Genomic DNA, 104265 nt, shown 5'->3' with positions numbered 1-104265 from the left:
CGACGTCTGGGAAGACAACTTCAGGGTCTACGGTGTGCGCAAGGTCTGGCATGCCCTCCGGCTGGAGGGCTGCGACGTCGCGCGTTGCAGCGTGGCGCGGCGGATGCGCGCCCTGGGTCTGCGCGGGGTGACGCGGGGCAAGGCCCCGCGCACCACCCGTCCGGCGCTCGGGGTCGCGCTCCCGCCGGATCATGTCGGACGGTGCTTCCGGGTCAAGCGTCCGAACGCCCTGTGGGTGGCGGATATCACCTACATGCCCGCGGCGCGAGAGGGCTTCGTCTACACGGCCTTCATCACCGATGCGTTCGCCCGCCGCATCGTGGGTTGGCGCGTCAGTCGGAGCCTGCGCACCGACCTGACGCTGGGAGCGCTGGAACAGGCGCTGCAGGCCCGGATGGGACGGGGCACGCCGCGTCCCATCCATCACAGCGATCGCGGCGTGCAGTACGTATCGGTGCGTTCCACCGACCGCCTCGGAGAAGCCGGGCTCCAGCCCTCGGTGGGCCGGGTCGGTGACTCCTACGACAACGCCCTGGCGGAGACCCTCAACGGGCTGTACAAGACCGAGGTCCGGGCCTACTGGGGACGTCTTAACGATCGACGCGACGTCGAGTGGGCTACGCTCCAGTGGGTCGACTGGTTCAACCGGCGACGCCTGTTGGAATCCAACGGGTATCGACCGCCGGCAATGATCGAAGCGCAGTACCATCAACAACTTCAGGGGTCCGTTCGTGCAGCGTGACCCAAACCAACGGGTCTCCGGGAAACCCGGGGCGGTTCACCCGCTGCGCGGGCCGGGGTTTCCCTCGCTCCGAGGCTTTTCGCGGGCGGCGCTGAACTCGCTGCGCCTGCGGCTCCGCTCAGACATCCAGCGCCTCTTCTCCCGCGAAAAGCCTCTCCACTCGGCGCGACGACAACGGGGGGATCAAGGTCAAGACAACGGCTATCCCGACGGTCTTGCCAGTGGATGAAGGCTAGGTCTTCGCACATCTTGGGCACGCTCGGCCTTGGCCGTTGCGTGCCGCGCCCGCGAGCGGGCGCCGGGGGGCTTTCGGACGGCAATGCCCATTGTGGTGTCGTGGCGTTTGAATAGCTGCTGTTTTGACTTTACTCCCCCGTATGAAGCCCCTTGCGGAAGGGTTCTCGGGCCGGAAGAAGGCGCTGGATGTCTGAGCGAAGCGCAGCGTAGCGAGTTCAGCGCCGCCGGCCCGAGGGCCCTGGAGCAAGGTTCCCGGGCGAAATCCGGGTGCCCTTCTTTGGGTCCTTTCTTGGGCAAGCAAGAAAGGACCTCGGGGCGCGCTGGCGAGTCAGCGCATGGCAGGCGGCCGGCCGAAGGCACGTAAACACCGGATGCCGAACCAGGACCAGCCTCAACAGGGCAGGCAGCAGGCACCGAGTGATCAGGGTTCGGCGCGCGGTGCAGTGGCGGCGCGGACCCCGCGGCGCTCGCCGTCGACATCGTCGATCTCGTCGTCCAGCTCGTGCAAGCGGCGCGTGGTCGCCAGCGGCGACGTCGTACCCCGCGCCACCAGGCGATAGGCCGCCGGAATCACGAACAGCGTAAACAGCGTCGCGAACAGCACACCGGAGAACACCGCCACCCCGATCACGAAGCGCGTCTCCTCGCCCGGCCCGGAGGCCAGGATCAGCGGAATGGAGCCCGCAACCGTGGTCAGCGCCGTCATCAGCACCGGCCGCAGCCGCATGCGCGCGGCCTCGATGATCGCGGCGTCGAAATCACGCCCGCGGTCGCGCAACTGGTTGGCGAATTCGACGATCAGGATGCCGTTCTTCGCCGCCAGGCCGATCAGCATGACCATGCCGATCTGACTGTAGATATTCAGCGTCTGGCCGGTAACGGTCAGGCCGATCAGAGCACCTACCACCGCCAGCGGCACGGTCAGCATGATCACGAACGGGTGCACGAAACTCTCGAACTGCGCCGCCAGCACTAGGAAGACCACCAAGAGGGCCAGCGCGAAGACAAACAGGATCGCCTCCGAGCCGGTGCGCAGATCCAGCGATTCGCCCTTGTAGTCGATGCCCGCCTCGGCCGGCAGGAGCTCGGCAGCCTTGGCATCCAGCGCGTCCAGGGCCTCGCCCAGGGTCATGCCGTCGCGCAGCCCGGCGGTCAGGGTGACCGCCCGCGAGCGATTGTAGCGTTCCAGCGAGGACGGACCGGCCTGTTCCTCGTAGGTGACCAGGCTGGACAGCGGCACCATGGCGCCGGAACTGGAGCGCACGTAGAGGTTGTCGATATCGCCCGGCGTGCGGCGCTGATCGGCCAGGCCCTCGATGATCACGTCGTACTCCTCGCCGCGATCGACGAAGGTGGTCACGTCGCGCCCGCCGAGCACGATGTCCAGCGTACGGCCGACATCGCGCATGGAGACACCCAGGTCGCCCGCCCGGTCGCGATCCAGGCGCACGTTGAGCTGTGGCTGGGTAGGCTCGTAATCGAGATCCACCCGGGTCAGGCCCTCGATGCCTTCGGCGGCCTCGCGCATGATTTCGCCCCACTCCTCGAGCTGGTCGTAGTCCGGTCCGGAGATCACGAACTGCACCGGCGGTCCGACGCGACCGCGCGAAAGGCCCTGGCGCATAACCACGCGCGCCTCTACCCCGGGCATCTCGTTGATGATGCCGCGGATCTCGTCGATCACCTCCTGACCGGACACGTCACGGTCGTCCCAGTGCTCCAGGATCGCGATCACAAACCCGTTATTCATCAGCTCGGAGCCGCCGAAGCCGCGTGGCGTACGCACCAGGGCGCGGCGGATCGGACCGTCCTCGATCAGCGGCTGGATACGGGCCTCGACCTCGGCCATCTGGCGGCTCATGTACTCGAAGTTCGCCCCCTCGGGTCCGTCGACCAGGACGAAGAAGGACCCGCGATCCTCCTGCGGCGCGAACTCCTCGGGCAATTCGTCGAACAGATACCAGGCCCCGGCCAGCACCGCGGCCAGTAGCGGCACCACCAGCCATGACCCCTTGAGCCCGCTCGCCAGCACGCGGCCGTAACCGGCCTCCAGCGCCGCGAAGCCGCGGCCGATGTAGTGGGCGGCACCGGTCTGGTCATCGCCCTTGTGCATCAGGCGCCCGGAGAGCACCGGCGCCAGGGTCAGCGCCACAATGCTGGAGAAGAAGACCGCGATGGCCATGGCGATCGCGAACTCGGTGAACAGCTGGCCCACCGTGCCGTCGAGGAAGGCCAGGGGCACGAACACCGCGATCAGTACCGAGGTGGTCGCCACGATCGCGAACCCGACCTGGCCCGCACCGCGGTAGGCCGCCAGCAGCCCCGGCTCGCCCCGTTCGATGCGCCGGTGGATGTTCTCCAGCATTACGATCGCGTCGTCCACCACCAGTCCGACCGCCAGCACCAGCGCCAGCAGCGTCAGCAGGTTGACCGAAAACCCGAACAGGCTGATACCGATGAACGCGGCGGTAATCGCGACCGGCACGGTCACCGCCGGGATCAGGGTCGCCCGCCAGCTGCCCAGAAACAGGTAGATCACGAACACCACCGCGGCAGTCGCGACCGCCAGGGTGATGTAGACCTCGCGGATCGCCCCCTCGATGAAGACCGACTCGTCGTAGGTGGTGACCAGCGAGGTGCCCTCCGGCAGGGAGTCCTGCAGGCGGTCCGCCATGGCCTTCACGCCATTGGCGACCTCCAGCACATTGGCGTTGGACTGGCGGATGATGCCGAGCCCGATCATGTCCTCGCCGTTGCCGCGGAACTCGCTGCGCTCGGTATCCGCCCCGATATTCACCTCGGCCACGTCGCCCAGGCGCACCAGCTGCCCGCCCTCCCCGCGCTTGAGCACCAGCCCGGCGAAGTCTTCGGGGGTGCGGTACTGGCGCTCCACGCGCACGGTGAACTCGCGCTCCAGCGAGTCGAGACGCCCCGCCGGCAGTTCCACGTTCTCCTGCTGCAGGGCGTCGGCGATGTCGGTGACGGTGAGCTCGCGCGCGGCCAGGGCCTCGCGGTCGACCCAGATCCGCATCGCGTAGCTGCGCGCGCCGCCCCGGCGCACCAGCCCGACGCCGTCCACCACCGACAGGCGATCAATCAGGTTGCGCTCGGCGTAGTCCGCCAGCTCCAGCGCATCCATCGTGGTGCTGGAGAGGTTCAGCCACAAGATCGGGTTGGCGTCGGCGTCCGCCTTGGTTACCTCGGGCGGGTCGACCTCGTCGGGCAGGTCGCCCAGCACGCGACTGACCGCCTCGCGCACGTCGTTCGCGGCGGCGTCGATGTCGCGACTGAGGTTGAATTCGATGGTGATACGCGAGCGACCGTCCTCGCTGGAGGACTGGATAAACCGGATCCCCTCGATCCCGGCGATGCGGTCCTCGATCCGCTGGGTGACCTCGCGCTCGATGATCTCTCCGCTGGCCCCGGGGTAGATGGTGTCCACCGTGACCACCGGCGGGTCCACGTCCGGGTATTCGCGCAGTGGCAGGCTGTCGTAGGCGATCAGACCGAAGGTGATCAGCAGCAGATTGAAGACAATCGCCAGCACCGGCCGGCGATTGGCGACATCGGAGATGATCATGCCCCGTCCCCGGCCTCGCCATTATCCGGCGCACGCGGCGGCAGCACGCGTACCTCGCGGCCGTCGCGCACCCGCGACACGCCCTCGGAGACGACGGTATCCCCCGGCTCCAGGCCCTCCAGCACTTCGGCATGCCCCGGATCGCGTCGCCCGATACGGATGCGCACCCGCTCGACCGTGTCGTCGTCACGCAGCCGGAACACGAAGTGCTGGTCGGCGACCTGGCGGATCGCGCCCTCCGGGACGGCCAGGCGCTCGACCGGGTCCAGCGGCAGGCGGATGTTCACCAGCATGCCGGGGCGCAGCAACAGGTCGGGATTCTCGATCAGGGCACGCACGGTGAGGGTGCGGGTCGCCACGTCCAGACGGTTGCTGACGGCCGCGACCTCGCCCTCGAACTCGCCGTTCGCGCTGCGCCCCTGGACATCCAGGCCCAGGTGGATCGCCGAGGTGTGGCGCTCGGGGACCGCGAAGTCGACCTTCACGACCGAGACGTCATCGAGTTCAGCGATCGCAGTCCCCGGACTGACCAGGGAACCGGCACTGACCTGGCGCAGGCCCAGACGACCGGAGAACGGGGCCCGGATCACGCGCTGGGCCACACGGGCCTCCGCGGCCGCCAGGCGGGCTTCCGCCTCGTTCAGCCGCGAACGCTGCTGATCCACCTGCTGCTGCGTGACCACGCCATCGGCCACGCGGTCGCGCACGCGCTCCAGCTCCCGCCGCGCCTCGTCCACTTGCACACGGATCTCGCGCAGGGCCGCACGCTCCTCGTCGGCATCAAGACGGACCAGGACATCCCCGGCCTCCACCGTGTCGCCGTCGTCGAACAGGACCTCGACCACGCGCTCGGTGACGCTGGCGGTGACCACCACGGACTCGTTGGCCTGCACCGTGCCCAGGGATTCGACAACGGTCTCGAAGGTGCGCGGGACGACCTCGCTAACGCGCACCGGCGTGCGGTCGTCGCGTTCGGCGGCAGGCGCGTCGCTGGCCGCGTCATCCCCCGCTTCCGGGCCAACCGCGTACCAGGCAGCAGCGGCGACCGCCACCACCAGGACCAGTCCCAGAAACCCGCCAATCGCCTTCACTTGTCTATGCCCCTACACCAATGAGGCCCGGTCAGGGGGACACTGCATTGCCCCCCTGACCGGGCCAGGGTTGAACATTCCAATAGTGTAACGACCGTCACGTTTCGTCGGCGTTCCGCAGCGCGGCCGGCAGATCGCCCAGGGGACGATCGTGCGGCCGGGTGTAGTCGATCACCGGGCCCTTCGGCACGATGCCGCTGGGGTTCAGCATCGGATGACTGCCGTAGTAGTGCGCCTTGATGTGATCCATGCGCACGGTCTCGGCCACGCCGGGGCGCTGGTAGAGCATGCGCAGGTAGGCCGACAGCGCCGGGAAGTCGATGATGCGCTGTCTATTGCACTTGAAATGGCTGTAGTAGACCGGGTCGAACCGCACCAGCGTGGTAAACAGCCGCCAGTCGGCCTCGGTGATCCGGTCGCCCACCAGAAACGGCTGGCGTGCCAGGCGCTCCTCCAGCCAGTCGAGGGTCTCGAAGAGACGATCCCAGGCGGCATCGTAGGCCTTCTGGCTGGTCGCGAACCCGGAGCGGTAAACCCCGTTGTTCACATTCTCGTAGACGCGCTCGTTGACCGCGTGGATCTCCTCGCGCAGGTCCTCCGGGTAGAAATCCAGCGTATTGCCGGTGATGCCGTCGAAGGCGCTGTTGAACATGCGCACCAGGTCTTCCGACTCGTTGTTCACGATCCGGTCGGTCTGGGTGTCGAACAGCACCGGCACGGTTACGATACCCGTGTATTTCGGATCGGTGCGGGTGTAGAGCTCGTGCATGTAGCGTGAGCTGTGCACCCGGTCACCGGTGCAGCCGTCGCAGTCATCGAAGGACCAGCCGGCATCGCCCATGTAGTGGTGCACGACCGACAACCCGATGTGCGACTCCAGGCCCTTGAGCTTGCGCAGGATCAGCGCGCGATGCGCCCAGGGGCAGGCATAGGAGACGTACAGGTGATAACGCCCGGACTCGGCCGGGTAGCCGCCCTCGCCCAGGGGACCCGCGGAGCCGTCGGCGGTCACGTAGTTGCGGTACTGCTGGTCCTGGCGCACGAACTCGCCGTTCTCGTCGGACTCCTCTTCCAGCCAGCCTTCGCGCAGTTCGCCGTTGATCAGGAGACTCATGGGGTTCCCTCTGCAGCGGTCCAGCCGCCACGGTTACGGATGATAGGGTCGATTATCCTGTCGATAAAATCGAAAATAAATCGCGTTATTTCCGCCCGATAGTTCGAAAATACCGAACCGACTGTGGGATAGGCCGCTCAGGGAGACGCTGATTTAATCGCACGTCCGCGCTCGAGTCGCTTTTGCGTGCGAACAAGGCGCGGTGACTGCCGTGCAGTCATTCTGCACAAGGGAACCGCAACGCCGTTCCCGCGCAAAAGCGGCCGAGCCCCTGCTTTCAATGGCTTGTGGGGTTGGTGCCCCCTGTTCCCCGATGCTGCGTTGCGCCGCTTGCGGGTAGAACCACTACCCGCTGCACGACGCGCCTTGTCTCGGAAAACAGGGGGCACCAACGCGGACGTGCGATTAAATCAGCGTCTCCCTCAGGAGGCGCGCAGCGTGCCGTCGAAGTAGCGGGCAAGGAAGGTATCGAAGTCCAGGGTATCGGCCGCCTCGATCGCGGCCTGCTCCGCCAGGCTCTGGCGCGCCAGGGCCTCCAGCGTCTCGGCGCGCGGCAGCGGGCCGTTGAAGCGAAACGCCTCGCGGTGCTGCGCGGACAGGCGGCTGGCGTAGCGGTAGAAGCCCTCCTCGCGCGCCATCATGTCCTCCAGCATGCGCGCCGAGGGCGTGAGGTCGGCCTGCTCGACCTTGCCCCACTGCTCGCTTAGCGCTCTACGGTAGGGGTCGCCCGGCAGTTCCTGGTCGAGGATCGCGGCGACCGGGCGCATCAGGGCCAGCAGTTCGCGCGCCCAGTCCTGCAGCAGTACCTGCTCGTCCTGCCGGCGCAGCTCGAGGCCAGGGCGGCGGCCGTAATGCGCCACATCGAGCAGGTTGCGGTCGATCGCGTCGAGTTCGCCGTCCGCCAGCAAAGGACTGGGCTGCAGCAGGCAGGTCAGGGCAAACACCTCGAGAAAGCGCAGCTGGGTCTCGTCCACCCCCAGCGGGTGCTGCGCGTTGATGTCCACCGAGCGCAGCTCGACGTACTCGATCCCGCGTGCCTCCAGCGCATCGGTGGGCTTCTCGAAGCGCTCCAGCGGCTGCTTCGGGCGCACGGTGGAGTAGTACTCGTTCTCGATCTGCAGGATGTTGGCGTTCAGCTGGCGGTATTCGCCGTCGACCTTCACGCCGATGCGCTCCCACTCGGGGCTGAGCGTATTGATCGCGCAGCGCAGCGAGTCGACGTAGCCGCCCAGCGAGTTGTAGTCCGCCTTGATGCCGGTGTCCGCCTCCTTGCGGTTGGTGTAGCCGATGTCACCCATGCGCAGGCTGGTGGCATGCGGGAGGTAAGAGGTGTCGTCGTCAAAGTCCTCCAGCACCGCGCCGTGGCCCTCGAGGAAGGAATTGCACACGGCCGGCGAGGCCCCGAACAGATATGGCACCAGCCAGCCGAAGCGCAGCAGGTTGCGGATCATGCCCATCATGCGCTCGTCGCGGAACGCGCGGTCATCCTGCTCGCCCAGCACCTCCGCCAGCGCCGGCCAGAACTCGGGGCGCGGGGAATAGTTGAAGTGCACCCCGGCGATCACCTGCATCTTGCGTCCGTAGCGGTGCCCCAGCCCGACGCGATAGACGGTCTTCATGCGCCCGGCGTTGGACGTGCCGTACTGCGCGACCGGGATCGCGTTGTCGTCGGCGGTCACGCAGGGCATGGAGGTCGACCACAGGGTCTCGTCGCCGACATTGGCCGCGGCGAAGGCCTGCAGGTCGTGCAGAAAACCCAGCGTCTCGCGCACATCGTCAAACGGCGGGGTCACCAGCTCCAGCAGGGCCTCGGAGTAGTCGGTCGTGATATTCGGGTGGGTCAGCGCCGAACCCAGCGCCGCCGGGTGCGGGGTCAGGGCCGGCGACCCTTGCGGGCCGACGCGCAGGGTCTCCTTCTCCAGGCCAATGCGCCCGTGCAGGCCGGTGCCCGCCAGGCGCTCCGCCAGCTGCGCGACCAGTCCCTGCAGATTGCGTTCGTCGGTTCCCACGGGCGTGCTGTCCTGCTCCAATCAAACCCGCCGAACATACCCGAATGCGCCTGCGGGGTCACATGCACCGTCGACCGGCACCCGAAAACCGCGCAACGCGGATCAGGAGACGGCTCCCACGCAAGGCGCGGATGACCTTGCCCTGCCGGTCCTATTAAATTAGGTTTTTCTTATACACAAGACATCGGGCGCCGCATGGAACCGGACACACAACGCCGCAGCTGGGACGAGATCCTGGTAGACGCCCTGCGCGCCCCTGCCACCGGGCTGTTCGTGCTCGGACTCGCGATGGGTGCGGGGCTGATGCACTGGGGTGTGGAGCGCCCCCCGACCGAGGGCGCGTTGATGGTCACGCTGCACAATGACAGCGACACGACCATCCGCGCGGTGCACTTCGATTTCGGGCACGACCTGTCCGAATCCAGCATTCGCGAGGGCGAGATCGCGCCCGGCGAGCACCGGCGGGTGGCCCTGAACCACCCGCCCGGGGCTGGTTTCAACGTCGAGATCCGCTACGCCGACGGCCACGTCCAGGCGTTCTGTGCCAATCGCGGCGTGGACGGCTGGGCCCAGGAGGTTCGCGTCTACCGCTGAATCTGGCAGGCGGCACCGGCATGGCCTATACAGGACATGCGGGGTGAGAAAATGCCGCAACCATGGCCGAACATGCTGGAGCACTACACCCGCGGGAACGGGGGACCGCACCTGCGCGAGACCCGCGCGGCTGCCTCGCCAGCGATCGCCATGCTGGAGACCCTTCAGCCACCAGGCCTGTTCCACACCCCGGCCTCCGATGACCTGGTCCTGAGCCAGTCGTCCGGGGCCCCATTCCGCTACGTCTGCGATCTCGGCGCCGGGCGCTTCTCGGGACACACCCGCACCCGCGATTTCGTGGCCGTGGCCCCGGGGGCCACGCCCTGGTGCCGGGTCACGGACGCGGCGAGGGTACGGTTTATCGCCATCCCCGCCGACCTGGCCCGCCGTTGCCTGGACCGGCCCGCCGACGACCCGCTGGATTTCGGCCCCGTTCACAACCGCCACCACAGCGACCCGCTGATCGCCCAGGGCCTGGAGTGTCTGTGGCAGGAAATGGGTCGCGAGGACCCCGCCGCACACGTGTTCGTGGACAGCATGATGGCCGCACTGGTGGTGCGCCTGGCCCGCCTGACCAGCCAGGCCGCCCCGGCCGACCGCTGCCGGGGCGGCCTCGCACCGCACCGCTCGGCACAGGTCATCGACTACATGCAGACTTACCTCGACCAGCCGATCCGTCTCGCTGAACTCGCCGCGCTGTGCGACCTCTCCCCCTGGCACTTCGCCCGCGCCTTCCGCGAGACCCACGGCCAGCCGCCCCACCGCTACCTGACCCAGCTGCGTCTGGAGCGGGCGCGCGCCTTGCTGACCGAGTCGCACGCGAGCATCGGCGAGATCGCGACGGCCACCGGCTACACCCCGCAACAACTGGCCCGCCACTTCCGGCAGGCCTTCGGCATGGCACCCGGCGCCTACCGTGATCAGTACGGGGAGCCGCCAATCACCCGCGCGGACGGCCCCGAAACACCCTGACGCACAACCGCAAGATTCGCCCCCGCACCGCAAGCCCGTGACCGCGGGGGATCACCGCACGGCCTAGGCTCCGGGTAAAGCCAACCCCCGGCGCCATCGCGGAGGTCACCCGCATGCCGTCCGACCCGGAATACCCTGCGTCACCACAGGCTGTGGAGGCCTTTGCCGGCCACCTGGTCGAGGTCCTCAATCACGGTGCGCTGTGCCTGATGCTCTCGCTCGGGCACCGGACCGGACTGTTCGATGCCCTGCGCGGGCGACCCCCGTCAACGTCCGAGGCAATCGCCGCAGCGAGCGGCCTGAACGAACGCTATGTCCGCGAATGGCTCGGCGCGATGGCCACGGCGGGGATCGTCACGGTGGAACCCGCCGGGCCACGGTTTGCCCTGCCGCCGGCGCATGCCACGTGCCTCACCCGCGCCGCCGCGGCCGACAACCTGGCGGTGTTCGCCCAGTACATCGCAGTGCTGGGCGCCGTGGAGGATGCGATTGCCACCGCGTTCCAGACCGGTGACGGCGTGCCCTACGAACGCTACACACGTTTCCACGAAGTCATGGCCGAGGACAGCGGCCAGTCCGTCCTGTCCTCGCTGGAGAGCGCCATCCTGCCGCTGGTGCCGGGCCTGACCGACCATCTCGAGCGCGGCATCCGCGTGCTGGATGTCGGCTGCGGCAGCGGGCGCATCATCAACCACCTGGCGGGGCGCTACCCTCGCAGCGAATTCACCGGACTGGATCTCTCGCCACAGGCCATCGCGCGCGCCCGCGCCGAGGCAAAAGCGGAGGGGCTAGACAACGTCGTGTTCATCGAGGCCGACGCCGCCGAGATGGGGCACCGTCTCGAGGCCCGGAGCTTCGAACTGATCACCACCTTCGACGCCATCCACGACCAGGCCGATCCCCAGGGGGTCCTGCGCGGCATCCATCGCGCGCTGGTACCCGAAGGGATCTACCTGATGCAGGACATCCGCGGCTCTGGACAGATCCAGGGCGATCTCGATCACCCGCTCGCACCCTTTCTCTACACCGTCTCCTGCATGCACTGCATGCCGGTATCGCTCGCCCGGGGCGGCCCCGGGCTCGGTGCGATGTGGGGCGAACCGCTAGCCCGCGACTACCTGCAGCGCGCCGGTTTCCGCGACATCCGCGTACACCAGCTGGCCCACGACCTGCAGAACAACTGGTACGTGGCCACCCGATAACAACCCAAGGAGGCATTGCCATGAGCGCACAACACCCGATCACGACCCTGGCACTGGCCATCACCGCCGCCCTTGCGCTGGGCCTGGCCGCCCCGTTGGCGGCGTCCGAGCCCGACGATCACTTCATCATCCGCGACTGCGAACAGTCCCGCGAGGACCTGGCCCGGGCCATTCGCGAGTATGCGGAGAACGAGGAGGACTGGATCTTCCTGGCCGAGTTCGGCCTGGCCGGTGGCGACATCACCGCCCTGAAGGTCTGCTACCTGCCGCTGGGGCCGGACATCCTTGATGCCGGCCTGCACGTCGGCGCGATGATGCCCTGCGGCCACATCGGCCTGTACGAGGAGGACGGCAACACCAGGCTGTCGATGTTGCACCCGAAGTTCATGACCACCCTGCAGCCGCACCCGAGCCTGGAACGCGCGGCGAAAAACGCCGAACCGGCCTTCGAGGCGCTGCTGGATCATGTCCTCGGCGGACCGTAGGCGGCCCGGTCCCAATGGATCGGTTGCCCGCGAGACCTTGATCCGCGTCCTGGCCCTTCTGGCGCTGGCCACGCCCATGGCGCCGGCCAGCGCCACGGAAACCGTGCAGGCTCGCACGGACGCCTCCAGCGGCCTGATCACCTGGACGTGGCAGGGCGATGGCGTCTCGCTGGAGCTTGCGCAGCTGCTGCCCGATCAGACCCGCGCGTTCTTCCTGGGACGCGGCTTCGAGACCGAACATGCCGATCTCATTGCGGCGCACTGCGTCTTCCAGGCGATCCTGCGCAACAACCGCCCACACACCCCCATCGAGGTCAATCTCCACGACTGGAGCAGCCAGGGGCCGGAGGGGCTCATCCGCCCGCGCCCGAACCGGGACTGGGAGGCAACCTGGGACCGACGGCAGGCCCCCGAAGCCGCCCGCATCGCCTTTCGCTGGGCCCTGTTCCCCGGCGAACACCGTTTCGAACCCGGCGACTGGCTGATGGGCATGATCCTGTTCGACCATCCGCCGGGCACGCCCTTTGATCTGACCCTGCGCTGGCGCGCGGCCGGGGAGCTCCACGAGGCGCGGCTGCCCGACCTGCGCTGCGCCGGCGAGGCGGGAGGATGATCGCCATGCCAAAGCTCGCGACCCTCCTGATCCTGTTAATCCTGGCCGCCATGACCGCCCCGGCCGCGACCGAGTCCCTCACCGCGATCGAGCCACGCCCGGACGCTCCTCCCCTGACACTGGAGGACCTCGACAGTCATGCACACGACCTGCGCGACTACCGCGGCCACGTCGTGGTCGTGAACTTCTGGGCGACCTGGTGCCCGCCGTGTCGGGACGAGCTGCCCTCCCTGCAGCGGCTATGGGAGGGACTGGGCCCCGACGGGCTGGTGGTACTCGGGGTAAACGTCGGCGAGGACGCCGATCGCATCTTTTTCTTCACCGCCGACTACCCGGTGGATTTTCCCCTGCTGCTGGACCGCGCGGCCAGCGCGATCGATACCTGGCCGGTGCGCGGCATCCCCACCACCTTCGTGATCGACCCCGAGGGCCGCATCGCCTATCGCGCCATCGGCGCGCGTGAATTCGACCACCCCGGCATCACCGAACGCCTGCGCGAGCTGCAACAGGGGCGATCGTCCGAGCCCTCTACGACCGAATAAGGCGCATCGGGCGGGGGTACGCGGTACGGCCCGAAACCCGAACCGGCGGTCTGCGCGCGCAACAATTCTGTCGCAATTTCGTCATCACCTGGTCACACCCCCGGTCCACACTCCGGGACCTGAGTCTCGCCCCAAGGTGCAGCCGTGCACATTCTGATGCTGAGCGACGTGTACTTCCCCCGGATCAACGGGGTCTCCACCTCGCTGGCCAGTTTCCGCGCACAGCTCCGACAACTGGGCCATCGCGTCACGCTGGTGGTGCCGGCCTACCCCGGACTGGGCGCGCACCCCGGCCCCGACCCGCAGGACCCGGACCTGATCCGCATCCCGTCGCGCTACCTGGTAGTGGATCCGGAGGACCGCATCCTGAAGCCTCGCCTCATCCGCCGCTCCCTGCGGGAAGCCGGGATCGAGCGGGCCGACGTGGTCCATGTCCACACCCCTTTCGTGGCGCACTACGCCGGGCTCAAGCTGGCACGCGACTGGCAGGTCCCGGTCATCGAGACCTACCACACCTTCTTCGAAGAGTATCTGCAGCATTACCTGCCGTGGCTGCCCGCCAAATGGCTGCGGGGGCTGGCGCGGCGCATCTCGCGCGCGCAGTGCAACGCGGTCGACCGGGTGATCGCCCCGTCGACCGCGTTGCACCAGGCCCTGCTGGAGTACGGGATCAAGACGCCCATCGTGCGCCTGCCCACCGGGATCGACCCACAGGCCTGGACCGGAGGCGACGGCCACCTGTTCCGGGCGGAGCGGGGCATCGCACCCGGCCGCGAGATGCTGGTGCATGTGTCGCGCATCGCCTTCGAAAAAAACATCGGCTTTCTGCTGCAGATGCTCCAGCACCTGCGCGAGCGTCGCCCCGGCGTCCTGCTGCTGATCGCGGGCGAGGGACCGGCCCGGGCTGCCCTGCAGCGCCAGGCCGCGCAGATGGGCCTGGAGGACAACCTGCACTGGTGCGGGTATCTGGACCGCGAGACATCGCTCGTCGACTGCTACCGCGCCGGGCATGCATTCGTGTTTGCCTCCGCAACCGAGACGCAGGGTCTGGTCCTGCTGGAGGCCATGGCCTGCGGGCTGCCCGTGGTCTCCACGGCGCGCCTGGGCACGCGCGACATCCTCACCGACGCATCCGGTGCCGAAGTCGCTCCCGAGGAGCCCGCGGTGTTTGCCGAGCGGGTCGCCCGCGTCCTCGATGATCCCGAACGCCAGCGCGCCATGCGCGCAGCCCACGCCGCATGGGCGCGGGAATGGAGCGAGCGGCGTATGGCCGAACAATTGCTGACCGTGTATCAGGATCTGCTGAGCCCGGCCGACGCGCTCGGCACCCCGCATACCGCGGCCGACCGTCCTCGCTGACGGCCCTTCCCACTCCAGCGGACCAAGCGACCATGGCCAACGGCGGCGCTACCGGCATCACCCGTATCCTGCGGGCCTTTGGGTACTCCTGGAAAGGCCTGCGCGCCACCTTTCGCCACGAGGAGGCCTTTCGTCAGGAACTGATCCTGGTGGTCATCCTGGCGCCACTCTCTCTGGTGGTTGGCAATACCGGAGTGGAACGCGCGTTGCTGCTCGGCAGCCTGTTCCTGATCCTGATCATCGAGGTACTGAACTCGGGCATCGAGGCCACCGTGGATCGGTTCGGGCCGGAACGCCACAAGCTGGCCGCGCGTGCCAAGGGAGACGCTGATTTAATCGCACGTCCGCGCTCGAGTCGCTTTTGCGTGCGAACAAGGCGCGGTGACTGCCGTGCAGTCATTCTGCACAAGGGAGCCGCAACGCCGTGCGCACGCCCGTTTTTGATAACAACGGGCGGCCGAGCCCCTGCTTTCTATGGCTTGTGGGGTTGGTGCCCCCTGTTCCCCGATCCTGCGTTGCGCCGCTTGCGGGTAGAACCACTACCCGCTGCACGACACGCCTTGTCTCGGGAAACAGGGGGCACCAACGCGGACGTGCGATTCAATCAGCGTCTCCCTTGGACATGGGATCGGCCGCCGTGCTGCTGGGCTTTGCCAACGCCACCCTGATCTGGCTGCTGGTCCTCTGGCCCTAGCCACCCGCCACCGTCATCACGCAATCGTCACTGCAACGCCATGGTGGCGTCACCCGGATGCGCGATGCTCGGCAAAACCCCGAGCGGGAGCCCGCGATGGCCACCCTGGATTGCCGCAGCCTGTTCCTGTCCGACCTGCACCTGGGCACCCGGGAGTGCCGCGCGGACTACCTGCTGGACCTGCTGCGCCAGGTCAATTGCGATCGCCTGGTACTGGTCGGCGATGTATTCGACATCTGGGCCATGCGCCGGCGCATCTTCTGGGACGCGACCCAGGCGGCGGTGGTCGAGCAGGTCCTGTCGCTCGCCCTGCACGGAGTCGAGGTCATCTACATCCCCGGCAACCACGACGAACTGGTGCGCGGCTTTGTCGGTTCGGAGATCCGCGGCGTGCGCATCGAACGCGAACTGGTGCACTGGACCGCCGATGGCCGGCGCTTCCGCGTAACGCATGGCGACGAGTTCGACGGGCTCGTACGCCACAGCCGCCTGGTGCACGCCCTGGGCGATCTTGGCTACAACCTGCTGCTGCGCGGCAGCCGCTACCTGAACACCATCCGACGCCGCCTCGGGCATCCGTACTGGTCCCTGTCGGCCTGGCTCAAGACCCGCGTGAGCGGGGCGGCGCGGGAATATATCCAGCGTTTCGAGCATGCCGCCGTCACCGCCGCGCGCAAGGGCGGCTTCGATGGCTGCATCTGCGGCCATATCCACAAGCCGAACGTCCAGGCGTTCGGCGACATCCTCTACTGCAACGACGGTGACTGGGTCGAGCACTGCACGGCCCTGGTGGAAGATCGCTCGGGCCACCTCAGCCTGCTGCACTGGTCGGACCATGGCTCGGTGCAACAGGCCGAGTCCGGGGCAACCGCGACCGAGGCCTTCGATCTCGAGTCGATACTGACCCGGCGATAACCGCGCGCCAATCCTGTCACCCGGGCGTCATGGCGCTGTAGTACCGTGGTCACATGAACGAATCGCGATCGCGCCACTGGGCCGGGGCCGGCGCCGACCTGCTCCTGCTGCTGCAATCCATCCATGACACCGAGCAGGCCCGCCGCCTGGCGCGGGTGGCCGGCTGGGTCCTGGTCTTCGCCGGGGTCATCGTGGTGATGCTGGGCGTGCTGGTGCAGCACATGCCCACGATGCTCGAAGGCACACTCGTGGCATTGCTGGCGCTGGTCGGCGGCTGGCTGCGCAGCCGCCTCGCCGCCACCCTGCTGATGCTGCTGATGGCCCTGGGGCTGGCCACCGGCCTCGCACTGGGCGCCGCCACCGGCGGGCTCCTGCTGCAGGTCGCGCTGTTCGGCGTGGCCCTGCGCATGGTCGAGGGCTGCTTCCGCTTTCGGCACGCCGACGCTGCCGGGCCGGGCGACAACGCCCAATAGGTTCCAAAGCAGACTGGCGCTCACGGTGGAGACTTGAACCCGCCCGAGCGGGCGAACAGGATAAGCCCTTCTGTTCATCAAGGAAGTGCTCACGCGATGTCCATCGTCGCCCGCCTGCAAACCCGCCTGCGGCGCTTCATCTGGCCCGGCTGGGCCACCCGTATCCTCGGGACCCTGTCGATCCCGGGGCTGATCCTGGCCACGCTGTTCTTTGCCGCGTCGCTGACCCCCAGCCTGATCCCGCGTACCGACGACGTGCAGGGCATCCTGTCCGGACTGTCGCTGGCGGCCGGCTACGGGCTGGGCGTGTTCTTCCACTGGCTGTGGTCCTATCTGGAGCTGCCGGAATTCGGCGAGCGCACGCACAACACCCTGGTGGTCATCGCCGGGGGCGGCGCCGTGCTGATCGTGCTGATCTTCCTGTGGCAGGCCACCGAGTGGCAGAACAGCATCCGCGCCCTGATGGAGCAGGAGCCGGTAGACGGCGGCTTCCCGATCCGACTCGGGCTGATCGCGGCGGCGGTGTTTGCCGCCACCCTGGCGGTCGGACGGCTGTTTCAGCTGCTGGTGCGCTTTCTCGCCCGCCATCTGCGCCGTTTCATCCCGCGCCGGCTGTCGAACGTGATCGGTGTGCTGGTCGCCGCCGGGGTGTTCTGGGCGGTCATTGACGGTGTGATTCTGGAATACGGCCTGCGCACCGCGGACCGCAGCTTCCAGCAGTTCGACGTGCGCGAATACCCAGGGGTCGAACAACCGACGGCGACGTTCCGTACGGGCAGCCCGGCCTCGCTGGTCAGCTGGGAGCAAGGGCTCGGGCGCCAGGGACAGCGCTTCGTCGGACAGGCACCGGATGCCGGCACGATCCGCGATTTCGCCGCGGGCGAGGCCCTGGACCCGATTCGCGTCTACGTAGGCCTGAATGCCGCCGAGACCATCGAGGAACGCGCGCGGCTGGCCCTGCAGGAGATGCTGCGGGTCAATGCCTTCGACCGTTCGGTGCTGGTGCTGGCCACCCCCACCGGGCGCGGCTGGGTGGACAACCGCGCGATCCAGCCGGTCGAGTATCTGCACGGCGGCGATGTCGCAACCGTGGCCGTGCAGTACTCCTACCTGCCCAGCTGGCTGTCGCTGATGGCCGAGTCGCAGTACGGCCACGAGACGGCCCAGGCGGTGTTCGCGGAGATCTACGGCTACTGGAAGCAGCTGCCGGCGGACGCCCGCCCGGAGCTGTACCTCTACGGCCTGAGTCTGGGCGCGCTGAACTCCGAGCGCGCCGCGGATCTGTACGACGTGATCGGCGATCCGTTCTCCGGCGCGCTGTGGGCCGGCCCGCCGTTTCGTAGCGAGACCTGGCGCGACATCACGCGCCAGCGCCAGCCGGACTCCCCGGCCTGGCTGCCGCGCTTTCGCGACAGCTCGGTGGTGCGCTTCACCAACCAGGAGAACCACCTGGATATCCCCGGCGCCGAATGGGGCCCGATGCGCATCGTCTACCTGCAGTACGCCAGTGACCCGGTCACCTTCTTCGAGCCCCAGGCGCTGTACCGCAAGCCCGAGTGGATGCAGCACCCGCGCGGCCCGGACGTGTCAGCGGACCTGACGTGGTACCCGGTGGTCACCATGCTGCAACTGGCGGTGGACGTTACCATCGGCGATGCTGCCCCGCGCGGCTACGGCCATGTCTACGCCACCGAGCACTACATCGACGCCTGGCATGCGGTCACGGCCGCGGACTGGCCAGAGGAGCGCCTCGAGTGGCTCAAGCGCCACCTGGGCGACTGACCGGCCGTATGGCTATCCCGCGGTTTCTCCCCCGACCAAACCGCGCTTGCGCAGGTGGCGTCCGGTGAGATTGACCATCGCCACCACAAAGCCGGCATATAACAACGCGACAACGCCCAGGACCGCGAGCATGAAACTGTCCAGTACTGTGCCGTCGGCCCACAGCACCAGGAAGGCCAGGGAAAGCTGCGTACCGCGGAGCACAGCGACCATGACGGCAATCACCCGCCACTTCTCGGCGCGCGACAGATAGCGGCCGTTCCTGCGTCCAAAGGCCTCGCAGGGCCACGCCACCGCCAGGCCCAGAATCCCCATTCCGATCGTTGTACCGAACTGCTCGAGATGGAAATGGGCGATTGCGAACATCGCGACGATCGTCAGCGAGAAATAGAGCAGTACGAAACGTAACAGCAGGTTCTTGATGGACATCGCCTCCCCTCCATGGGACGTCTGAAAGCCGCACTCCCTTGTGCGGCCAGGGTGCATGTCGGAGTCCTCCAACATGCACCATCACGGCATGCGGCTATTCCTCGGAAAACGAGGCGCCTTCGATGATCACGGGATAGGTGTAGCCGGCCCCGAAGTCACGATCCAGGATCAGCGTTCCGGTGACCGAAACGCGATCCCCCACCTCCGGCAGTTCGGTGGAGGTGATGGTGATGTAGTCCCCCTCGCTTCCCGTGCCGTCCACGAAGTGGATGAAGTTGCGGCCCATGATGTCCTCGTTCACCCGCCCGACGATGCCCTCCAGGCGCACTTCTTCGCCCTCGAGCTCCGCCGGCGCCTGACTCAGCTGCTCGACCGTATGCAGTTCGTCGGCCTGCGCGGGTACCCCTCCCGCCAGCATCGCCAACAGCACTGCGCCACTTCCGATTACGCGTCTCATCCCGTTCTCCTTGTCGTTCGTGATGTTCCGGATGCCGGGCATCCTAACTGATCGCCCCCATATCCGAGGGCTCGCGTGACCGGGTCGCCAGCGTTCCCTTTACGCGCTCCGCGGCGCGGTTCACCACCAGGTACAGGCAGGGCACCACCAGCAGCGTCAGGATCATCCCGGCGATCAGGCCGCCGACCACAGTCAGCGCCAGCGGGCGCATGATCTCCGCACCCTCACCGAGGCCGATGGCCAGCGGCAACATGCCGAGCACCGTGGTCAGGGTGGTCATCAGGATCGGACGCAGGCGCAGTGCACCCGCCTCCACCACCGCGCGCGCCGGGCTCAGGCCGCGTCGTCGACGGCCCTGTTCGATGTACTCGACGAGCAGGATCGCGTTGTTCACCACCACCCCGATCAGCAGGATCGCGCCGATCATCACCGGCGCGGAGACCGGCGTGTTCGTGGCCCACAGGATCGCGACCACGCCAATCAGCGACAGCGGGGCCGCCGCCACGATCACCAGCGGATTGGCCAGGCGCTCGTACTGCACCGCCAGCACCACCAGCACCAGGAAGATCGCCAGCGCCACGACGGTGGCCATCTCGCGCTGGGTCTCCTGGATGGTCTCCCACTCGCCCCCGATCAGCAGACTGTAGTGCTCGGGTACCTCCACCTCGGCCAGACGCTGTTCGACCTCGGCCATCACCGAACCGACGTCGCTGACCTCGGTATTGATATCGCCGTTCACCCGCACCACCCGGCTCTGGTTCTCGCGCTCGATATGGGCGGGCCCCTCGCCGATCTCGAACTCGGCCACGTCGGCCAGCCGTACGGGATCGCCGTTATCACGGAACAGGATCATCCGTCCCAGTGTGGCCGTGTCCTGTACATCCTCGCGCGGCAGGCGGACGCGCAAGTCGTATTCGCGGTCATCGCGTACATACTGGGTCGGTACCGCACCCTCCACCGCATCGCGGATCGCCTGACCGACCGTGCCCACCTGCAGGCCCAGCGCGGCCGCGCGCTCGCGATCCACGTGTACGCGCAGAATCGGGCTCTGGTCCTCGCGCCCGACCTCGACGCCCTCAAGGCCCCGGATGCCCTCCAGGCGCCCCGCGATCTCGCGGGCGATGGTGCGCATCTCGGTCAGATCCGCCCCCACCACGCCGATCGACAGGTCGTCGCCAGTCACGCTGAACTGCAACCCGTCGATACGCGGCGGGCGCACGGTAATCCGCGCCCCGGGAAGGTCCAGTTCGTCCATCGCCGCCTGTGCCTCGGCCACCCATTGCCCGGCGGTCATTTCACGCTGTCCGGCCGGGGTGAGCTGCACCGTGAGATTGGACGTCCCCGGGCGCTCGTTGACCACGCCACCCCCCAGATGCCCGCCGACCATGGCGAACACGCTCTCGACATGCGGCAGCTCCTCGAGTGCGGCCTCGATGTCGCGGGCGGCGGCATCGGTCTCGTGCGGCGGTGTACCCGGCGGCAGGACCATGCGCACGCTGACCTGACCATCGTCCACCTGCGGCAGGAACTCGGTACCCAGCTCGCCGCCCACCTGGATGGCGCCGACCAGCAGGACCCCGGCGGCGCCCAGCACCACCCAGCGCGCGCGCAGCACCTTCGGCAGCAGACGCCGGTAACGTCGGCGCAAGCCCTGCACCCCGCGGTCGAAGCCGCGCAGCAGCCAGGTCCGGTCCAGCCCGCTCTCCCAGCGGATGCGCGCGAGCAGGGCCGCCAGCATCGGCACCAGCGTGATCGCTGCGGCCAGTGTGGCGATGATCGCGAACGACAGCGTCAGGATCAGCTCGCGGAAGATCAGCGCGCCGATACCCGTAATCAGCAGGAACGGGAGCACCGCGGCCAGGTTGGTCAGCGTGCCGGCGGTGACCGCCGACACGACCTCGCCCGCCCCGTCATGGGCAGCCTCCTCCGGCGATTTCCCGAGCTTGTCACGATGGCGGTAGATGTTCTCCAGCATCACGATCGCGTTGTCGAGCAGCAGCCCCACGCCCAGCGCGAGCCCGCCCAGGCTGATGATGTTCAGGGTCAATCCGCCCAGCCCCATCATCGCGAAGGTCGCCATCAGCGCGATCGGGATCGACAGCCCGATAATGAAGCTTTTGCGCAGACTGCCGAGGAACAGGAACACCGCCAGCATCGCCAGAACGCCACCGAGGATTGCAGCGGTGCCCACGGAGGACACCGCGCCACGGATAAACGGGGCCGAGTCGCTGACCACCTCCCACTGGATGTCCTCGGGGATAAACCCGGAACGCTCCAGCCGCTGGAGCGTCCCGCGCACGGCATCCACCGATTCGACGGTATTGGCCTCCGGCAGCTTGAACACCGACACGCGCGCGGCCGGGGTGCCATCCAGGCGGATGAACAGGCGCTGCTCGCGGTGGCCGTCGCGCACCTCGGCCAGCTCGCCCAGGCGCACATGCGCCGACTGCGGCCCCGGCAGCGGAATCAGCACGTTGCGCACATCCGCCTCGGAAGTGAACAGGCCCTCGGTCTTGGCCATCACGTCAAAGGTGTCGGAGGTCACCCAGCCACCGGCCACCTCGCGGTTCTCGTCCGCCAGCGTCTCGCTGATCGCGGCCAGCGACAGGCCGTAGCCGCGCACCCGTTCCTGGTCGAGGATCACCTCCAGCTCGCGCTGTTGGCCGCCGGAGGCCTCCACCGAGGAGATCCCGTGGATCGCGATCAACTGTGGGGCCAGCTCGTGCTCCACCCAGTCACGCACCGCGGTCTCGGAACGCACGGTGGAGGAGAAGCCCGCCTCCCAGATCGGGTCCTGCGACGGGTCGAACTTGTACAGGCGCAGGGATTCGAAATCATCCGGCAACTGGGTGCGCGCCAGCTCCAGGTGACGCGCCGCATCCTGCAACGCCAGATCCAGGTTGGTCCCGTACTCGAACAGCAGGTTGACGTTGGTGCGCCCCTCGGAGGCACGGCTGTAGATGCGCGTCAGGTTCTCCGTCGCCGCAAGATTGCGCTCCAGCACTCGTGTGACCTGCTCCTCCATGGCCTCCGGCGCGGTGCCCGGGTGGTTCACCGTGACCCGGATGTGCGGGTACTCGACATGCGGCAGCAGGTCCACCGGCAGGCGGTCGACAAAGAACATGCCCAGCACGATCACCACCGAGGCCAGCGCCATGATGGCGACCGGCCGGCGGATGGAGAAGCTGGTCACCCGCCCGTGTGGGCGCTGGGAGTCCCCCGCATCGGCCATGCCCTAGCCCCGCCAGCCGACAATGCGCACCCGCTGACCCTCGCGCATGTCGATCGGATTGGTCGCCAGCACGATCTCGCCTTCCTCCAGACCCTCGGTAATCTCGGTCCAGGGGCCCCGGGTCACACCGGTCTCGACCGTGCGCCGTTCCAGCTGTTCATCCACCACCACGTACACATAGCGCGCGTCATCGTCCTCGCCGATCGCCGCGGCCGGCACCGCCAGGGCGTTCGGGCGCTCATCAACGGTCATGCGGATGCGTGCGAGGTTACCCGGACGCACGCCGTTGTCGGCGGCCTCGGCCGGCAGCGCGATCTCCACCGTCACCTGCTGGGAATCCGGCGAGGCGGCCGGGAAGATGCGACGAATCTCGGCGACGTAGTCAGTATCAGGAAAGGCATCCAGCCGAATGGGCACGTCCTGGCCCACGACCAGGTCGCGCACATCCAGCTCGGACACCCCGGGTCGCAGCACCAGCGTAGTAATATCGACCAGCTCCAGCAGCGCATCGCGCGCAGCGACGGCCTCTCCAGGCTCCACCATCCGCTCGGTAATCACGCCGTCGCGGCTGGCAGCGAGCGCCCCGTAATCGACCCGCGCCTGCCACAGGGCCTGCTCGCTCTCGGCCGAACGCAGCGCGGCGCGGGCCCGTTCGTAGCTGGCGCGGCTGGCAATCCCCTCGTCCCGCAACTCGGCGCTGCGGGCGTACTCCAGCCGCGCCTCCTCGGCGTGCGCCACGGCACGCGCCAGCTCCGCGCGCTCCTCGGCCACGTCCAGCTCGACCAGGATATCGCCCTGCCCGACGCGGTCGCCTTCCTCGACATGGACCGCCTTGACCACGCCATCCGTACGAGCCGCCAGGCGCACCCGCGCCCGCGGCTCGACCCGCGCGGAAAGTCGCAGTTCGCGCGAGAGGTCCCGCGGCTGCATCTCCACCGCCGCGATCGGGGTCGCCGCCTCGCCAGCGGGCTCGTCAGCCGCTTCGGAAGACTCGCCCCCACAGCCGGCCAGTCCCACGGCCAGGATCATGAGCAGGGACAGGCGGCCGCCCCCCCGCGACATGCAGGTGGCGGGCAGCGGGCGCTTCAGGGGCGGTCGGTCCGACCGCCGCCAACACAAGAGGGTCTCGAATCGCATGCGCCGGGTCGCTCGCGGGGAGTGGACGAAAGCACAGAGTAGCCGTTATACAACCCTCGACGCAGGAACGAGCCTCCGCGTTCCGTCAGGCCGTCAGATCGATCTGCTGCACGCTGCCGCTGCGGCCATCCTCGGCCACCCAGACGCCGGTCGACTGCACCTGGCCCAGCAGGCTGTTGTCACCGCCATGGCGCAGGTCAAAGGGGGTACTGACATGTCCGAGGTAGATCGCCCCCACCCCCACCTCGCCCAGGGCCAGCAACTGATCGCGGCCCTGGGCGTCGCGGGTCCAGACGCGCAGGCGGTCATAGACCGGGTCCGCCGCATCGATCCAGCCATTGCCGTCATGATCGAGGCGGCGCAGTTCGGCGAAGCCGTCCCCGGTCAGCGGCCCGAACAGCTCGGAGCCATCATCGACCTGCCCGCTGCCCGATCGGTCGAGGGCCAGAAAACCGCTGCCGGGCTGCAGGAAGGCCACCTGCTGCGGTGAGCCATCGGCGTCCAGGTCGAATTCGAAACGGGTCTCGGTCAATGCCGCCGCCGGGGCATCGAAATTGATCACCAGCGGGTCATGCAGTTCGCCATCGACACCGCCCTGAATACGGGTGTGCTCGACGAACTCGCGGCTCATGGTCAGGGCGATGTCGATCTCGATGGTCTTGCCGTCGGCCGTCTGCACCCGCCCCTGGGCCTGGAAGGCCGTGCGCTCGATCTCCACCCGGGTCTGCTCCACCGACCAGGCCACGGCAAGGCCGCCCGGCGCACGCGGGGCGCCCGGGGGCCGGGCTGCGGGCGGTTCGAGGAATGCCGGCGGGTTCGCATCCGCGTTCGCGTCGGGCCGGAGGTCCGCCGGGTCCACGACGCGAATCTCGCGGCCGGTAAAGCGTTCCAGAATCAGCCGGAGCAGTTCGGTGCGCAGCTGGTCCACAGACGTCAGCTCGCTGTCCGCCGGGGCCACGCCCACGAAGGGCGCGCGCAGGGCCGCCACAGAGGCCGGGGCCGGCCGTTCGCCCCGGTCCGGGCTCACAAGTCCAGGCAGCCCGGCGCCCTGGCGGGGCTCCGCCGGGGGCGCGGCCCCGCCCCCTTCGCGCACCGTCAGGCGCACCTCGCGCCGGGTAGCCTCCAGCGCCAGGCGCTGGCTCGAGAACTGCATGGAATAATCGGCAATATGCATGGATGTTCCTCAACGGGACAGATTCCCGAGAGGGTTAACGGCCGCTCAGCGGCAATCCTTAACCGCCACCGGCAAGACTTTGCCGCAGGCGGACGCGACACGGCCAAACATGCGACGATCGGGCGATGAACTCGACACCGCAATTCCCGCTGCGTGGCCTGTTCCGCCGCCTGCTGGGACCGTTCGCCGGACTGGAACCAGAGGCGGTCCCCCTCGACAACGACGAGTGGGAGGCCCTGCGCCAGCGGGTGCCGTTCATCGCCCGCCTCACACCGGAGGAACGCGCCCGGCTGCGCGAACTGATCGGGCAGATCCTCGCGCAGAAGGAATTCATCGGGATCGCCGCGGAACCCGAGCCGTGGCAGTGCCAGGTGATCGCGGCCTACGCGGCACTCCCGATCCTGGAGCTGGGCCTGGCGCCGTACCGGGACTGGCGCACGCTGATCCTCTATCCGGATACCTTCGTGCCGGAACACGAGTGGGTAGACGAGGCGGGCATCGTGCATCAGGGCGCGATGCCCCAGTCCGGCGAGGCCTGGGAGCGCGGGCCGGTGATCCTGTCGTGGAATGATGTCGAACGCGACGGCGCCGTGGTCGTCCACGAGATGACCCATGTGCTGGACGCCGGCAACGGCGAGGTCAACGGCTTCCCCCCGCTCCCCCGCGGACAGTCCACACGCGCCTGGACCGAGGATTTCTCCCGCGCCTTCGACCGCTTCGTGGAGACTGTCGAGGAGGTGGAGGCCGGCACGGTCGACGAGTCGGCTCTGCCGCTGGACCCGTACGCGGCCACGGCCCCGGAGGAGTTCCTGGCGGTCGCGGTGGAGTCCTTCTTCTTCGAGCCCGCGCGGCTGCGCGAGCGGCTGCCCGCCATCTATGATCACCTGGTGGCATACTTCGGTCAGGAGCCGCATCGACGCGGCGACTGGATCGCCTCCAGCACGCAAACCGCCCCGGAGCACGAACCATGACCTCGAGCCCCCTTCATTTCCTGCCCCCGACCCTGTCGGGGCTTCTCCTGCTGTTGCTTGCCCCCCTGGCCCTCGCCGTGGACGATCTGGACAGCCACTACGTGACCCTGGAACCCGTGGTCGTGAACATGGAGGCCGCCGATCGCGGACGCTACCTGCAGGCCTCCATCCAGCTGGAGGGCCACAATCTGGAAGATGCCCGGGCCATCCGCGAACACATCCCCGCCGTGCGCGACCGCCTGATCCACATCCTCGGCGGCCGCAGCCCCGACAGCCTGACCGGCAGCGGCGCCCGCGAGGATCTGCGCAACCAGGCCACGGACGAGCTGAACGAATTGCTCGAAGAGATCACCGGCTCCCCGCGGATCGCCGCACTGTATTTCTCGGATTTCATCCGCCAGTAGTAGCCCCGGAAGGTCCGGACGGATACCCCGAACGAAAAGACCCCGGCAGTCGGGACCGCCGGGGTCGGCTAGCGGGACGCCGCATCCGGAGTCCCGGGCCCCGTTGGGGGCCCAAGCCGTTCAGAAAACGCTGATCAGTGGGGCCGGTGCAGCAGCGGCATCTCGCCGCGCTCCATCATGTGACGGATCAGCGTGGCCCGGCCCGGCTCCTCCTGCTCCAGTTCCTCGGCGCACTGCGAGGGCTCGTGCGCGGCCTCGGCCAGCATCACCTCCAGTTCGCGCAGATCCACCTTCGGCTCCTGCAGGTCTTCCGGCTTCGGGTTCTCCAGCATGTGGGTCTCCCAGAACATGCGCGGGTGCCAGCAATGCAGCTTTGCATCCGGGTGGTGAAAGAGCTCGACACAGCGACGATTCAGTTCCTGTGCATTCATGGGGGCACTCCTCGTTCCGGTGCATTCCCCTCCTGTATAGACCTCGCAATACCCGATCTCAAGGGTTGGTCTTTGAATCGCTTCTCACTCCGTCGGCTCGGCCTGTGCCGCCTCCAGGGCCTCCAGCGCCTCCATCCACTCGCCCTCCACGGCCTCCAGCCGGGCACGCAGCTCCCCCTGCTCGCGGGTCAGCTGCGCCAGGCGATCCGCCGCCTCGCCCTCGTAAAGGGCAGGATCGGCCATCTCCGCCTCCAGGGCCTCCAGGCGCTCCTGCACCCGGGTACATTCCTGCTCGGCGCGGTCCGCGCGCTGCTTCAGCGGCTTGATCGCCGCCCGTGCCTGTGCGGCCTGCTGGCGCCGCTCCTTCTGCGACGGGGCCGGGGCGCTGCGGGCTGCCGATTCACCGGTGCCGGGTTCGCTCGCGGCAAAGGCCTCGCGCTCGCGCGCCTGCAGTTCCCGGGCGTAGTCATCCAGGTCCCCGTCGAAATCTCTCAGATGGCCGTCCTCGACGCGCCAGAAACGGTCGCACACCCGCGCCAGCAATTCGCGGTCATGCGCCACGACCACCAGCCCGCCGGCATAGTTCTCCAGCGCCTCGGCCAGTGCCTCGCGCATATCCAGATCCAGGTGGTTGGTGGGCTCGTCCAGCAACAGCAGGGAAGGCGCCTGCCAGATCAGCAGCGCCAGCACCAGGCGTACGCGCTCCCCGCCCGAGCACTGGCCAACCGGGGCATCCGCCTTCTCCCCGGGAAAGCCCATGCCACCGAGAAAGTTGCGCAGCCGCTGTTCCTCGGCGCGCGGATCCTGGCGTTGCAGATGCACGAGGGGCGAGGCGCCCAGATCCAGCTGCTCGCTCTGGTGCTGGGCGAAATAGCCCACCTTCAGGCTCGGCTCGACCCGGCGCTCGCCGGCGGTGGGCGCCAGCTCGCCGGCCAGCAGGGTCAGAAGCGTCGATTTCCCGGCACCATTGGGCCCCAGAACACCGATCCGGTCTTCCGGCCGCAGACGTAACCTCGTCGCATGCAGGCGGGTGCGGTCCCCGGAGCGCACCTCGGCATGGTCCAGCGCCAGGAGCGGGTCCGGCAGACGCTCGGGGGTCGGGATCTCCAGGTGGATCGGCCGTGCGGCCCGAATCACGGCGACCTCGTCGAGCTGCTCCAGGCGTTTCAGGCGGCTCTGGGCCTGGCGCGCCTTGCTCGCCTTGGCCCGGAAGCGGCGCACGAAATCCTCCAGATGGGCGCGCTCGGCCGCGACCTTCGCGGCCGCCGCCTCGCTCTGGGCGATCGCCTCCGCGCGCTTGGCCTCGGCATGGGTATAGCTGCCCGCATAGAGCGCGATGCCCCCGCGCTCGATGTGCGCGATATGGGTACAGACGGAATCCAGAAACCGCCGGTCATGCGCGATCACGATGACCGTCCCCGGGTAGCGCGCCAGCCAGTCCTCCAGCCACAGGATGGTCTCGACATCGAGGTGGTTGGTGGGCTCGTCCAGCAACAACAGATCGGATCGCGTCATCAGCGTGCGCGCCAGCCCCAGGCGCATGCGCCAGCCGCCGGAGAAGTCACTCATCGGCCGGTCGGCATCGGCCGGCGCAAAGCCCAGCCCCGCGAGCAGCCGCCGCGCCCGGGCGTCCGCCGTCCAGCCGTCGATCGCATCCAGGGCCGCATACAGGCGCGCCTGTTCGGCGCCGTCGGCGACCTGCTCCAGGCGCGCCTGCAGGTCGCGCAACTCGGCGTCGCCGTCCAGCACGTAGTCCGCGGCTGAACGCGCGCTCCCCGGGACCTCCTGCGGCAGGTGCGCCACCACCCAGTCGGCTGGCCGGTCGATCTCGCCGGCATCCAGGCTCAGCTCACCCTGCAGCGCCGCCAGCAGACTGGATTTGCCAGAGCCGTTGGCACCGGTCAGGCCCACCCGCCAGCCGGCGTGTACGGTCAGACTGGCATGCTGCAGGAGGACCTGTCGGCCACGGCGCAGCTCGATATCTTGAAGTCGAATCATGTCGCGCAGTGTAGGGCAAGCGAAGGGCGCGCTCATGTAGTCCGGTCATGGCCCGGGACTCGGCGGCCGACACTAGAGAAGCCTGTCGGATTTGGGACTGATCTCCCACAACGCTCGCGACGATCGCCCAAATCCGAGAGGCGCCTAGCGTCAGGATATTGCCGCCCCTTGCGGGTCCGGGCGGCCATCACCTGCCGGAAGCGGCAAAAATCCGACGGAATTCCGTCTTTCGCACACCAGAAGGATAAACAAGTCACTGTTTCCCAGGTTATTTTCATCGCTGGCACGGATCTCGCATTACCTTCGACCCCAGGATCTTTGCGAGCGAGACAGCCATGAACCGCGACGGGAACGCCCACAACCTGCGACTGGTATCCGCCAAGGGCAAGACCACCGGCGATGCCGGCACCCCCTTTGACGCCCTGGCGTTTGTCCAGTCGCTGTCATCCAGCCTGGAGCTGGGCACGGTCCTCGCCCGTCTGCAGGAACACCTGCATGCCCAGGTTCACCACAGCGGCTGGTTCTTCATCCTGCAGGAGAGCGACGAGACCTGGTCCGGCGGCGACGAGGATCGCCATCGCATCGAATACGGGATGAGCGCGAACGGCGAAACCATGGGCTCGCTGATCCTGATGCGCGGGCGCCGCTTCAGCGACGACGAACAACAACTGATCGAGGCCCTGCTGGGCCTGGCCGCTCCGGCGCTTGCCAATGCCCTGCGCTTCAAGCGCCTGAACGAGAACCTGGAGACCGACGAGCTGACCGGCCTGGGCAACCGCCGCGCATTCGAGAAACAGGGCGCCCGCTGGCTGGCCGACTGCCGCCGCCAGGGGCGGCCCATGTCGGTGCTGGCCATTGATCTCGATCACTTCAAGCAGATCAACGACGAATACGGCCACAGCGTGGGGGACGACATCCTGCGTCTGGTCGCGCAGACCCTGCGCAGCACCACCCGGGAATCCGACCTGTGCGTGCGCATGGGCGGCGAGGAGTTCCTGGCGGTCCTGCCCGGTGCCGACCTGAGCCGTGCGATGGAATGCGCCGAGCGCATCCGCCTGGCCATTGGCGCGCTGCGAACCGCCGCCACGGCAGGCGACCAGTCCACGCTCGAGAGCGATGGCGCGGTCAAGGTGACCGCCAGCATCGGCGTGGCCGGCATCGGGCCCAATACCACTCTGCAGTCGGCCTACCAAGCCGCCGACGAGGCCCTGTACGCCGCCAAGCAGGCCGGCCGCAACCGCGTACTGGCCGGCAACTGACATCCGCCCGCCGCGGGCGGGTCAATCCGGGTGGCCCTGACCCGAGCCGGGCTGGATGAAATCGACGCAGGTCAGGGGGGTCGACAACACCGCCCGGCGCAGGGCCTCGATGGCCTCCGGGCGCGGAAAACTGGCGCGCCAGGCCAGGGCCACCCGGCGGCTGGGGGCCGGATCCTCGAAACGCCGCACGGCCAGCAGGCGCTGGGCATAGCGATCCGCCCCCACCGCCGTACACGGCAGGATGGTGACCCCCATCCCCGAGGCCACCATGTGGCGAATCGTCTCCAGCGAGGAGCCCTCGAGATTGCGCGGCGTACTGCCGTCCGCGGTCACGGTCCGCTGGCAGTCGGGGCAGCGCTCCAGCACCTGATCGCGGAAGCAATGGCCCGCGCCCAGCATCAGCAGCGTGGCATCGGCCATATCCTCCAGACGCAGCGGATCCTTGTCCTTCAGTGGGTGCGCCGCCGGCAGCACGGCCATGAACGGCTCGTCGTACAGGGGCAGGGTGACCACCCCGGGCTCCTCGAACGGCAGCGAGATGATGATCGCGTCCAGCTCGCCCTGCTTGAGCCGTTCACGCAGCCGGCCGGTGTAGTTCTCCTCGATCACCAAGGGCATGTTCGGGGCACGTTCGCGCAGCGCCGGGATCAGCTCCGGCAGCAGGTAAGGCCCGATGGTGTAGATCGCCCCCAGCCGCAGGGGGCCGGACAGCTGGTCCTGGCTCTGCACCGCAACCGAACGCAACTGCTCCACCTCTGCCAGCACGCGCCGCGCCTGCGCGAGGACCTGTTCGCCCGCCGGCGTCACGGTGACCTCGCCGCGGCCGCGTTCGAACAGCGTGACCCCCAGCTCCTCCTCGAACTTGCGCACAGCGACCGACAGCGACGGCTGGCTGACGTGACAGGCCTCGGCCGCATGCCCGAAGTGCCGGGCATCCGCGACGGCCACCACATAACGCAGCTCGTTCAGCGTCACCCCGGACCACCCGCGCTCGGGTCGTCGCGCTCCGGCCCCTGAAACTCGCGACCACCATCCGGCCAGTCCAGGGTCACACGCTTCAGTTGCCGACCTTCCAGAGAGATCTCGCCGGGGTGGCGGCCCGCCCCGTCGGCGGAGAACTCGAAGCGATAGTGTCGTTGCAGGGCCAGGCCGCGCTCGCCCCACGTCAGGCGCTGACCGGTACGCACAACGGTCGCATCCAGCAGCTGGACCCCCGCCCGTTCACACGCCTGGCGTCCCACCCGGCGAGCCCGTTCGTTGGCCCGCCAGGTGTCATTCACGTAGAACGCGACCAGTGCCAGGGCGAGGATTATGATCAAGCCGGTCATGGACCGGTATGATAAGCACATTCGTAGCCGAGTTCGCCCGGGCCGACCGGGCCGCATCCGGCTCACTCACTCCGCAATCGGCGTTGCCAGGGCTGCATGACTGCCACCTCCATCCCCTTTTCCGATCTCGCCCGGGGTCTGCGCGCGATCGGACAGCAAGAACTCCTGCCGCGCTTCGAAGCCGGCATCGACGTGGACTACAAGGCCGACGGCAGTGTAATCACCGAGGCCGACCACGCGGTGGACGCCCGGGTGCGCGAGCTGCTGCGCCAGCACGGGCAGCGCGAACCGGTGTTGAGCGAGGAGCAGGCGCGCGCGGAACAGGCACAGGTCCTGGAGACCGCCCCGGCCTTCTGGCTGGTGGACCCGCTCGACGGCACCTCCAATTTCGCCGGCGGCATGCCCTTCTTCGCCATCTCCATCGCCCGCATTGCAGGCGACCGGGTCACCCACGGGGCGACCTACGACCCGGTTCGCGACGAACTGTTCACCGCGACCGAGGACACCGCGCTGGAGCTCAACGCCGCCACCCCGCCGGCGGCCCGGCGACCACCGGTCCCGGAGCTGAAACGCGCCATCGCCCTGGTCGACTACAAGCGGCTGGACGCCCCACTGGCGCGCGAACTGGCCAGCCATGCCCCGTTCCGGTCGCAACGCAACCTCGGGGCCTGCGCCCTGGAGTGGGCCTGGCTGGCGGCCGGGCGCGCCGATCTGTACCTGCATGGCGGACAGGCCCCCTGGGACAGCGCGGCCGGCGGACTGATGCTCGCCCGCGCGGGCGGGGCCATGTGCGACCTCGGGGGCCGCCCGGTGTTCGGTCGCTCCCTGGCCAAGCGTTCCGCGGTAGCGGCCCGCTCCTCCGCCCTGCTCGCCGACTGGCGGGCCTGGCTGGCCCCCTGGCTCGCACCACGCGAGGATGCCTCGTGATCGGGCGGCGCAAGCGCGGTGTCAGCGCCCGCCTGAATGTCGGCGGGGCCGACTTCACGCCCCGCTATCTGCCGATCGCATGGAAGATCGTGGCGGCCATCGCCGGGCTTACGCTGGCCGGGATCGTGACCCTGTCGGCCGTGGTGCTGAACCAGGTCAGCAATGTGCTGGACAACCAGATTCGCGCCCAGGCCGAGATCACGGTGGCGCCGGTCGCGCGCACTTCGGCCGAGTTGATGCTGGCGGAGGACTACCTGACCCTGGAGACCCTGCTGAACTCGCTGGTGGAGGAGGGGCGGGTCGAATCCATCGCCGCCTACGCGATCGATCGCGGCCAGGTCGCGCGTGCCGGAACCCCGCCGGAGCAGTCTCTCACCGACGGCGTGTGGCCCCTGGCGCCCACGGTGGAACCGTACCGCCGCGAGGTCCTCTTCCAGGATGTGCAGGTGGGCTACATCGAGGCCTATATCGACACCTCGCCCATGCAGGAACTCATCCGCAACACCCTGAATGCCGGGATTGCCACGGCCATCGGGGTCTTCCTGCTGAGCCTGCTGCTGGCGATCGACATCAGCAAGCGCCTGGTGCGGCCGCTGGAACGCCTGGCCGAGAGCATGCGCTCGCGCTTCCGGCCGATGGACGCCGAGGGCAACCCCCTGCCCATGGTGCGCCAGGACGAGATCGCCCAGCTGACCGATGCCTTCAACGACATGGCGCGCGACCTGCTGCGCAAGGACCAGGTCGAGGCCGCCCTGCGCCGCTACGTATCGGACGCCATCGCCCAGGACATCCTGGAGAACCTGGACCGGGTCGAGCTGGGCGGGCGCGCGGTGGAGGGCTCGGTCCTGTTTGCCGACATCCAGGGCTATACGGCGCTGTCAGAGCGCTGCAGCCCGGAGGCCCTGGGCCGGATGCTCAACGAATTCTTCGGCCCGATGTCGGAATGCATTGCCCGTCACGGAGGCACGGTGGACAAGTACATGGGCGACTGTACCATGGCGGTCTTCGGCCTCGGGACGGACGCCGGCAACCACCGTCTGACCGCTGTGCAAACCGGCCTGGCCCTGCTGGAAACCGTCGCCTCGATCAATGCCGAACGCGAACGCCGGGGCGAGACCCGGGTGGAATTCCGTATCGGCCTGAACGCCGGCGAGATGCTGGCCGGCAACATGGGGGCCGAGGACCGCATGCAGTTCACCGTAGTCGGCGACACCGTCAACCTGGCCGCCCGCCTGGTCACGGTCGCGCCCCCCGGCGGGCTGGTCACGACCGCCGCATTCATGGAGCACGAGCAGGTGAAGGGACACTTCCGCACCGAAGACTGGGGCACCCACGAGCTGCACGGCGTCAGCGAGGCCGTTCCGGTCACCCGGGTCCTGGACCGCGCATGACCACACGCGGCGGCCTCCTCCCGCTCGCGGGCATCCTGCTGGCGGTCCTGCTGGTCCAGGGCTGCGCGGCCCTGGACCCCTTCGCCCCGCCGGAGCAGCGCATCGAGCGCGCGCTGGAGGCCGGCGACTACCAGCGCGCCCTGGAGCTGATCGAGCAGCACGAGCCGGAACCGCAAGCGGAATGGACCGAGCGCCGTGAGGAAATCGAGCGCGCGGCCGAGACCGCCGCGGCCGCGGCCATGGACGAGGCGCGCGCCGCCTCGGCCGAGGGCGCCGTGGCCCGCGCCCTGGAGATCCTCGAGGACGCCGAGCAGAAGCTGCCGCCCGCCAGCGAACGGCGCCAGTACATCGAGCAACTCGAGCGCCAGCGGCAAGTCGGCCTGCAGACCCTGGAACAACGCCACGACATCCTCGAGGCCCGCGCCCTGGTCCAGCAGCTGCGCCTGCTGGAGGTGATGCGTCCGCTGGTGCGGCGCAGCGAACAGCTGCCGGACGATCCCGACCGCCTGGCCCAGCGCCGCGACCCCCTGGCCCGGTCGCTGGACGGCTACGCCGCGGATACCGAGGGCGAGGAACGCCTGGAGCTGCTGCGCCTGGCCCAGAACCTGGCACCCGCCTCGGAACGCGCGCGGCGCATCGCGGAACTGGAGCAGGAACTGCGCGAGGCCGAGGCCCCCGCGGTCGAGGACGAGGTCCCGCGCTCCACCATCAACGCACGCCTGCGCCAGGCCCTCGAGGCCGACGACCTGGCCACGGCCGCGCGCTGGTGCCGCAGCGAGATCACCCCCGATGCCGACGCCTCCGGCCCGGACCAGGCCGCGCAGCGGGCGCACCGCGTGCTGTGCGAGGAATGGCGCGAACGCCGCGACGCACGCGCCGAGGAACTGCTGGAAGCGGGGCGCGGGCACTACTCCGCCGGGCGCATCGAAGAGGCCCTGGAGCACTGGCAGGAAGGGCTCGACCTGGCCCCCGACCACGCCGGACTGATCACCGCCCACGAGCGCGCCCTGCGGGTAATCGAGCGCCTGGAGAGCCTGCGCGTGCCGGAACCCCTGCCCGCGACCGACGAGGCGACCCCGCCCGCCGACGTGCCGCAAGCCGAACCCGAGGCCCCCTGACCACCTCCCCGCAACGCCCCCTTCCGGCGCTGCGGGCCGCACGCATTCGCCGTAGAATACGCCCGCCCACCGGAGCAAGAGCCCGCCACGCATGAATCCCGCCGTCCAGGAACTGATCGCCGACGAACCCCACCGCGTCCTGCAGCTGGGCGACACCGAGGTCGTGGTGCTGGGGACCGCGCACGTCTCGCGCGCCAGCGCCGACAAGGTGCGCGCGCTGGTGGACACCGGCGCCTTCGACAGCGTCGCCATCGAGCTGTGCGAGAGCCGCCAGCGAGCCATGCTGGATCCCGATGCCATCGGCCGCATGGACCTGTTCAGCGTGATGCGCAAGGGCCAGGCCCCGATGATCGCCGCCAGCCTGGCGCTGGGCGCCTATCAACAACGCCTGGCCGACCAGTACGGCATCGAGCCGGGGGCCGAGATGCGCGCGGCGATGGACGGCGCCCTGGACCGCGGCCTGCCGCTGGCCCTGATCGACCGCGACATCGGCCTGACCCTGCGCCGCACCTACCGCGCCGTACGCTGGTGGGAGCGCATGGGGCTGATCGGCGGCCTGTTCGGCTCGGTGCTGTCGCGCGAGAAGATCGACGAATCGGAGATCGAGCGGCTCAAGGAAGGCGACATGCTGGAGTCCACCTTCAGCGAGTTTGCCGAGCAGTCCGAGGATCTCTACCGCACGCTGATCGAGGAGCGCGACCACTACATGGCCGCCCACCTGCGCCGGCTCGCGGCCAACCCGGACACCCGCCGCATCCTCGCGGTGGTCGGGGCCGGGCACCTGCCCGGGATTGCCGAACAGGCCGAGGATCACCTGACCCCGCCAGACGCGATCCTCGAGGCGCTCGACCAGGCCCCGCCCAAGGCGCGCTGGCCGAAGGTCATCCCGTGGGTGGTGATCGGGGTCATCCTGGCCGGCTTCGCCATCGGCTTCTCGCGCAACCCGGACATCGGGGTGCAGATGGTCACCGACTGGGTCCTGATCAATGGCGGCCTGGCGGCGATCGGCGCGATCGTAGCGCTGGCCCACCCACTGACCGTGCTCACCGCCGCCCTGGCCGCCCCGCTGACCTCGCTGAACCCCACCATCGGGGTGGGCTTTGTCGCGGCGGCGGCCGAGCTGTTCCTGCGCAAGCCCCGGGTCTCCGACTTCGCCAGCCTGCGCCAGGACACCACCACCCCGCGCGGCTGGTGGCGCAACCGCGTCTCGCGCGTGCTGCTGGTCTTCCTGCTGACCACCCTGGGCTCCGCCGCCGGCACCTACATCGGCGGCGCCCGCGTCTTCAGCCACCTCTTCGGCGGCTAGCAAGTCCCTTGGTGTCACCACGGAAAGAAGCGCATCACAGGAAGATGGGAAGTTTGGAAGGGGGCTAATTGGGGGGGCCTTCGTGGTACCCCAACGAACAACGGAGCCTCCAACGTGGGATCAGCCCCAAGCAACCATGAAACCTTCCGATCTTCCAGTCTTCCTGTAAACCGCCCTTGACCTTGTTCGTGGCGGCGTGGTGACTACAGGGTTAGTCGGGGATGCGCAGGACGAGTTTGCCGCGGCGGCCGCCGGCCTCGATGCGGCGGTGGGCCTCGGCCGCCTCGGCCAGGGGCAGGGTGTCCTCGACATTGACCTGCAACCGCCCGCTGGCCAGCCGGGCCAGGCCCTCGGCCACCAGGGTCCCCTGGTGCTTCAGGCGCCGGCGATCGTTCTCCAGCATCGGGGTCAGCATCAGTTCCAGGCTGATACTCGGGTTGCGCAACCGCGCGGGGTTCCAGTCGACATCCGCCGGGGGTGCCAGCAGGGTCACCAGGTCGCCGCCATAGGCCACCTGGGCCAGGCCCTCGCGGAAGGTCTCGCCCCCCACGGTATCCAGCACGACATCGAAGCCCTGGCCATCGGTGTACCGGCGAATGGCCTCCCCGGCGTCCGGCTTGCGCAGATCGGCGACATCCACGCCCAGGGCCGTGACAATGGCGGCGGCCTCGTCGCGCCGCACCAGCCCCAGCACCCGAGCGCCAGCCGCACGCGCGATCTGCACCGCCATCTGGCCCACGCCACCGGCCGCCGCATGCACCAGCACACTCTGTCCGCGCTGCAGATCGGCCCGCTCGAACAGGGCCTCCCACGCGGTCAGCCAGGTCAGCGGCAGGGCCGCGGCCTGGATATCGGACACCGCCGAGGGCACCGGGACCACCGCGGCCTCCGGCACCACCACCTGCTCGGCGTAGGTACCCGGATCGGCGCCGACCCCGCCAAAACAGAAGGCCACACGTTGCCCCGGCCGCGCGTGGTGTACCGCGCTGCCGCATTCCTCGACGATGCCGACGCCATCGCAACCGGGGGTGTTGCGGGGGGCGCCGGGGACGATCATGCCGCCGCCGCGCACCTTGGTATCCACCGGATTGACGCCGGCGGCCAGCATCCGGACACGGACCTGGTCGGGGGCCGTCAACGCCGGTTCCGCCACCTCGTCCAGGCGCAGGACCTCGGCGGTGCCGGGTTCGTCAAACACCACTGCTCGCATGGAACCTCCCAGACAAATTCGAATGGTTGTGCCCGCGCGCCGGGACGACCCGGTCCCGCGCTACAGGCCGATACCGATCCCGATGCCGAAGCGCACGCCGCCGGATGAACGCGGCGGGTCGGGCTCCGGCCACAGATGCACCGAGTGGGCATCCAGCACCGGGAAGACGTAGTCCAGTTCACCGATCCGCCCTTCCTCGACGCCGGTAACCGTGCCTACGCCCGTGATGCGGCGACCGGCGCGATAGTCCACCGGGTCGGCGAAACCGTCCACCCGCAGGCGGAAGCGCCCGGTGGTGGACTGCCGGGTCTGCGGCTCCTGGCGAGTCAGTGGGTAGCCAACCACCTCGACGAAGGTGGCCTCGGCGCGATTGTCCACCCGAGCGATCACGCCGCCCCAGACCTGCTCGTCGGCGGGCAGGCTGTCCGCCGTGACGGCCCGCGGTTCGACCTGCACGGACGGGTCGTCAGGCGCCTCCAGCGGGCCGGAGGCACAGGCGATCAGGAACAGGGGCAGCAGCAGGGCTGCCAGGGGAAACCGGAATCGGGACATACTCACCAGTACCACGGATGCGGGTGATAACGCCCGTAGACCCCGTAACGCGGGCCCCAGGGGCTGTAGAACGGATCGTAGAAGGGGTCGTAGAACGGGTCGCGATAATACCGCCCGGACGGCAGCGGCCGGCGTGGCCACAGGTACACCGCATCCGCCTGCAGGGTCACGAAGGTATAGGCGTAGTCACCGATACTGCCTTCCTCGGTGCCCTGGATTACGCCGCGTACGGTGACCTCGCGGCCCTCGGCGTAGACCTGGGGGTCCAGGAAGCCGCCGCTGACCGCGCGAAAGCGCCCCGGGGAGCGGTCAGCCTCCCGCGGGCGGCCCTGACGATCCAGCTCGCGGGCGACCACCTCCAGCCGGGTGCCGCCGTCGGTGTTCTCGATGGCCGCGATCACCCCGCCCCAGACCACGACCTCGCCCTTCACCGCCTCGGGGTCGGCGAGCACCTGCTCGCGATCCGGTGCCGCGGCCGGCAACGGGGCCAGCGACGCCGGCACCCCGGCGCAGCCCGCCAGCAGGAACAGCAGGACGGCCGCGAACCACATGCGCAGACCCGGGTTGATACAGGCGGACATCGACATAATGCTTCCGACCCCGGAGGCCGGCGCGGGTTCACGCCACGCTCTCACGCGCGCGGCTCCGCGTCGTGCGCCGGATCGCAGAGGTCCTGCACCGCCAGCACCTCGTGCTGGGCCTCCTCCACGGCGGAGAGCAGGACCTCGGGGGCCAGGTGCAGGGCCTCCCAGACCGCCGGGTCCACCGGTGGGGCGTCGGCCCAGTCGCGCGAGTCGATCTCGGCCAGATGAGCGCCGGTATTGGCCAGGTGCACCAGCATCACGGCGGTGCGGTGGCGCTCCGGCGCCTGCATGGGCTGATGATGACCGGCCAGGCAATCGACCAGCAGCTCCGGCAGTCCCCAGTGCTCGGCCAGGGCCCCGCCCAGCTCCGCGTGATCAAACCCCAGCTGGGCGCGTTCCGCGCCCTGCGGGCTGAGCCCATCACCGACATCCAGGCTGGAGAGGAAGGCCCGATGGGCCGATTCCGGCGACTGCGAGAACAGCAGCAGCTTGCCCAGGTCATGCAGCAGACCGGCCAGGAAGATCCCGCTGGCCTGGCGTGGCAGCACCCGCATCGCCAGCTGACGCGCGATCACCGCGCAGTAAGCGGAATGCCGCCAGAAGACTTCCAGCGGCAGGCGTTCCTGATCGGGGATGCTGGCCGTCGCGCGGGTGATCGCACTGGCCACCACCAGGCGCTGCAGGGCATCGCGCCCCAGCATCGCGATCGCGCGGTCCACCGAGTCGATGGTCCGCGCGGGGGCGTAGGCGGGGCTATTGGCGATACGCAGGACCAGGGCCACCAGGCCGGGGTCGCGGCTCAGGCTGTTCGCGATCTGGACCGCGGTCGCGTTGTCGTCCTCCAGAAGACGCGCGACCTCGAATACCACCTGCGGCATCGCCAGCAGCTTGTCGGCCGACTGGACCCGGGCCTCCAGGGAATCGTTGGCGGAACGCTCGGACATGGATGGATCCTCTTGCCGGAGCGAAGCGCCGATCGCTTCGCCCCACTCGTCCTGTTCCCGGGCCGGCGCGCTGACACGGCCCGGACGTCTCTACTGTAGCCGCTGTCCCGATCGTTGTAACCCGGCGGGGCAACGAACCATACTCGAGGGTCCGGGTCTATCGAGAGTCGATTCGACGATCAAGGAGGTGTTCGATGTTCGCCAAACCCGCTTTCGCGCCGCTCGCCGTCCTGCTGGCCGGACTCCTGCCCGGCCTCGCCTTCGCCGGCATCCAGACCGAAGAGGTCGCTTACGACCACGACGGTGACGAGATGACCGGCTACCTCGCCTACCCCGAAGGCGACGGCCCGCATCCGGCGGTCCTGGTCATCCACGAGTGGTGGGGCCACAACGACTACGCCCGCGACCGCGCCGAGCAACTCGCCCGCGAGGGCTACACGGCCTTCGCCCTGGACATGTACGGCAGCGGCAAGCTGGCCGACCACCCCTCCACCGCCGGTGAATTCGCCGGCGAGATCCGCGAGAACCGCGATCTGATGCTGGGCCGTTTCCAGGCCGCCTACGACTGGCTGCGCGCGCATGATGCGGCGGCCGATGCCGCACCCTCCGCGGTCGGCTACTGCTTCGGTGGCACTGTGGCCCTGGAGGCTGCACGCGCCGGGATGGACCTGAACATTGCGGCCAGCTTCCACGGCGGCCTGGGGACCGAGCACCCGGCCGAGGCCGGCAAGGTCACGGCGGAACTGCTCAGCTTCACCGGCACCGCGGATCCGATGATCCCGCCGGAACAGATCGCCGGCTTCCAGGACGAGATGCAGAATGCCGAGGCGCGCTACACTGTGGTGGAATTCTCCGGGGTGAAGCACAGCTTCACCAACCCCGGGGCCGACGCCATTGCCGAGGAATTCGGCATGCCGGTGGGCTATGACGCCCGCGCGGACCACGACTCCTGGAACCATCTGCTGGGCGTACTGCGCGACCGCCACCAGTAGGAAATGCCCCCGGCGGGCCCCGGGTCACCCGGGCCCGCCACCTCCCAACAACTCATCGAATCGCCGGGCCCTCCGGCGACGTCAGTATCCACGCAGGTAGATCGCCACACCCAGGGCGACCACAACCGCCAGCACTCCCACGAAGGCCACCCGGAACCAGCGCCGGCGCCCCAGGCGCTCGGAACGCCTGTGCGGCGGGTCTGACGCTGGCGCGCGCAGGCGGTCCTCCGGCTCCGCCTTGACCGACCCCTCGGGATCGGCCGGGCGCTCGGGCTCTGCGGCCGCCGTGGTGCTGTGTCCGGTCAGGGCGTGTTCCAGATCGCGGATACGGCCACGCAGCTCCTGATTGCGCTGCTGAGACTCGGCCAGTTCCTGTTCGCGCGCTACCAGGCGCTCGCCCAGATCCGCCGCCGAGTCCCCGGTGTCCGCGCAGCGCTGCTCCGCCTCCGCCTGGGCCTTCTCCGCGGCGGCCGCCCGCTCGCACTGCTGATTGCGCTCGCGGCGCAGGCGATCGGCCTCGGCTCGCGCGTCCTGCAGCTCTTTCTGCACCGCGTCGCGCTGGCGCTCCAGCTCGACCAGGTCATGATCCAGGCGAACGTTCTCGCCCTCCAGTTCGCGCACCCGGCTGCGCAGTTGCTCGGTCGCCTCGCTGGCCGCCGCGGGTGCCCCGGCCTCCTCGGCCTCCAGCTCCTCGACCCGCGCGCGCAGCGTGGCCAGTTCGGCCTCGCGGGCCTCGGCCTGCTCGCCGGCGGCCGCGGCCTCCTCGTCGCGCGCCCGCGCCTCGGCCAGCGCCGTCTCGGTCTCCTCCAGCCGGGCCTGCAGGGTCTCGATCTCGCGCTCGCGTTCCTCGGCGCGCTGGAAGGCCGCCGTGGATTCATCGCGAGCCTCGCCCAGGGCATTGCGCAGGCGCTCCAGTTCCTTCTGCGCCTCGCGCTCGTTGGCGGACTGCTGGCGCAGCATCAGCTCGCGACGCAGGCGCTCGACCTCTTCGCGCAGCGCCGCGGCCTCGGCGGTATCGACTTCCGCGCCGGCGCTCGCGGGCTCCGGCTCCGGGGGCGGCGGCAGCAGTTCGGCCACCACCTCGCGCACACGGGTCGGCACGAACGGCTTCATCAGGACGGCGCTGGCGCCCAGCGAACGCCATTCGTCGCTGGCGGCCTCGTCGCTCTCCTGGCCGGTCACGATCGCCACCGGGAGATCGGCAGGGACATTCTCGATGCCATCGCGCACACGGAGCAGCAAATCCTGGCCGTCGATCCCCGGCATCGAGAGATCGGTCAGGACCAGGCCGATATCCGGATACTGCTGCAGCAGCTCCAGGGCCTGCTCGCCATCGGCGGCCTCGTAGACCGTGTGCTGGCCCTGCAGGATGCGCTGCAACGCGACCCGGATGACCTTGGAGTCATCCACCACGAGAATCGCGGCGCGTTTCGGATCCGGCGTCTGCTCGTTCATTCCTTCCCCCTGACTGACATCCGCCCGTCCAGTGACGGCGCGGCCTCGATCATGGCCGACGGACCGCGACCGATGCTCCCTGTACCAGCAAGACTAAGGGGCGCGGCCTCCGGATGCCAGTGGCAGCCAACGGGCAACCGGAACGCGTTCACGTTTTGTCCGCGCGGGCTACACTGGCTTGGACTTCCACTTGACCGAGTAGAGATCCCGGCGGCGGTCGCGCAGGTTGCGCACCGAGCCGTGGTTGCGCAGCTCCTTCAGGTTATCGAGGTCGAGGTCCACGATCAGCGTCATCTCGGTATTCGGAGTCGCCTCCGCCGCCACCGCGTCATGCGGGAAGGCGAAGTCGGACGGGGTGAAGACGGCGGCCTGGGAATATTGCATGTCCATGTTCTCGACCTTGGGCAGGTTGCCCACCGAGCCGGACATCACCACGTAGCACTCGTTCTCGATGGCGCGTGCCTGGGCACAGCGCCGCACCCGAAGGTAGGCGTTCTTGGTGTCGGTCCAGTAGGGGACGAACAGGATCTGCAGGCCATGATCGGCCATCACCCGGGGCAGTTCGGGGAATTCCACGTCGTAGCAGATCAGGATGCCGATCTTGCCGAAGTCGGTGTCGAAGACATGCACCTCGTCCCCGCCCTGCAGCCCCCAGTAGGAGACCTCGTCGGGGGTCACGTGGACCTTGTACTGACGATCCCAGGTACCGTCGCGGCGGCACAGGTAGGAGACATTGCGCAGCACGTCCTCGGTGTATTCGGGCATCGAGCCGGCCACGATGTTGATGTTGTAGGCCAGCGCCAGGCGCACCATCTCCTCGCGCACCGCCTCGGTGTATTCGGCCAGGCGGCGCACGGCCTCGGCCGGGTAGTCCTGGTTGAACGCCCCCATCAGCGGGCCGTTGAAGAATTCCGGGAACAGCACGCAATCCGCGCGGTAGCCGGAGACCGCATCCACGAAGTACTCCACCTGCTGGAACAGGGCATCGAGATCCACCGTCGGGCGCATCTGCCACTGGACCACGCCGATGCGCACGTCCGAGCGGCTGCCGCCGATCAGCTTCTCCTTCTCCTCGTAGTAGATGTTAAGCCACTCGATCAGGGTGGCGTAGGCCCCGGACTTCTCGTCGTCCGGCAGGTAGTTGGTGATGATCTTGCGGACGTGGAAGTCGTTCGCCAGCTGAAAGGTCAGGATCGGATCGGTGATCTCGTGGTTCTTCACCCGGCGCACGTACTGCTGCGGGGTCAGCTCGTCGCGGTACTGCTCGTAGCCGGGGATGCGCCCGCCGGCGACGATCGCCCGCAGGTTCAGCTTCTCGCACAGCTCCTTGCGCGCATCGTACAGCCGCCGCCCCAGGCGCAGCCCGCGATAGTCCGGATGCACGAAGATATCCACGCCGTAGAGGGTGTCGCCGTCCGGGTCATGGGTGGTCAGGAAGCCGTTGCCAGTGATCTGCCAGTAGTTGTGGTGATCGCCGAAGCGCTTGTATTCGACGATCAGGCTGATCGCCGCGGCCACCACCTTGCCGTTGTCCTCGATGCAGATCTGGCCCTCGGGAAAACGCTTCACCTGGGAGCGGAACTGCGCCTCGCTCCAGGCGCCGTCCAGGTCGTGATAGACCCGCTCCATGATCTCGCGGATGTCCTCGTAGTCCTCGATCCGGGTCGGCCGCAGGGTCAGGTGGTGCTGGGGATTGGATTCGTTGTCCGCGTCGGTCGTCACGCTCGGGGCTCCGGGGATTGAGAAGGAAACGCAGGATGCACGGTGCACCGGCCGGGATCAAAAGATCCAGGCCAGCATCAGCCAGAAGAAGACGAAGAACAGGAAAAAGCCGGGGATCATGAACTGCAGTTCCCCGATGAGGCCCTCGCCGGCGGCCAGGGCAAACACGATCGAGATAAGGACCGACACGATGGCCGCGACCAGCGCGGCGTTCTTCAGGCCCATGCCGTCGTCGAAGGTCATCGCCACCCAGTCCGACAGCCCCGGCAGGGAGACCGCCGCCGCCAGCACCAGCAGGGCCACCAGCAACGCGACCAGCGCCGATGTGCCCAACAGGATGCGCAGCGCCAGGCGGCTGTCGGAGCGATCGCTCCGGCTCATGCCAGGGCCTCGCGGCGACCGCGCACGTACTCGCGCACGCGATTGGGGTCGGGGATGCCGGTGACCCGGAACTCCGGGTTGTCGCCAGTGGTGTACACCGCGATGCGGCCCACCCGGAAGATGCGGTCGAAAAAGCTCTGGTCCACCTTCACCGTGCGGATCTGGCCGATATCCAGATCCACATGCGACTTCGACAACAGACCGCGCTCGAGATGCACCTGGTCGGCATCGATGCGCAGCCGTACCGAGCGGGTCTGCAGGTACCACCAAAGCAGGATCAGCAAGCCAAGCCCGAAGGCCGGGATCAGGACCAGGCTGAGGATGAAACCGAACGGGTGATTGCGGAACATCGCCGGTCGGGCGTCGATCGCGGGTTCATGGGCGGACATGCACGAACTCCGGTTGCGGGCGGACCCGAACAGTTTGGCGCGGCCACCCAGACAAAGCGAGCCCCGCACCGGGGATTCCCTGATGCGGGGCTCGCAGTTTGCCGGACCCGCCCGCTCGCACGGGTCGGTCCGGAGACGGGACCGGGGCGTTACGCGGTCCGGGCCTCGCGCTCGGCCTTGGCTTCCGCCTTGGCCTCGTCGCTGTCGTCATAGCCAATGTTCGGCGCGAGCCAGCGCTCGGCCTCCTCGAACGACATACCCTTGCGCTTCGCGTAGTCCTCGACCTGGTCGCGGTTGACCTTGCCGAGACCGAAGTAGCGCGACTCCGGATGTGCGAAGTACCAGCCGGACACGGCCGAGACCGGCAGCATGGCGTAGCTCTCGGTGAGCGTCATGCCAGCGTTCTCTTCCGGCTGCAGGAGCTCCCACAGGGTGGACTTCTCGGTGTGCTCCGGGCACGCCGGGTAACCCGGGGCCGGGCGGATACCCTGGTACTTCTCCTCGATCAGGTCCTCGTTTTCGAGCGACTCGTCCGGGACATAGCCCCAGAATTCGCGGCGCACATGCTGATGCATGCACTCGGCGAAGGCTTCGGCCAGGCGGTCCGCCAGGCTCTTCACGAGGATCGAGTGGTAGTCGTCGTTGGCCTTCTCGAATTCCGCGGCCTTGGCGTCGACATCGCCACCGGCACTGACCGCGAAGGCCCCGATGTAGTCGGGACCGCCGGCCTCCTTCGGCATCACGAAATCGGCCAGCGAGTGGCTCGGCTGACCCCGGCGCTTCTCGGTCTGCTGACGCAGGTGATGCAGCTTCTTCAGCACCTTGGAGCGATTCTCGTCGGTATAGACCTCGATATCGTCATCATTGACGGTGTTCGCCGGGAAGAAGCCCACCACGCCCCGCAGGGTGACCCACTTCTCGTCGATCATGCGCTGCAGCATCTCCTGGGCGTCCTTGAACAGCTTGCGCGCCTCTTCACCCACCTTCTCGTCATCCAGGATGCGCGGGTAGGCCGCGTGCAGCTGCCAGGAGTGGAAGAACGGCGTCCAGTCGATGTACTCGGCGACCTCGTTCAGATCGTAGTCGTCGAAGCGCAGCAGCACGGAGCCGTCGCCATGCGGGTGCAGCACGGTCGGCTCGCCCGGCAGCTTGTCGGTCTCCAGCGCCTTCGGCTTGGTCGGGGTATAGCTTGACCAGTCGATCTGCGGCTTGTTGGCGCGCGCCTTCTCCAGCGTGACCCACTGGGTCTTTTTCTTGCGCCCGGCGTTCTGCACGCGCAGCTTTTCGTACTCCTCGCGGATCTCGGCGGCGTACTTCTCGCGCAGTTCGGGGCTGATCAGGCTCTGGGCCACACCCACCGCACGCGAGGCGTCCTTCACCCAGACCACGGGACCGGAGTAGTTCGGCTCGATCTTGACCGCGGTGTGGGCGCGCGAGGTGGTCGCGCCCCCGATCATCAGCGGGGTCTTCATGCCTTCGCGCTCGAGATCGGCGGCGAAGTTGGCCATCTCCTCCAGCGAGGGGGTTATCAGGCCGGACAGGCCGATGACGTCGACATCGTGCTCCTTGGCGGCCTTCAGGATCTCGGCGCCCGGCTGCATCACGCCGATGTCGATGACCTCGAAGTTGTTGCACTGCAGCACGACGCCGACGATGTTCTTGCCGATGTCGTGGACGTCGCCCTTCACCGTGGCCATCAGGATCTTGCCGTTGTTCTCGGTGCCGGTCTTCTCGGCCTCGATGTACGGGATCAGATGGGCCACGGCCTTCTTCATCACGCGGGCGGACTTGACCACCTGCGGCAGGAACATCTTGCCCTCGCCGAACAGGTCGCCGACCACGTTCATGCCGTCCATCAGCGGACCCTCGATCACCTGGATCGGGCGGTCATAGGCCTGGCGCGCCTCTTCGGTGTCCTCGACCACGTAGGTGTCGATGCCCTTGACCAGGGAGTGCTCGAGGCGCTTGGTGACTTCCCATTCACGCCACTCGAGGTTCTCCTCCTTCTTGCCGCCGCCCTGGCCCTTGTACTCCTCGGACAGGTCAAGCAGTCGCTCGGTCGCGTCATCGCGACGGTTCAGGACCACATCCTCGACCGCTTCCTTCAGCTTCTCGTCGATGTCGTCGTAGACCGCGAGCTGGCCGGCGTTGACGATGCCCATGTCCATGCCCGCCTTGATGGCGTGGTACAGGAACACCGCGTGGATCGCCTCGCGCACCGGTTCGTTGCCGCGGAAGGAGAACGACACGTTGGACACGCCGCCGGAGACCAGCGCGTGCGGCAGGTCGTTCTTGATGCGGCGGGTGGCCTCGATGAAGTCCACGCCGTAGTTGTTGTGCTCTTCGATACCGGTCGCGACCGCGAAGATGTTCGGGTCGAAGATGATGTCTTCGGCCGGAAAACCGACCTTCTCGGTCAGCAGCTTGTAGGCGCGGGTGCAGATCTCGACACGGCGGTCCTCGTTGTCGGCCTGGCCGTCCTCGTCGAAGGCCATGACCACGATCGCGGCGCCGTAGCGGCGGCACAGCTGGGCCTGCTTGATGAAATTCTCCTCGCCCTCCTTCATGGAGATCGAGTTGACCACCGGCTTGCCCTGCACGCACTTCAGGCCGGCCTCGATGATCTCGAACTTGGAGGAGTCGATCATCACCGGCACGCGGGCGATGTCCGGCTCGCCGGCCAGCAGGTTAAGGAAGCGGACCATCGCGTCCTGCGACTCCAGCATCCCCTCGTCCATGTTGATGTCGATGATCTGGGCGCCGCCCTCGACCTGGTTCAGCGCGACTTCCAGCGCGACGTCGAATTCCTCGTTCTGGATCAGACGCAGGAACTTGCGCGAGCCGGTCACGTTGGTGCGCTCGCCGACGTTCACGAACAGCGAGTCGTCGGTGATGTTGCACGGCTCGAGGCCGGACAGGCGGCAGGCCGGGGCGATCTCCGGCACCTTGCGCGGCGGATGCTTCTCCACCGCCTCGCGCATCGCGCGGATGTGCTCCGGCAGCGTGCCGCAGCAGCCGCCGATGATGTTCAGCATGCCCTGTTCGGCCCACGGACCGACGTCCGCGGCCATCTGCTCCGGGGACTCGTCGTAGTCGCCAAACTCGTTCGGCAGACCGGCGTTGGGGTGCGCGGAGACGTGGGTGTCGGCGATACGCGACAGCTCTTCCACGTACTGGCGCATTTCCTTCGCGCCCAGCGCGCAGTTCAGGCCGATGGAGACCGGGTTCGCGTGACGCACCGAGTTCCAGAAGGCCTCGGTGGTCTGGCCGGACAGGGTGCGGCCGGAGGCATCGGTGATCGTCCCGGAGATCATGATCGGGAGGTCCTTGCCGAGCTCGTCTTCCAGCGTCTTCACCGCGAAGATCGCGGCCTTGGCGTTCAGGGTGTCGAACACCGTCTCGATCAGCAGCAGGTCCACGCCGCCCTCGACCAGGGCCTCGGCGGCCTCCTTGTAGGCCTCGACCAGGGTGTCGAAATCGACGTTGCGCGCGCCCGGGTCGTTCACGTCCGGCGAGATCGACGCGGTGCGGTTGGTCGGGCCGAGGATACCGGCGACAAAGCGCGGCTTGTCCGGGGTCTTCTCGGTCCAGGCATCGGCGGCCTTGCGCGCGAGCTTCGCGGATTCGCGGTTCAGCTCGGGGACCAGGTCCTCCATGTGGTAGTCTGCCATCGCGATGCGGGTACCGTTGAAGGTGTTGGCCTCGATGATGTCGGCACCGGCCTCGAGATAGTCGTTGTGGATCTGCTCGATGATGTCCGGACGGGTCAGCGACAGCAGGTCGTTGTTGCCCTTCAGGTCGGACTCCCAGTCCTTGAAGCGCTCGCCGCGGTAGTCGGCCTCCTCCAGCTTGTACAGCTGGATGGTAGTTCCCATACCGCCGTCCAGGATCAGGATGCGCTCTTTCAGCGCCTTCTCGATATCTTTACGTGTTGCCGTCATGTGCCGTACACCATTGGTTTCGAATGGGATAAGTGTACACGCCGGGGTTCCATCCCGGTCGTGGAGCCCACCCTTCCGGCAGGCTCTTTCGTATCTCGTGGCGGTCTGGGATGCCCCTGTTTGCGCCCGTGCACGGAGATGTCACGATAGCGCCATGCAGGAACATCCAATCCGCTGGTTCATCACTGCCCCGCAGGCCTGCCCCTATCTGGACGACCGCGAGATGCAGAGCCTCCTGGTCGACCCCGCGGTCAGCCTGGGCGGTGCCCGCTTCGGCCAGCTACTGGCCGAGGGCTTTCGCCGCAGCGGTCAGTTTGTCTACCGGCATCACTGCCCCGAATGCGCCGCCTGCGTGCCGGTACGCATTCCGGTCGCGAGCTTTCGCCCGAATCGCAGCCAGCGCCGTTGCCTGGACCGCAATCAGGATCTCGCGGTGGCGATCCGGCGCCCGCCGGAGCAGCCGGGCACCGGGCCCGCCGCCGATCTCGACGAGCACATGCCGTTGTTCTCGCGCTACCAGACCGCCCGCCACGCGGGCGGGGGCATGGAGCAGATGGGGCGCGAGGAATACACGGGCATGCTGGCCCACCATAACGGCCCGGTGGATCTGATCGAATTCCGCCAGGCCGGCACGCTGGTCGCGGTAGCCGTCACCGACCGCACCCCGCAGGGGCTGTCGGCGATGTACAGCTTCTTCGATCCGGATCAGCCGCGCCGCGGCCTGGGCACCCTCGCGATCCTGACCCAGGTGGCGCATGCGCACCGCCTCGGTCTGCCCCATGTCTACCTCGGCTACTGGATCGACCAGGCGCCGAAGATGGAATACAAGACCCGCTTCCAGCCGCTCGAAGGCCGCATGGACGGGGTCTGGAGGCGACTGCCCGCCTGACGGCGGCCAGCCCCTCGGTCCCTGCTTCGCAAGCGCGACCTAGCGGGCCGGCTTGCGGAAGCGGAAGATGCCCCAGGTCAGGTAGCCCGAGTTGCCGCCATCGACCCAGTGCTGCAGGCCCTGCTTCATGCGGTCGATGTAGTCCTGCGAGATGTAGTGCTTCAGCTCGTCCTCGCGGGACTCGAGCTCCTGCTTCACGCGGCCGTAGTGGGTCGCGATCTGGCTGGAATGCTCCTCGAAACCGACCTCTTCCAGACCCGCTGCCTTGGCCGCCTCACGGTAAAACTCGGGGCTAGCCAGCGAATCCAGATGGATGCGGGCGAGGATCGGGTCCAGCACGCCGTCCGGGCAATCGTCGGTCTGCATCGGATCGGTGAAGATCAGCCAGCCACCCGGCTTCAGCACTCGAGCGGCCTCCTGAATCACCTTCTTCTTGTTTTCGTTCTCGCTATGCAGGAACGAGTCTTCGGACCAAACCACGTCATAGGACGCGTCCGGCTCGTCGACCTTCTCGAAGCTGCCGTCGACCACGGTGATCTTGTGGTCCAGGTGGCGCGCCTTGTTGATCTCGCGGTCGCGCTCGTTTTCCTTCTCGGACAGGTTCAGCGCGGTGACTTCGCAGCCGTAGTTCTCGACCAGGTAGCGCGCGACACCGCCGTAACCGGCGCCCATGTCGAGCACGCGCCATTCCGGCTGCGGCTCGCCGAGCAGGTCGGACATATGGGCGACCGTGCGCCGGCTGGCGTCGCCGATCGGCTCGTCCTTGTACTCGTACAGCCCGATATGGAGGTCTTCACCGCCCCACACCATCTTGTAGAAGGTGTCGGCGTCCTCGCTGTTGTAATAGTCGCGAGCCGTCTCGACGACCTCGGAGTAGTTCTCGCTCATCGTTCCTCGCCCTCGATATAACGCTTGTCGGCAACGTGGATGAAGAAGTCGGGATCGGTCTCGCGATAGGTCTCCTGGAAGTCCCCGTAGGTCTCGATCTTCTGGAAACCGACCTCGCGCATCAGGCGGCGCACATAGGCCTTGCGCAGCGGGAACATGTTCAGGAAGTACTCGGAGCCATCCGGGAAGCGATACTGGAAGCGGGCCAGGCCTTCGTCGACATGGGCCGGCTGCACCTGCACGTCGTCGCCGCAGTAGTAGTAGGTGTGCTTGGACGAGTAGCCGTGGTCCATGATGGTGTCGTAGTTGCGCTGGTCGAGGATCAGCACGCCATCATGGTTCAGGGCGGAGTAGAACTCGGCCAGGGCCTTGCGGCGGTCATGTTCGTTGAACAGGTGGGTGAACGAGTTGCCCAGACAGACCACGGCGTCGTAACGGCCGTAGATATCGCGGTTGAGCATGCGCCAGTCGGCCTGCACGGTGCGCAGGATGTGCCCGCGCTTGCGGCCGTTCTCGAAGGCCTTGACGAGCATCTCCGGGGCGCCGTCGGCGGTCACCACGTCAAAGCCCGCTTCGCGCAGCTGTACGGAGTGAAAACCGGTACCGGCGGCCACGTCCAGCACGCGCTTGGCGCCACGCTTCTTCAGTTCCTCGATAAAGAAGGTGCCTTCGCTCTTGGCGCGGTTGTCCCAGTCGATCAGGTCGTCCCACTTGTCGACGAAACCGGTGGTGTACTCGTTGAGGTAGTTCTCGGTATCGCGACGTTCGGTCGGCTTGTCACCGAAATCCTGATCATTCTTGATGTTCGCTGCCATGCTGGTTCCTCTTGGCTTTTGCTGCTGTCGTAAGCGTGAACGGACGGCCCGCGGCCGATCCGTCGGCACAACACCCCGCAAACGCAGAGAACCGCGACCCCCGCATGTCCCGGCGGTCTCGCCATTCGCCCGATCCGCCCAGGCCAGGCCTGGTGTTCGGGTAGCAATGCAACGGGCGCGTTGTTCGCAGCGCCCGCTACCGGCCTGGCCGGTTCATCCTGCACATCCGGAGGGCTCTTCATTACCCGGATGCCGAGCCGTGGTCTGGCGGGCCCATCCCGCCTGGCTCGGGGATCGTTTACGGCGCCTCGCGCTGCGTCTGAACGCGGGCGTTGTGTCCGAAATCGTTTTTATACCCTGAAGGTTTTGCGCAAAAATTACAAGTTGAGCCCCAGCCCTCCCGCTGTGCCGCGGCCGGGTCGAAGCCGCCTCCACGGGCGTCACGCGTTCGATATAATGGCGGTTTTTGCAGCGATCCCGAGGCCCCGCATGACCCCCAGCCGCCCCATCCAGCGCGCCCTTTTGTCGGTCTCCGAGAAGACCGGCGTCGTGGAGCTTGCCCGCGCCCTGCACGAGCGCGGCGTGGAGCTTCTGTCCACCGGCGGCACGGCCCTTCTGCTGGCCGAAAACAACCTTCCGGTGACCGAGGTTTCCGCGCACACGGGCTTCCCCGAGATCATGGATGGCCGGGTCAAGACCCTGCACCCGCGCATCCACGGGGGCCTGCTGGGGCGGCGCGACATCGACTCCGCGGTGATGGCCGAGCAGGACATCCCCCCGATCGACCTGCTGGTGGTGAACCTCTATCCCTTCGAGGCGACCGTGGCCCGACCCGGGTGCAGCCTGGAGGATGCCATCGAGAACATCGACATCGGCGGGCCCGCGATGCTGCGTGCGGCGGCCAAGAACTACTGTGACGTGGCGGTGGCCACCAGCCCCGACCAGTACGGCGAGATCGCCGCGGCCATTGGTGACCAGGGCGAGGTGCCGCAGTCGCTGCGCTTCCGCCTGGCGGTCGCGGCCTTCGATCACGTCGCGCGGTACGACGCCGCGATCAGCAACTATCTGTCGGCCCTCGACGAGGACGGTGAAACGGCGCCCTTCCCCGGGCAGCTGAACGCCACCTTCGAGCGCGTCGAGACCCTGCGCTACGGCGAGAATCCGCACCAGCGCGCCGCGTTCTACCGCGATCCGCAGCCCACACCCGGCACCCTGGCCAGCTACCGCCAGCACCAGGGCAAGTCGCTGTCCTACAACAACCTGGCGGACGCCGATGCCGCCTGGGAATGCGTACGCCAGTTCGAGGCCGGGGCCTGCGTGATCGTCAAGCACGCCAACCCCTGCGGCGTGGCGGTCGCGCCGAGTCAGCTGATGGCCTACGAGCGCGCCTTCCAGACCGACCCGACCTCGGCCTTCGGCGGCATCATCGCCTTCAACCGCCCGCTGGACGGCGACACCGCGCATGCGATTGTCAGCCGCCAGTTCGTCGAGGTCGTGATCGCCCCCGAGATCACGCCGGGCGCGCTGCGCGCGCTGGCCACCAAGAAGAACGTCCGGGTACTGGAGATCCCGCCGGCGGGCGTTGGCCCGGGCCTGGACTACAAGCGCATCGGCGGCGGGCTGCTGGTCCAGGATGCGGACCGCGGCAGCCTGGCCGATGTGGAACTGAAGACCGTGACCGCGCGCGCGCCGTCGGAGCAGGAGATGAAGGACCTGTGCTTCGCCTGGCAGGTCGCCAAGTACGTCAAGTCCAACGCCATCGTCTATACCCGCGACCAGCAGACCATCGGGGTCGGGGCGGGCCAGATGAGCCGCGTGTACTCCGCGCGCATCGCCGGCATCAAGGCCGCGGACGAAGGCCTGCAGGTCGCCGGCTCGGTGATGGCCTCGGATGCCTTCTTCCCGTTCCGCGACGGCATCGACGCCGCAGCCGAGGCCGGTATCACCGCGGTGATCCAGCCGGGCGGCTCGATGCGCGATCAGGAGGTGATCGACGCCGCCAACGAGCACGACATCGCCATGCTGTTCACCGGCATGCGCCACTTCCGCCACTGAGGTCCTGATGAACGTACTGGTAATCGGCAACGGCGGGCGCGAACACGCGCTGGCGTGGAAGCTGGCGCAGTCGCCGCGCATCGAACGCGTCCTGGTGGCCCCCGGCAACGCGGGCACCGCGCGCGAGGCCAAGTGCGAGAACGTCGACGTCGGCGTCACCGACATCGACGCGCTGCTGGCCCTGGCCGAACGCGAGGCCATCGCGTTTACCGTGGTCGGCCCCGAGGCACCCCTGGTCGCCGGCGTGGTGGATGCCTTCCGCACCGCCGGCCGGCGCTGCTTCGGCCCCACGGCAAAGGCCGCGCAGCTCGAGGGCTCCAAGAGCTTCGCCAAGGACTTCATGCACCGCCACCACATCCCGACAGCCGCCTACGGCAGCTTCGAGGACGAACAGGCCGCGCTGGAGTTCATCGCCACCCACGGCGCGCCCATTGTGGTCAAGGCCGACGGCCTGGCCGCCGGCAAGGGTGTGATCCTCGCGCAGACCGAGGACGAGGCCCGCGCGGCGGTGCACGACATGCTGGCCGGCAACGCCTTCGGGGAGGCCGGGAACCGGGTCGTGATCGAGGAGTTCCTGACCGGCGAGGAGGCCAGCTTCATCTGCATGGTGGACGGCGAGCACGTGCTGCCGCTGGCCTCCTCGCAGGACCACAAGGCCCGCGACAACGGCGACCATGGCCCGAATACCGGAGGCATGGGGGCCTACTCGCCCGCCCCGGTGGTCACCGATGCGCTGCACGCGCGCATCCTGCGCGAGGTCATCGAACCGACCGTGCGCGGCATGGCCGCCGACGGCGAACGCTACACCGGCTTTCTGTATGCCGGCGTGATGATCGACGCCGCGGGCAACCCGAAGGTGCTGGAATTCAACTGCCGCTTCGGCGACCCCGAGACCCAGCCGATCCTCAGCCGCCTGGAATCGGACCTCAGCGAACTGGTCGAGGCGGCGCTGGACGGGCGTCTGGACGCGGTCGAGGCCCGCTGGGATGCGCGCGTAGCGCTGGGCGTGGTCCTGGCCGCCGGGGGCTATCCGGGGGACTACCGCAAGGGCGACGTCATCAGCGGCCTGGAGACCGTGGAGGCCGATCCCGACGCCCACGTGTTTCATGCCGGAACCGCCCGCGATGTCGAGGGTCGCATCGTGACCGCCGGCGGTCGCGTACTCTGCGTGGTCGGCCTCGGAGCCGACGTGAAGAGCGCGCAGAAAAAGGCCTACGCGGCCGTACACCAGATTCATTTCGACGATATATACTGCCGAACAGATATCGGCTATCGCGCCGTCGCCCGGGAAGGATAATTCCGGGCATCGGCGCTTCTACCCCCTTTCTGGAGATCCGCCCGATGGCCGCCCCCGAAGTGACCCACCTGCCCAACCTTCCCAACGATGTGGAGGGTCTGCGGCAGTCGATCCGCGATGCCGTGGTCCGCGTGGTCGGCGAGGACCCGCGCCAGGCCACCGAACGCGACTGGATGGAGGCCCTGGCCTTCGCCATCCGCGAACGCATGGTGGAGCGCCGCCTGCTGACTCGCCGGCAGTTCGCCGACGAGGACGTCAAGCGCGTCTACTACCTGTCGCTGGAATACCTGATCGGGCGCATGCTCGAGGCCAACCTGCGCAACATGGGCATCCTCGAGCCGGCCCGCCAGGCCATGGCCGATCTCGGCGTCGACCTCGACACCATTCTGGACCTCGAAGACGACGCGGCCCTGGGCAATGGCGGGCTGGGGCGCCTGGCCGCCTGCATCCTGGAGTCCCTGGCGACCCAGGGCTACCCCGGCTACGGCTACGGCATCCGCTACGAGTTCGGCATGTTCCGCCAGGAATTCGAGCCCTACCATCAGGTGGAACACCCGGACAACTGGCTGCGCTACGGCAACCCCTGGGAGTTCCCGCGCTCGGACCGCAAGTATCCGATCCACTTCTACGGCTACGTGGTCGAGCACCATCACCCAGATGGCTCCACCCGCTACACCTGGGAGGACGGCGAGGAAGTCCTGGCCATGGCCTACGACTACCCCACCGCGGGCTATGGCCGGCGCAACGTGAACAACCTGCGCCTTTGGGCGGCCAAGGCCACCCGCGACTTCGACCTGCGCTATTTCAATGAAGGCGACTACATCCGCGCGGTCGCGGACAAGGCGGAGTCGGAGACCATCTCGATGGTCCTGTACCCCAACGACGCCACCGCGATCGGCAAGGAACTGCGCCTGAAGCAGGAGTATTTCTTCGTCTCGGCCTCGCTGCAGGACATCATGGAGCGCCATCTGGCTCTGGACTACAGCCTCGACGCCCTGCCCGACAAGGTCGCGATCCAGCTGAACGACACCCACCCGGCGATCGCCGTCGCAGAGCTGATGCGCCTGCTGATGGACGAGCACGAGCTGCCCTGGGAACGCGCCTGGGAGCTGACCCGGCGCACCTTCGCCTACACCAATCACACCCTGATGCCCGAGGCCCTGGAGACCTGGCCGGTGGAGCTGATGGAACGCGTACTGCCACGCCATATGGGGATCATCTACCAGATCAACCATGGCTTCCTGGAGGAGGTACGCCACCGCTACCCGGGCGACAACGACCGCCTGGCGCGGCTGTCCATCATCGACGAGGAACACGGCCGTCGGGTCCGCATGGCCCACCTCGCGGTGGTGGGTTCGCACCGCGTCAACGGCGTGGCGGCGCTGCACACCCAGTTGCTGCAGGAGACCCTGTTCGAGGACTTCTACAACCTGTGGCCGGAGCGCTTCGTGAATGTCACCAACGGGGTGACCCCGCGCCTGTGGATGATCCAGTCCAACCCCGCGCTCACCGAACTGCTGGGCCAGCGCATCGGCGACGACTGGCAGTACGATCTGGATCGCCTGCGCGCGCTGGAACCCTACGCCCACGATGCCGACCTGCAGAAGGCCTTCATGGACGTGAAGCGCGCGAACAAGCAGCGCCTGGCGGACCTGGTGCGCGAGCGCACCGGCGTGGAGCTGAACCCGGACGTCATGTTCGACGTGCAGATCAAGCGCATCCACGAGTACAAGCGCCAGCTGCTGAAACTCCTGCACGTGGTGGACCTGTACCGCCGCATCCGCGCCGGCGAGGACATCCCGCCGCGCGTGGTGCTGTTCGGCGGCAAGGCCGCGCCGGGTTATGCCCGGGCCAAGGGCATCATCCAGGTGATCAACGAGGTCGCCGACATCGTCAACCATGACCCGGCCATCGGCGACCGCCTGAAGTGCGTGTTCTTCCCCAACTACGAGGTCAGTTCGGCGAGCATCATCATCCCGGCGGCGGATGTCTCCGAGCAGATCTCCACCGCCGGCTTCGAGGCTTCCGGGACCGGCAACATGAAGCTGGCGCTCAACGGCGCCCTGACCATCGGCACCCTGGACGGTGCCAACATCGAGATCCGGGACGCGGTGGGCGAGGACTCCATCTTCATCTTCGGCATGACCGCCGACGAGGTCGTCGAGCACCGCCGCCACGGCCCGTCCCCGGAGGCCATACTGGCCGGCCAGCCGGGCCTCGCCGCCGCAGTCGAGATGATCGAGTCCGGGTTCTTCACCTGCAACGACCCGGGCACCCACGCCGACCTCGGTCGCTACCTGCGCCAGGAAGATCCCTTCTTCGTGATCGCCGACTATGCGGCCTACGCCGAGGCCTGCGCGCGGGCGGACACCCTGTACGCCGACCGCGCCGCCTGGGCCGAGGCCGCCATCCTGAATGTCGCACGCATGGGGTATTTCTCGATCGACCGCACGGTGCGCGACTACGCCCGCGAGATCTGGGACATCACGCCGGAGCCGGTCGCCCCGTCGCGCACCAACGGCGCCGCCTGACGCGGCGGCGCGCGCTTAGAGTTTCCCTCAGGCCTCCGGCAATCCCAGGCGGCGCAGCCAGCCGTCGGGGTTGCCGGCGCACACCAGAAACTCGGGGTTCAACAGGCTCTCGCGCGTGTTGTAGCGAAGCTCCTGGCCCTGGAGGTCGGTCACCCGGCCGCCGGCCGCCCGCACCACCGCATGGGCCGCCGCGGTATCCCATTCGCTGGTGGGCCCCAGGCGCGGATAGATATCGGCGGCGCCCTCGGCCACCAGGCACAGCTTCATCGAGCTGCCCATGCTGACCAGCTCGTGCGGGCCCAGCCGGTCCAGCGCGAGCTTCAGGCGTTCCGCCCCGTGTGAACGGCTGCCCGCCACCACGGGATGATCCGTGCCGATGCGCTCGCTGGCGACCGCAATCGTGCGCGGGGCCTGGTCTTCGTCCCGCCGGATCGCCACCCCGTCGCAGTGCCCGGCATACAGCCGCTTGAGCACCGGACACCAGACCACGCCCAGGACCGGCTCGTGGTTGTGAATCAGCGCCACGTTCACGGTGAACTCGCCATTGCGCTTCACGAACTCGCGGGTCCCGTCGAGGGGATCGATCAACCAGTAGGTCGGCCACTGCCGACGCCGCGCGAAGGGCACGTCCTGCCCCTCCTCGGACAACACCGGCCAGTCCGGGTCGATATCCGACAGCCCGCCGACCAGGATACGGTGGGCGGCCAGATCCGCCTCGGTCAGCGGCGAGTGGTCGGCCTTCTCGGTGACCGCGAAACGGGTCTCGTAGAGCTCGAGAATGGCGTGGCCGGCCGCGTCGGCCAGGCTCGAAACCTCGTGCATCAGGGCAGTCAGGGCCGCATCCTTCGGCGGAGCATGCATGGGGAACTCCCGTTTTCCCGGAACATTCCCCCTAGCTTGGCAGGGTTGCGGCCCCGGGGGAACACCGGCACGCGCCAGGAGGCCTCTATCCGTCGAGGTAATCGCGCACCATGTACAGGGCGGCAATGGAACGCGCCTCGGTCAGGTCCTCGCGTGCAACCAGCTCCGTCAGGCGGTCCAGCGACCAGGGCACCACCTCGATCGCCTCCGGTTCGTCGCCCTCTGCGGTCTCGGGATAGAGATCCTCGGCCAGCACCAGATGCGTCTGGTGGGCCATGTAGCCGGGCGCCACGGTCAGCGCACCCAGGTGGGTCAGGCGGTGTCCGGCGTGCCCCACCTCCTCCATGATCTCCCGGTTGGCGGCGGCCAGGACGTCCTCGCCCGCCTCGATGCGGCCCTTGGGCAGGCCCAGCTCGTAGCGGTGGGTGCCCGCGGCGTATTCGCGGATCAGGAGGATTGTCCGGTCGGCCTGCACCGGGGCGATGATCACCGCACCATGGCCGCGGCTGACCAGGCGCTCAAAGCAGGTGCGCGCGCCATTGCTGAACTCGAGGTCCAGCTCTTCCACCTCGAACAGGCGACTGCTGGCGACCGTGCGTCGCCCCTGGACATCCGGCTTGTCTCGGCTCATGCGCCCTCCCGGGCGGTCAGTGGCTGTTGCGCAGACGCACCAGGGTCCGCAGTTCGCCCTCGAACAGGGTGTCGAACATGAACCCGTGATCGGAGGTCACCACCTCGAACCCGTCCTGCTCGGCCGGCTCGGTCTCCGCCAGGCGCAGATCCAGATCACCCCAGCTCACGGCCATGGTGACGCGCATCGGGAAATAGCCGTCGAGGAAGCGGCGAACGAACGGGCCGTTCTCCAGGCGATAGACGCCGTCCCCCTCGTGCTCGACGATCTTCATGCGCGCGGTCACACAGACCTCGGCGTCCTTCTCCACCCCGCGCAGATCCACACGATCGCCCTCGGCGCGCGCGGATTCGATGTTGCGGGTGGACTCGACCTGGAGTTCGTCGATGGTCGCCTCATTGTACACAATGACCATGCGCCGAATGGCCGCCACATCGTTGTGGCACTGGCGCAGATCGGCCCATCCGTCCTCCAGGGAGGAGGCCGTGATGCGGATCTGATTCTGGTGGTGATGCGGCGTCCGGTCCGGCTCCTCCAGCAGGAACGTCAGCTCCGGACTGGTCGTCTGGGTCTGGTCCGGGGAGACCGTCTCGCCCCACAGGGCATCATCCTCAAGCGGATCGTAGTCCGGATCATCCGGGTCCATCGCCAGGGTGGGGCCCGGCAGGGCCAGAAGCGCGGCAAGAAGGGGCGCGGGCAGAAACCGCACCTGGGGTACCATGAGAGCCATAACCAATCCCCTCGATCATGTGGCCGTCTGCTGTGGACCCGCAAAACCCCGAAAAAAATCCGCACGCCCCCGCGCTCGCCGTGGACTGGAGTCGCATCGACACCGTGCTGTTCGACATGGACGGCACGCTGCTCGACCTGCACTTCGACAACCGCTTCTGGCGCGAGCTGATCCCGCGGGAGTACATCCGCTGCCAGCCGGACGACCCTGAATGCGCACGCCGCCGCCTGGAGGACGAGATGCAGCGGGTGCGCGGCAAGCTGGAATGGTACTGCGTGGATCACTGGACGCGCTTCACCGGGCTGGACATCCTGGGCCTGAAACGCGAACTGGCCCATCATATCGCCCTGAAACCGCATGCCGATGCGTTGCTGGCCGCCCTGCAACGTGCCGGCCGACGGCGGGTGCTGGTGACCAATGCCCATCCGCAGGTCTACGCCTTCAAGCACCAGCTCACCCGCATCGGCGACCGCCTGGACACCATCGTCTCCGCCCACGATCTGGATTGCGCGAAGGAAGAGGCCGCGTTCTGGGAGCGCCTGCAGCGGGTCGCACCCCATGACCCGGAGCGCACCCTGCTGGTGGACGACAACCTGCTGGCGCTGGCGAGCGCCGCCGGGGCGGGCATCGCAGAGCTGCGCGGCATTCGATACCCGGACGAGCGCGGCGAGCCCATGCACTCGGAGGACTTCGTGCTGCTGGAGTCGCTCGCGGACCTGATGTCCGGCCTGCCCGCCGCGAGAGACCGGGCCGGCGATCCGGCAGCTACTTGACCGGGGTCGGCAGGTTGCGGATCAGGTCCAGACGGATCTGCACCGACCGGCCTTCGCACTCGCCATCCAGCCAGTGAAAACCCTCCGCCTCGCGCACTTCGCGGGGCGTTACCTTGCCCCACCAGGCTTGACTGGAACCGGGCTCGGCCCAGTTCAGTTGCAGGGTTTCGCCGGTGAGGATGGCGATCTCCAGACGCTCGGAGACATGGCGGGGAATGGCGGCATCGGTCATCGGGGTGCTTCGCGGTAGTCGGTCGGGTCGGGGATGCCGGCCGCGGCGAACGCGGCGCGCCGGGCCTGGCACTGCGGGCAGCGCCCGCAGTGGCGCGATTGTGCCAGAAGGCAGCTCCAGGTGCGGCGCCAGTCGATCCCCAGCGGATCCGTCGTGGCGATGATTTCCGCCTTCGACTGCTCGATCAGCGGCGCCTCGACCTGCAGATGCGGGACCAGGGTCCCGGCCAGCGCCGAGACCTGCTGCACGAACCCGGGCTGCGAACCCGGCCCATGCCCCTGATCCTCGCGGTTCAGGGCCAAAAGGATACGCCCGGCACCGTGGTGTTCGGCCAGGTTGACCGCCAGCGCCAGCACCAGCAGATTGCGCTGGGGCAACGGCACATGCCCGACCCAGTCGTTGCGCCGGGTGAAGGCCGCGCGCAGGGACTGCAGGTCCAGCGCGACGGGCGTCGCGCCGTAGACCCCGGCCAGATGCTCCACCGCCGCCCATTCGCGGACCGCATTGCGCTGGCCATAGTCGACCCAGACGGCGCGCAGCACCTGGCCGGCTGCATGGCACTGCGCCAGCAGGGCGCTGCTCTCGATGCCGCCGGAGAGCAGGAGGAGATCGGGGGATTCGGGCCGAACGGATTCCATTCGGGCACCATACCGCACAGCGCGAGTAGACGGAGACCACGCGGTGATTGAACAACTACGCAGCCACTGGCAGCGCCTGCTGGGCGCCGAACGCAGCGATCGCGCCGAGGGCGATCCCGAACAGCGCCTGCAGCGCGCCGCCGCGGCCCTGATCATGGAAGTCTGCCGCGCCGACTTCGAACTGCGCGCGGAGGAGCTCGAATCGGTACGTGGCAGCCTGATCGAGTTGTTCCGCCTGGACAACGATACCGCCGATGCGCTGCTGGAGATCGCGCAGGAGGAGAGCGACGCGCTGATCTCCATCCACCCGATGGTGCGCGAGGTCAATGCGGCCTTCGATGCCGAGCAGAAGGCCGACATACTGCGCGCCCTGTGGCGCGCCGCCTGGGCCAACCGCGACCTGCACAAACGTCAGGAGGCGGTCATCCGGCACCTCGCGGACCTGCTCTACGTGCCGCACGCCACCTTCATCCGGACCAAGCACGAGGTCCTAGGGAAACACTGATTCATGTACACGCTCGCGTTGGCACCCCAGGTTCTTCGAGACAAGGCGCGTCGTGCAGCGGGTAGTGGTTCTACCCGCAAGCGGCGCAACGCCGTATCGCGGAACCTGGGGTGCCAACCCCACAAACCATTCAATGCAGGGGCTCGGCCGCTTTTGCGCGCGCACAGCGTTGCGGTTCCCTTGTGCAGAATGACTGCACGGCAGTCACCGCGCCTTGTTCGCACGCAAAAGCGACTCGAGCGCGAGCGTATACATCAAGCAGTGTTTCCCTGGGCGATGCGGCCGATCCGGACTGACCGGGGCACGCACTGATGGGTGACCCGGGTACCCTGCTGGCCGCGCTGGCGGTGGGCATCCTCGGCGGCGTGCACTGCCTGGGGATGTGCGGCGGCATCGTCGGCGCAATCTCCATGGGCCACGGTCGCCGCGGGCCGGGGCTGGACCTGCTGCTGGCCTACAACCTCGGGCGCATGGCGAGCTATGTCGTTGCCGGGGCCCTGGCCGGGTGGCTGGGGGCCAGTCTGCTAGGCGGCCTGCCGGCCGGTCAGGCGATCCTGCAGGGCTTCGCCGCGGTCTTCCTGATCCTGCTCGGGTTCTATCTCGCCGGCTGGTGGCCGATCCTCGCGCGCCTGGAACAGGCCGGCGGGGTGCTGTGGCGGCGCATCGAACCGCTGGGGCGGCGCTTCCTGCCAGTGCGCCACGCCGGGCAGGCCCTGGTGGTCGGCGGGCTGTGGGGCTGGCTGCCCTGCGGGCTGGTGTACAGCGTGCTGGCCTGGTCACTGGGCGCCGGCGGGGCCCTGGAGGGCGCCGCGCTGATGGGTGCCTTTGCCCTGGGCACGCTGCCCAATCTGCTGCTGATGGGGGTGTTCGCCGCACGCCTGGCGGCCTTCGTGCGCCGCCCCTGGGTCCGCCGGATCGCCGGCGGCGGGGTCGCGCTGTATGGGGTCTGGATGCTGCTGAGTGTGGCGATGTGATCCCCCGCCCGGGCGGGCGGGGGATCATTCGGAAGGCCCCGGGCGGGGCTCAGTCCACGAAAAAGTCGCGCGAGAAGCGCACCGGCAGCACGCGTTCGCTGCCCGCCGGGGCGACATCGATCGCGAAGTCGAGGGTCTCGCCGCTGCGAACCGTCACCTCCGACAGGAAGTAGATGGCATCACCATCCTGGATCTCGCGGAAACGCAGGTTGCGCATCTGGTCGTTCATGTTGGTGGCCGACCCGGTGACCTCGGCGGAGACCGCCTGCAGACCGTTATCGCCCCGCTCCATCACGCTGACGTTGACCATCGCCCGGTTGGAACTGCGCCGCACGTCATAGGCCCGCGCGACTTCCGGCGACAGGAAGGTGGTGTTGATCACGTTGTAGTGGACGACGTAATTGTCGAACTCCGCCTCGTTGGCGGATGCGATCGAGCTGCCGAGAGCGACCGCCGCCAAAGCGACGAGAAAGCCGGTAAAGACCCGATGCACTCTTGCCATGGCTGACTCCTTTGCCTGATGGGGAAAGCGGGGCCCTGCGGAGACAGGCTCTCAGGTACCCCTGTCTTCGAGTCTAGCCGCTTTTGCTGCGATTGAAACCGGGGGTGGCGGCGCGCGTGCCGACCCCCGCTCGGCGGATTCAGAAAGAGCGGACGATAATCAGCAGGATATAGAGCCCGACCAGGGCAATCATCGGCGAAAAATCGATCGCACCGGTGTTCGGCAGGGCCCGGCGCAGCGGGCCGAGGATGGGACGGTTCACCGCGCCGGCCAGGCGCATGATGGGGTTGTTGGCGGCGCCGCCGCCCCCGGCCTGGATCCAGCTCATCACCACCTCGACGATCAGCGCGATGATGAAGACCCAGATCACGGTGGTCAGCAGCTCGCGGATCGCCACGGCCAGGATGAGCCCGAGCCCCACGTCCACGCCAACGATGAGCACGCGCAACCAGATCTCGATGAACTTGAGCACGATCATCAGCACGATCGCGGCGAGATCGACCCGCCCCACGGACGGAATCACCGGCCGCAGCACCCGCAGCGGCGGATCGGTCAGCATCACGATGGTCTGCGAGATCGGGTTGTAGTAGTCGGCCCGCACCAGGCCGAAGATCGTCCGCAGGATCAGCAGGATGATGTAGATCCCGAAGACAACGCTGACGAGGAAGATGGCGATCTCTTGTCCGGTTCCGGCGGCGGGCATGCGGGCTCCTTGCGGTGCAGCGAGTTAACCGCGCCCATTCTCCGGCAAGCCCGGCGGGATGCCAAGCTGTGACGCGTCCGGTGCGGCTTGCCGGTGCGGCTTGCCGGCGCGGCTCAGCCGCCGCGGCGGGCATCCATGCAGTCGCGCACCCGGGTGGCGATCTCCTCGATCGACAGCTCGGTCACGTCCAGGTGCGGGATCCGCCAGGTGTCGAAGAACTCCTGGATCGCCACGCATTCCGCCCGGCACTGCGCCAGACTCGCGTAGCGACTGTCGGGACGGCGCCCCTCGCGAATCTGCGCCAGGCGCTGTGGCGTAATGGTCAGGCCCACCAGTCGACCGCCGAGCCCCCGCAGCCCTTCGGGCATGTGCGGGATATCGCCCTGGTGCAGGTCCTCCGGGACCAGCGGGTAGTTGGCGGCAAACAGGGCGTAGTTCATCGCCAGATAGAGACTGGTGGGTGTCTTGCCGGAACGCGAGGCCCCCAGCAGCACGACGTCGGCGACCGACAGATCCTGAGTGGCCAGGCCATCATCATGGGCCAGGGTGTAGTTCAGCGCCTCGATGCGGCGGTCGTAGCGGCTGACGTCGCCCATGCCATGGGCCCGTCCGGACACGGACTGCGACGCGACCCCCAGCAGGCCCTCCAGTCGCTCCACCTGCTCGCCGAAGACATCGATCACCGGCACCGGGCAATGGCGCAGGTCGGCCCGCAGGTCGGCATTCGCCAGGGTGGCGACCACCAGGGCCGGCTGCGGACCGGCCTCGGCCCGGGCGAACACGCCGGCCAGGCGGCCGGGGGTCTGCACGAATGGCAGTCGGTGCCAGGCCGGGTCGACATCCGGAAACTGGGTGAACAGCGAGCGCGCCAGCGTCTCCGCGGTGATCCCGGTCCCGTCCGAAACCAGGTAGACCTGCGGGCACTGGGCGGCGGCATCAGCCATTACCGGGCTCCCGCCCCTGTGCGAGCTGTTCCCAGGTGGACAACAGCGAATCGGGGTTCAGCGACAGCGACTCGATGCCCTCGTTCATCAGCCAGGCCGCCAGCTCCGGATAGTCGGACGGGGCCTGGCCGCAGATACCGACGTACTTGTCGGCGCGACGGGCGGCCCGGATGGCCATACTCAGAAGCGCCTTCACCGCATCGTCGCGCTCGTCGAACGACTCCGCGACCAGCCCGGAGTCGCGGTCCACCCCCAGGGTCAGCTGGGTCAGATCGTTGGAGCCGATGGAGAAGCCGTCGAAATGCTCGAGAAAACGCGCCGCCAGCAGCGCGTTGGAGGGGATCTCGCACATCATCACGACCTTCAGGCCGTTCTCGCCGCGGCGCAGCCCCTCCTCGTCCAGCACCCGGATCACGTCCTCGGCCTCGGTCAGGGTGCGCACGAACGGGACCATGATCTGCACGTTGTCCAGGCCCATGTCGTCGCGCACCCGCCGCAGGGCCTCGCACTCCATCGCGAAGGCCGGACGGAAGGTCTCCGAGCGGTAGCGCGAAGCCCCGCGAAAGCCGAGCATGGGGTTTTCTTCCTGCGGCTCGTAGCCACGACCCCCGATCAGGTGGGCGTACTCGTTGGACTTGAAGTCCGACAACCGCACGATCACCGGCTCGGGCGCGAAGGCCGCCGCCAGCGTCGCGATGCCCTCGGACAGCTTGCGCACGAAGAACTCGCGCGGGCCGTCATCGAACCCGCGCAGACGCTCGGCAATGCGCTCCTGGACCTCGGCATCCAGGCGGCCCGGATCCTCGGCGTAGTCCAGCAGCGCCAGCGGGTGCACCCCGATGGTGCCGTTGATGATGAACTCCAGCCGCGCCAGGCCGATCCCCGCGTGTGGCAGTTGCGAGAAGGCGTAGGCGCGGCCGGGGTTGGCCACATTGAGCATCAGCTTGACCGGCAGCTCCGGCAGTTCGCCGATGTCGGTCTTCTTGACCTGGTATTCCAGCTTGCCCGGATACACGTGACCATCATCCCCCTCGGCGCAGGAGACGGTCGCCTGCATCCCGTCGGAGAGCACCTCGGTCGCATTGCCGCAGCCCACTACCGCCGGGATGCCCATCTCGCGGGCGATGATCGCCGCGTGGCAGGTACGCCCGCCGCGGTTGGTGACGATCGCGGCGGAGCGCTTCATGATCGGTTCCCAGTCCGGATCGGTCATGTCCGCGACCAGGATGTCGCCCTCCTCCATGGTGTGCATGGCATCCGGGGAATCCAGCACGCGCACGACACCGGCCCCGATCTTCGCGCCGATCGCCCGGCCGGTGACCAGCGGCTCCGCCTCGTGCGGCGCCAGTTCGTAGCGCTCGCCCGCGCCCAGCTCGACGCGACTCTCCACGGTCTCCGGGCGCGCCTGCACGATAAACAGCTCGCCGGTCTCTCCGTCCTGCGCCCACTCGATGTCCATCGGCCGGCCGTAGTGCTGCTCGATCGCCACCGCAAAGCGCCCGAGCTGCTCGGCGTCGGCATCCGACAGGCAGAAGCGCTGGCGCAGGTCCTCCGGGGTGTCCTCGGTGCGCGTGCCATCCCCGGTCAGCACCATGCGCACCGCCTTGGTGCCGAGGGTGCGGCCGATGATGGCGCGCTTGCCGGCCGCCAGCGCCGGCTTGTAGACCTGATACTCGTCGGGATTCACCGCGCCCTGCACCACCGTCTCGCCCAGGCCCCAGGCCCCGGTAATGAACACCGCATCACGAAAGCCGCTCTCGGTATCCAGCGTGAAGATCACACCGCTGGCGCCGACGTCGGAGCGCACCATGCGCTGGATACCGGCCGACAGCGCGACCTCGTCATGGGCGAAACCGTTGTGCACGCGATAGGCAATGGCGCGGTCGTTGTACAGGCTGGCAAAGCACTCGCGCAGCCGCTGCAGCAGGGCATCGATGCCGCGCACGTTGAGAAAGGTCTCCTGCTGCCCGGCGAACGAGGCCTCGGGCAGGTCCTCGGCGGTCGCCGAGGAGCGCACCGCTACCGGGACCTCGTCCCCCAGTTGCGCGTAGTGTTCGCGCACCGCCTGTTCCAGCTCGGCCGGCAGTTCGGCCTGCTCGATCCAGCCGCGCACCTCGCGCCCGGCGGCGCGCAGCGCCTCGATGTCGTCGATATCCAGATCCGCCAGGCGCGCCTTGATCCGTTCATCCAGACTGTCCTTCGCCAGCAGGGCGCGATAGGCATCCGCGGTGGTGGCAAACCCGCCCGGCACGCGCACCCCGGCCGCGCCCAGCTGTCCGAGCAGCTCCCCCAGAGACGCATTCTTGCCGCCCACCTTCGCGACATCGTTCATGGTCAGGTCGGCGAGATCGACTACCCAGTGCATGGCGACTCCTGGACTGCGGTGACCGGCCGGCACGAAGACGGCCGCGGGTTTGTGAACCCCTTAACAGGGGTGAACCACTATGATCAGCTAGACTTCGATGTTTTGTAACCTTCAGGAGACTGCGTGACTGCCCCAGCCGCCCGTCGTTCCAGCTTAACCCACTCCATCCTGCCGACCATGCTGCTCGGCTTGGCGTTCCTCGCGCAATCCGCCGTGGCCCACGAATCGGGCCCGTCCATGGCCATCCTGGGCACGGTGGAGGACGTACAGATCGTCGAGGAAGACGTCGTACTGGAGGCACGCATGGACACGGGTGCGACCTCCTCCTCGCTGAACGCACTGAACAAGGAGCGCTTCGAAAAGGACGGCGAGGACTGGATCCGCTTCGAGATCATCGATCCGGAAGACGAGGACGCCCGCATCACCCTCGAGCGCCCGATCGAACGGATCGTCCGTATCCGGCGCCACAGCGGCGAGTCGCAGGAGCGCCCGGTCGTGCGCATGGAGTTCTGCATTGGCAACCAGCTCCTGACCGCCGACACCAGCCTGATCGACCGCACGGCACTGACCTATCAGGCCCTGATCGGTCGCAGCCACATGGCCGGCCATATCCTGGTCGATTCCGGCGAGAAACACCTGCGCGCGCCCGACTGCGCGGCGGATGACCAGTGAAGCGCTTTCACCTGCCGATCCTGATCGTGCTGCTGAGCGCGGTCGGGCTCGGGGTCTTCGCCTACAAGGTCAGCGCGCTGGGCATGCCCCTGCAGCCGGACGCCACCGCCGAGACCTGGCAGGTGGAGGCACGGGTGCGCTATCAGCCCACCGGCGGCGCAGCCACGGTGGAGCTGCGCATCCCGCATCGCCTGCCCAATTTCTCCATTCTGGACGAAGGCTTCGTCTCGCGCGGCTACGGCCTGAACTCCATTACCCAGGCCGAGGATCGCCTGGCCCAGTGGACCACCCGCCAGCCACGCGGTGAACAGGTTCTCTACTACCGCGCCACGCTCTATCGCGACGGCAACGACCGCTCCGAGTCGGAGTACCCCGGGCCGGTGGCCGTACCCGACTGGACCGAGCCCTTCCGTTCCGCCGCCGATGCCCTGATCGACGACGTACGCGGCCGTTCCTCGGATATCCAGAGCTTTGCCTCGGTGCTGGTCAATGACCTCGCCAACGCCGCCCCCGCATCCAACGCGGCGGTGTTCATCGAGAGCGACGACAACCGCACGCGCCGCACCGAGACCCTGATCGAACTGCTGGCCACCGCGCGGATCCCCGCGCGCCAGGTGACGGCCCTCCGGCTGGTCGATGGCCGCCGCGACATCGAGCCGCAGACCTGGCTGGAGGTCCACAACACCCGGCGCTGGGTCCCCATCGACCCGGAGACCGGCGAGATCGAGTATCCCGCGGACGTAGTCGTCTGGTCGCACGGCAGCGCCCCGCTGCTCGAGGTATCCAATGGCGAGGCCGCCGAGGTCCGGTTCGCGGTCTCGCGCGGGGTGCAGGATGCCCTGGCGACCATCCAGCGCTTCGGCGACACCCTGGACACCCGCATCCTCGACTTCTCCACCCTGAACCTGCCGCTGGGCACGCAGAACACCTACCGCGTGCTGCTGATGGTGCCTCTGGGTGCGATGATCATCGTGTTCCTGCGCAACGTGATCGGCATCCAGACCTTCGGCACCTTCATGCCGGTGCTGATCGCGCTGTCCTTCCGCGAAACCCAGCTGCTGGCGGGGATCATCCTGTTCACCCTGATCGTCGCACTGGGCCTGGCCGTGCGCTTCTACCTGGAGCACCTGCGGCTGCTCCTGGTGCCCCGTCTGGCCGCGGTCGTCAGCGTGGTCATCATGCTGATGCTCGGGATCAGCGTGCTGTCACATCAACTGGGCTTCGAGCGGGCCCTGGCGCTGTCGCTGTTCCCCATGGTCATCCTCGCCATGACCATCGAGCGCATGTCGGTCGTATGGGAGGAGCACGGGCCGGCCGACGCCATTACCCAGGGCATCGGCAGCCTGGTCGTGGCGGCCGCCGCCTACGGCCTGATGGCCAACCGTCAGCTGGAGCACCTGCTGTTCGTGTTCCCGGAACTGCTGCTGGTGCTGCTGGCCGTGACCCTGCTGCTCGGGCGTTACACCGGCTACCGCCTGACGGAACTGTTCCGCTTCGGCCGTATCCAGGACGCGATGCGGAGGCCCGACTGATGCCGGCCTGGTTCCCGCGCTTCGTGCGCCCGAAGCTGCTGAAGGAACAGGGCATCGTGGGCATGAACGCCCGCAATGCCCGCTACATCGCGGCCTGGAACTCCCGGCGCTTCTACCCGCGGGTGGACGACAAGCTGCAGACCAAAAAACTGGCGCTGGATGCCGGCTTGTCGGTGCCCGATCTCTACGGGGTCGTGCGCACCCACCGCCAGATCCGCGACGTACGCCGCCAGCTGCGGGACTACGAAGACGGCTTTGTGATCAAGCCAGCGCATGGCGCCGCGGGCGACGGCATCCTGGTGATCGAGGGCTGGCGCGGCGACCGGCCGCGCCGGGCGGGCGGCCGCGCCATGGAGCTGAGCGAGCTGGACGACCACATCTCCAACATCCTGTCAGGGATGTACAGCCTGGGCGGGCGCCCGGACGTCGCCATGATCGAACAGCGGGTGCGTTTTTCCTCGGTGTTCGACGCGGTCTCGCACCGGGGCGTGCCGGACATCCGCACGGTCGTCTATCGCGGCTACCCGGTCATGGCGATGATGCGCCTGCCGACCCAGGACTCCGACGGCAAGGCCAACCTGCACCAGGGCGCGGTCGGCACGGGCATCGACCTGGGCTCCGGCCGGACCATCGGCGGGGTGCGCTACAACAAGCCCTGCCGCGAACACCCTGACAGCGAGCAGAGCATCGTCGGTCTGCAGATTCCTGACTGGGGCCAGCTGATGGAGCTCGCCGCGGGCTGCTTCGAGCTGAGCCAGCTCGGCTACCTGGGAGTGGACGTGGTCATCGACGCCGACCGCGGACCGCTGATCCTGGAGCTCAATGCTCGCCCGGGGCTCGCCATCCAGATCGCCAATGGCGAGGGCCTGGACCACCGCATCACGGCCGTGGACGCGCACATGGTGGCGCGCGAGACCGAACCGGCGGCCGACCGCGCCCGCTGGTCCGCCGAGATCTTCGCCCGTCCCGACGCCACGCGCCCCGAACAGCCCGACCCGGAGCCCGCGGCCGATGCCGAACCCGCCTGATGCCCGGGGCGGTTACGGACGCGATGAGTGTTTGGGCTATGCTAGGCGCATGACTGCCGCCGCCGAGACCCAGACGCCGGACATCGAACAGGCCCTTGCCGACGCCGAACGCGTCTGTGCCCGCCAGGGTGCGCGCCTGACCGAGCAGCGCCGGCGCATCCTCGAACAGATCCTGCGCACCGAGGGCGTGATCAAGGCCTACGACCTGATCCACGCCCTGTCCTCCGACGATCACAGCATCAAGCCGCCGACGGTCTACCGCACCCTGGCCTTCCTGCTGGAGCAGGGGCTGATCCACCGCATCGAGAGCCTCAATGGATTCGTCGCCTGCTCGCATCCCGGGGAGCGCCACGAATCCGCGCTGATGATCTGCGACGGCTGCGGCCAGATCACCGAGTTCCACACCCCGGAACCGGCCAGCCGCGCACTGGAAGAGGAGGCCGAGGTACAGGACTTCGCTATCGAGTCGCGCATGGTGGAACTGCACGGCCAGTGCGGCGACTGCCGTCGGAGTCAGCAGGACCGCGCCTGACACCGCCCCACCCTCTCAGCCCGCTTGCTCCACCTTCCTGTGACCGCTGGCTCAGCCACCCTTGAAGCGTTCCCACCGATCCTGCGAGCGGATACCCGACTGGTCGTGCTGGGTAGCTTTCCCGGCGTGGCGTCGCTGGAGGCCCGGGCCTACTACGCCCACCCGCGCAACCAGTTCTGGCCCATTGTCGGGCAGATCCTCGGCGAACCCTTCCCGGAGCTGGACTACCCGGATCGCATCCAGCGCCTGCTCGACCACGGCGTGGGCCTCTGGGACGTCTACGGGGCCTGCTCGCGCGAGGGGAGCCTGGACAGCGCCATCCGCGAACCGGTCCCCAACGATCTGGCCCGCCTGACCCGCGAGGCCCCGGGCCTGCGCGTGATCATCCACAACGGCGCCGAGAGCGCGCGACGCATCCACGAGACCCGCGCCCTAAACGTCGAGGCCCTGCGCCTGCCTTCCACCAGCCCGGCCAACGCCCGCCTGAACCTGACCGAAAAGCTGGAGCCCTGGCGCGCGGCGTTCGCCCGCGCGGGCCTCCCCCGAGACCGATCCGCCACAAGCTGACTGGCTGGAACGGGGTTGAACCCAGAGTTGTTATTGTATAACGTTCATGCCTTGACGTTACGCTATAACAACTCACCTTCATCGGCGGACCCACTGATCCTGGCTGCAGTCTGCCGTGCAACAAGGAGCTCGACATGTCCCGCGCCCCATACGCCCGCCCCGTCCTTGCCGGACTCACCGCCCTGACCCTCGCCGCCCCCGGGGCCGCTGCCGCGCAATGGAGCGCCCAGTCCGAAGACCGTTCCTGGGGTCTGGACGTTTCGCTGATCCTGGAAGGCGTCTACTACAACGAACTCTCGCACGGGATCGACGAACCCGCCGGCTTCGACGATGGCCACGACCACGGCCATGGTCACGACCACGGACACGATCATGGCTTCGACGACGGATTCAACCTGGGCCACAGCGAGCTGGTCTTCCAGGCCAACCTGGGCGACCTGTTCGACGGCGTGCTGATGCTCGGCTTCGACGACAGCGACATCGAAGTCGAAGAGGCCTACCTGACTACCCGCGCCCTGCCCGGCGGCTTCCAGATCAAGGCCGGTAAGTTCCTGTCCGATATCGGGTACATCAACAGCCGCCACGGCCACGACTGGGACTTCGTCGACCGTCCGCTGGTAAACGAGTACATCTTCGGCGACCACGGCCTCCAGGAAACCGGCGTCCAGGCCACCTGGGTCGCACCGACCGAGGCCTACACCCAACTCGGGGTGGAACTGCTGCAGGGCGAAACCAGCGGAATCGCCAACTACGAGGGTAGTCAGTCGGCGCTCAACGGTCAGGAACGCATTCTTCGGGACCGCTCCGGCCCGCGCCTGGTCACCGCCTTCGCCAAGTTCGGCCCGGATCTTGGCCCTGACCACGCCGCGCAGTTCGGCGTCTCCGGTGGCTACGCCCGCAGCTATCAGGTGACGGACGAGCACTCCACCCGCTTCGAGGACTGGGACGGCAGCGCCTGGTTCGCCGGCCTGGATGCCGTCTACAAGTACAGCGCCGGGCGCGCCTACGGCCATGGCGACTGGCGGCTGCAGGGCGAGTACTTCTACCGCGAAATCGACGTCGACCGCCGTGACGTGAACTTCGAGGCAGACGGCAATGGCCCCGTGGGTTTCGTGCGCAACGAGCAAAGCTTCAAGAACAAGCAGGACGGTATCTACGTCCAGGGCGTCTACGGCTTTGCCCCGCGCTGGGAGGCCGGTCTTCGCGCCGAGGCCCTTGGCCTGACCAACGACGTCGGCCGCGGCGACGGCGACTCCTTCGGTACCTCCTATCGCCACTCCGCCCAGGTCACTTTCCGCCCGGTGGAGCCGGTGTTCCTGCGCGCCCAGCTGTCGCAGAATGACTTCATCGATGACGACGGCCACCGCGACCGCGGGCTGGAGTTCATGCTGCAGCTGAACGTAGCCCTCGGCGCCCACGGCTCCCATCGCTTCTGATGCCCACTCGCGCGGGCCCGCCCGGGCCCGCTCGCTTCCGCCCGTGTCGGCCAATCCGGCCGGCATCGGTACCGTGCTAGCACACCATATCCCCCAAGGAGTCCCGCATGTTCTTTCGCAAGACTCGCACCCGCAGCACCCGGTGGCTGATTTCCATCGCCGCCCTTACCCTGACCGCGCTGGTCCTGGCGCCCGCCCAGGCCGCGGCCGGTCTTAACGTCGTCGCCACCACCTCCAGCCTCGGCGCCCTGGCCCGCGAAATTGGCGGCGACCAGGCCGAGGTCCGCGTACTCGCGCCACCGGACCGCGACGCCCACTATCTCGATGCCCGCCCCAGCTTCATGGCCGCCCTGCGCCGGGCCGACATGCTGCTGGAGCTGGGCGCCGGCCTGGAAGAGGGCTGGCTGCCGGCCGCGCAGCGGGGTGCCAGCAACCGTGCCATCAATTCCGGGCAGCCGGGGCACTTCCGCGCTGCGGACATGATCGAGCTGCGCCGCTCCATCACCATGGATGGCCCGAACATGGGGCACGTGCATGAAGAGGGGAACCCGCACTTCAACGCCGACCCGCGGCGCATGGCCGAACTCGCCCTCGCACTGGGCCAGCGCATGGGCGAACTGCGTCCGGACCATGCCGACAGCTTCATGGAGCGAGCGGAACGCACCGCCGACCGCCTGCGTACACACGCCGAGACGCTGGCCGAGCAGGTCGTGCCGGAGCAGCGCATCGTGGTCTACCACGAGGACCTCGACTATCTGGAAGAGTGGCTGCCGGTCGAGATCGTCGGCTATCTGGAACCGGCGCCGGGGATCCCGCCCACCGCGCGCCATCTGCGCAGCCTCGTGGATGATCTCGAAGGCACCGAGGGCACTGTCCTGTACGCCGAGTTCCAGCCGCCTCGCGGCGCCGAATTCCTCGAACGCAACCTGGGCTGGCCGAGCCATGCGGTCCCTCTGGATCCGCCGGCCGACTCCAGCCTGGATGGGTACCTGGACCTGATGACCACCTGGGCGCGAACGCTGCCCCAACGCTAACCCGGGGCGAAACATCTTCCTCACGATCGGGCCCGGAAAATGCTTTCCGGGCCCGATATCATTCAGGCCCCTCCAACGATTTCGAGTCCGCATGCCCCCTCAAACCGCGCTGCACGCAGAGGCCGCGCACCTCGGCTTTGATCGTCCGGTGCTGGGCCCGCTGTCCCTCGACGTACCCACGGGGGCCCGATGGGCCCTGACCGGCCCCAATGGCATCGGCAAGTCGCTGCTGCTGAAGGCCGTAACCGGCCAGGCTCGGGTCCACTCAGGCACCCTGCGGCTTGGCCCCGCGACGCGTGTCAGCCTGCTGGCGCAAGACCACCCCCGGCGGGACCCCTGGCCCTTGTGCGGTCACGACTGGTTCAGGGCGATGGGCGCCACCCCGCCCGATCAACCCCGGGTGCAGGCCTTGCTGGATCGTCGCCTCGACCGCCTGAGTGGCGGCCAGTGGCAGTTGCTGCGCCTGGCCGCGGCCCTGCACAGCAGCGCCCACCGGCCACCGGGGGAACGCCTAGTCCTTCTGGACGAGCCCGCCAACCACCTCGACGCCGAGGTGCGCGGCGATGCGGTCGACCTGATTACCTCCCTCCCGGCTGCTACGACACTGGTGATGACCAGCCACGACGACGAGTTCCTGCAGGCCGTCGGGGTCGAGAGCCATCCATTGACGGACTACCTCGATGCTCGGTGACCTGCTGTTCGAACCGTTTGTCTCCGGACTGCTGATCACAGGCGTCCTCGCCCTGGCCGGGGCCGGCCTGTTCCTGCGCGGGTCGGTCTGGCAGGCCCTGGCGCTCGGGCAGTGGGCCGCGGCCGGGGGCGTCCTGGCGTCGATCGTGCACTGGCCGGTACTGCCCGTGGCCCTGGCACTCGGTGCCGCAGTGATGGCCCTTTTGCAACGCAGCCCCGACCGCGAGCGCCTGCCGCTGGCCGTTTTTCTGGCCGGACTGGCGGCAGTGACATTGCTGGCCGCCAATTTCGCGCAGGCCAGCCTCGCCGCGGCCGCCTGGGCCGAGGGCCAGCTGTACTTCGCCGGACCGCGCGAACTATGGGCAGTGGTCGCGCTCGGGTTGGCCAGCCTCGTGTTCGCGCCCGGGCTGTACCACGTCTGGCGACACGCACAGCTCGCCCCCGACGTCCCCGGCACGCGCAGCCCGCGCACGTGGCTGCGCCTCACGGAGATCGCCTGGCTGGTGGCCGCAGTGGTGCTGGGCAGCATGGTGCTGGGCCTGCCCGCTGCCCTCGCCACGCTGCTCCTGCCCGCCTGGGGCGCCGCCTATCTCGCACGCAATCTGCGCGGATTATTCCTGTGGGCCCAGGCCCTGGCCCTCGCGGGCTTCCTGATCGCCTGGAGCGTCAGCCTGCCGCTGGATCAGCCGTTTGCGCCAGTACTCGTCCTGGTCAATGTCGGCCTCGCCCTGACGGCCCGACTGCTCGCAATGTCACGTCCCTGAACCGATCGAGAAGTCACCGCGGAGCAGAATCATGCCCCCGAAGCCAACCCCCCATGGTGCAACCCCATCCGGCGGGCCGAAGCGCCAGGGCACCCACTCGCCGATCTTCCAGGCGATCGAGAAGCTGCAGGGCGACCGACCCTGGGGAAGTGTGCTCGATGCCGGAACCGGACGCGCATCCATCGAGTGGATCTGTGCGCTGGAGACCGAGCGCTGGACCGCCGTCACGGCCTCGCAGGAGATGGCGAACACGGTGAAGAAGGCGGCAGGAAAAGACCGACGACGCGAAGATCGCATCCTCGTCGGCAACTGGATGTCGGACCAGCTGCTGTTCGGCGAGCGCTTCGACACCGTCCTGCTCGACTACTTCATCGGAGCAATCGAGGGCTTCTCGCCCTACTGGCAGGACCGCGCGCTGCATCGACTGCGGCCTCATGTGGGCGAGCGGCTGTATCTCGTCGGCGTGGAACCCTATGTACTGACCGAACCCAAGACCGAGTCTGACCGCATCGTGCGCGAAATCGGTCGCCTGCGGGATGCCTGCCTGCTGCTCGCGGGGAACCGCCCCTATCGCGAATACCCTTCGTCCTGGGTCATGCGCCATCTCGGAATCGCCGGCTTCCGGGTTCTGGATGTCCGCTATTTCCCGATTCACTACCGCGAGCGCTTCGTCAACGGCCAGCTCGACCTGTGCCTGCGCCAGCTGTCGCACTTCAATGACGATGGCCTGGCAAAGGCCATGCACCAGAAGATCGAGGCGCTGCGGGAAACCGCCCTGCCGCTGGCCCGAAGCAAGGAGGGCCTGCGGCACGGGGCGGATTACCTGATCACGGCCGAGCCGATGGCCGACCGGCATCGCAGCCTGCCCGACGCGGCAGGCACCTCTCAGTCAGTGCCGTCCGGGCCGTAGCACGGGCTACGCCATCGCCACCCCTGGGCCCGAGCAGGCCTCAGTCCGCTTGACAATGCACCGCAAGTGCGTATGATTCTCATTTAGATGCGCAGCCCGGACAGCTGTGTGTCGCCAGGACGAAAGGTGACTTCCTGCCTTCGGTCTCTCCAACCTCCGTAAGCATTGCCGCCGGATTGCGTATCCGGCGGCTTTTTTACGTGTCCACACGCTTGCCGAAGAACGACCTGGCAGATGCCTGACCAACCCCACCGCCTTGTGGCGGTCCACGCTCCAACTGGCTGCTTCAGCGTTCCGCTGACGGCAGACGCACGACCCGCGCCACGGCGTCGTGTGCATGCAGGCTCTCGCGGTGGCGAACCTGGATGCGATAGCCGCGGGCGGAGTACTCCGGGCGGAGGGTGCTGTCCAGGCGCCGTACGGCATCTTCGCAGAACATCAGGTTGCGGCCGTTGGCGAGCGCGAAGGCCTTCTCGTCGACGCGCTTTACCGCCGTTTGCAGGGCGGTGCCCAGCGCCTGTTCCACGCGATCAATCAGATCGGGCAGGGGCAGCGTCGATCCCAGCGGGTCCAGACCGACCGTGACGGTTGCCTCGCTTCGCTGGCTGTGGGGCGTCGCGACAATCCCCTCGGCCCGGCCCAGCCACTCGCGCACGGTTGCCGCATCCACGGCCGAGCGCGTGAAGTCGCGGTCGAACTGTTCCTGAATCGCCTGCCGCGCCAGGGCGGCGGAGCAGGGACAAGTGGAGGAATACCCCACCTGAACCTCCAGCTCCAGGGACACCGCCCCGGACTCGCTGCGTGCAGCGATCCGGAACGGGTAGCGCTTCCAGCCCGCAGCCGCACTGACCAGGGCCGGCCTTTCCAGCGGCAACTCCCCGGCCAGACGAACCTCGGCCACGCTGGACAGGCCATCGTGCGAAGCCAGAAACGCCTCGAGCACGCCCCACAGCCGCGCAACGTCCAGCTCGCGGGACTCCAGCTGTCGCAGGGCCCCGTAGATCCGTGACATATGGATACCGCGCGCGCCCGCGTCGTCGAGGCTCACCCCCGCGCTTGCCCGGGCGATCACTGGCTGGCCGGTCAGATACAGCGGAAGGGTGATGTCTTCCATACCCACCCAGTCGAGCGCGGAGGCGTGCGTAGCAGCCGACGCGGCAATATCCGGTAGCGGATCGGTCGCGGAGGTTTCCGTATCCGGCGAGGCCGGAGACACACAGGTAGAGGACATAAGACACCTTTTTGCAGGCGGGTCGACCCCATCACAGGACGGTGGCCGATCCGTGTTGTCGGGGCGCAATCGAAACGTTATGGTATAACATCCTGATCGCAACCGACGGAACCCCATGACCCGCGACGAACTGCTGGCCATGCCTGCCGCGGCCTACATGAACGAGGCCCAGCTCGCGTACTTCCGCGAGCGCCTGCTCGAAATGCGCGACGAGATCCTGGCTGACATGGAGGGCGCCCGGGACGGATTGCGCGACAACGAACGCACCCCGGACGAGCTCGACCGGGCAGCAATGGAGGAGTCGCGCCTCCTGTCGATGCGGGTGCAGGAGCGCGAAGGCCGCCTGCTGCGAAAGATCGATGCGGCCCTGCATCGCATCGAAACCGGCGATTACGGCTACTGCGAGGTGAGCGGCGAACCGATCGGTCTGCCCCGCCTGCTGGCCCGCCCGACGGCGACCCTCTGCATCGAGGTCAAGGAACGCCAGGAAAAGGCCGAACACGTGTTCGTGCGCTGAGCCTGCCCAACCCTTCCATCCGGGCACATTCCGACGCCCGGGCATCCCGATTCCCTGGAGGTACCATGAAACGTCTTCCCGTCACCGTCCTCTCCGGCTTTCTCGGCGCCGGCAAGACCACACTGCTGAACAACATCCTGCACAACCAGTCGGGGCTGCGCGTCGCGGTCATCGTCAACGACATGAGCGAGGTCAACATCGACAGCGCCCTGGTGCGCGGCGGCCAGGATGCCGTCACACGTACCGATGCCCGCATGGTCGAGATGACCAACGGCTGCATCTGCTGCACGCTGCGGGACGACCTGCTGGTGGAGGTGCGCCGCCTCGCCGAATCCGGGCAGTACGACTACCTGGTCATCGAATCCACCGGCATTTCCGAGCCCATGCCGGTCGCGGCCACCTTCGCCTTCCGCGACGAAGACGGCCAGTCCCTGGACGATGTCGCCCGCCTCGACACGATGGTCACGGTGGTGGATGCAGGTGCCCTGCTGCAGGACTACGCGTCCAGCGATTTTCTGGGCGACCGCGGCGAATCCCTGGGGGAGGAAGACGACCGTACCGTCGTTGACCTGCTGGTGGATCAGATCGAGTTCGCGGACGTCATTGTCCTGAACAAGGTGGATCGCCCGTCGCCGGAACAACTGGATACCGTCCGCAGCGTCGTGCGCGCCCTTAACCGGGACGCCAGAATCATCGAAACCACACACGGCCAGGTCGCGCCGGAGTCCCTGCTGGGCACCGGACGCTTCGACTTCGACCGCGCGTCCCAGGCCGCCGGCTGGGCCCAGGAGATGATGGGTGGCCACACCCCGGAGACCGAGGAATACGGCATCTCCAGCATCGTATACCGCGTCAATCGGCCATTTCATCCGGAACGCTTTTTTGCCCTGCTGCACGAGGAATGGCCTGGCATCATCCGCAGCAAGGGCTGGTTCTGGCTGGCCTCGCGCCCCGACTGGGCCGGCACATTGTCTCAGGCCGGCGGGGCGCTGACCCACCACGCTGCCGGGTTCTGGTGGGCTGCCGTATCCCCGGAGCAGCGCCCCACCCACGAAGACTGGTGGGAGACGGCGATCGCGCCGGTCTGGGATGACCGATTCGGGGACCGACGCCAGGAGATTGTACTGATCGGCATCCACATGGACGCGGATGCGATGCGCAAACGTCTCGACGCCTGCCTGCTCACCGACGACGAGATGCTGGAAGGCCCGGAACGCTGGCTGAGCTACGCGGATCCCTTCCCGGTCTGGCGCCTGGGGTCCGAGACCGCCGAACCCGAGGTGGATGCCCCGGAAACCCGAGAGTCCCGCCCGGACGTAACCGCATGAACACTGCGCGAACGTCGCACCCGGTCGAGCGCGCGCCGTCAAGGCACCGCTTCGTCGACCGCGCCGCCGAGCTCAAGGGCATTCACCGCCACGATGTGAACGCGCTGATCTGGCGCCGAAGCCTGGATCCGCAACTCCGGGACCAGGCCCGGGCGCTGCTCTCCCGCGGCCCCGGGATGATTCTGGACATCCACTGCCGACCGGACCAGGTGCGCGAACGGTTGCACGGCGCCATCGACCGGGCACCGTTCAGGATTCATCGTCTGGCATACGATCTGGAGCGCCTGGCGCACAACTTTGCCGTCGTCGCGCATGCGATCAGTGTCCGCCTCCAGCTCGAAGTGCTGGCCCACCAGCCATGCCCGCTGTTTCACGTGGACAACAACGTGCTGCGGATGGTCTGCAGCTACACCGGCCCCGGAACCGAATATGCAGACGACCGTTTCCTGAACCGCGACCGGCTCCGTTGCGGCGACAACGAGGGCGTTCTTGCAGGCCATCCGCCCTTGGCACTTGAGAGCGGATCCGTGATCCTCATGAAAGGCGAACGTTCACCTACGTGCGGGGGGCTTGGAGCCGTCCATCGCTCGCCGCCGGTTGCGGGAGATCAACAGCGCCTGCTCGTACGACTCGACCACCCCTGACCCGCAAGCCCGTCGGACCCGGGACGGATCTGCTGCGCGTCTGGCAGAGTCAGTCCGTCAGGCTCCCCCGAGGAGACACTGACGGCCCTCGGTCCTCTGCCCCGGGCAGGGCCGGAGAAAGCGGACCGGCCCACAAAATCCACCGATCTTCATGATCGCTCGCATTCAATGCTTGACTCGCGCCTCTCCCTCGACGACTATGAATGCGAATGGTTCTCATTTCTTAGGAGGCACAATGTTCACGCTCGACGCATGGCTGGAAAACCCCGACCCCTCGCTCCGGATCATCGACGAGCCGTCTTGCCGAATCGTGGCCGAATGGCGCGGCCAGGAACTCCGCGATCTGCTGGATACCGGGATCATCGCCCCCACCGATTGCTGCGGACCGCAGGCCCGCGACCAGGCCCACGAAACGATCCGCGAGCTCATCCTGGAGGCCTGCCTCGAAGGTATCACCGTCCAGCGCAGACCACCGGCGCCTCGGCCGGACATGCCCGCGTCCATGAAACGGCCTGCGGACGGCGACGACCGTCCCAACCGCAATCCCCATCCGGAAGGGGCATCTTGCGAGCCCGCCACCGCTCGCAGCCGCTCTCGACGAATGACCTGTGCTCAGGGCCCCGGAGCGGCGCAGCCGACGAAAAAAACCCGTGACATTGCCAAGGGGCAGGTTCTCCACGTAGCGTTCCGGAAATGTCCACCCCTGCATTGACTTCGTGAACCGCGCCGAGCGGATCTTCCATCTGCACCGCCTGCTCCAGGCGCGCCAGCCGCCGTCGCTGGCGCACCTGATGGAGGCGCTCGAGGTCTCGCGCGCGACCATCAAGCGCGACCTCGAGTACATGCGCGACTTCATGCAGGCACCGATCGAGTACGACGCGGAGGCCAACGGCTACCGCTACGCACAGGATGTGCCGGCCTTCGAGCTGCCGGGGCTGTGGTTCAACGAATCCGAATTGCTCGCGCTCCTGACCATGGAGCAGCTCCTGGAGGACGTACAGCCGGGCCTGCTGGCGCCCACCCTGGGGCCGCTGAAGGAGCGGATCCGCGAACTGCTCGCCAGCGGCGGGCACCAGCCGGACGCCGTGCGCCGCCGCATCCGCATCCAGCCGCTGGCGCAGCGTGGCAACCGCAGCGACGGCTTTCAGGCCGTGGCCGCCGCGACCCTGGACGAACAACCGATCGCGATCGAGTACCACGGCCGTGCCCGCGACTCCGCCACCCAACGCGTCGTGCACCCGCAGCGCCTGCTGTACTACCGCGACAACTGGTACCTGATCGCCTGGTGCGAGCAGGCCCGGGCCCTGCGCACCTTCGCGCTGGAACGCATCCGGTCCACCCGGGCGACCGACGGCCCCTACCACGACATCGACGAAGCGACTCTGGATGGCCACACCGGCGCGGCCTTCGGCATCTTCACCGGCCCCGCACAGGAATGGGCGGTGCTGCGCTTCACCCCGGAACACGCCCGCTGGGTCGCGGACGAGACCTGGCACCCGGACCAGACCGGCCACTTCGAGGGCGACCACTACCACCTGCGGGTGCCCTTCGGGGATCCCACCGAGCTGATCCAGGAGATCCTGCGCCACGGTCCCGGGGTCGAGGTCCTGGCCCCCGAAAGCCTGCGCACCCGTGTCGCCACCACGCTGCGCGAGGCCGCTGCGCAATACGCGGCTTCGTCCTGATGCTGCGCCGCTGGCTGGCCCGCCGCAAGGCCGCCACCGTCTCCGGCCGGCTGGAAGCGATCTGGATCGCCGATCGGGCCGGCACCCCCATGCACGATTGCGCCGCCGTGGAGGTTACCGAAGCGGGCCTGACCAGTGACCGCTACGCCACCGGGCAGGGCCACTGGCACACGGTGGAGTCCTGCCCCGTCACCCTGATCTGCAGCGCCGAGCTGGACCGCGCCACACGGCGGGCGCGGCGCCTGCGCCAGCCCGCGACCCCGACGCCCGGCGACCACCGCCGCAACCTCGTGGTCAGCGGCCTCCGGCGCAGCCCGCGCGCGGGAACCTTGCGCATCGGTGTTGTGCGTTTTGCCATCACACGGCCGCGCCCGCCCTGCGGCTGGCTCAACCAGGTGGTCGGCTACAACCTCGCCGGCGCCCTGCGCCAGGACAGCGGCATCTGCCTGCGGCCACTGGAGCCGGGCACCATCCGGCGGGGCGACCCCGTGCACTGGGAGGCCGCCCCGGGGCCCGCAAGACACGATTAGCCGGGGTGGCTCATTCTGTGAGCCACCCCCGGTGCTACAAAGGTCGCAACCCCCCAGATGGAGCGCGACCATGCAATCGAACACCCCCAACCGCCAGGCTCGCCGCACCCCCGTACTGCGCGGCTACTACGCCCAGCGCGGCCGCTACAACGCCACCGCCACCACCGAGGAACTGCTGCAGACCATCCCGCTGGCCGGCTACCGCCACCACGACGCCCCGAAGCTGTGGAATGCGTTGAAGCGCGGCCAGGCCCTGACCCTGCGCCGCGAGCGGCTGAACCCGCACGATGACAAGGCCGTTGCCATCGACTGGATCGACCACCAGCTCGGCTACCTGCCGCGCGAACAGAACCAGCTCGCCGCCGACCTCCTCGACCGCGACGAGCCCCTGGTCGCCCGCATCATCGCCAAGCGTGATCAGGCCGACCCCCACAACCGGCTCGAACTGGGCCTCTACCGCGCACGGCCGAGGACCGCGCCGGCCCACTAGGGAGACGCGGATCCTCCCCCGGGCGGGGCAAATCAAGCGACCCAGATGGTCTTGGCGTTCTGGAACTCGCGGATGCCGAGTTCGGAGAGTTCGCGGCCGTAGCCGGAGTCCTTCACGCCGCCGAACGGCAGGCGCGGGTCGCTCTTGACGATGCCGTTGACGAAGGCGCAACCGCATTCCAGCCGTCGGGCCAGCGCCTCGCCGCGGGTCGGGTCGGCGGTCCAGACGCTCCCGCCCAGGCCGAAGCGCGAGCGGTTGGCGAGCTCGATGGCATGGTCCGCGCCGCGCGCCCGGGTGACCGCTGCGACCGGGCCGAAGGTCTCCTCGTCGAAGGCCGGCATGCCGGGCTCCACCCCATCCAGCAGCGTGGGTGGGTAGAAATACCCGGCGCCCTCTCTCGGCTCGCCGCCCGCCACCAGGCGAGCGCCGGCCGCCACGCTGCGGGTCACCTGGTCGTGCAACTCGCTGCGCAGGTCATCGCGCGCCAGCGGGCCGATGTTCGTGCCTTCGTCCATCGGGTCGCCGATGACCAGGGCCTCGATGGCGGCCCGGAAGCGCTCGACGAAGGCCTCCGCGATGGCCTCCTCCACGATGAAGCGCTTGGCCGCGATGCAGGTCTCGCCGTTGTTCTGGAAGCGCCCGCGCACCGCCTGCTCGACTGTATGGTCAAGGTCCGCGTCGGCCAGCACCACAAAGGCATCCGACCCGCCCAGCTCCAGCACCGAGGATTTCAGCGCCTTGCCTGCAGCCGCCCCAACCGCGCGGCCGGCCCCCTCGGATCCGGTCAGGCTGACGCCCTGCACGCGGGTGTCGGTGATGATGCCTTCCACCGCGTCGGAGCCCACCGGCAGATTGCGGAACACGCCCTCGGGGAACCCGGCCGCCAGGAACACCCGCTCCAGGTGTTCGGCGCAGCCAGGCACGTTGGAGGCATGTTTGAGCAGTACGGTGTTGCCGGCCAGCGTGGCCGGGATCGCCTGGCGAAAGGCCTGCCAGTAGGGAAAATTCCAGGGCATCACCAGCAGCACGGTCCCCAGCGGCTGCCAGGCAATGAACGAGCGGCTCGCGTCCGAGGCGATCATGGTGTCCTGCAGGTAATCCGGGCCGTGTTCAGCGTAGTACTCGCAGGCGGCGGCACACTTGTCGACCTCGGCCCGCGCCTCGGCCAGGCGCTTGCCCATCTCCTGTGTGGCAGTGGTCGCCAGGGTCTCGCGTTCCTCGCGCAGCACGCCGGCCAGATCGCGCAGGCGCGCGGCGCGCTCCGTCACGGGGCGCGCCGCCCAGTCCGGCGCCGCGCTCGCGGCACGAGACAATGCGGCCTCCAGCGCTTCCTCGTTCATGCGCGGGTAGCGCGCGAGGGTCTCGCCGGTGGCAGGATTGATCGCAGTCAGTTCGGGCATATCGGTGCCTCGGCGTCAGGGCCCGAAATACGGGCTTGTTTGAACAATGCAGGTCACCCGAGTATAAGACGTCCCGCATTCGCTTTCGGAAGGACCTTGCCACCATGTCGATCGATTCGATTCGCAATGTCTGCCTGCTGGGCGGCACGGGCTTCGTCGGCCACCACATCATTCGCCGACTGATTGATCGCGGCCTGAAGGTCCGCGTGCTGTCCCGCCGTCCGCATCGCCACCGCGATCTCCTGGTCAACCCCGAGGTGGATCTGGTCGAAGGCAGCGCCCATGACCCCGCCACCCTGGAGCGCGTGTTCGCGGGGCAGGACGCGGTGATCAACCTGGTCGGCATCCTCAACGAGCGCGGGCACAGCGGCGCCGGTTTCCGCACCGCCCATACCGAGCTGACCGAGAAGGCCCTGGCGGCCGCCGAGGCCCAGGGCGTGCGCCGCTTCCTGCAGATGAGCGCGCTCAAGGCGGACATGGACGACGCCCCCAGCCACTACCTGCGCAGCAAAGGCGCGGCGGAACAGGCGGTATTCGCCAGCGAATCCCTGGCGGTCACGGTTTTTCGCCCGTCGGTGATCTTCGGCCCCGAGGACTCCTTCCTGAACCGCTTCGCGACTTTGCTGAAGTTCTCGCCGATGATGCCCCTGGCCCGCGCCCGGGCGCGTTTCGCCCCGGTGTATGTCGGCGATGTGGCCGAGCACTTCGTCGAGGCCCTCGACGACCCGGATACCTTCGGGCAGGGCTTTGAACTGTGCGGCCCGAAGACCTATACCCTGGCCGAGCTGGTGCGCTACGTCGGACGCGTCTCCGGTCACCGGCGCCCGGTGATCGGCCTGCCCGACTGGGCCGGCAAGCTGCAGGCCAGCGTGCTCGAATTCGTGCCCGGCAAACCGTTGTCGCGCGACAACTTCGCCTCGCTGACCATCGACTCGGTCTGCGACGGCGAGCAGCAACTGCCCTGCCCGACCCGGCTCGAATCCATTGCCCCCAGCTATCTGGGTGGCGGCGGCGCCGGGCGTGAGGCCCGCATGCAGCAACTGCGCACCCTCAACCGCGGATCGGGCCGCGGCTGACCCGGATCGCGAACCCGGGGCCGCCATGCAGACCTATCTCGTCGGCGGTGCGGTTCGCGACCGCCTGCTGGGACGCCCGTTCACGGAACGCGACTACGTCGTCGTCGGTGCCACGCCGGAGGCGATGGAGGCCACGGGCTTTCGCGCGGTCGGACGCGACTTCCCGGTCTTCCTGCACCCCGAGACCCACGAGGAATACGCGCTGGCGCGCACCGAGCGCAAGACCGCGCGCGGCTACCACGGCTTCCAGTTCAATGCCTCGCCCGAGGTCACCCTGGAGGACGACCTCGAACGCCGCGATCTCACCATCAACGCGATGGCCGAGGACACCGACGGCCGCCTGATCGACCCCTATGGCGGACGGGACGATCTGGAAGCCCGATGGCTGCGCCACGTTTCCCCGGCCTTTGCCGAAGATCCGGTACGTCTGCTGCGGGTGGCCCGGTTCGCCGCCCAGCTCGCGCCCTGGGGCTTCCAGGTGGCCCCCGACACGCTGACCCTGATGCGCGAGCTCGTCACCTCCGGCGAGGTCGACGCTTTGGTCCCCGAGCGCGTCTGGGCAGAATGCGAGAAGGCCCTGAAGAGCCCCGCACCGCGGCGCTTCCTCGAGGTACTGCGCGAGGCCGGGGCACTCGCCATCCTGTTCCCGGAGATCGAGCGGCTGTTCGGCGTACCCCAGCCCGAGCGCTACCATCCGGAGATCGACACCGGCGTGCATACGCTGATGGTCCTGGACCAGGCGACCCGCCTGTCCGACTCCCCGGAGGTGCGCTTCGCCGCACTGGTGCACGACCTCGGCAAGGGCACGACCGACCCCGACATCCTCCCCCGCCACCACGGCCACGAAGAGCGCGGCGTGGACCTGATCCGCGCCCTGGCCGAACGCCTGCGCATCCCCAATCGCTACCGCGACCTCGCGGTGCGCGTGGCGCGCTACCACGGCCTGGTCCATCGCGTGTTCGAACTGCGCCCGAAGACCGTAATGAAGCTGGTGGACGGACTGGACGCCCTGCGCCGCCCGGAGAACGTCGAGCCCTTCCTGCTCGCAGTGGAGGCGGATTTCCGCGGGCGCACCGGCTGGGAAGACAAGCCCTACCCGCAGGCCGATGCCGTACGCCGCGCGGTGGCCGCCGCGCAGGCCGTGCAACCGCAGGCCCTGATGGCCGAGGGCTACAAGGGCAAGGCCCTGGGCGAGGCATTGCAGCGCGAACGCATCCGCGCGATTGCGGAGGTCCTCGAGGAACACCCCGACGCGTAGGAGCCTGCTTGCAGGCGAAGCCCCTGCCCGCGTCCGACTTTGGCAGGGGCATTCGCCTGCAAGCAGGCTCCCACGGGGGCTCGGCCCCGTAGGAGGCCAGCCCTCTGGCCGATGGGATGTTGACCAGACCCCATCGGCCAGAGGGCTGGCCTCCTACTTGCCTGTTTCGGCGCGTGAACGTACTCTTTCGCGGCTGTTTAGCGTACAGAGGAAACCGCGATGGATTTCGCCAAGGCCCGGATCAACATGGTCGAGCAGCAGGTTCGCCCCTGGGACGTGCTCGATACGCGCGTGCTGGACGTGATGGAAACCCTGCCGCGTGAACGCTTCATGCCCGAGCCCTATCAGGCCCTGGCATATGCGGATTCCGAGATCCCGCTGGGGCACGGCGAAAACACCCTGCCGCCGGTGGTGGTCGGCCGGCTGCTGCAGGCCGTGTCGCCGCAGCCCACCGAGACGGTACTGGAGATCGGCACCGGTTCCGGTTACGTGACCGCCTGCCTGGCCCACCTCGCGGCCCGGGTCGACAGCATCGAGCGGATCGACGATCTGCGTCTCGCGGCGCGTAACCGCCTGACGGATCTGGGTCTCGATAACGCCCACCTGCGCACCGCCACGGTGACCCGTGACTGGACCCCGCCGCGCCCGCGTTACGACGCGATCATCCTCACTGGCGGCATGACCGAATACGACGACTTCCTCGAGCCCTACCTGACGCTCGGCGGCCGGCTATTCGTGGTCACTGGCGATGGCCCGATCATGGAGGCCCAGCTGATCACCCGGACCACCGAAGACGACTGCCGCCACGAGGGCCTGTTCGAGACCCGCGTGAAGCCGCTGGTCGGCTTCGAACCGAAGCCCGCGTTCGAATTCTGAGCCGGTCGCCTGCGCCCCGGCACGGGGCGCGCGCCGGAGGCCCCATGCCGGAACATGCTCTGATAGGATAGGCGTTTCCTAATATCCTCCGGAGTCGCGTCCATGAACCGTCTGCCGTCGCTTCTCGCCGCCGCCGGGCTGGCCCTGGTGATCTCGGCCCCCGCCACCGCCTCCAGCCTGATGGAGGTCTACGAGCGCGCGGCCGCGGAAGACGCCGAACTGCGCACCGCCGAGGCGGAGTACCGCAGCGTGCTGGAGAACCGGCCGCTCGCGCGCTCTGCCCTGCTGCCGCAGATCTCCGGGCAGGCCGAGGCCGGCGCGTTCTACCGCGACGGCCGCAATGAACCGAGCATTGATGGGCGCGAGACCAGCTTCGGCGTCAATCTGGCCCAAAGCCTCTACGACCGCCGCAACTACATCGAGCTGGCGCAGGTGGATCTCGAGATCGCCCGCGCCGAGGCCGAACTGGATGCCGCCCGCCAGGACCTGATCCTGCGCGTGGCCCAGGCCTACTTCGACGTGCTCATCGCACAGGAAACCCTGGCCTTCCGCGAGGCCGAGGTCGAGGCGATCGAGCGCCAGCTGGAACAGACCCAGCGCCGCTTCGATGTCGGCCTGGTCGCCCGTACCGACGTCACCGAAGCCCAGGCCCAGCGCGACATCGCCGAGGCCGAGCGCATCGCCGCCGCGAACCAGCTGGACCTGACCCGGGAGCAGCTCGCGGTGATCACCAACACCTACTGGGACGAGCTGGACATGCTGCGCGACGAGGCCGAGCTGACCCCGCCAGACCCGGCCGATCCGCAGGCCTGGGTGGACATCGCGCTTGCCAACAACCTGGAACTGGCCGCCCAGCGCCTGAGCACGGAAACCGCCCGCGAACAGATCCAGCGCCAGCGCGCCGAGGGCCTGCCGCGGCTCAACCTGAACGCCTCGGTGCGCGAGAACCGCTACCACGGCCTGGATGTACCAGCTGATGCCAGAGGCGCCTTCTTCGAGGGCACCGACGCCCAGGTCGGCGTGCAACTGGAGATCCCGCTCTACACCGGCGGGCGCGTCAGCGCCCTGACCCGCCAGGCCCGCGAGGACTTCCAGGCCGCGCAGGAAGGCCAGTCGCTGGTGGAGCGCCGCACCACCCAGGACACCCGCAGCGCCTACCTGTCGGTGATCTCCAACAACTCGCGGGTGCGCGCGCTGGAGCAGGCGCTGGTTTCGACCCAGTCCGCATTCGAGGCGGCCGAGGCCGGCTTCGAGGTCGGCACCCGCACCCAGGTGGATGTCCTGCTCGCCCTGCGCGAGGTCTTCCGCGCCGAGCGCGACTACGCCGAGGCCCGCTACGGCTTCCTCGGCGAATCGCTGCGCCTGCAGCGCGCCGCCGGTCGCCTGAGCGTGGCCGACCTCGAGGCCATCGACGACCTGCTGGAGTAATGCCCACCTCCGCCACGCATAACCCACGGGCCCGCTGCGAGCGGGCACGCTCGCGCCTGGTCCTGATCGACCTGCAGGAACGCCTGCTGGCCGCGATGCCCGAGGCGGCCCGTGCCGAGGTCGAGCGCAATGCCGCGCGCCTGATCGAGGCGGCGCGCAAGCTCGGCATCCCGATCGAGGTTTCGCGCCAGTATCCCAAAGGCCTCGGCGAGGTCACCGCCCCCCTGCAGCAGGCGCTGGACGGCAAGGGCGCGGTCACCGACAAGACGGCCTTCTCCTGCTGCGCCGAACCCGACCTGCACACCCGCCTGACCCGCGGCGACCAGATCATCCTGACCGGCGCGGAGACCCACATCTGCGTGACCCAGACGGCACTGGAACTGCTGGAGGCGGGCGTGACCGTGTTCGTGGTCGAGGACGGAGTCTGCTCGCGCGATACCGGGCGCAAGCGCAACGGACTGGAGCGCCTGCGCGCCGCCGGCGCCATCATCACCAATCACGAATCGGTGCTGTTCGAATGGCTGCGCGACGCGGCCGATCCGCAGTTCCGCGAACTGAGCCAGTTGATCCGCTAATCACGAACCGGGAGACACGCAGGGATGCGCATGCTTGGAAACATTTTGCTGGGCTTGTGGTTGATCCTGTTCGGCCTGCGCGGTCTGCTGGGGCTGCAGTTCCAGTACGACCACTACGTCATCAGTGGCCTGGCGGTGATCGCCGGTATCCTGTTCATCCTGCGTCGATAAAACCAACATCATGCGCCTGACCCCCGACGAGTACCGCAATCAGGACCACCGCCGCATCACCCTGCTGGGGATGTCCGGTGTCGGCAAGACACGCCTGTCCAACATGCTGCGGCGCGAGGACTGGTTCCACTACTCCGGCGACTACCGGATCGGCACGCGCTACCTGAGCGAACCGATCCTGGACAACATCAAGGCCCAGGCGATGGCGGTGCCATTCCTGCGCGATCTGCTGCGCTCGGACTCGATCCAGATCATCAACAACATCACGGTGGACAACCTGCACCCGGTGGCGAGCTTCCTCGGCAAGCTCGGCAACCCGGAGCTGGGCGGGCTGCCGCTGACCGAGTTCAAGCGCCGCCAGACCCTGCACCACGAGGCCGAGGTGCAGGCCATGCTCGACGTGCCCGACTTCATCAGCAAGTCCCAGACGCTGTTCGGCTATCCGCACTTCGTCAACGATGCCGGCGGCTCGGTCTGCGAGCTGGACAGCCCCGGCGTGCTGGAGACCCTCGCGGAGCACACGCTGATCCTCTACATCAAGGCGACCGACGAGGACGAGCGCCAGCTGATCGAGCGCGCCGAGAGCGATCCCAAGCCGCTGTACTACCGCGAGGCCTTCCTCGACCAGCAGCTGGCCGAATACATGCGCGACGAGGGGCTGGACTACGTCGCCCAGATCGACCCCGACGCGTTTGTGCGCTGGGTCTTCTCGCGGCTGTTCCGTGCCCGCCTGCCACGTTACGAGGCGATCGCCGAGAGTCACGGCTACACCATCAGCACCACGGAACTGGCGCGGGTGCGCAACGCGGCCGACTTCGACGACCTGGTCTGCATGGCCCTGGAGCGGGAGGCGCGTCTGTAATGCCACTTGTCGCCTACTCCGACCTGCCCACCTTTGCCCGCCTGAAAAGCGAGGGCGAGACCGTACTGCCCAGCGACTTCGCCCAGCAGCAGGAGATCCGCGCCCTGCATATCGGGCTGCTGAACATGATGCCGGACGCCGCCCTCGCGGCCACCGAGCGCCAGTTCTTTCGCCTGATCGGCGAGAGCAACCAGATCGCGCAGTTCTATATCCACCCGTTCACCCTGCCGCAACTCAAGCGCGGGCCGAAGGGGCGCGACCACGTCAAGCAGTACTACGAATCCTTCGAGGACCTGAAGAAGGAGGGCCTCGACGCGCTGATCATCACCGGCGCCAACGTGACCCAGCCGGACCTGGCCCTGGAACCCTTCTGGGAACCGCTGGCCGAGGTGGTCGACTGGGCCTGGGAGAACGTAACCTCCACGCTGTGCTCCTGCCTGGCGACCCACGCCGTGCTGCAGGCGCGCTACGGCGAGCACCGCCGGCACATGGGCGAGAAGCTGTGGGGCGTATTCCCGCATCGCGTGGTGGACCGCGGGCATCCGCTGGTCACTGGCGTGAACACCCGTTTCGACGTGCCGCACTCGCGCTACAACGATGTCTCGCGCGAACAGTTCGAGCGTCACGGCCTGCGCGTGCTGGTGGAGAGTGACCAGTCCGGGATCCATCTGGGGGCCTCGCCCGACGGCTTTCGCATGGTCTTCTTCCAGGGCCACCCGGAATACGACTCGATCAGCCTGCTCAAGGAATACAAACGCGAGGTGGTGCGCTACATCCAGGGCGAACGCGACGCCTACCCGCCGCTGCCAGAGAACTATCTGATGCCGCAGGCCGCCGCTATCCTCGACGAGCACCGCGAGCACGTGGAGGCCGCCCTGGAACACTGCACCGAGATCCCGGCCCTGCCCGAGGCGCTGTTGCTGGACCGCCTCGACAACACCTGGCACGACACCGCGCTGGCGGTGATCAATAACTGGCTGGGCAACGTCTATCAGCTGACCAACCTCGACCGGCGCAAGCCGTTCCGCGACAGCGTCGACCCGAGCGACCCGCTGGCCGGGCGCCGGTAGCGCGTCGCACCCGCCCCTGTCATTGCGAGGTGCCGCAGGCACCGTGGCAATCTGCCTTCCGGCACCACCGGATCCCGCCGCCCTGCCAGCATCTGGAGGTTGCCACGTCGCCTTCGGCTCCTCGCAATGACGGGACAACGCAACGGAAAGACCTCATGACCGTCAACGACCTGGACAAGCTTCCGCGCCCGATTATCGGACTGTACGAAACCATTGCCGGCGACGAGGACGCGCGCGTCTGCAAGGACATCCCCGAAAACGCCTGCCGCGCCCAGCCGGTCAATTTCTTTGTCCACCTGGTTGCCAACACCCTGAGCAAGATTGGCGACGAGCTCGCTTCGGCCCGGCTGGTGCTGGCCTGGCTGCTCGGCGCCCTGGGCGCCCCGGCTGCCTTCGCCGGCTTCCTGGTGCCGATCCGCGAATCCGGCTCGCTGCTACCGCAACTGTTCGTTGCCGCCTCCATTCGCCGCCGGGCGATCCGCAAGGGCTTCTGGGTGCTGGGCAGTGTCCTGTCCGGCCTGGCCGTCGCCGGCATGGCTGTCGTCGCCCTGACCCTGGAGGGCGCCGCCGCCGGCTGGGCCATCCTCGGGCTCCTGATCGTCTTTGCCCTGTCGCGGGGGATCAACTCGGTGGCTTCCAAGGATGTGCTCGGCAAGACCATCGCCAAGCACCAGCGCGGAACCGTGATGGGTTATGCCGCCTCCCTCGCCGGCTTCTTCACCCTGGGCCTGGGTATCTACCTGACGCTGGCGAACCTCGAAGAGGCCGGCATCGGGGTCTTCGTCGCCCTGCTGGCCGCCTCGGCCGGGGCCTGGTGGGTGGCCGCCGCGACCTTTACCCGGCTGCGCGAGGACCCGGGCTCCACCGAGGGCGGCGGCAACGCGGTGACCGAGGCCATCCGCTCCATGCGCCTGCTGTTGACCGACCGCGCCTTTGGCCACTTCGTGCTGACCCGCGCCCTGCTGATGAGCACCGCGCTGGCCCTGCCCTTCTACGTCCTTCTCGCGGAGGACGCCACCGCCGGCGATCTCGGAACCCTGGGGCTGCTGATCCTGGCCAGCGGCCTGGCCTCGGCGGTCAGCGCCCCGGTCTGGGGGCGCCTGTCCGACCGCTCGGCGCGCTGGGTGCTGATCCTGTCTGGCCTTCTGGCCGCCGGGCTTGGCATTGCGGTCGCGGTGGGCGTCTGGTTCGTGCCGGTGGATACCGACCACGCACTGGTCCCCGGCGGCTGGCTCTATGCGGCGTTGTTCTTCCTGCTCGGGGTCAGTCATGCCGGTGTGCGCCTGGGGCGCAAGACGTATCTGGTGGATATGGCCACGCAGGAGACCCGGGCCGCGTTCACCGCGGTCAGCAACACGGTCATTGGTGCCCTGCTGCTGGTCGGCGGGCTGTTCGGGCTGCTGGCGCAGCTGGCGGGCACCGAGGTGGCGATCTTCGTCCTCGCGCTGATGAGTCTGGCCGGCGCCGCCAGCGCCTGGCTCATGGGCGAGGCCTGACACGCGCCCCTCTCTCGCCCTCGCCCCCAGCGAGACAGGCTTTGCGCTCTCGGTTTTACGTGCCTCCGTCCGGCCGCCTGCCTCGTGGTGGCTGGTCCTGGTTCGGCCTCGGGTGTTCACGGTGCCTTCGGTCCACATACTGCCCGGCGCTGACTCGCCAGCGCGCCGCGAGGTCCTTTCTTGCTTGCCCAAGAAAGGACCCAAAGAAGGGCACCCGGATTTCGCCCGGGAACCTTGCTCCAGGGGCCTCGGGCCGGCGGCGCTGAACTCGCTACGCTGCGCTTCGCTCAGACATCCAGCGCCCCGAATTTATAGAAAACGGGCCGGCCCGAGAACCCTTCCGCAAGGGGCTCCATACGGGAGGCGAAGGTCAAAACCGAACGCATCCCCATGTTTGCGCCTAACCATAGGCAACGCCGCTCGAAAGCCCCTGGCGCCCGCCCTGCGGGCGCGGCACGCAACGGCCGAGGGCCGAGCGTGCCCAAGATGTCCGAAAAGTTAGCCATCCTCCCCTGGCACGACCGTCGGGACGGCTGTTGTCTTGACCTTGAATCCCCCATTGTCGTCGCGCCGAGTGGAGAGGGTTTTCGCGGGGAAAAAGGCGCTGGATGTCTGAGCGGAGCCGAAGGCGCAGCGAGTTCAGCGCCGCCCGCGAAAACCCTCGGAGCGAGGGAAACCCCGGCCCGCACAGCGGGCCGGGGTCGCGGCAGTCGGGCGTGTTTCTTGGGTACTTCTTTGCACGAGCAAAGAAGCCCGTTTTTGATCAACAACGGGCGCGGCGCGCTGGCGAGTCAGCGCCGGGCAGTATGCGGACCGGAGCCACCGTAAACACCAGAGGACGAACCAGGCCTAGCCAAAAATCGGCAGGCGACCGGCCGGAGCCACCGTAAACACCGAACGACGAACCAGGGCCAGCCACATCATGGCACGCGGCCGGACGCAACCACCCGCACGCCCCAGCACGCCAAGGTGATAGGCTTGGCGCCCGCTACAACACTCGCTCGCGACCGGAACTCGAATGGCACTGCTCACCCTGCGCAACATCCACCTGGCCTACGGCATGGCCGCCCTGCTCGACGGCATCAACCTGAGCCTGGAACCCGGCGAGCGCGTCGCCATCGCCGGGCGCAACGGAGAGGGCAAATCCACCCTGCTCAAGGTGCTCAACGGCGAGGCGCAGGCGGATTCGGGCGAGATCACCTGCCAGGACGGCCTCACCACCGCCTACCTGACCCAGGAGTTGCCCCCGGGCATTGAAGGGACGGTGTTCGATGTCGTGGCCGAGGGCCTGGGCGAGGCCGGGCGCCTGCTGGAGCGCTTCCACCACCTGAGCCAGGCCGCGGCCGGCGGCGACATGGGTGCCCTGGAGAAGATGGGGCCAGTGCAGTCGCAGCTCGACGCCATCGATGGCTGGAGCCTGCAGAACCGGGTGGAGACCACCATCTCCCGCCTGAGCCTGGACCCCGAGGCGGAGTTCGCCGCGCTGTCCGGCGGACTCAAGCGCCGGGTCTGGCTGGCACGCGAGCTGGTGCAGCGCCCGCAGCTGCTGCTGCTCGACGAACCGACCAACCATCTCGACGTGGCCGCGATCCGCTGGCTGGAAGAGTTCCTGCTCGAGAGCGGCCTGACCGTGGTCTTCATCAGCCATGACCGCCAGTTCATGGAGAGTGTAGCCACCCGCATCCTGGAGCTGGACCGCGGGCAGCTGTATGAACATCCGCCGTCGATCGAGGAATTCCGCCGCCGTCAGGCCGAACGCCTGGAGACCGAGGCCACCCAGCGCGCGGAGTTCGACCGCAAGCTGGCGCAGGAGGAGGCCTGGGTGCGCCAGGGCATCAAGGCACGGCGTACCCGCAACGAGGGGCGCGTGCGGGCACTGCAGGCCCTGCGCAAGAAGCGCGCCGAGCGCCGCGAACGCAGCGGCCAGGTCAAGATGAAGCTGAGCCCGGAACAGCGTTCGGGCCGGCTGGTGATCGAGGCGGAACACGCCGATTTCGGCTACGAAAAACCCATCGTCAGGGACGTGAACCTGCTGCTGCAACGCGGCGATGCCCTGGGCATCGTCGGACCCAACGGCGCGGGCAAGACGACCCTGCTGCGCGGCCTGCTCGGACAGATGGAGCCGCTGGCCGGTCACGTGAAGCTGGGCACCCAGCTGGAGATCGCGTACTTCGACCAGGCGCGCGCGCACCTCGACGAGGACACCACGGTGCAGGACGCGGTCGGCGAGGGGCGCGACCGGGTGATGGTCAATGGCGAGAGCCGGCACATTTTGTCCTACCTGGAAGACTTCCTGTTCCCGCCATCACGTTCCCGCCAGCCGGTGTCGGCGCTGTCCGGGGGCGAGCGCAATCGCCTGCTGCTGGCCAAGCTGTTCCTGCGCCCGGCAAATCTGCTGGTGCTCGACGAACCCACCAACGACCTCGATGTGGAGACCCTGGAGCTGCTGGAACAGCTCCTGATCGAGTACACCGGGACGGTGATCGTGGTCAGCCACGACCGCTCGTTTCTGGACAATGTCGCGACCTCGACCCTGGTCCTGCCGGGCGACGGATCGGTGGAAGAGTTCGTGGGTGGCTGGTCCGACCTGCCCGAACGTGTCACGCGGCGGCTGCTGGAGGGCGAAACCGCGGCCGCCGCCCGCCCCGGCGCCCCGGAGCCGCGGGCCGAGCCCGCTCCCGAACCATCGCCGCAGACATCGGAAAACGCTACGGCGACCCCGCGCAAGCTGTCCTACAAGGATGCGCGCGAACTGGAGGCCCTCCCGGCCCGGATCGAGGCCCTGGAAACCGAGCAACAGGAACTGACCACGGCGATGACCGATCCCGAGGCCCTGCGCGACGGCGAACGTATGCGCGACCTGCAGGCGCGGCTCGAGACCGTGGAGGCCGAGCTGGCCCACTGCTTCGAGCGCTGGGAGCAGCTGGAATCCGGTTGAGCGTCGGCGCGTCTACACTCGGGTTTCCGGCCACCCCTCAACTCTGCCGGGGGTCTGCCGTAACAGGGGTTGAATAGCCACCTTTCGGGTCCGCGCTCTCCGAGACCGCGGCCGGTTCGCGAAGCGCCCGGGACAGGGCGCGCTGAAGGAGTCATCGCATGCTGGACAAACTCTCCATTCGGGGGCTGCTGATTGCCGGGTTCGGCCTGGTCGTCGCCATCCTGATCATCAACTCCCTGCTGGCACTGCGCGCGATGAGCACGGGCAGTCAGGGGGTCGAGCAGCTCACGCAGGCTGACTACCCGGCCGTCGCCCGGGTCAACGATGTCGAGCAGCTGCTGCAGGAGAGCGCGGCGTTTCTCGGCTTCTACCTGATGAGCGAGGAGCAGTCGCATCGCGATGCATGGCAAAACGCGATGCGCGAGCTCGATGCGGCCACGCGGGCCCTGAACGAGAATCCGGTCATCGCGGCCGACGAGGAACTCGCCGCCAGCGCGACCGAGGTACGCCGCCTGGTGGATCAGTTCGCCAGCTTCGAGGACCGCCTGATCGAGGTGGCGGAGAACGCGGCCGAGAACATGCCGGCCCTGGGAATCGCCAACGCCCGGGCCAACCCGGCCAGCCGCGAGATGACCCAGCAGACCAACATGATGATCGACGCCGAGATGGCCCTGCCGCGCTTCCAGCGTTCCTGGGACCGTCTCGACACCCTGCATGAGCTGCGCATGTCGGTGGTCCAGGTCACCTCCAATCTGCGCGGGTTCATCGCCTTCCGCGATGACGCCTTCCGCGAGAACGTGCGTCTGTTCTCCACCCGCACCAACGACATCACCGCGCAGCTGATGGACCAGTTCGACGATCTCGACTTCGAACAGCAGATCGCGCTGGAAGACTTCCAGGGGGCCCTGGATACCCAGAACACCGCGCTGGACGACCTGATCGAGATCCACGGCAGCGAACAGGCCCTGCAGGATGCCTACCTGATTCGGACCGAGATCGGCCCGCTGCTGGTCGAGGCCCGCGATCATCTGCAAGGACTCAGCGAGCGCATCACTGCCCGCGCCGAACGCAGCGCCGCCGCCCTGACCGCCGACATGCGCGCCACCCAGACGACCCAGGGCATCCTGGCCCTGATCGGCGTGATCCTCGGGCTGGCCGGCGCGGTGTTCATCATCCTGGTCGTGCGGCGCGCGCTGGCCCACTCCACCGCGGCGCTCGAGGAGATCGCCGACGGCGATGGCGATCTGAGCCGCCGTCTGGACGAGAACGGGCTGATCGAGACCGCGCAACTGGGCCGCGCCTTCAACCGCTTCACCGACAAGATCGCCCAGGCCATCGGCCACGCACGCGGCAGCACCGAGACACTCAACCGCGCCACCGAGAACCTGAACCAGGAGGCCTACGAGGCCCGCGAGGCGGTCTCGCGCCAGCGCGACGAGACCGAGCGTGTCGCCACCGCGATCAACGAGCTGCAAAGCAGCGCCGAGGAGATCGCGCGCAACACCGACGCGACCTCCCAGGCCGGCCAGGAGGCCGGGGATGCAGTGAACAACGGCTCCGAGGTCATGGAGAAGAACATTGAGTCCATGGCCTCGCTGCTCGGCACCGTCGAGCAGGCCGCCGGGACCGTCTCCAAGCTGGGCGAGGACTCCAAGCAGATCGGGACCATCCTCGAGGTGATCCGCGGGGTCGCCGAGCAGACCAACCTGCTGGCCCTGAACGCGGCCATCGAGGCCGCCCGCGCCGGCGAACATGGTCGCGGCTTCGCGGTGGTCGCCGACGAGGTCCGCAAGCTGGCGACCCGCACGCAGGAATCCACCGACGAGATCGAGTCCATGATCTCGCGCCTGCAGACCGCCACCACCAGTGCCGTCAAGGCCATGGAACAGGGTCAGGAAGAGGCCGAGTCGACCATGGAGCATACCGCCGAGGTCAACGGCGCCCTGCAGCAGATCCGGCAGTCGGTCACCACCATCGTGGAGATGACCGAGCAGATCGCGGTCGCTTCGCGCCAGCAGAGCACGGTGGTCGAGGATATCAACCGCAATATCGTGCAGATCTCCGACGAGGCGGATCAGTCGGCCAACACCGCCGACCGGGTCAGCGCCGCCTCCGACGAACTCAAGCAGGTGGAAAAGGAGATCCAGCAGGCCCTGGCGCAGTTCCGGCTCTGACCCGGTCTACGGGCTACGTACCTCCAGCCAGGTCCGGGCGGCGCGGCGCAGCCTGCGGGTGACGCCGCGCCGCCCGGACACCCCGAGCTCGCGGGCCAGGCGTGCCCAGTCGATAGGCGCGGCCAGGCTCGCCGCCAGCAGGCGGCCTTCCGGATCGGCCGGCGGGGCTGCTTCCAGCTGCCGCAACAGGGCCGGCAACGCCCATTCCAGCGGCCGCGCGCGGTACGCAAAGGCTCGAACCTCCGCGAGATCGGTGGCCGGGTCGGCCTCCGCCAACGGCCGGGCCGTTTCCTCCAGGACCGCACTCACCATGGCCGCGGCGGATGCCGGCAGGAAGCGTGGGTGCCAGACTGGCCAGTCGCGCCAAAAGGCGCGCTGGATTGGCTGCAGACCGGAGGCCGTGCGGGGCCGGAGGGCGCGCAGGACCACGCCACTGACCTGACCACTGGCCGCGTCCGGCTGGGTGCCCACGCGCACCAGAACGTAGCCCTCCCGCTGCCAGAGCCGCAGCAACGCGGGCTGCAGTCCGAAACTCGCCCCCAGCAACGCCACCCGTTCGGCAACGGCCCGATCCGCGACCGCCCGCAGCAGGCGGCCGCCCAGGCCCCGCCCCTGCCAGCGCGGGTGCACCGCGATGCGCTGGATGCGCCAGGTACGCTCCGCCGCCAGCTCGAAGCCCCCCAGAGCAGCCAGTGTGCAGGGCAGAAACTGCCCCTGCGGACGGCGCTCACCCGCCCACACCGCCTCGGCCAGGGCCCGATCCAGGCCGGGTTCCTCCTGAATCAGCACGACGCCGAAGAGCGCCCCGTCCGTCACGCCCTCCATGCACAGCACGCGCCCGCCGGGGTCCTCCAGCCAGCGCAGAAGATCGGACGGACGGGTCCGGTAGTGCGCATCCGCCAGCAGGCCCGTCACGGCCTCCAGGGTCTGCGGCAAACCCGCCAGGGCCGCCCCGGTCGTCCAACGCAGACGGACGGCCTGGGCGGACGGGCTCGTGCTTTCCGCCTCCAGCAGGAACAGCCGATCGAGCCAGTCCTCCAGCGGATCTCCCGGCACCCAGCGCACCGGGGTCGCCATGGCTTGCAACCGCACCCGGAAGCCCGCCGCCTCCAGGGCCGGCAGCGCACGCAGCCGGAAGCCCTGGCCACTCCCCTCGAAGCCGCCGGTCGTGGTGGACAACACCAGGCGCCGGGCACGGCGGGCGAGGCGCAGCAGGCGCTCCACCGGCAGGTTCGCTGCCTCGTCGATGATCAGGGTATCCACGAGTTCGGGCGCTTCCAGCAGGATATCCGGTGCCCGGTAGAGACGCTCCGGCGTGTCGACCCACCGGCGGGCGCGCGCCAGCAGGGCACCCACGGCCCGTGGACTCGGTGCCGTCAGCGTGATCGCGGGCCCGCCGTGTTGGAGTGTCCCGCCGAGGAACTCGCCCAGGAGGGTCGACTTGCCGCGACCGCGCGGGGCGATCAGCGCCAGGCATTCGTCGGCGCCAAGATGCGCGAGACGATCCAGCGCCGCGGCCTGATCCGGCGTCCACGCAAAGGCGGGCGCCGGACGTGCCGGCACCTCGGGCCATTCCTCCGCCGATGCGGGCGTCCGCACCCACGCCTCGGCCAGCGCGGCCCGCCAGCGGCGGGTAAACGCGCCTTCACCGGTGACGCCGTCGAGGACCACCAGGGTGCCCCCGCCGCGCAGCAGCCCGGCCGCGGTGACCAGCGCATCCACGGCGAGCGGATCCCCGGCCTCGAACACCAGGGCCTGCACTTCGTGGCCCAGCCAGTGCCCGGCCTGTGCCGGCGCCACGTGCGGCAGGCCGTCGGGCACATGCCGCCCCACCCAGAGCACCGGCCCCCGGGCTGCGGCGGTCCGCAGCCAGGCCGCGGCGGCCTGCCGGGCCGCCGGGTCGGCCGGTAGTCGGTAGAGCGAACGGGCCTCCATCTCAGCATCTCACCGGGGTCGAAGGTTGCATGGAAAAAGCGGGCTTGCGCGGGCGCACACGGCATCTGGTCACACTGGCGCGACGAAAGTCCAGCGCGCTGCCGACGTTTCCATGTGAATCCGTCCTCAAGTTTTCCCACCCGCAGCCGTACAAGTTTTTTACAAGGAGCTGGGAAATATCTGTACAGCTCCTGTACAGTGTGAACGAATTCACGGAAAGGTAACGGCGATGACCACCATAGCGCTGCCCGAACGCCTGCGCATCGACACCGCGACCGCCTGCTGGCAGGAGCTGCGCGTGGCGCTGGATGCCGGCGAGGACCTTCAGGTGGACGCGACGACCGTGGCCGATATCGACGCCGCCGGGGTTCAGGTCCTGCTGATGGCACGCCACAGCGCGGCACGCCATGCGCAGGGCTTTTCGATCGACGGAGCAAGCGCCGTCTTAACGCAGGCCTTCCAGGCGCTCGGTGCGGACGCGGCCGCCGCGCGTGCGGGGCAGGAACACGATACCGATTCAGGAGAACACAATGGCTAAGGTTCTGGTGGTGGACGATTCTGCCTCGATGCGCCAGATGGTCGCATTCACCCTCAAGCAGGCCGGACACGAGGTCACCGAGGGGCGCGACGGCAACGACGGCCTGGGCAAGGCCCAGGGGACGAAGGCGGACCTGGTGATCACCGACGTGAACATGCCGGGCATGGACGGGCTGCAACTGACCCGCGAACTGCGCAAGCTGGGCGATTACAAGTTCACCCCGATCCTGGTGCTGACCACCGAGGCCGGCCCGGAGAAGAAACAGGAAGGCAAGGCGGCGGGTGCGACCGGCTGGCTGGTCAAGCCGTTCGACCCGGACCAGCTGATGAACACCGTGAACCGGGTGCTGCGCTAGTCATGTCGGTCGACATGGCCCAGTTCGTCGATGCCTTTCTCGAGGAGAGCTTCGAGGGGCTGGAGCGCATGGAGACCGAACTCCTGGCGCTGGACGGCGGCGATCCGGAGACCCTGAATACCATCTTCCGCTGCGCCCATTCGATCAAGGGTGGGGCCGGGACCTTCGGATTCGGCGCGATCTCCGAGTTCACCCACGGCGTCGAGACCCTGCTGGACCGGATGCGCAACGGCGAGCAGGAGGCGACGCCGGAGACGGTGAACCTGCTGCTGCGCGCGGTGGACATCCTGCGCGCCCAGCTGCATGCCGCCCGTGACGGCGGCGAGGCCGACGCCGCCGAGGTGGCCGAGGTACGCACCCTGATCGAGGCCCATCTGGGCGAACCCGCGCCGGCCGCCCCAACGTCTGAAGGGGCGGGCGAAGCGGCCGGTCCCACCGGCGGCGACGGCCCGCAAGGCTGGCGCATCCGGTTCCGGCCCTTTGCAGACCTGATGCGCACCGGCAACGACCCTTTGCGCATGTTCGAGGTGCTGGAGGAGCTGGGCCGACTGACCGTGCACTGCGAGACCGACCGCCTGCCGGACAGCGCAGAGGCCTTCGACCCGGAGGACTGCTATCTCGCCTGGACCCTGGAACTGGAAGGGGACGCGACCCGCGACCAGATCGAAGAGGTCTTCGAATGGGTTGAGGACGAATGCGACCTGGAGATCGAACCCCTTGCCGTCCCCGAGACGGCCCCGGACACAGTGGCAGAGCAACCGGTTACGCCCCCGGATTCCCCTGCCACGGAGACCCACGCCGAGCCACCCGCTGCGCGCGCCGGCAATAACCGCAGCGCGGAATCCAGCTCCATGCGGGTGAACACCGGCAAGATCGATGCGCTGATCGACATGGTCGGTGAGCTGGTCATCACCCAGTCGATGCTGACCGATATCAGCGAACAGCTGGAGGAAGACCCCTCGCAGATGGAGGCGCAGATCGAGCGCCTGCGCACCGGCCTGGCGGAGCTGGAGCGCAATACCCGCGAGCTGCAGGAAAGCGTGATGGGCATCCGCATGGTGCCGATCGCCCAGGTCTTCAACCGCTTCCCGCGCCTGGTGCACGACATCTCCGGGCAGCTCGGCAAGCAGATCGAGCTGACCCTGAAGGGCGAATACACCGAGATCGACAAGACGGTCATGGAGCACCTGGGCGACCCGCTGGTGCACCTGGTGCGCAATGCCGTGGATCACGGCATCGAGATGCCCGATGTCCGCGCGGCGGCGGGCAAACCCGAGACCGGCCAGGTCAGTCTGGAGGCCTACCACCGCGGCGGTAACGTGGTCATCGAGATCCGCGACGATGGCAAGGGCATGGATGCCGACCGCATCCTGGCCAAGGCCCGCGACGCCGGGATTGTCGGCCCGAACCAGCAACTGGACCGCCACGAGATCCTGCAACTGATCTTCGAGCCGGGGCTGTCCACCGCCGACCAGGTCAGCGATCTCTCCGGCCGCGGCGTCGGCATGGACGTGGTGAAGAAGAATATCCGTGGCCTGGGCGGCAACGTCGAACTGGAGTCCGAACCGGGCAAGGGTTCGCGCCTGACCATCCGCCTGCCGCTGACGCTGTCGATCATGGACGGTCAGTTGCTGAAGATCGGCGACGAGACCTTCGTGATCCCGCTGATCGCGATCGTCGAGTCACTGCAGACGCAGCCGGAGAACGTAAAGCAGGCCTTCGGCAAGCTGCCACTGTACCGGCTGCGGGACGAATACATCCCCATCGTCGATCTGGCCGCGCTGTTCGGTCGGGCCGAGCCCAGCCCGCTGCCGGAGCGCGCCCTGCTGGTAGTGGCCGAGGCCGACGACCAGCGCGTCGCCCTGCGCGTGGACGACCTCCTGGGCCAGCAGCAGGTCGTGATCAAGACGCTGGAAACCAATTTCCGCAAGGTCCCCGGCACCGCCGGCGCGACCATCCTTGGGGACGGCCAGGTGGCCCTGATCCTGGATGTCGCGGGGATCGCGCGGATGGCCTCCGGGCGCGACACCCGCGCGGCGTAAAAATCAAGGAGCCCAACGCAATGGCGAACGACGCAACCCAGTCCATCCACGACCCCGCCACCGCCGGCGAGGACCAGTACCTCACCTTCATCCTCGCGGAGGAGGAATACGGCGTGGACATCCTGCGGGTGCAGGAGATCAAGGGCTGGGAACGGCCCACCCCGCTGCCCAATGCCCCGGACTACATCCGCGGGGTGATCAACGTGCGCGGGATGATCGTGCCGATCATCGACATGCGCCTGCGCTTCGGCATGGAACCGATGGAATACGGCCCGACCACCGTGGTGATCATGCTGCGCGTGATCAACGAGGACCGCGAGCGCGTGATGGGGATCGTCGTCGATGCCGTGTCCGAGGTCTACAGCGTAGGCGCGGACGACATGCAGCCGGCCCCCGACTTCAATACCCGCATCGGGATCGACTTCGTACGCGGCCTGGCGACGGTCGACGACAAGATGATCCTGATGCTGGACATCGACACCCTGCTCGGCCCGGGCCTGATTGCCAGCACCGACGCCATCGAAGCGGAGGCCACGGCGTAGCCGGGGGCTGCGGGGAACCATGCGGACCATCGCGGTGATCAACCAGAAGGGCGGCGTCGGCAAGACGACCGTGACCCTGAACCTGGCGCATGCCCTGGCCCTGGCCGGGCATCGGGTGCTGGCGATCGACGCCGACCCGCAGGGGCATCTCTCCATGGCCTTCGGGCTGGAGGACCCGGCCGGCCTGGATCAGGTCCTGCAGGGTGGCGCGCGCCTGGAGGACGCCTTCAGCGAAGCCGGGAACGGGCTGCAGATCGTCGCCGCCGGAGAACAGCTGCAGGAGGTCGAGAACCTGAACGAGGGTGGAGCCGCGCGTGGCTGGCGCTTGCAGAAGGCGCTGGAAAGACTGGAACAGCCCTTCGATTTCGTGCTGATCGACTGCCCGCCGTCGGCCGGCCTGCTGGGTATGAACGCCATCATCGCCGCCGACGAGATGCTGATCCCGGTCGCCGGAGACTTCCTGGCCCTGAACGGGCTGTCGCGATTGATGCGCATCCTGCAGGGCATCGAGGCGCGCCTGGGTACGAGCCGTCGCAAGTGGATCGTGCTGTCGCGCTTTGTCGAACAGCGCCGCCACGCCCGCGAGGTGCGCGAGCGCATCCGCGAACACTTCGCCGATGCCCTGCTGCCCACCACCATCCGCGAGTCGGTGGTGCTGGCCGAGAGCCCGAGCTTCGGGCAGACGATCTTCGAGTACCAGCCGCGCCACCGCGCGGCCGCGGACTTCCAGCAACTGGCCGCCGACCTGATCGCGGCCGGGGCGCCAACCAACACCCGCCCGACGGCGGCACACGCCTGAGCCGCGAGCCAGGGAGAACACGGGCCATGACCACACGCAAACGCAACAAGCTGGGCAACGACCCGCTGGGCTGGATGGACCCATCCAGCGCGGCCCGCGAACCGGGCTCCGACGAGGCCTCGAGCGAGCGCCCGGCTTCGGACGAAGCCGCCCCCGAAACCAAGTCCGGCCCGAAAACCGAGACGCCGAAAACCAACAAACCCGCCCGCCGCCGCAACTCGGCCGCGCGCCATACGAACAAGCCAAGCGAGGACACCCCCATGGCCGCCAATCCGCAAACCGACGCCCCAGAAACCGACCCGAACGAGATGATGGACGGCCGCTTCATGCGTGCCGCCTGCGAGGGGTCGCAAATGGCGGTGATGATGTGTGACGACGATATGAACATCATCTACGCCAACGAGGCGGTCGTCAGTCTGCTGCGGAAACGCCGCCACATCCTGCAGCAGCACTTCCCGAGCTTCGATCCGGACAACCTCGTGGGACAGTCGATCGACCAATTCCACAAGGACCCGTCACATCAGCGCACCATCCTGTCGAACCCGGCACGCATGCCCTACACCGCCGAGATCGAGGTCGGTGGACTCGAATTCAAGCTGCAGGCATCCGGGATCACCGATGACAACGGCAGGATCATCGGCAGCATGGTCGAGTGGCAGGACGTGACGGAA

At 68.1% G+C, this 104265-nt stretch carries 96 protein-coding genes and 3 pseudogenes (1 of these 99 running past the window's edge); 62 read left to right on the top strand and 37 right to left on the bottom strand.

Features of this window, described 5'->3' with window-relative positions; all coding sequences use genetic code 11:
- The coding region (locus C996_RS13780; RefSeq protein ID WP_018866758.1) for an IS3 family transposase at positions 1-742 on the top strand (742 nt) is incomplete at its 5' end.
- Between the two features lie 658 nt (positions 743-1400).
- On the opposite strand, the gene C996_RS0107080 is transcribed toward C996_RS13780, so the two are convergent.
- The 4 genes from C996_RS0107080 to gshA form a co-directional block, all read right to left on the bottom strand.
- The gene (locus tag C996_RS0107080; protein ID WP_018866757.1) at positions 1401-4559 is read right to left on the bottom strand and encodes an efflux RND transporter permease subunit; all 3159 of its coding nucleotides are present in this window, start codon (positions 4557-4559) and stop codon (positions 1401-1403) included.
- Entirely contained in the window at positions 4556-5650 is a 1095-nt protein-coding gene (locus C996_RS0107075; RefSeq protein WP_018866756.1) for an efflux RND transporter periplasmic adaptor subunit, read from the bottom strand. The genes C996_RS0107080 and C996_RS0107075 overlap by 4 nt, the downstream gene beginning before the upstream one ends.
- Positions 5651-5747: 97 nt before the next feature.
- Complete coding sequence (locus C996_RS0107070; RefSeq protein ID WP_018866755.1) at positions 5748-6764, bottom strand: glutathione S-transferase family protein; 1017 nt, start codon at positions 6762-6764, stop codon at positions 5748-5750.
- Between the two features lie 422 nt (positions 6765-7186).
- Positions 7187-8773 carry a glutamate--cysteine ligase gene (gene gshA, locus C996_RS0107065; RefSeq protein WP_018866754.1) on the bottom strand — a complete coding sequence of 529 codons (1587 nt, stop codon included), beginning with the start codon at positions 8771-8773 and terminating at the stop codon, positions 7187-7189.
- A gap of 195 nt (positions 8774-8968) precedes the next feature.
- On the opposite strand from gshA, the gene C996_RS0107060 reads away from it, so the two are divergent.
- The 11 genes and pseudogenes from C996_RS0107060 to C996_RS0107015 all read left to right on the top strand — a co-directional run bounded on the left by C996_RS0107060 (position 8969) and on the right by C996_RS0107015 (position 18404).
- Positions 8969-9367 (top strand): hypothetical protein, encoded by a 399-nt coding sequence (locus C996_RS0107060; protein WP_018866753.1) that lies wholly within the window; start codon positions 8969-8971, stop codon positions 9365-9367.
- Between the two features lie 51 nt (positions 9368-9418).
- Entirely contained in the window at positions 9419-10339 is a 921-nt protein-coding gene (locus C996_RS0107055) for a helix-turn-helix domain-containing protein (RefSeq protein WP_018866752.1), read from the top strand.
- 113 nt (positions 10340-10452) lie between these two features.
- Positions 10453-11541, top strand: a complete 1089-nt coding sequence (locus C996_RS0107050; RefSeq protein ID WP_026279233.1) for a methyltransferase domain-containing protein — start codon at positions 10453-10455, stop codon at positions 11539-11541.
- Between the two features lie 20 nt (positions 11542-11561).
- Complete coding sequence (locus C996_RS0107045) at positions 11562-12026, top strand: DUF302 domain-containing protein (RefSeq protein WP_018866750.1); 465 nt, start codon at positions 11562-11564, stop codon at positions 12024-12026.
- Between the two features lie 37 nt (positions 12027-12063).
- Positions 12064-12639 carry a hypothetical protein gene (locus tag C996_RS0107040; protein ID WP_018866749.1) on the top strand — a complete coding sequence of 192 codons (576 nt, stop codon included), beginning with the start codon at positions 12064-12066 and terminating at the stop codon, positions 12637-12639.
- Entirely contained in the window at positions 12636-13181 is a 546-nt protein-coding gene (locus tag C996_RS0107035; RefSeq protein ID WP_018866748.1) for a TlpA disulfide reductase family protein, read from the top strand. Before C996_RS0107040 ends, C996_RS0107035 begins: the two co-directional genes overlap by 4 nt.
- 156 nt (positions 13182-13337) lie before the next feature.
- A complete protein-coding gene (locus C996_RS0107030) occupies positions 13338-14540 on the top strand; it encodes a glycosyltransferase (protein ID WP_038035715.1) in 1203 nt (400 codons plus the stop codon).
- A 32-nt stretch (positions 14541-14572) separates the two neighbouring features.
- Positions 14573-14860, top strand: a pseudogene (locus C996_RS14200) (diacylglycerol kinase); the annotation flags it as partial.
- Positions 14861-15330: 470 nt separating this feature from the next.
- Entirely contained in the window at positions 15331-16149 is an 819-nt protein-coding gene (locus C996_RS0107025) for a UDP-2,3-diacylglucosamine diphosphatase (RefSeq protein ID WP_018866746.1), read from the top strand.
- Between the two features lie 53 nt (positions 16150-16202).
- Complete coding sequence (locus tag C996_RS0107020) at positions 16203-16622, top strand: hypothetical protein (RefSeq protein WP_018866745.1); 420 nt, start codon at positions 16203-16205, stop codon at positions 16620-16622.
- Positions 16623-16718: 96 nt separating this feature from the next.
- The gene (locus C996_RS0107015) at positions 16719-18404 is read left to right on the top strand and encodes an alpha/beta-hydrolase family protein (protein ID WP_018866744.1); all 1686 of its coding nucleotides are present in this window, start codon (positions 16719-16721) and stop codon (positions 18402-18404) included.
- A gap of 12 nt (positions 18405-18416) precedes the next feature.
- On the opposite strand, the gene C996_RS0107010 is transcribed toward C996_RS0107015, so the two are convergent.
- The 5 genes from C996_RS0107010 to C996_RS0106990 all read right to left on the bottom strand — a co-directional run bounded on the left by C996_RS0107010 (position 18417) and on the right by C996_RS0106990 (position 24833).
- Positions 18417-18833 (bottom strand): ABZJ_00895 family protein, encoded by a 417-nt coding sequence (locus tag C996_RS0107010; protein WP_026279232.1) that lies wholly within the window; start codon positions 18831-18833, stop codon positions 18417-18419.
- Positions 18834-18927: 94 nt separating this feature from the next.
- Positions 18928-19290, bottom strand: coding sequence for a hypothetical protein (locus tag C996_RS0107005; protein ID WP_026279231.1), 363 nt, complete (start codon positions 19288-19290; stop codon positions 18928-18930).
- Between the two features lie 43 nt (positions 19291-19333).
- The gene (locus C996_RS0107000) at positions 19334-22522 is read right to left on the bottom strand and encodes an efflux RND transporter permease subunit (protein WP_018866741.1); all 3189 of its coding nucleotides are present in this window, start codon (positions 22520-22522) and stop codon (positions 19334-19336) included.
- A 3-nt stretch (positions 22523-22525) separates the two neighbouring features.
- Positions 22526-23584: an efflux RND transporter periplasmic adaptor subunit gene (locus C996_RS0106995; RefSeq protein WP_018866740.1), complete on the bottom strand. Its 1059-nt coding sequence runs from the start codon at positions 23582-23584 to the stop codon at positions 22526-22528.
- Positions 23585-23744: 160 nt separating this feature from the next.
- Entirely contained in the window at positions 23745-24833 is a 1089-nt protein-coding gene (locus C996_RS0106990; protein WP_018866739.1) for a hypothetical protein, read from the bottom strand.
- A 125-nt stretch (positions 24834-24958) separates the two neighbouring features.
- Here C996_RS0106990 and C996_RS0106985 point away from each other — a divergent pair, with 125 nt between their 5' ends.
- The gene (locus C996_RS0106985) at positions 24959-25804 is read left to right on the top strand and encodes a zinc-dependent peptidase (RefSeq protein WP_018866738.1); all 846 of its coding nucleotides are present in this window, start codon (positions 24959-24961) and stop codon (positions 25802-25804) included.
- Complete coding sequence (fliL, locus tag C996_RS0106980) at positions 25801-26208, top strand: flagellar basal body-associated protein FliL (RefSeq protein ID WP_018866737.1); 408 nt, start codon at positions 25801-25803, stop codon at positions 26206-26208. The genes C996_RS0106985 and fliL overlap by 4 nt, the downstream gene beginning before the upstream one ends.
- Positions 26209-26342: 134 nt before the next feature.
- On the opposite strand, the gene C996_RS0106975 is transcribed toward fliL, so the two are convergent.
- Both C996_RS0106975 and C996_RS0106970 read right to left on the bottom strand, forming a co-directional pair.
- Positions 26343-26639 (bottom strand): hypothetical protein, encoded by a 297-nt coding sequence (locus C996_RS0106975; RefSeq protein WP_018866736.1) that lies wholly within the window; start codon positions 26637-26639, stop codon positions 26343-26345.
- 84 nt (positions 26640-26723) lie between these two features.
- Positions 26724-28637: an ABC-F family ATP-binding cassette domain-containing protein gene (locus tag C996_RS0106970; RefSeq protein WP_018866735.1), complete on the bottom strand. Its 1914-nt coding sequence runs from the start codon at positions 28635-28637 to the stop codon at positions 26724-26726.
- 335 nt (positions 28638-28972) lie between these two features.
- On the opposite strand from C996_RS0106970, the gene C996_RS0106965 reads away from it, so the two are divergent.
- Complete coding sequence (locus tag C996_RS0106965) at positions 28973-29896, top strand: GGDEF domain-containing protein (RefSeq protein WP_018866734.1); 924 nt, start codon at positions 28973-28975, stop codon at positions 29894-29896.
- Between the two features lie 21 nt (positions 29897-29917).
- Here the strand turns inward: C996_RS0106965 and C996_RS0106960 are convergent, their stop codons facing one another.
- Together C996_RS0106960 and C996_RS0106955 are read right to left on the bottom strand one after the other, a co-directional pair.
- Complete coding sequence (locus C996_RS0106960; RefSeq protein WP_018866733.1) at positions 29918-30871, bottom strand: hydrogen peroxide-inducible genes activator; 954 nt, start codon at positions 30869-30871, stop codon at positions 29918-29920.
- A complete protein-coding gene (locus tag C996_RS0106955) occupies positions 30868-31224 on the bottom strand; it encodes a DUF3301 domain-containing protein (RefSeq protein WP_018866732.1) in 357 nt (118 codons plus the stop codon). Before C996_RS0106955 ends, C996_RS0106960 begins: the two co-directional genes overlap by 4 nt.
- Positions 31225-31320: 96 nt before the next feature.
- Here C996_RS0106955 and C996_RS0106950 point away from each other — a divergent pair, with 96 nt between their 5' ends.
- The 4 genes from C996_RS0106950 to C996_RS0106935 all read left to right on the top strand — a co-directional run bounded on the left by C996_RS0106950 (position 31321) and on the right by C996_RS0106935 (position 35966).
- Positions 31321-32151 (top strand): inositol monophosphatase family protein, encoded by an 831-nt coding sequence (locus tag C996_RS0106950; RefSeq protein ID WP_018866731.1) that lies wholly within the window; start codon positions 31321-31323, stop codon positions 32149-32151.
- On the top strand, positions 32148-33542 hold the full coding sequence (locus C996_RS0106945) for an adenylate/guanylate cyclase domain-containing protein (protein ID WP_018866730.1): 1395 nt from the start codon (positions 32148-32150) through the stop codon (positions 33540-33542). Before C996_RS0106950 ends, C996_RS0106945 begins: the two co-directional genes overlap by 4 nt.
- Complete coding sequence (locus C996_RS0106940) at positions 33539-34660, top strand: hypothetical protein (RefSeq protein ID WP_018866729.1); 1122 nt, start codon at positions 33539-33541, stop codon at positions 34658-34660. The genes C996_RS0106945 and C996_RS0106940 overlap by 4 nt, the downstream gene beginning before the upstream one ends.
- A gap of 91 nt (positions 34661-34751) precedes the next feature.
- Positions 34752-35966, top strand: coding sequence for a TraB/GumN family protein (locus tag C996_RS0106935; protein ID WP_018866728.1), 1215 nt, complete (start codon positions 34752-34754; stop codon positions 35964-35966).
- A 211-nt stretch (positions 35967-36177) separates the two neighbouring features.
- Here the strand turns inward: C996_RS0106935 and C996_RS0106930 are convergent, their stop codons facing one another.
- Genes C996_RS0106930 through C996_RS0106915 form a run of 4 tightly spaced genes read right to left on the bottom strand, consistent with a single transcriptional unit; the run spans position 36178 to position 39256 of the window.
- Positions 36178-37176: a zinc-binding dehydrogenase gene (locus C996_RS0106930; RefSeq protein ID WP_026279230.1), complete on the bottom strand. Its 999-nt coding sequence runs from the start codon at positions 37174-37176 to the stop codon at positions 36178-36180.
- A 60-nt stretch (positions 37177-37236) separates the two neighbouring features.
- Positions 37237-37728, bottom strand: coding sequence for a Slp family lipoprotein (locus C996_RS0106925; RefSeq protein WP_018866726.1), 492 nt, complete (start codon positions 37726-37728; stop codon positions 37237-37239).
- Between the two features lie 2 nt (positions 37729-37730).
- Positions 37731-38315: a Slp family lipoprotein gene (locus tag C996_RS0106920; RefSeq protein ID WP_018866725.1), complete on the bottom strand. Its 585-nt coding sequence runs from the start codon at positions 38313-38315 to the stop codon at positions 37731-37733.
- Between the two features lie 44 nt (positions 38316-38359).
- Positions 38360-39256 (bottom strand): HDOD domain-containing protein, encoded by an 897-nt coding sequence (locus C996_RS0106915; RefSeq protein ID WP_018866724.1) that lies wholly within the window; start codon positions 39254-39256, stop codon positions 38360-38362.
- 194 nt (positions 39257-39450) lie between these two features.
- Between C996_RS0106915 and C996_RS0106910 the strand changes: the two genes are divergently transcribed.
- Positions 39451-40248 (top strand): dienelactone hydrolase family protein, encoded by a 798-nt coding sequence (locus tag C996_RS0106910; RefSeq protein WP_018866723.1) that lies wholly within the window; start codon positions 39451-39453, stop codon positions 40246-40248.
- Positions 40249-40329: 81 nt separating this feature from the next.
- Here C996_RS0106910 and C996_RS0106905 read toward each other — a convergent pair whose 3' ends face one another.
- From C996_RS0106905 to metH, 5 genes are all read right to left on the bottom strand, one after another.
- On the bottom strand, positions 40330-41703 hold the full coding sequence (locus C996_RS0106905; protein ID WP_018866722.1) for a response regulator: 1374 nt from the start codon (positions 41701-41703) through the stop codon (positions 40330-40332).
- A gap of 168 nt (positions 41704-41871) precedes the next feature.
- Positions 41872-43425 (bottom strand): bifunctional GNAT family N-acetyltransferase/carbon-nitrogen hydrolase family protein, encoded by a 1554-nt coding sequence (locus C996_RS0106900; RefSeq protein WP_018866721.1) that lies wholly within the window; start codon positions 43423-43425, stop codon positions 41872-41874.
- Positions 43426-43482: 57 nt separating this feature from the next.
- Positions 43483-43806: a hypothetical protein gene (locus tag C996_RS0106895; protein ID WP_018866720.1), complete on the bottom strand. Its 324-nt coding sequence runs from the start codon at positions 43804-43806 to the stop codon at positions 43483-43485.
- A complete protein-coding gene (locus C996_RS0106890) occupies positions 43803-44195 on the bottom strand; it encodes a PH domain-containing protein (RefSeq protein ID WP_018866719.1) in 393 nt (130 codons plus the stop codon). The genes C996_RS0106895 and C996_RS0106890 overlap by 4 nt, the downstream gene beginning before the upstream one ends.
- Before the next feature lie 149 nt (positions 44196-44344).
- A complete protein-coding gene (gene metH, locus C996_RS0106885; protein ID WP_018866718.1) occupies positions 44345-48136 on the bottom strand; it encodes a methionine synthase in 3792 nt (1263 codons plus the stop codon).
- A gap of 154 nt (positions 48137-48290) precedes the next feature.
- On the opposite strand from metH, the gene C996_RS0106880 reads away from it, so the two are divergent.
- Positions 48291-49025, top strand: a complete 735-nt coding sequence (locus C996_RS0106880) for an arginyltransferase (RefSeq protein ID WP_018866717.1) — start codon at positions 48291-48293, stop codon at positions 49023-49025.
- A gap of 39 nt (positions 49026-49064) precedes the next feature.
- Here C996_RS0106880 and C996_RS0106875 read toward each other — a convergent pair whose 3' ends face one another.
- Both C996_RS0106875 and C996_RS0106870 read right to left on the bottom strand, forming a co-directional pair.
- Positions 49065-49913: a methyltransferase domain-containing protein gene (locus tag C996_RS0106875; protein ID WP_018866716.1), complete on the bottom strand. Its 849-nt coding sequence runs from the start codon at positions 49911-49913 to the stop codon at positions 49065-49067.
- Positions 49910-50728 (bottom strand): class I SAM-dependent methyltransferase, encoded by an 819-nt coding sequence (locus C996_RS0106870; protein WP_018866715.1) that lies wholly within the window; start codon positions 50726-50728, stop codon positions 49910-49912. The genes C996_RS0106875 and C996_RS0106870 overlap by 4 nt, the downstream gene beginning before the upstream one ends.
- Positions 50729-51217: 489 nt before the next feature.
- Here C996_RS0106870 and purH point away from each other — a divergent pair, with 489 nt between their 5' ends.
- From purH to C996_RS0106855, 3 genes are read left to right on the top strand one after another with little or no spacing between them, the layout of a single operon-like run.
- Positions 51218-52783: a bifunctional phosphoribosylaminoimidazolecarboxamide formyltransferase/IMP cyclohydrolase gene (gene purH, locus C996_RS0106865; RefSeq protein WP_018866714.1), complete on the top strand. Its 1566-nt coding sequence runs from the start codon at positions 51218-51220 to the stop codon at positions 52781-52783.
- Between the two features lie 7 nt (positions 52784-52790).
- Positions 52791-54080 (top strand): phosphoribosylamine--glycine ligase, encoded by a 1290-nt coding sequence (purD, locus tag C996_RS0106860; RefSeq protein ID WP_018866713.1) that lies wholly within the window; start codon positions 52791-52793, stop codon positions 54078-54080.
- A gap of 44 nt (positions 54081-54124) precedes the next feature.
- On the top strand, positions 54125-56611 hold the full coding sequence (locus tag C996_RS0106855) for a glycogen/starch/alpha-glucan phosphorylase (RefSeq protein ID WP_018866712.1): 2487 nt from the start codon (positions 54125-54127) through the stop codon (positions 56609-56611).
- 27 nt (positions 56612-56638) lie between these two features.
- Here the strand turns inward: C996_RS0106855 and cysQ are convergent, their stop codons facing one another.
- From cysQ to C996_RS0106840, 3 genes are all read right to left on the bottom strand, one after another.
- On the bottom strand, positions 56639-57472 hold the full coding sequence (cysQ, locus tag C996_RS0106850) for a 3'(2'),5'-bisphosphate nucleotidase CysQ (RefSeq protein ID WP_018866711.1): 834 nt from the start codon (positions 57470-57472) through the stop codon (positions 56639-56641).
- An 85-nt stretch (positions 57473-57557) separates the two neighbouring features.
- Complete coding sequence (gene nudE, locus C996_RS0106845) at positions 57558-58103, bottom strand: ADP compounds hydrolase NudE (RefSeq protein ID WP_018866710.1); 546 nt, start codon at positions 58101-58103, stop codon at positions 57558-57560.
- Between the two features lie 16 nt (positions 58104-58119).
- Positions 58120-58833, bottom strand: a complete 714-nt coding sequence (locus C996_RS0106840) for an alpha/beta hydrolase (RefSeq protein ID WP_081601992.1) — start codon at positions 58831-58833, stop codon at positions 58120-58122.
- Between the two features lie 32 nt (positions 58834-58865).
- Between C996_RS0106840 and C996_RS0106835 the strand changes: the two genes are divergently transcribed.
- A complete protein-coding gene (locus C996_RS0106835) occupies positions 58866-59606 on the top strand; it encodes an HAD family hydrolase (protein ID WP_051076898.1) in 741 nt (246 codons plus the stop codon).
- On the opposite strand, the gene C996_RS0106830 is transcribed toward C996_RS0106835, so the two are convergent.
- A complete protein-coding gene (locus C996_RS0106830) occupies positions 59599-59838 on the bottom strand; it encodes a hypothetical protein (RefSeq protein WP_018866708.1) in 240 nt (79 codons plus the stop codon). The genes C996_RS0106835 and C996_RS0106830 overlap by 8 nt on opposite strands.
- Entirely contained in the window at positions 59835-60476 is a 642-nt protein-coding gene (locus tag C996_RS0106825; protein ID WP_018866707.1) for a 7-cyano-7-deazaguanine synthase, read from the bottom strand. Before C996_RS0106825 ends, C996_RS0106830 begins: the two co-directional genes overlap by 4 nt.
- A gap of 43 nt (positions 60477-60519) precedes the next feature.
- On the opposite strand from C996_RS0106825, the gene C996_RS0106820 reads away from it, so the two are divergent.
- Both C996_RS0106820 and C996_RS0106815 read left to right on the top strand, forming a co-directional pair.
- Positions 60520-60981, top strand: a complete 462-nt coding sequence (locus C996_RS0106820; protein ID WP_018866706.1) for a TerB family tellurite resistance protein — start codon at positions 60520-60522, stop codon at positions 60979-60981.
- 311 nt (positions 60982-61292) lie between these two features.
- Entirely contained in the window at positions 61293-61955 is a 663-nt protein-coding gene (locus C996_RS0106815; RefSeq protein ID WP_018866705.1) for a sulfite exporter TauE/SafE family protein, read from the top strand.
- A 49-nt stretch (positions 61956-62004) separates the two neighbouring features.
- Here the strand turns inward: C996_RS0106815 and C996_RS0106810 are convergent, their stop codons facing one another.
- The 4 genes from C996_RS0106810 to ppsA form a co-directional block, all read right to left on the bottom strand.
- On the bottom strand, positions 62005-62457 hold the full coding sequence (locus C996_RS0106810; protein WP_018866704.1) for a DUF4426 domain-containing protein: 453 nt from the start codon (positions 62455-62457) through the stop codon (positions 62005-62007).
- 139 nt (positions 62458-62596) lie between these two features.
- A complete protein-coding gene (locus tag C996_RS0106805) occupies positions 62597-63160 on the bottom strand; it encodes a YggT family protein (protein ID WP_018866703.1) in 564 nt (187 codons plus the stop codon).
- Positions 63161-63273: 113 nt separating this feature from the next.
- Entirely contained in the window at positions 63274-64104 is an 831-nt protein-coding gene (locus C996_RS0106800; RefSeq protein ID WP_018866702.1) for a pyruvate, water dikinase regulatory protein, read from the bottom strand.
- Complete coding sequence (gene ppsA / locus C996_RS0106795; protein ID WP_018866701.1) at positions 64097-66469, bottom strand: phosphoenolpyruvate synthase; 2373 nt, start codon at positions 66467-66469, stop codon at positions 64097-64099. The genes C996_RS0106800 and ppsA overlap by 8 nt, the downstream gene beginning before the upstream one ends.
- Positions 66470-66646: 177 nt before the next feature.
- Here ppsA and C996_RS13775 point away from each other — a divergent pair, with 177 nt between their 5' ends.
- The 10 genes from C996_RS13775 (at position 66647) to C996_RS0106745 (ending at position 75634) form a co-directional block, all read left to right on the top strand.
- Positions 66647-67141 (top strand): ATP-dependent zinc protease, encoded by a 495-nt coding sequence (locus C996_RS13775; RefSeq protein ID WP_051074887.1) that lies wholly within the window; start codon positions 66647-66649, stop codon positions 67139-67141.
- The gene (locus tag C996_RS0106785) at positions 67138-68673 is read left to right on the top strand and encodes an inactive transglutaminase family protein (protein ID WP_018866699.1); all 1536 of its coding nucleotides are present in this window, start codon (positions 67138-67140) and stop codon (positions 68671-68673) included. The genes C996_RS13775 and C996_RS0106785 overlap by 4 nt, the downstream gene beginning before the upstream one ends.
- Positions 68673-69701, top strand: a complete 1029-nt coding sequence (locus C996_RS0106780; protein ID WP_018866698.1) for an alpha-L-glutamate ligase-like protein — start codon at positions 68673-68675, stop codon at positions 69699-69701. Before C996_RS0106785 ends, C996_RS0106780 begins: the two co-directional genes overlap by 1 nt.
- Positions 69702-69750: 49 nt before the next feature.
- A complete protein-coding gene (locus C996_RS0106775; protein WP_018866697.1) occupies positions 69751-70233 on the top strand; it encodes a Fur family transcriptional regulator in 483 nt (160 codons plus the stop codon).
- A 39-nt stretch (positions 70234-70272) separates the two neighbouring features.
- Positions 70273-70800, top strand: a complete 528-nt coding sequence (locus C996_RS0106770; RefSeq protein WP_081623685.1) for a DNA-deoxyinosine glycosylase — start codon at positions 70273-70275, stop codon at positions 70798-70800.
- A gap of 134 nt (positions 70801-70934) precedes the next feature.
- Positions 70935-72236 carry a TonB-dependent receptor gene (locus tag C996_RS0106765; RefSeq protein WP_018866695.1) on the top strand — a complete coding sequence of 434 codons (1302 nt, stop codon included), beginning with the start codon at positions 70935-70937 and terminating at the stop codon, positions 72234-72236.
- Positions 72237-72343: 107 nt separating this feature from the next.
- A complete protein-coding gene (locus tag C996_RS0106760; protein ID WP_018866694.1) occupies positions 72344-73270 on the top strand; it encodes a metal ABC transporter substrate-binding protein in 927 nt (308 codons plus the stop codon).
- Positions 73271-73361: 91 nt separating this feature from the next.
- A complete protein-coding gene (locus tag C996_RS0106755; RefSeq protein ID WP_018866693.1) occupies positions 73362-73961 on the top strand; it encodes an ATP-binding cassette domain-containing protein in 600 nt (199 codons plus the stop codon).
- The gene (locus C996_RS0106750) at positions 73951-74724 is read left to right on the top strand and encodes a metal ABC transporter permease (RefSeq protein ID WP_018866692.1); all 774 of its coding nucleotides are present in this window, start codon (positions 73951-73953) and stop codon (positions 74722-74724) included. The genes C996_RS0106755 and C996_RS0106750 overlap by 11 nt, the downstream gene beginning before the upstream one ends.
- A 31-nt stretch (positions 74725-74755) precedes the next feature.
- The gene (locus C996_RS0106745) at positions 74756-75634 is read left to right on the top strand and encodes a class I SAM-dependent methyltransferase (RefSeq protein ID WP_018866691.1); all 879 of its coding nucleotides are present in this window, start codon (positions 74756-74758) and stop codon (positions 75632-75634) included.
- Positions 75635-75920: 286 nt separating this feature from the next.
- On the opposite strand, the gene folE2 is transcribed toward C996_RS0106745, so the two are convergent.
- Complete coding sequence (folE2, locus tag C996_RS0106740; protein ID WP_081623684.1) at positions 75921-76865, bottom strand: GTP cyclohydrolase FolE2; 945 nt, start codon at positions 76863-76865, stop codon at positions 75921-75923.
- Between the two features lie 115 nt (positions 76866-76980).
- On the opposite strand from folE2, the gene dksA reads away from it, so the two are divergent.
- The 7 genes from dksA to C996_RS0106705 all read left to right on the top strand — a co-directional run bounded on the left by dksA (position 76981) and on the right by C996_RS0106705 (position 82059).
- Complete coding sequence (gene dksA, locus C996_RS0106735; RefSeq protein WP_017940914.1) at positions 76981-77382, top strand: RNA polymerase-binding protein DksA; 402 nt, start codon at positions 76981-76983, stop codon at positions 77380-77382.
- 65 nt (positions 77383-77447) lie between these two features.
- On the top strand, positions 77448-78710 hold the full coding sequence (gene zigA / locus C996_RS0106730) for a zinc metallochaperone GTPase ZigA (RefSeq protein WP_018866689.1): 1263 nt from the start codon (positions 77448-77450) through the stop codon (positions 78708-78710).
- On the top strand, positions 78707-79354 hold the full coding sequence (locus C996_RS14190) for a DUF1826 domain-containing protein (RefSeq protein ID WP_018876873.1): 648 nt from the start codon (positions 78707-78709) through the stop codon (positions 79352-79354). The genes zigA and C996_RS14190 overlap by 4 nt, the downstream gene beginning before the upstream one ends.
- A gap of 235 nt (positions 79355-79589) precedes the next feature.
- Complete coding sequence (locus C996_RS14185; protein ID WP_081619386.1) at positions 79590-80066, top strand: hypothetical protein; 477 nt, start codon at positions 79590-79592, stop codon at positions 80064-80066.
- 4 nt (positions 80067-80070) lie between these two features.
- Positions 80071-81039: a YafY family protein gene (locus C996_RS0106715; protein WP_018866686.1), complete on the top strand. Its 969-nt coding sequence runs from the start codon at positions 80071-80073 to the stop codon at positions 81037-81039.
- Positions 81039-81569 (top strand): MOSC domain-containing protein, encoded by a 531-nt coding sequence (locus tag C996_RS0106710; protein WP_018866685.1) that lies wholly within the window; start codon positions 81039-81041, stop codon positions 81567-81569. The genes C996_RS0106715 and C996_RS0106710 overlap by 1 nt, the downstream gene beginning before the upstream one ends.
- Positions 81570-81639: 70 nt before the next feature.
- Entirely contained in the window at positions 81640-82059 is a 420-nt protein-coding gene (locus tag C996_RS0106705; protein WP_018866684.1) for an HIRAN domain-containing protein, read from the top strand.
- Positions 82060-82091: 32 nt separating this feature from the next.
- On the opposite strand, the gene C996_RS0106700 is transcribed toward C996_RS0106705, so the two are convergent.
- A complete protein-coding gene (locus C996_RS0106700; protein ID WP_018866683.1) occupies positions 82092-83459 on the bottom strand; it encodes an NAD-dependent succinate-semialdehyde dehydrogenase in 1368 nt (455 codons plus the stop codon).
- Positions 83460-83563: 104 nt separating this feature from the next.
- Between C996_RS0106700 and C996_RS0106695 the strand changes: the two genes are divergently transcribed.
- The 9 genes from C996_RS0106695 to C996_RS0106655 all read left to right on the top strand — a co-directional run bounded on the left by C996_RS0106695 (position 83564) and on the right by C996_RS0106655 (position 92271).
- Positions 83564-84535 carry a complex I NDUFA9 subunit family protein gene (locus tag C996_RS0106695; protein WP_018866682.1) on the top strand — a complete coding sequence of 324 codons (972 nt, stop codon included), beginning with the start codon at positions 83564-83566 and terminating at the stop codon, positions 84533-84535.
- Positions 84536-84560: 25 nt separating this feature from the next.
- Positions 84561-85793: a multifunctional CCA addition/repair protein gene (locus C996_RS0106690; protein ID WP_018866681.1), complete on the top strand. Its 1233-nt coding sequence runs from the start codon at positions 84561-84563 to the stop codon at positions 85791-85793.
- Positions 85794-86012: 219 nt separating this feature from the next.
- Positions 86013-86669, top strand: coding sequence for a protein-L-isoaspartate O-methyltransferase (locus C996_RS0106685; RefSeq protein WP_018866680.1), 657 nt, complete (start codon positions 86013-86015; stop codon positions 86667-86669).
- A 102-nt stretch (positions 86670-86771) separates the two neighbouring features.
- Positions 86772-88097 (top strand): TolC family outer membrane protein, encoded by a 1326-nt coding sequence (locus C996_RS0106680; RefSeq protein WP_018866679.1) that lies wholly within the window; start codon positions 86772-86774, stop codon positions 88095-88097.
- Positions 88097-88672 (top strand): isochorismatase family protein, encoded by a 576-nt coding sequence (locus C996_RS0106675; RefSeq protein WP_018866678.1) that lies wholly within the window; start codon positions 88097-88099, stop codon positions 88670-88672. Before C996_RS0106680 ends, C996_RS0106675 begins: the two co-directional genes overlap by 1 nt.
- A 30-nt stretch (positions 88673-88702) precedes the next feature.
- A complete protein-coding gene (locus tag C996_RS14655; RefSeq protein ID WP_019625837.1) occupies positions 88703-88843 on the top strand; it encodes a hypothetical protein in 141 nt (46 codons plus the stop codon).
- Positions 88844-88853: 10 nt separating this feature from the next.
- Positions 88854-89705, top strand: a complete 852-nt coding sequence (locus C996_RS0106665) for a hypothetical protein (RefSeq protein ID WP_018866677.1) — start codon at positions 88854-88856, stop codon at positions 89703-89705.
- Complete coding sequence (locus C996_RS0106660; RefSeq protein WP_018866676.1) at positions 89705-90775, top strand: homoserine O-succinyltransferase; 1071 nt, start codon at positions 89705-89707, stop codon at positions 90773-90775. The genes C996_RS0106665 and C996_RS0106660 overlap by 1 nt, the downstream gene beginning before the upstream one ends.
- 155 nt (positions 90776-90930) lie before the next feature.
- The gene (locus tag C996_RS0106655) at positions 90931-92271 is read left to right on the top strand and encodes an MFS transporter (RefSeq protein WP_018866675.1); all 1341 of its coding nucleotides are present in this window, start codon (positions 90931-90933) and stop codon (positions 92269-92271) included.
- Positions 92272-92558: 287 nt separating this feature from the next.
- Here C996_RS0106655 and C996_RS14770 read toward each other — a convergent pair whose 3' ends face one another.
- On the bottom strand, positions 92559-92777 hold the full coding sequence (locus C996_RS14770; protein WP_081623683.1) for a hypothetical protein: 219 nt from the start codon (positions 92775-92777) through the stop codon (positions 92559-92561).
- Positions 92778-93289: 512 nt separating this feature from the next.
- Here C996_RS14770 and C996_RS0106650 point away from each other — a divergent pair.
- Positions 93290-95209, top strand: a complete 1920-nt coding sequence (locus tag C996_RS0106650; protein WP_018866674.1) for an ATP-binding cassette domain-containing protein — start codon at positions 93290-93292, stop codon at positions 95207-95209.
- Between the two features lie 158 nt (positions 95210-95367).
- Positions 95368-97383, top strand: a complete 2016-nt coding sequence (locus tag C996_RS0106645) for a methyl-accepting chemotaxis protein (protein WP_018866673.1) — start codon at positions 95368-95370, stop codon at positions 97381-97383.
- 6 nt (positions 97384-97389) lie between these two features.
- On the opposite strand, the gene C996_RS0106640 is transcribed toward C996_RS0106645, so the two are convergent.
- The gene (locus C996_RS0106640) at positions 97390-99318 is read right to left on the bottom strand and encodes a GNAT family N-acetyltransferase (protein ID WP_018866672.1); all 1929 of its coding nucleotides are present in this window, start codon (positions 99316-99318) and stop codon (positions 97390-97392) included.
- Between the two features lie 229 nt (positions 99319-99547).
- Here C996_RS0106640 and C996_RS0106635 point away from each other — a divergent pair, with 229 nt between their 5' ends.
- From C996_RS0106635 to C996_RS0106610, 7 genes and pseudogenes are all read left to right on the top strand, one after another.
- Entirely contained in the window at positions 99548-99856 is a 309-nt protein-coding gene (locus C996_RS0106635; protein ID WP_018866671.1) for an STAS domain-containing protein, read from the top strand.
- Positions 99849-100211: a response regulator gene (locus C996_RS0106630; protein WP_018866670.1), complete on the top strand. Its 363-nt coding sequence runs from the start codon at positions 99849-99851 to the stop codon at positions 100209-100211. The genes C996_RS0106635 and C996_RS0106630 overlap by 8 nt, the downstream gene beginning before the upstream one ends.
- Positions 100212-100213: 2 nt before the next feature.
- Positions 100214-100934: pseudogene (locus C996_RS14855) on the top strand (Hpt domain-containing protein); the annotation flags it as partial.
- Positions 100935-101014: 80 nt separating this feature from the next.
- Positions 101015-102253 (top strand): annotated as a pseudogene (locus C996_RS14850) (chemotaxis protein CheA); the annotation flags it as partial.
- A 20-nt stretch (positions 102254-102273) separates the two neighbouring features.
- Positions 102274-102795 (top strand): chemotaxis protein CheW, encoded by a 522-nt coding sequence (locus tag C996_RS0106620; RefSeq protein ID WP_018866668.1) that lies wholly within the window; start codon positions 102274-102276, stop codon positions 102793-102795.
- A 19-nt stretch (positions 102796-102814) separates the two neighbouring features.
- Entirely contained in the window at positions 102815-103594 is a 780-nt protein-coding gene (locus tag C996_RS0106615) for a ParA family protein (protein ID WP_018866667.1), read from the top strand.
- Between the two features lie 26 nt (positions 103595-103620).
- Positions 103621-104265: the beginning of a methyl-accepting chemotaxis protein gene (locus C996_RS0106610; RefSeq protein WP_018866666.1), read on the top strand. Its footprint extends 1602 nt past the window's final position; only the first 645 of its 2247 coding nucleotides appear in the window; it begins with the start codon at positions 103621-103623; its stop codon lies off the right edge, out of view.

The sequence above is a fragment of the Thioalkalivibrio sp. ALE25 genome (assembly GCF_000377285.1).
Classification (GTDB): Bacteria; Pseudomonadota; Gammaproteobacteria; order Ectothiorhodospirales; family Ectothiorhodospiraceae; genus Thioalkalivibrio.
This window is presented reverse-complemented; position numbering and strand designations above follow the sequence as displayed.

Bases quoted from the DNA above. Each gene is read 5' to 3' on its own strand.
- C996_RS0107060 (WP_018866753.1), top strand. From the start codon at position 8,969: ATGGAACCGGACACACAACGCCGCAGCTGGGACGAGATCCTGGTAGAC.
- C996_RS0106680 (WP_018866679.1), top strand. From the start codon at position 86,772: ATGAACCGTCTGCCGTCGCTTCTCGCCGCCGCCGGGCTGGCCCTGGTG.
- purH (WP_018866714.1), top strand. From the start codon at position 51,218: ATGACCCCCAGCCGCCCCATCCAGCGCGCCCTTTTGTCGGTCTCCGAG.
- C996_RS14185 (WP_081619386.1), top strand. From the start codon at position 79,590: ATGTTCACGCTCGACGCATGGCTGGAAAACCCCGACCCCTCGCTCCGG.
- C996_RS0106905 (WP_018866722.1), bottom strand. From the start codon at position 41,703: ATGAACGAGCAGACGCCGGATCCGAAACGCGCCGCGATTCTCGTGGTG.
- C996_RS0106930 (WP_026279230.1), bottom strand. From the start codon at position 37,176: ATGCGAGCAGTGGTGTTTGACGAACCCGGCACCGCCGAGGTCCTGCGC.
- ppsA (WP_018866701.1), bottom strand. From the start codon at position 66,469: ATGCACTGGGTAGTCGATCTCGCCGACCTGACCATGAACGATGTCGCG.
- C996_RS14770 (WP_081623683.1), bottom strand. From the start codon at position 92,777: ATGGCTAACTTTTCGGACATCTTGGGCACGCTCGGCCCTCGGCCGTTG.
- C996_RS0106965 (WP_018866734.1), top strand. From the start codon at position 28,973: ATGAACCGCGACGGGAACGCCCACAACCTGCGACTGGTATCCGCCAAG.
- dksA (WP_017940914.1), top strand. From the start codon at position 76,981: ATGACCCGCGACGAACTGCTGGCCATGCCTGCCGCGGCCTACATGAAC.
- C996_RS0106825 (WP_018866707.1), bottom strand. From the start codon at position 60,476: ATGGAATCCGTTCGGCCCGAATCCCCCGATCTCCTCCTGCTCTCCGGC.
- C996_RS0106935 (WP_018866728.1), top strand. From the start codon at position 34,752: ATGAATCCCGCCGTCCAGGAACTGATCGCCGACGAACCCCACCGCGTC.
- C996_RS0106760 (WP_018866694.1), top strand. From the start codon at position 72,344: ATGTTCTTTCGCAAGACTCGCACCCGCAGCACCCGGTGGCTGATTTCC.
- C996_RS0106855 (WP_018866712.1), top strand. From the start codon at position 54,125: ATGGCCGCCCCCGAAGTGACCCACCTGCCCAACCTTCCCAACGATGTG.
- C996_RS0107050 (WP_026279233.1), top strand. From the start codon at position 10,453: ATGCCGTCCGACCCGGAATACCCTGCGTCACCACAGGCTGTGGAGGCC.
- C996_RS0107080 (WP_018866757.1), bottom strand. From the start codon at position 4,559: ATGATCATCTCCGATGTCGCCAATCGCCGGCCGGTGCTGGCGATTGTC.
- C996_RS0106815 (WP_018866705.1), top strand. From the start codon at position 61,293: ATGGGTGACCCGGGTACCCTGCTGGCCGCGCTGGCGGTGGGCATCCTC.
- C996_RS0106640 (WP_018866672.1), bottom strand. From the start codon at position 99,318: ATGGAGGCCCGTTCGCTCTACCGACTACCGGCCGACCCGGCGGCCCGG.
- C996_RS0106755 (WP_018866693.1), top strand. From the start codon at position 73,362: ATGCCCCCTCAAACCGCGCTGCACGCAGAGGCCGCGCACCTCGGCTTT.
- C996_RS0107015 (WP_018866744.1), top strand. From the start codon at position 16,719: ATGTCCATCGTCGCCCGCCTGCAAACCCGCCTGCGGCGCTTCATCTGG.
- C996_RS0106880 (WP_018866717.1), top strand. From the start codon at position 48,291: ATGCAGGAACATCCAATCCGCTGGTTCATCACTGCCCCGCAGGCCTGC.
- C996_RS0107070 (WP_018866755.1), bottom strand. From the start codon at position 6,764: ATGAGTCTCCTGATCAACGGCGAACTGCGCGAAGGCTGGCTGGAAGAG.
- C996_RS0106975 (WP_018866736.1), bottom strand. From the start codon at position 26,639: ATGAATGCACAGGAACTGAATCGTCGCTGTGTCGAGCTCTTTCACCAC.
- fliL (WP_018866737.1), top strand. From the start codon at position 25,801: ATGACCTCGAGCCCCCTTCATTTCCTGCCCCCGACCCTGTCGGGGCTT.
- C996_RS0106660 (WP_018866676.1), top strand. From the start codon at position 89,705: ATGCCACTTGTCGCCTACTCCGACCTGCCCACCTTTGCCCGCCTGAAA.
- C996_RS14190 (WP_018876873.1), top strand. From the start codon at position 78,707: ATGAACACTGCGCGAACGTCGCACCCGGTCGAGCGCGCGCCGTCAAGG.
- C996_RS0107005 (WP_026279231.1), bottom strand. From the start codon at position 19,290: ATGAGACGCGTAATCGGAAGTGGCGCAGTGCTGTTGGCGATGCTGGCG.
- C996_RS0106895 (WP_018866720.1), bottom strand. From the start codon at position 43,806: ATGAGCCGGAGCGATCGCTCCGACAGCCGCCTGGCGCTGCGCATCCTG.
- C996_RS0106655 (WP_018866675.1), top strand. From the start codon at position 90,931: ATGACCGTCAACGACCTGGACAAGCTTCCGCGCCCGATTATCGGACTG.
- C996_RS0106765 (WP_018866695.1), top strand. From the start codon at position 70,935: ATGTCCCGCGCCCCATACGCCCGCCCCGTCCTTGCCGGACTCACCGCC.
- C996_RS0106685 (WP_018866680.1), top strand. From the start codon at position 86,013: ATGGATTTCGCCAAGGCCCGGATCAACATGGTCGAGCAGCAGGTTCGC.
- C996_RS13775 (WP_051074887.1), top strand. From the start codon at position 66,647: ATGCTGCTCGGCTTGGCGTTCCTCGCGCAATCCGCCGTGGCCCACGAA.
- purD (WP_018866713.1), top strand. From the start codon at position 52,791: ATGAACGTACTGGTAATCGGCAACGGCGGGCGCGAACACGCGCTGGCG.
- C996_RS0107045 (WP_018866750.1), top strand. From the start codon at position 11,562: ATGAGCGCACAACACCCGATCACGACCCTGGCACTGGCCATCACCGCC.
- C996_RS0106840 (WP_081601992.1), bottom strand. From the start codon at position 58,833: ATGGCTCTCATGGTACCCCAGGTGCGGTTTCTGCCCGCGCCCCTTCTT.
- C996_RS0106985 (WP_018866738.1), top strand. From the start codon at position 24,959: ATGAACTCGACACCGCAATTCCCGCTGCGTGGCCTGTTCCGCCGCCTG.
- zigA (WP_018866689.1), top strand. From the start codon at position 77,448: ATGAAACGTCTTCCCGTCACCGTCCTCTCCGGCTTTCTCGGCGCCGGC.
- C996_RS0106775 (WP_018866697.1), top strand. From the start codon at position 69,751: ATGACTGCCGCCGCCGAGACCCAGACGCCGGACATCGAACAGGCCCTT.
- C996_RS0106695 (WP_018866682.1), top strand. From the start codon at position 83,564: ATGTCGATCGATTCGATTCGCAATGTCTGCCTGCTGGGCGGCACGGGC.
- C996_RS0106875 (WP_018866716.1), bottom strand. From the start codon at position 49,913: ATGAGCGAGAACTACTCCGAGGTCGTCGAGACGGCTCGCGACTATTAC.
- C996_RS0106800 (WP_018866702.1), bottom strand. From the start codon at position 64,104: ATGGCTGATGCCGCCGCCCAGTGCCCGCAGGTCTACCTGGTTTCGGAC.
- C996_RS0106615 (WP_018866667.1), top strand. From the start codon at position 102,815: ATGCGGACCATCGCGGTGATCAACCAGAAGGGCGGCGTCGGCAAGACG.
- C996_RS0106745 (WP_018866691.1), top strand. From the start codon at position 74,756: ATGCCCCCGAAGCCAACCCCCCATGGTGCAACCCCATCCGGCGGGCCG.
- C996_RS0106635 (WP_018866671.1), top strand. From the start codon at position 99,548: ATGACCACCATAGCGCTGCCCGAACGCCTGCGCATCGACACCGCGACC.
- C996_RS0106995 (WP_018866740.1), bottom strand. From the start codon at position 23,584: ATGTCGCGGGGGGGCGGCCGCCTGTCCCTGCTCATGATCCTGGCCGTG.
- C996_RS0106990 (WP_018866739.1), bottom strand. From the start codon at position 24,833: ATGCATATTGCCGATTATTCCATGCAGTTCTCGAGCCAGCGCCTGGCG.
- C996_RS0106665 (WP_018866677.1), top strand. From the start codon at position 88,854: ATGCGCCTGACCCCCGACGAGTACCGCAATCAGGACCACCGCCGCATC.
- C996_RS0106940 (WP_018866729.1), top strand. From the start codon at position 33,539: ATGACCACACGCGGCGGCCTCCTCCCGCTCGCGGGCATCCTGCTGGCG.
- folE2 (WP_081623684.1), bottom strand. From the start codon at position 76,865: ATGTCCTCTACCTGTGTGTCTCCGGCCTCGCCGGATACGGAAACCTCC.
- C996_RS14655 (WP_019625837.1), top strand. From the start codon at position 88,703: ATGCTTGGAAACATTTTGCTGGGCTTGTGGTTGATCCTGTTCGGCCTG.
- C996_RS0106925 (WP_018866726.1), bottom strand. From the start codon at position 37,728: ATGTCCCGATTCCGGTTTCCCCTGGCAGCCCTGCTGCTGCCCCTGTTC.
- C996_RS0106870 (WP_018866715.1), bottom strand. From the start codon at position 50,728: ATGGCAGCGAACATCAAGAATGATCAGGATTTCGGTGACAAGCCGACC.
- C996_RS0107025 (WP_018866746.1), top strand. From the start codon at position 15,331: ATGGCCACCCTGGATTGCCGCAGCCTGTTCCTGTCCGACCTGCACCTG.
- C996_RS0106650 (WP_018866674.1), top strand. From the start codon at position 93,290: ATGGCACTGCTCACCCTGCGCAACATCCACCTGGCCTACGGCATGGCC.
- C996_RS0106690 (WP_018866681.1), top strand. From the start codon at position 84,561: ATGCAGACCTATCTCGTCGGCGGTGCGGTTCGCGACCGCCTGCTGGGA.
- C996_RS0106955 (WP_018866732.1), bottom strand. From the start codon at position 31,224: ATGACCGGCTTGATCATAATCCTCGCCCTGGCACTGGTCGCGTTCTAC.
- C996_RS0107030 (WP_038035715.1), top strand. From the start codon at position 13,338: ATGCTGAGCGACGTGTACTTCCCCCGGATCAACGGGGTCTCCACCTCG.
- C996_RS0106750 (WP_018866692.1), top strand. From the start codon at position 73,951: ATGCTCGGTGACCTGCTGTTCGAACCGTTTGTCTCCGGACTGCTGATC.
- C996_RS0106780 (WP_018866698.1), top strand. From the start codon at position 68,673: ATGCCGGCCTGGTTCCCGCGCTTCGTGCGCCCGAAGCTGCTGAAGGAA.
- nudE (WP_018866710.1), bottom strand. From the start codon at position 58,103: ATGAGCCGAGACAAGCCGGATGTCCAGGGGCGACGCACGGTCGCCAGC.
- C996_RS0106675 (WP_018866678.1), top strand. From the start codon at position 88,097: ATGCCCACCTCCGCCACGCATAACCCACGGGCCCGCTGCGAGCGGGCA.
- metH (WP_018866718.1), bottom strand. From the start codon at position 48,136: ATGACGGCAACACGTAAAGATATCGAGAAGGCGCTGAAAGAGCGCATC.
- C996_RS0106630 (WP_018866670.1), top strand. From the start codon at position 99,849: ATGGCTAAGGTTCTGGTGGTGGACGATTCTGCCTCGATGCGCCAGATG.
- C996_RS0106890 (WP_018866719.1), bottom strand. From the start codon at position 44,195: ATGTCCGCCCATGAACCCGCGATCGACGCCCGACCGGCGATGTTCCGC.
- C996_RS0107000 (WP_018866741.1), bottom strand. From the start codon at position 22,522: ATGGCCGATGCGGGGGACTCCCAGCGCCCACACGGGCGGGTGACCAGC.
- C996_RS0106705 (WP_018866684.1), top strand. From the start codon at position 81,640: ATGCAATCGAACACCCCCAACCGCCAGGCTCGCCGCACCCCCGTACTG.
- C996_RS0106910 (WP_018866723.1), top strand. From the start codon at position 39,451: ATGTTCGCCAAACCCGCTTTCGCGCCGCTCGCCGTCCTGCTGGCCGGA.
- C996_RS0106830 (WP_018866708.1), bottom strand. From the start codon at position 59,838: ATGACCGATGCCGCCATTCCCCGCCATGTCTCCGAGCGTCTGGAGATC.
- C996_RS0106950 (WP_018866731.1), top strand. From the start codon at position 31,321: ATGACTGCCACCTCCATCCCCTTTTCCGATCTCGCCCGGGGTCTGCGC.
- C996_RS0107020 (WP_018866745.1), top strand. From the start codon at position 16,203: ATGAACGAATCGCGATCGCGCCACTGGGCCGGGGCCGGCGCCGACCTG.
- C996_RS0106805 (WP_018866703.1), bottom strand. From the start codon at position 63,160: ATGCCCGCCGCCGGAACCGGACAAGAGATCGCCATCTTCCTCGTCAGC.
- cysQ (WP_018866711.1), bottom strand. From the start codon at position 57,472: ATGCATGCTCCGCCGAAGGATGCGGCCCTGACTGCCCTGATGCACGAG.
- C996_RS0107055 (WP_018866752.1), top strand. From the start codon at position 9,419: ATGCCGCAACCATGGCCGAACATGCTGGAGCACTACACCCGCGGGAAC.
- C996_RS0106700 (WP_018866683.1), bottom strand. From the start codon at position 83,459: ATGCCCGAACTGACTGCGATCAATCCTGCCACCGGCGAGACCCTCGCG.
- C996_RS0106620 (WP_018866668.1), top strand. From the start codon at position 102,274: ATGGCGAACGACGCAACCCAGTCCATCCACGACCCCGCCACCGCCGGC.
- C996_RS0106810 (WP_018866704.1), bottom strand. From the start codon at position 62,457: ATGGCAAGAGTGCATCGGGTCTTTACCGGCTTTCTCGTCGCTTTGGCG.
- C996_RS0106920 (WP_018866725.1), bottom strand. From the start codon at position 38,315: ATGTCGATGTCCGCCTGTATCAACCCGGGTCTGCGCATGTGGTTCGCG.
- C996_RS0106645 (WP_018866673.1), top strand. From the start codon at position 95,368: ATGCTGGACAAACTCTCCATTCGGGGGCTGCTGATTGCCGGGTTCGGC.
- C996_RS0106970 (WP_018866735.1), bottom strand. From the start codon at position 28,637: ATGATTCGACTTCAAGATATCGAGCTGCGCCGTGGCCGACAGGTCCTC.
- C996_RS0107035 (WP_018866748.1), top strand. From the start codon at position 12,636: ATGATCGCCATGCCAAAGCTCGCGACCCTCCTGATCCTGTTAATCCTG.
- C996_RS0106915 (WP_018866724.1), bottom strand. From the start codon at position 39,256: ATGTCCGAGCGTTCCGCCAACGATTCCCTGGAGGCCCGGGTCCAGTCG.
- C996_RS0107010 (WP_026279232.1), bottom strand. From the start codon at position 18,833: ATGTCCATCAAGAACCTGCTGTTACGTTTCGTACTGCTCTATTTCTCG.
- C996_RS0106710 (WP_018866685.1), top strand. From the start codon at position 81,039: ATGCTGCGCCGCTGGCTGGCCCGCCGCAAGGCCGCCACCGTCTCCGGC.